This is a genomic window from Roseinatronobacter monicus (assembly GCF_006716865.1).
GTDB lineage: Bacteria > Pseudomonadota > Alphaproteobacteria > Rhodobacterales > Rhodobacteraceae > Roseinatronobacter > Roseinatronobacter monicus.
This window is the reverse complement of the sequence record NZ_VFPT01000001.1, coordinates 20001-135343: the sequence shown is the minus strand read 5'-3', so window position 1 is coordinate 135343 and position 115343 is coordinate 20001. Positions and strand designations below refer to the sequence as shown.

Here is a 115343-nt window from a genome sequence, read left to right as displayed (position 1 = left end):
AGCATCAGAGCGGGTGTAGCGAAATTCAGCGTTGTCTCGCCACATGCGGTGCAGAACCACCCCGATCCGACGCGCCAGCGCAACTGTCGCGCGCTTCTTTCCGCGCCGTTTGGCGACATTCCAAGCCCAGGCACTCAGCCAATTGGGGCGCCCGCTATGCAACATCACCGTTGCCGCTTGATAAAGCGCCGTGCGCAGCCCCGCATCGCCCGCCCGTGAGATCTCGCCAATGATATCGCGTTCACCGGATTGCTCGCGGCGTGGCGTCAGGCCAACCCAGGGACCAACGTCTCTGGAAGATCGAAATCGTTCAGGGTCATCAATCGCTGCCTTGACCGTCAGAGCCACGCGGTAACCAACGCCTGGCATGGTCATCAACTGACGGCAGACGCGATCCGATTTGGCATGATCACGCAGCAACTTCTCCATCCCTGCCAGCTCCTGACGCAGGGCACGGCGCGCACTCAGGATCGGGGTCGCGGCAGCTTCCAGCATAGGATTGCCCTCGGCCAGCTCCAGCACCCGCTGTTCAAACCGCCCCTTGGCCACCTGTCCCATCTTCAGTCCGAAGTTGCGCAGCACTCCACGGATCGACAGCTCAAGCGAGAGGGTCGCTTGCTGGATTGCCTTGCGCGAAGACAGCAGCGCGCGCATTTCCTGTGCCGACAGGGATTTGCAATGAACCGATCGGAACCACCCCATCTGCAAGAGCCGCGCAATCCCTTCGGCGTCGCGCCGGTCTGTTTTGATCGGCATCGCCTTCAGCGCACCCTTCACCTGCCGAGTTTCCATCAAAACGGTGGCAAAGCCAGCCTCGGTCAAATGCTGATACAGCCATTGCGACAATGGCCCAGCTTCAAGCCCTACCCCAACGACGCGCCCGGGCAGGCCACGCAAGACCCTCACCAGATCTTCGGGTTCGCTCGGCGCGGCCGTTTCTTTCACCACCTTGCCCTGCGCGGACACCACGCAAATCGCGGTGCTTGCAAGAGAGACGTCTAAACCGATATACAAATCCATGTCGTTGCCCTTTCGTATTGGATATCTTGGGGCGCGCTTCACAGCACGACCCCGTTGACACGCAGCCCAGCGTGCCAAGGGCAACGACACATCAATCAACCTCGGATTTCAATTCACAACGGCCGTGATTCGTGCCGAGCCCCAATACGGTATCTGATGCAGTTGCGGCTGACCGACACGCTGGACGAGGGGGCATTGCTGGCCATTGACCGCCTCAGCCATGATGCCCAGCAAAAGGAACTGAAAACCTTGCGCGCTGTGGTGCGCAATCTGCCGACACTCGTCTGGCAAAGCGATGCGCATGGCAATATCATCTGGGCAAATACGGCCTATCTTCAGGCGCTTCAGGGGTTTGAGCAGGCAGATCATGCGCTCGCATGGCCCCTGCCCGATCTGTTTGCGCAGACCGAAACCCTGCCAGAGAACCGCCTCGCATTCAAAAAGCAGGGCCAGACGCATTGGTTCTCGCATAACCAGTTGGAGGAAGGCGCATATGTCATACATTTCGCCACCCCCATAGACGCCGCCGTGCAGTCCGAAGCAGCGCGCCGCGAAACCCTCCAGATCCTGACGCGGACCTTTGCCTGCCTGCCAATCGGGCTTCCATATTGGGGCGGGTGTTATCAAGAGATATTTTCACAAAAAGTCTCGCCCCCGGCTGAGCTGTTGGCTGCGAGGGTGTCATCGATTGGCCGATCCTGCGGATCGGGATCATTGCAGGAGAACCACGGCGAGGGGCGTTCAGCGCGAAGACATCCATCTATCGCAGCGGTGAACGCCCCGGGGATAGGAGCCGCGGCGCCCCTGTAGTTTGAAGAAGCTGTGTGTTTGGCCGTGTTTTGCGCGCATCAGCATCACCGAAATATCCCGCACCGGAATGTGCTTCCATCCGTAGTCAGCGCTGTGGCTGCCACATTATACCCAGTCCAAGAACGGTTCCCGCGTGCCTATCTCAATGGCGCACTCAGATGGTTATCTGGTGACTAGCCCACAGTCGGCATCATCGGGAACCGCGTCCCGGCTTGGGGACCTCGGTGAGCCATCGCCGTCAGGCGCGGCCTATCTCTCCTTTTGCTTCAGAACTCTGATGTGAATGGGGGTGCGGTTTTTCACAGCCTATGCTGTGGTGGCCGCCACAGCATCAGAGCGGGTGTAGCGAAATTCAGCGTTGTCTCGCCACATGCGGTGCAGAACCACCCCGATCCGACGCGCCAGCGCAACTGTCGCGCGCTTCTTTCCGCGCCGTTTGGCGACATTCCAAGCCCAGGCACTCAGCCAATTGGGGCGCCCGCTATGCAACATCACCGTTGCCGCTTGATAAAGCGCCGTGCGCAGCCCCGCATCGCCCGCCCGTGAGATCTCGCCAATGATATCGCGTTCACCGGATTGCTCGCGGCGTGGCGTCAGGCCAACCCAGGGACCAACGTCTCTGGAAGATCGAAATCGTTCAGGGTCATCAATCGCTGCCTTGACCGTCAGAGCCACGCGGTAACCAACGCCTGGCATGGTCATCAACTGACGGCAGACGCGATCCGATTTGGCATGATCACGCAGCAACTTCTCCATCCCTGCCAGCTCCTGACGCAGGGCACGGCGCGCACTCAGGATCGGGGTCGCGGCAGCTTCCAGCATAGGATTGCCCTCGGCCAGCTCCAGCACCCGCTGTTCAAACCGCCCCTTGGCCACCTGTCCCATCTTCAGTCCGAAGTTGCGCAGCACTCCACGGATCGACAGCTCAAGCGAGAGGGTCGCTTGCTGGATTGCCTTGCGCGAAGACAGCAGCGCGCGCATTTCCTGTGCCGACAGGGATTTGCAATGAACCGATCGGAACCACCCCATCTGCAAGAGCCGCGCAATCCCTTCGGCGTCGCGCCGGTCTGTTTTGATCGGCATCGCCTTCAGCGCACCCTTCACCTGCCGAGTTTCCATCAAAACGGTGGCAAAGCCAGCCTCGGTCAAATGCTGATACAGCCATTGCGACAATGGCCCAGCTTCAAGCCCTACCCCAACGACGCGCCCGGGCAGGCCACGCAAGACCCTCACCAGATCTTCGGGTTCGCTCGGCGCGGCCGTTTCTTTCACCACCTTGCCCTGCGCGGACACCACGCAAATCGCGGTGCTTGCAAGAGAGACGTCTAAACCGATATACAAATCCATGTCGTTGCCCTTTCGTATTGGATATCTTGGGGCGCGCTTCACAGCACGACCCCGTTGACACGCAGCCCAGCGTGCCAAGGGCAACGACACATCAATCAACCTCGGATTTCAATTCACAACGGCCGTGATTCGTGCCGAGCCCCAATACGGTATCTGATGCAGTTGCGGCTGACCGACACGCTGGACGAGGGGGCATTGCTGGCCATTGACCGCCTCAGCCATGATGCCCAGCAAAAGGAACTGAAAACCTTGCGCGCTGTGGTGCGCAATCTGCCGACACTCGTCTGGCAAAGCGATGCGCATGGCAATATCATCTGGGCAAATACGGCCTATCTTCAGGCGCTTCAGGGGTTTGAGCAGGCAGATCATGCGCTCGCATGGCCCCTGCCCGATCTGTTTGCGCAGACCGAAACCCTGCCAGAGAACCGCCTCGCATTCAAAAAGCAGGGCCAGACGCATTGGTTCTCGCATAACCAGTTGGAGGAAGGCGCATATGTCATACATTTCGCCACCCCCATAGACGCCGCCGTGCAGTCCGAAGCAGCGCGCCGCGAAACCCTCCAGATCCTGACGCGGACCTTTGCCTGCCTGCCAATCGGGCTTCCATATTGGGGCGGGTGTTATCAAGAGATATTTTCACAAAAAGTCTCGCCCCCGGCTGAGCTGTTGGCTGCGAGGGTGTCATCGATTGGCCGATCCTGCGGATCGGGATCATTGCAGGAGAACCACGGCGAGGGGCGTTCAGCGCGAAGACATCCATCTATCGCAGCGGTGAACGCCCCGGGGATAGGAGCCGCGGCGCCCCTGTAGTTTGAAGAAGCTGTGTGTTTGGCCGTGTTTTGCGCGCATCAGCATCACCGAAATATCCCGCACCGGAATGTGCTTCCATCCGTAGTCAGCGCTGTGGCTGCCACATTATACCCAGTCCAAGAACGGTTCCCGCGTGCCTATCTCAATGGCGCACTCAGATGGTTATCTGGTGACTAGCCCACAGTCGGCATCATCGGGAACCGCGTCCCGGCTTGGGGACCTCGGTGAGCCATCGCCGTCAGGCGCGGCCTATCTCTCCTTTTGCTTCAGAACTCTGATGTGAATGGGGGTGCGGTTTTTCACAGCCTATGCTGTGGTGGCCGCCACAGCATCAGAGCGGGTGTAGCGAAATTCAGCGTTGTCTCGCCACATGCGGTGCAGAACCACCCCGATCCGACGCGCCAGCGCAACTGTCGCGCGCTTCTTTCCGCGCCGTTTGGCGACATTCCAAGCCCAGGCACTCAGCCAATTGGGGCGCCCGCTATGCAACATCACCGTTGCCGCTTGATAAAGCGCCGTGCGCAGCCCCGCATCGCCCGCCCGTGAGATCTCGCCAATGATATCGCGTTCACCGGATTGCTCGCGGCGTGGCGTCAGGCCAACCCAGGGACCAACGTCTCTGGAAGATCGAAATCGTTCAGGGTCATCAATCGCTGCCTTGACCGTCAGAGCCACGCGGTAACCAACGCCTGGCATGGTCATCAACTGACGGCAGACGCGATCCGATTTGGCATGATCACGCAGCAACTTCTCCATCCCTGCCAGCTCCTGACGCAGGGCACGGCGCGCACTCAGGATCGGGGTCGCGGCAGCTTCCAGCATAGGATTGCCCTCGGCCAGCTCCAGCACCCGCTGTTCAAACCGCCCCTTGGCCACCTGTCCCATCTTCAGTCCGAAGTTGCGCAGCACTCCACGGATCGACAGCTCAAGCGAGAGGGTCGCTTGCTGGATTGCCTTGCGCGAAGACAGCAGCGCGCGCATTTCCTGTGCCGACAGGGATTTGCAATGAACCGATCGGAACCACCCCATCTGCAAGAGCCGCGCAATCCCTTCGGCGTCGCGCCGGTCTGTTTTGATCGGCATCGCCTTCAGCGCACCCTTCACCTGCCGAGTTTCCATCAAAACGGTGGCAAAGCCAGCCTCGGTCAAATGCTGATACAGCCATTGCGACAATGGCCCAGCTTCAAGCCCTACCCCAACGACGCGCCCGGGCAGGCCACGCAAGACCCTCACCAGATCTTCGGGTTCGCTCGGCGCGGCCGTTTCTTTCACCACCTTGCCCTGCGCGGACACCACGCAAATCGCGGTGCTTGCAAGAGAGACGTCTAAACCGATATACAAATCCATGTCGTTGCCCTTTCGTATTGGATATCTTGGGGCGCGCTTCACAGCACGACCCCGTTGACACGCAGCCCAGCGTGCCAAGGGCAACGACACATCAATCAACCTCGGATTTCAATTCACAACGGCCGTGATTCGTGCCGAGCCCCAATACGGTATCTGATGCAGTTGCGGCTGACCGACACGCTGGACGAGGGGGCATTGCTGGCCATTGACCGCCTCAGCCATGATGCCCAGCAAAAGGAACTGAAAACCTTGCGCGCTGTGGTGCGCAATCTGCCGACACTCGTCTGGCAAAGCGATGCGCATGGCAATATCATCTGGGCAAATACGGCCTATCTTCAGGCGCTTCAGGGGTTTGAGCAGGCAGATCATGCGCTCGCATGGCCCCTGCCCGATCTGTTTGCGCAGACCGAAACCCTGCCAGAGAACCGCCTCGCATTCAAAAAGCAGGGCCAGACGCATTGGTTCTCGCATAACCAGTTGGAGGAAGGCGCATATGTCATACATTTCGCCACCCCCATAGACGCCGCCGTGCAGTCCGAAGCAGCGCGCCGCGAAACCCTCCAGATCCTGACGCGGACCTTTGCCTGCCTGCCAATCGGGCTTCCATATTGGGGCGGGTGTTATCAAGAGATATTTTCACAAAAAGTCTCGCCCCCGGCTGAGCTGTTGGCTGCGAGGGTGTCATCGATTGGCCGATCCTGCGGATCGGGATCATTGCAGGAGAACCACGGCGAGGGGCGTTCAGCGCGAAGACATCCATCTATCGCAGCGGTGAACGCCCCGGGGATAGGAGCCGCGGCGCCCCTGTAGTTTGAAGAAGCTGTGTGTTTGGCCGTGTTTTGCGCGCATCAGCATCACCGAAATATCCCGCACCGGAATGTGCTTCCATCCGTAGTCAGCGCTGTGGCTGCCACATTATACCCAGTCCAAGAACGGTTCCCGCGTGCCTATCTCAATGGCGCACTCAGATGGTTATCTGGTGACTAGCCCACAGTCGGCATCATCGGGAACCGCGTCCCGGCTTGGGGACCTCGGTGAGCCATCGCCGTCAGGCGCGGCCTATCTCTCCTTTTGCTTCAGAACTCTGATGTGAATGGGGGTGCGGTTTTTCACAGCCTATGCTGTGGTGGCCGCCACAGCATCAGAGCGGGTGTAGCGAAATTCAGCGTTGTCTCGCCACATGCGGTGCAGAACCACCCCGATCCGACGCGCCAGCGCAACTGTCGCGCGCTTCTTTCCGCGCCGTTTGGCGACATTCCAAGCCCAGGCACTCAGCCAATTGGGGCGCCCGCTATGCAACATCACCGTTGCCGCTTGATAAAGCGCCGTGCGCAGCCCCGCATCGCCCGCCCGTGAGATCTCGCCAATGATATCGCGTTCACCGGATTGCTCGCGGCGTGGCGTCAGGCCAACCCAGGGACCAACGTCTCTGGAAGATCGAAATCGTTCAGGGTCATCAATCGCTGCCTTGACCGTCAGAGCCACGCGGTAACCAACGCCTGGCATGGTCATCAACTGACGGCAGACGCGATCCGATTTGGCATGATCACGCAGCAACTTCTCCATCCCTGCCAGCTCCTGACGCAGGGCACGGCGCGCACTCAGGATCGGGGTCGCGGCAGCTTCCAGCATAGGATTGCCCTCGGCCAGCTCCAGCACCCGCTGTTCAAACCGCCCCTTGGCCACCTGTCCCATCTTCAGTCCGAAGTTGCGCAGCACTCCACGGATCGACAGCTCAAGCGAGAGGGTCGCTTGCTGGATTGCCTTGCGCGAAGACAGCAGCGCGCGCATTTCCTGTGCCGACAGGGATTTGCAATGAACCGATCGGAACCACCCCATCTGCAAGAGCCGCGCAATCCCTTCGGCGTCGCGCCGGTCTGTTTTGATCGGCATCGCCTTCAGCGCACCCTTCACCTGCCGAGTTTCCATCAAAACGGTGGCAAAGCCAGCCTCGGTCAAATGCTGATACAGCCATTGCGACAATGGCCCAGCTTCAAGCCCTACCCCAACGACGCGCCCGGGCAGGCCACGCAAGACCCTCACCAGATCTTCGGGTTCGCTCGGCGCGGCCGTTTCTTTCACCACCTTGCCCTGCGCGGACACCACGCAAATCGCGGTGCTTGCAAGAGAGACGTCTAAACCGATATACAAATCCATGTCGTTGCCCTTTCGTATTGGATATCTTGGGGCGCGCTTCACAGCACGACCCCGTTGACACGCAGCCCAGCGTGCCAAGGGCAACGACACATCAATCAACCTCGGATTTCAATTCACAACGGCCGTGATTCGTGCCGAGCCCCAATACGGTATCTGATGCAGTTGCGGCTGACCGACACGCTGGACGAGGGGGCATTGCTGGCCATTGACCGCCTCAGCCATGATGCCCAGCAAAAGGAACTGAAAACCTTGCGCGCTGTGGTGCGCAATCTGCCGACACTCGTCTGGCAAAGCGATGCGCATGGCAATATCATCTGGGCAAATACGGCCTATCTTCAGGCGCTTCAGGGGTTTGAGCAGGCAGATCATGCGCTCGCATGGCCCCTGCCCGATCTGTTTGCGCAGACCGAAACCCTGCCAGAGAACCGCCTCGCATTCAAAAAGCAGGGCCAGACGCATTGGTTCTCGCATAACCAGTTGGAGGAAGGCGCATATGTCATACATTTCGCCACCCCCATAGACGCCGCCGTGCAGTCCGAAGCAGCGCGCCGCGAAACCCTCCAGATCCTGACGCGGACCTTTGCCTGCCTGCCAATCGGGCTTCCATATTGGGGCGGGTGTTATCAAGAGATATTTTCACAAAAAGTCTCGCCCCCGGCTGAGCTGTTGGCTGCGAGGGTGTCATCGATTGGCCGATCCTGCGGATCGGGATCATTGCAGGAGAACCACGGCGAGGGGCGTTCAGCGCGAAGACATCCATCTATCGCAGCGGTGAACGCCCCGGGGATAGGAGCCGCGGCGCCCCTGTAGTTTGAAGAAGCTGTGTGTTTGGCCGTGTTTTGCGCGCATCAGCATCACCGAAATATCCCGCACCGGAATGTGCTTCCATCCGTAGTCAGCGCTGTGGCTGCCACATTATACCCAGTCCAAGAACGGTTCCCGCGTGCCTATCTCAATGGCGCACTCAGATGGTTATCTGGTGACTAGCCCACAGTCGGCATCATCGGGAACCGCGTCCCGGCTTGGGGACCTCGGTGAGCCATCGCCGTCAGGCGCGGCCTATCTCTCCTTTTGCTTCAGAACTCTGATGTGAATGGGGGTGCGGTTTTTCACAGCCTATGCTGTGGTGGCCGCCACAGCATCAGAGCGGGTGTAGCGAAATTCAGCGTTGTCTCGCCACATGCGGTGCAGAACCACCCCGATCCGACGCGCCAGCGCAACTGTCGCGCGCTTCTTTCCGCGCCGTTTGGCGACATTCCAAGCCCAGGCACTCAGCCAATTGGGGCGCCCGCTATGCAACATCACCGTTGCCGCTTGATAAAGCGCCGTGCGCAGCCCCGCATCGCCCGCCCGTGAGATCTCGCCAATGATATCGCGTTCACCGGATTGCTCGCGGCGTGGCGTCAGGCCAACCCAGGGACCAACGTCTCTGGAAGATCGAAATCGTTCAGGGTCATCAATCGCTGCCTTGACCGTCAGAGCCACGCGGTAACCAACGCCTGGCATGGTCATCAACTGACGGCAGACGCGATCCGATTTGGCATGATCACGCAGCAACTTCTCCATCCCTGCCAGCTCCTGACGCAGGGCACGGCGCGCACTCAGGATCGGGGTCGCGGCAGCTTCCAGCATAGGATTGCCCTCGGCCAGCTCCAGCACCCGCTGTTCAAACCGCCCCTTGGCCACCTGTCCCATCTTCAGTCCGAAGTTGCGCAGCACTCCACGGATCGACAGCTCAAGCGAGAGGGTCGCTTGCTGGATTGCCTTGCGCGAAGACAGCAGCGCGCGCATTTCCTGTGCCGACAGGGATTTGCAATGAACCGATCGGAACCACCCCATCTGCAAGAGCCGCGCAATCCCTTCGGCGTCGCGCCGGTCTGTTTTGATCGGCATCGCCTTCAGCGCACCCTTCACCTGCCGAGTTTCCATCAAAACGGTGGCAAAGCCAGCCTCGGTCAAATGCTGATACAGCCATTGCGACAATGGCCCAGCTTCAAGCCCTACCCCAACGACGCGCCCGGGCAGGCCACGCAAGACCCTCACCAGATCTTCGGGTTCGCTCGGCGCGGCCGTTTCTTTCACCACCTTGCCCTGCGCGGACACCACGCAAATCGCGGTGCTTGCAAGAGAGACGTCTAAACCGATATACAAATCCATGTCGTTGCCCTTTCGTATTGGATATCTTGGGGCGCGCTTCACAGCACGACCCCGTTGACACGCAGCCCAGCGTGCCAAGGGCAACGACACATCAATCAACCTCGGATTTCAATTCACAACGGCCGTGATTCGTGCCGAGCCCCAATACGGTATCTGATGCAGTTGCGGCTGACCGACACGCTGGACGAGGGGGCATTGCTGGCCATTGACCGCCTCAGCCATGATGCCCAGCAAAAGGAACTGAAAACCTTGCGCGCTGTGGTGCGCAATCTGCCGACACTCGTCTGGCAAAGCGATGCGCATGGCAATATCATCTGGGCAAATACGGCCTATCTTCAGGCGCTTCAGGGGTTTGAGCAGGCAGATCATGCGCTCGCATGGCCCCTGCCCGATCTGTTTGCGCAGACCGAAACCCTGCCAGAGAACCGCCTCGCATTCAAAAAGCAGGGCCAGACGCATTGGTTCTCGCATAACCAGTTGGAGGAAGGCGCATATGTCATACATTTCGCCACCCCCATAGACGCCGCCGTGCAGTCCGAAGCAGCGCGCCGCGAAACCCTCCAGATCCTGACGCGGACCTTTGCCTGCCTGCCAATCGGGCTTCCATATTGGGGCGGGTGTTATCAAGAGATATTTTCACAAAAAGTCTCGCCCCCGGCTGAGCTGTTGGCTGCGAGGGTGTCATCGATTGGCCGATCCTGCGGATCGGGATCATTGCAGGAGAACCACGGCGAGGGGCGTTCAGCGCGAAGACATCCATCTATCGCAGCGGTGAACGCCCCGGGGATAGGAGCCGCGGCGCCCCTGTAGTTTGAAGAAGCTGTGTGTTTGGCCGTGTTTTGCGCGCATCAGCATCACCGAAATATCCCGCACCGGAATGTGCTTCCATCCGTAGTCAGCGCTGTGGCTGCCACATTATACCCAGTCCAAGAACGGTTCCCGCGTGCCTATCTCAATGGCGCACTCAGATGGTTATCTGGTGACTAGCCCACAGTCGGCATCATCGGGAACCGCGTCCCGGCTTGGGGACCTCGGTGAGCCATCGCCGTCAGGCGCGGCCTATCTCTCCTTTTGCTTCAGAACTCTGATGTGAATGGGGGTGCGGTTTTTCACAGCCTATGCTGTGGTGGCCGCCACAGCATCAGAGCGGGTGTAGCGAAATTCAGCGTTGTCTCGCCACATGCGGTGCAGAACCACCCCGATCCGACGCGCCAGCGCAACTGTCGCGCGCTTCTTTCCGCGCCGTTTGGCGACATTCCAAGCCCAGGCACTCAGCCAATTGGGGCGCCCGCTATGCAACATCACCGTTGCCGCTTGATAAAGCGCCGTGCGCAGCCCCGCATCGCCCGCCCGTGAGATCTCGCCAATGATATCGCGTTCACCGGATTGCTCGCGGCGTGGCGTCAGGCCAACCCAGGGACCAACGTCTCTGGAAGATCGAAATCGTTCAGGGTCATCAATCGCTGCCTTGACCGTCAGAGCCACGCGGTAACCAACGCCTGGCATGGTCATCAACTGACGGCAGACGCGATCCGATTTGGCATGATCACGCAGCAACTTCTCCATCCCTGCCAGCTCCTGACGCAGGGCACGGCGCGCACTCAGGATCGGGGTCGCGGCAGCTTCCAGCATAGGATTGCCCTCGGCCAGCTCCAGCACCCGCTGTTCAAACCGCCCCTTGGCCACCTGTCCCATCTTCAGTCCGAAGTTGCGCAGCACTCCACGGATCGACAGCTCAAGCGAGAGGGTCGCTTGCTGGATTGCCTTGCGCGAAGACAGCAGCGCGCGCATTTCCTGTGCCGACAGGGATTTGCAATGAACCGATCGGAACCACCCCATCTGCAAGAGCCGCGCAATCCCTTCGGCGTCGCGCCGGTCTGTTTTGATCGGCATCGCCTTCAGCGCACCCTTCACCTGCCGAGTTTCCATCAAAACGGTGGCAAAGCCAGCCTCGGTCAAATGCTGATACAGCCATTGCGACAATGGCCCAGCTTCAAGCCCTACCCCAACGACGCGCCCGGGCAGGCCACGCAAGACCCTCACCAGATCTTCGGGTTCGCTCGGCGCGGCCGTTTCTTTCACCACCTTGCCCTGCGCGGACACCACGCAAATCGCGGTGCTTGCAAGAGAGACGTCTAAACCGATATACAAATCCATGTCGTTGCCCTTTCGTATTGGATATCTTGGGGCGCGCTTCACAGCACGACCCCGTTGACACGCAGCCCAGCGTGCCAAGGGCAACGACACATCAATCAACCTCGGATTTCAATTCACAACGGCCGTGATTCGTGCCGAGCCCCAATACGGTATCTGATGCAGTTGCGGCTGACCGACACGCTGGACGAGGGGGCATTGCTGGCCATTGACCGCCTCAGCCATGATGCCCAGCAAAAGGAACTGAAAACCTTGCGCGCTGTGGTGCGCAATCTGCCGACACTCGTCTGGCAAAGCGATGCGCATGGCAATATCATCTGGGCAAATACGGCCTATCTTCAGGCGCTTCAGGGGTTTGAGCAGGCAGATCATGCGCTCGCATGGCCCCTGCCCGATCTGTTTGCGCAGACCGAAACCCTGCCAGAGAACCGCCTCGCATTCAAAAAGCAGGGCCAGACGCATTGGTTCTCGCATAACCAGTTGGAGGAAGGCGCATATGTCATACATTTCGCCACCCCCATAGACGCCGCCGTGCAGTCCGAAGCAGCGCGCCGCGAAACCCTCCAGATCCTGACGCGGACCTTTGCCTGCCTGCCAATCGGGCTTCCATATTGGGGCGGGTGTTATCAAGAGATATTTTCACAAAAAGTCTCGCCCCCGGCTGAGCTGTTGGCTGCGAGGGTGTCATCGATTGGCCGATCCTGCGGATCGGGATCATTGCAGGAGAACCACGGCGAGGGGCGTTCAGCGCGAAGACATCCATCTATCGCAGCGGTGAACGCCCCGGGGATAGGAGCCGCGGCGCCCCTGTAGTTTGAAGAAGCTGTGTGTTTGGCCGTGTTTTGCGCGCATCAGCATCACCGAAATATCCCGCACCGGAATGTGCTTCCATCCGTAGTCAGCGCTGTGGCTGCCACATTATACCCAGTCCAAGAACGGTTCCCGCGTGCCTATCTCAATGGCGCACTCAGATGGTTATCTGGTGACTAGCCCACAGTCGGCATCATCGGGAACCGCGTCCCGGCTTGGGGACCTCGGTGAGCCATCGCCGTCAGGCGCGGCCTATCTCTCCTTTTGCTTCAGAACTCTGATGTGAATGGGGGTGCGGTTTTTCACAGCCTATGCTGTGGTGGCCGCCACAGCATCAGAGCGGGTGTAGCGAAATTCAGCGTTGTCTCGCCACATGCGGTGCAGAACCACCCCGATCCGACGCGCCAGCGCAACTGTCGCGCGCTTCTTTCCGCGCCGTTTGGCGACATTCCAAGCCCAGGCACTCAGCCAATTGGGGCGCCCGCTATGCAACATCACCGTTGCCGCTTGATAAAGCGCCGTGCGCAGCCCCGCATCGCCCGCCCGTGAGATCTCGCCAATGATATCGCGTTCACCGGATTGCTCGCGGCGTGGCGTCAGGCCAACCCAGGGACCAACGTCTCTGGAAGATCGAAATCGTTCAGGGTCATCAATCGCTGCCTTGACCGTCAGAGCCACGCGGTAACCAACGCCTGGCATGGTCATCAACTGACGGCAGACGCGATCCGATTTGGCATGATCACGCAGCAACTTCTCCATCCCTGCCAGCTCCTGACGCAGGGCACGGCGCGCACTCAGGATCGGGGTCGCGGCAGCTTCCAGCATAGGATTGCCCTCGGCCAGCTCCAGCACCCGCTGTTCAAACCGCCCCTTGGCCACCTGTCCCATCTTCAGTCCGAAGTTGCGCAGCACTCCACGGATCGACAGCTCAAGCGAGAGGGTCGCTTGCTGGATTGCCTTGCGCGAAGACAGCAGCGCGCGCATTTCCTGTGCCGACAGGGATTTGCAATGAACCGATCGGAACCACCCCATCTGCAAGAGCCGCGCAATCCCTTCGGCGTCGCGCCGGTCTGTTTTGATCGGCATCGCCTTCAGCGCACCCTTCACCTGCCGAGTTTCCATCAAAACGGTGGCAAAGCCAGCCTCGGTCAAATGCTGATACAGCCATTGCGACAATGGCCCAGCTTCAAGCCCTACCCCAACGACGCGCCCGGGCAGGCCACGCAAGACCCTCACCAGATCTTCGGGTTCGCTCGGCGCGGCCGTTTCTTTCACCACCTTGCCCTGCGCGGACACCACGCAAATCGCGGTGCTTGCAAGAGAGACGTCTAAACCGATATACAAATCCATGTCGTTGCCCTTTCGTATTGGATATCTTGGGGCGCGCTTCACAGCACGACCCCGTTGACACGCAGCCCAGCGTGCCAAGGGCAACGACACATCAATCAACCTCGGATTTCAATTCACAACGGCCGTGATTCGTGCCGAGCCCCAATACGGTATCTGATGCAGTTGCGGCTGACCGACACGCTGGACGAGGGGGCATTGCTGGCCATTGACCGCCTCAGCCATGATGCCCAGCAAAAGGAACTGAAAACCTTGCGCGCTGTGGTGCGCAATCTGCCGACACTCGTCTGGCAAAGCGATGCGCATGGCAATATCATCTGGGCAAATACGGCCTATCTTCAGGCGCTTCAGGGGTTTGAGCAGGCAGATCATGCGCTCGCATGGCCCCTGCCCGATCTGTTTGCGCAGACCGAAACCCTGCCAGAGAACCGCCTCGCATTCAAAAAGCAGGGCCAGACGCATTGGTTCTCGCATAACCAGTTGGAGGAAGGCGCATATGTCATACATTTCGCCACCCCCATAGACGCCGCCGTGCAGTCCGAAGCAGCGCGCCGCGAAACCCTCCAGATCCTGACGCGGACCTTTGCCTGCCTGCCAATCGGGCTGGCCCTGTTTGACGTTGAGCGCCGCTTGCAAGTGTTCAACCCCGCGCTGGTCGATCTGACAGGGCTTGAACCCCTGTTTCTTGCCGCACGCCCCAGTTTCGAGCAGGTTCTCTATGCCTTGCGCGAAATCCGCATGTTACCAGAGCCAAAAGATTTCAATTCATGGCGCAATGACATTCTGGACATGGAGAAAGCGGCCGCGAATGGGGATTATGTCGAAGAATGGTGCTTGGATGACGGCCGCACCTACCTTGTCAACGGCCGCCCCCAACCCAATGGGGCCATCGCATTGTTCATTCAGGATGTAACCACCGAGGCGGGTTTGACACGCAGTTTCCGCGCCGAGATTGAAACCGCGCACAAGGTTCTTGACCACCTGCAACAGGGAATTGTTGTATTCGGCCTTGGGGGGCAAGCGCTGCTGGCAAATGCGCAATATGTCCAGTTATGGAAGACAGACCCCTGCACCGATCTGGGCGACAAGGGCTTGCCCCAAGCGCTGCGGCATTGGTCAGACAACAGCGCGCCGACAGCTTTCTGGGCACAACTGGCCGAGTTCCTCTCGACCCAGACCGACCGCGCGCCCGTGACGGGCACAATCACGCTGCAAAGCGGGACATCTGTCAATGTGACAGGCAACTGGCTGAGCGGGGGCAATATTATGCTGAGTTTTCAGTATGCCGAAAAAGCCGCCGGACGTGACCGGCGCGAACAGGATTTGCAGATTGACCTGCTGAACCGCCCCGAACCCATACTGCGCTTTCCCGAAGGCGAGCCAAGACACCTGTCATCAGAACGGCCACACATCCCGGATGCCCCGCGAAAGCCACGCTCCGCACGCCATGTCGGAACGCGCGTGCGTGCGTGACGGGGCGCCAATAGGCCACAGCTGCGTGACGCACGCACGCCCACCCGCACGCAGATGTAAACGATGGCGGCAAGTGGGGGACGTCAGGCCCTTGGTATCGTGGGCTGGGCAACAGAATGCTTGGCCCATGTGACCACCCACAAAATCGCGCGACAAGCCCCTCAAGCACGGGCATGGGGTGTCGTGCAAAGCCCCCTCATGACGGGGGGCAAAGCGCGCAAGCTCAGGTAAGGCGGTTCAGATCAACGGCGCGGTTCTCCAAAATCCCTTCCATCGAGAACAGCCCCGTCACCGTGTCGAATTCGAACCCGTTGATCAGCCGTTGATAGAAGATGTCATATCCCGCCATGCCGCGTGTGACGACCTTGAGCATATAATCCCAGTCGCCACCGATCCGGTGGCAATCAATCACCTCGGGCAAACCGGTTACATGTCGCGCAAAGCTTTGCGACCAGTCGCGCGAATGATGCCGGGTGCGGATCATCACGAAAACCGTCAGGTCCAGCCCCAAAGCGCTGAGGTCAACCAGCGTGCGCGTGCCTTTCAGAATTCCGGCGCTTTGCAAGCGCTGCAACCGTCGCCAGCAGGCATTCTGCGACAGGCCCACCCGCTCGGCCAGTTCGCGCTGGGACAAACCTGCTTCATTCTGAAGCGTATTCAGCATTCGGATATCAGTTTCGTCGAATTTGTCCTTCATGCAGATCATATGACACAGATTTCGGACAATTGAACCAGAATTTGGGGGAATTTGCGCCTGCGAGCAGAGTAATCTGTCTGTGTCGAGACCTTAGCCCTTGGACGGAACAATGCACACCCCACAAACCACCCCTTCTTTCGCCGCGTTTCATGCAATGCTGGCCACGGATGACCCGCTGACAAGCTTGCGGGCCGGGTTGATCGGTGATGGCGCAATGTTCGACGGCCCCTTCGGCCCGCGCGCTCTGGTCTATGCCGATTACACGGCCTCTGGGCGGGCGTTGATGCAGGTCGAGCAGTTTATGCTTGAACATGTGCTGCCCTATTATGCCAACAGCCATACCGAAGCTTCATTTTGCGGTTGCTTCATGACCAAACTTCGGCGCGCGGCCCGTGCCGTTATTGCGCGTGCCTGCGGTGCGGGAGATGAGCATGCAGTGGTGTTTTGCGGGGCGGGCGCGACCGCCGGGATCAACCGTCTGGTCGCACTGCTTGGCGCGGGGGCAGGTGTGCGGGTTCTGCTTGGCCCGTACGAGCATCATTCCAATATTCTGCCATGGCGCGAAAGCGGGGCAGAGGTGATCGCGCTGGATGAAGCGCCAGATGGGGGGCCGGACCGGGGACAACTGGCGCAGCTGCTGGAGTGTGACCGCCCGGTAATTTGCGCGTTCTCGGCTGCGTCAAACATCACCGGAATTGTGACCGATGTCGCGGCGCTCACCCGTCAGGTCAAGGCGGCGGGGGCAATGATGGTCTGGGATTACGCGGGCGGCGCGCCTTATCTGCCCATCGCCATGACCCCTGCCCCGGACGCGCCAATTGATGCCATTGTCCTGTCGCCCCATAAGTTTCCGGGTGGGCCGGGGGCTTCGGGTGTGATGATCCTGCGCCATGACGCGGTACGGATGACCCAGCCCAGCCAGTCCGGCGGTGGAACCGTCCGCTTTGTGTCGCCGGACACACATGATTACAGCCCCAGTCTGGTGGTCCGCGAAGAAGCAGGCACCCCGAATGTGCCCGGCGATATTCGGGCCGCCCTCGTGTTTCTGGTGAAAGAGGTGATCGGGCAGGATTTCATGACTACCCGCCATGCTGCGCTCTGCGTACGGATTGACGCGGCATGGCGCAACCATCCACGTATCGAAGTGTTGGGCGCGCAAGGCTTGGCCGGTCTGCCGCTGGCGTCGTTCAGGGTGCGTGACGGGCGGGGCGGGTATGTGCACCAGCAATTGGTCACACGGATGCTGAGTGACCTTTATGGTATTCAGGCGCGGGGTGGGTGTGCCTGCGCTGGCCCCTATGTGCACAGGTTGCTGGGAATAGACGCGGCGGCATCCGAAACCTTGCGCCGCGCCATTCTGGCGGGCGATGAAATGGCCAAGCCGGGATTCACGCGCCTCAATCTGAGTGTTCTGATGGAGGACAGCAAGGTGGACTATATCCTGAACAGCGTCAGCGCCCTTGCCCATAGCGCAGATGATCTGGGCCATCATTACAGGTGTGACCCCGCGCGCGCAGTTTTCACACCCGAAACGGGTGCAGGGCGGGCCGCGTAAACCCTCCGCTTCCTGATCGGTGGGCAAGTGGTATAGACAGTCCTGTATAGGTCGTGACCAACAATTCGTCAGGTTCAGCTCGAGCGCGTTTTGGTATAGTGACATAACAAGGCCGCATATCTGCAACCGAGCGAGGGAATGACATGAGCCGCGAAGACCAGCCGCCATCTGAAAGCCCGACGATCCGAACTGTCGCAATGCCCGCCGATACAAACCCGTCTGGTGATATTTTCGGCGGCTGGGTCATGAGTCAGATGGACCTTGCTGCCGGTAGCGTGGCCGCGCGCACCTCTGGTGGGCGCAGCGCCACAATCGCAGTCGACGCAATGATCTTTCACCGCCCGATCAAGGTGGGCGACGAGGTTTCGCTTTATGCGTCGCTTGTCCGGCTGGGGCGCACCTCTATGACGATCCATGTGGATGCTTGGCGGCGTCCGCGTGCGACTGAGGCAAGCGAAAAGGTGACAGAGGCGAATTTTACCTTCGTCGCATTGGATGAACAGGGGCGCCCTGTCCCCATTGCCGTAAGCTAGTCCTTTTCCTTGTAAATATAGGGTTGAGCCGCATTATGGCCGATACCGGTTTTGTTGGCCCCGCCGCCCGACTGGCCACGTTATATTGGCGCGACCTGAAACCGGCGCATTTGATGTCTGGAATCCGGCCTCGGGGGACGTGAGTGGCTGCCATCATCAGGCGTGATTGTCCCCGTATTAGGCGCCATGCACACCTTCGGCAGCACCCTTGAACCAGCTGTCGCCCCAACCGTCTGCACACTTTCCCCATAGGATGATCCAAGACCCCCGCCGCTTCCTCCTTGGGAGGTTTTCCAACGCGGGTCGTGGTCGCGCCAGTGTGCAGCGTTCCGCCGCGACCCGCATCAAAAAACCTTCACCCAACCGGACGTTTGGCAAAATACAACTTAATTGTGCTTGCCTCAATGCCCCAGAATCTGGCTGAGAAACAGCTTTGTGCGCTCTGATTTGGGGTTGTTGAAGAACTCGCGCGGCTCGTTCTGTTCCACGATCTGGCCTTGATCCATAAAGATCACGCGGTTTGCCACCGCTTGGGCAAAGCCCATTTCATGCGTCACGCACAGCATGGTCATGCCCTCTTCCGCCAGCGCGATCATGGTATCGAGCACTTCCTTGATCATCTCGGGGTCCAGCGCCGAGGTCGGTTCGTCAAACAGCATGATGCGCGGCTTCATGCACAATGACCGCGCGATGGCGACGCGCTGTTGCTGCCCGCCGGACAACTGGCCGGGATATTTCAACGCCTGTTCGGGAATTTTCACCTTTTCCAGAAAATGCATCGCCGTTTCTTCGGCTTCGCGTTTGGGCACCTTGCGCACCCAGATGGGCGCAAGGGTGCAGTTTTCCAGAATGGTCAGATGTGGGAACAGGTTGAAATGCTGAAACACCATCCCGACCTCTGAGCGCACCTTGTCGATGTTCTTCAAATCACCTGTCAATTCGGTGCCGTCGACAATGATCTGCCCTGACTGATGTTCTTCCAGACGGTTTATACAGCGGATCAGTGTCGATTTCCCCGAACCCGAAGGGCCGCAAACCACGATCCGTTCACCGCGATTGACCGTAATGTCGATGTCGCGCAGCACATGGAACGAGCCATACCATTTGTTCATGCCGGTGATCTGAATCGCAACCTCGTCGGTCACTTTCATCGCGCTGGTGTTGATCTCGCGGTCTATGCCGGGGTCAAGCTGTATCTCGGTCATGGTGGTTCTTTCTAAGCTTGCCTTATCACCGCGAGGTGGAAAGGTTATTGGAATCAGAGTGTTGGCAAGGGTGGCAACGGCTGACCGAACCATTCCTGCGTCAATTCGTTCAACTCGCCACCCAAGGTTTTGCGCATGATAAAGAGGTTGATCCATTGCCGCAGATCGAACTTGCCCTTCTTCACCCCAACAAAACAGGGCAAGTCGCGCATGATGAATTTCACATCCACACTAAGCCTCGCCGCTCAAGATTTAGTTCCGCGGTCGCGACCTCTCTATTCGTGATACGATTCGCGTCATGGGGAATAGCACTGCCATGTAAAGCAGCGCGCCAACGATCAACGGCGTGGCATTCACGAACTGGGACTGAAGATCCTGCGCAACCTTGAGGATTTCGGCGATGGCAATGACCGAGCACTCTGCGGTGCGTTTCATCAGGCCGATCAGCCGGTTGGAGTAATCCGGCAATACAATCCGCACGGATTGAGGAAGCACCACCAATCGCATGGCCTGCCAGGCACTCAGGCCAATACTGCGCGCGCTCAACACCTGGTTGCGATTGATCGCTTCGATTCCGGCACGGAACACTTCGGTAAGGTATGCGCCCTCGACCAAAGCAAGAACTACCACGCCTGTGGCGAATGGCGACAGGACAATACCCGAATAAGGCAGTGCCGAATAAGTCACCAGGAGCAGCACGATTGGTGGCACTGCGCGAAACACATCAACGTAAGCGTCGATGAAGAAATTCAAAAACGCGTCGTTCACGATGCTACGCACGACCGCCATGAAGATGCCTAGAAGCGTGGCCAAGACCAGAGAGAACAGGAAGACCTGTAAGGCGATCCACAGCCCGCCCAACATTCGCAACATCACGCCCGGGCGGCTCATCACTTCAAAATTGAAGAACAGGTGGCCAAGACGCCCCCAGTCTGCATTCGCCCAGCGAAAAAACGCAGCCGCCAGAAGGACGAACAGCGCCAATGCCGACAGGTTCTTCAGCCAATCCGGCGCGCGCCTGTCGATCTGCAAAGGGACGAACAGCAGAAGGAACAGAACGAACACGCCCACTGTGGCCGAAACATCCATCCAAACCGCGACGCCGGTGGTCACGGGGGTGGCCAGCAAGTAGCCGAGCCCGGCGAAAAACATTGGCTCAATTGGCGTTAATTATGCGTGCCTTGAGATAGGCAGGATTCCTGCGGCGGCGGCGAGTATCGCGCGGGGAGTTTGGTGTTTTGGAATGACTGCAAGTTGAAACCAGCGCAGGTAGCTGTCCAAGTACTTGGTTGCGATGCCGCGATGGCGCCGCAGGAATGTCTTGAGCCGCTCATGTCGACTGTTCACGGTTTGAATGTGCAACTCCCCGCGAACACGTTGTCCTGCAGTCTGGTTGAGGCTTTCATGGCTGATGCCCATTGCTGCTGCGCAAGGCGGGTAACTGGTGCAGCCATCAGTGACCAAGAGCGCATCAGGATCGAGAAGCGGCTGCAAAACCGCCTGCAGATGTGCGGCCGTCACTGCTGGCAAGACAGCACTTATGGTGGTGCCGGATCGGTCGGCTGCGACCAAGACCGGAACCTGCTCCTCCGACAAGCCGCGTTTGGCGGCCTTGCCGCCACGTTTACGGGCCTTACGATCAAGGTTTCGTTCACCTTTTCGGCTGCTCAGAAAGAAGGTCTCGTCGGCTTCGACGATGCCGCGCAACTTGATCGCCCCAGCCGTCACCGCCCGAAGAAAACGATGACGCCAACGAAAAGCGGTCGTGCGCGCCACCATGCAACGCTCAGCGGATACCTTTACCGTTTCGCCGTCACGTAACGAAGCAGCGAACTCTGCCCAACGGCCCTTGTGGCGCAGGCGCGCCAGCGGAGTACCGGTCAACGCGTTGAAGGTTTTGCCGCAGCCTTTGCAAAAGAACCGGGAAAGGCCACTTGCATGACCCCTGATGATAGCTCCTTCTGAAGCGCAGTGCGGGCAGATACGGTCCTCACGAACCTTTGCCTCAAGGAGATCGACCACCGCCTGCAATGACGGAGACCCAGAAAGGATCCGACTCGCCTCGGCGCGCTGGTCCGGCGAGAGGTTATCCGTCTCATTGAGCCAAACCAGAAAGATGTCGTGGTCCATATATACCCCTCCACACAGTATGTTCACTATATGTTCTATCGCACATGGGCACGCATAACAAACGCTAATTGAGCCAAAACATTAGTGCCAGCAGCATCGGCCGCGGTTGTGTCAGTGTGCCAGTCATTTCAATGCCCCCAAGAACTCGCGGGTCCGCGCATGTTCGGGCGCGTCGAGCACTCGCTCGGTCGGTCCACGTTCAATGACCATGCCGTCGTCAAACATGATCAGCTGGTCGGCAACCTTACGCAGGAAGCCGATCTCGTGACTGACAACGACCATTGTCATTCCTTCTGATGCAAGGGTGCGCATGACGTCGAGCACTTCGTGCACCATTTCCGGGTCAAGTGCTGATGTCGGCTCGTCGAACAGGATTGCCTTCGGCCGCATCGCGAGCGAGCGTGCGATCGCAACGCGCTGCTGCTGCCCGCCAGAGAGCTGGTTGGGGTATTTGGTCAGATGGTCGGCTAAGCCGACCTGTTTGAGCGCACTCGCGGCTAAGTCCTGCGCCACACTGCGCGGACGTTTGCGAACATGGATCAATCCCAGCGCAACATTCTCTAAAGCGGTCATGTGCGGGAACAGGTTGTAGTCCTGGAATACCATCCCGATATCGGCCCGCACACTGTTCACATCGGTCCGCAGGTCCGTGATAATCGTGCCGTCGATCAGCACATCGCCTTCGCTGGGTTCCTCGATCCGGTTCAGGCAGCGCAGGAAGGTGCTCTTACCGCTGCCGGATCGTCCCATCAGTGCGACCACTTCGCCATGGGCTACGCGGGCATCGATCCCGCGCAGAACATGCGTGCCACTGAAATACTTGTGGATGCCGCGTGCCTCGATCATCGGCACCTGAGCAGCGTTCGGCGTTGCTTCTTCTAGTGCGGCGCTCATCTTGTGTTTCTCGCGTTCAGACGACGTTCCAGGCGGCGGGTCAGGTGGATCAGCGGTATCAGTGTCGCAAGATAGACGAACATCGAAAGGATGAGCGGTGTCGGTGTGCGTTTCCAAGTCACGGCTTGCTGTGCGTTGGTCAGCAATTCCGGCACTGTTATGACATAGGCGACGGCTGTGTCCTTGACGAGGCTGACAAGGTTGTTCGTCAGCGGTGGGATTACGATCTTGAATGCCTGAGGTAGGATGACATGACGCATCGTAGCGCCAGGCCCCAGCCCCAGCGCGCGGGCTGCGTCGATCTGACCGCGCGGAATGCTCTCGATGCCTGCGCGGAATATTTCAGCCTGATATGCGCTGTTCATCAGCACCAGCGCCAGCACTGCTGCCCAGAATGCCGGCAGGCGAATGCCCACGAAGGGCAAAGCGTAGAAGATTAGGACCATGCTTACGATAAGCGGCAGGGCACGGAAGATGTCGATATGCAGCCCCAGAAACAGATTGATGACAGGATTGCCGAGTGTGCGCAGGATTCCAAATGTCAGGCCAAAGATGATCGACAGGACCGCAGCGACGATCGCGACCTGGAGCGTGACAAGCAGGCCTTGGGCGTACATTTCCCACACGCCATCCATGCGCGAGAAGTCGAAGAACTGGGCCTGCACACGGTCCCAGCGCGTTCCGCTGTAACGATAGAACAGCCAGAAGAACAGGATGATCACGCTCAGGCTGGTGGCACGTTTCAGAAGGATCGGCTTTTCACGGTCTGTCAGAAGCACCCCGGCCATCGTGAACCCCGCGAGGTACCATAGGATAACACCCGCCGCGCCAAGTGGTGCCGGCCTGCCAAAAGGCGGCAGGAACAGCAGCGCTGCCACGACCCAGATGGCCAGACCAAGGGCCAGGCATTCGTAGCGGCGAAACCAAGGCTGGTAGGACCAGCGTTTGCGCCATTGTTGGATCGTCATTTGAAAGTTGGTCATGTGCATCATTCAGCATGTGGTTTCGGACACTGCGTCATGCGCCCGCACGCTGGCAATAGACTGCCGTTGTGCGGGCGCTGAACGTGCTTAGGCGTCAGTGAGCGCGCGCAATCACTCTGCTGGAACGTATGGCTCATCGAAGACGCGAACGACCGGAGACTCTTCTGCTGGCGCATCGCCGAAATACTTTTCGAACAGCACCGCCGTTGTGCCATCTTCCTTGATTGTGCGAAGCCCCGCGTTGAATTCATCGCGCAGCGGATCGCCCTTGCGGAAGAAGGCGCCGATCATGAAGCTCGCGTCGTTGGTGGACAGCACTTCAAACAGCCCGCGTTCCTGAATGTATGTGACAGCGGTTGGATAGCCGAGCGTGAGCGCGTCGATCCGACCGACTTCGAGGTCCAGCAACTGCGTCTCGATATCTTCATAGGCGCGGATCTCGAATGGTCCGTATTCCGCGTTTAGCGCCTCGGCGTAAGCCGCCTGGGTAGTGCCAGTCTCGGTGCCGACTACACCGCCTGCAAGATCCTCAAGATTCTGGATGTTGTCGTTCTCCCGGACGATCACCGCATCAAAGGCCCCGAGATAGGGCTCGCTGTGGTCCATCTCTGCATGCCGCACAGGTGTGATGAAGACGTTGGACGCGACAACATCCCATTGCTCGGCCTGTAGTCCCGAGAACAGCCCGCTGAACGCAACATCCGTGACCTGAACTTCATAACCTGCGCTCTCGAGCGCGAGCTTGTACACCTCGTATTCATAGCCTTGGATTTCGTTGCCTGCCCGGAAAATGCGAAGCGGAATGTTGACGTTACTTGCGACGCGGACAACGGGGCGATCCGCATCTTGTGCCTTGGCGTCACCGAACGCGAGGGTCGCGGCTAATACGGTTGCGCCCATCATTGGCGTGGTCTTGAGCAGTCGAGTGAACATATGTGCCTCCTAGATATGGGTTGGGTGAAGTGCGGGAGAACCGGAGTTTTCGAACGGACGGAATACCTTATCTTTTCCAGACGAATGATGGTTCTGACGCGAGTAAAGGGCCGTCGACTGCCCCGTGATGGCGCGCGGGTCTTGAAAGCCCAACCGCAGCAACAGCTGACTGACTTTGAGGCGCCAGAGTTCTGGCTGCTTGAAAACCTTGAAAGCCGAATGGGCAAGCGTAATGCTGCAACCGTTGGCGAAGGTGCTGTTATCGGCTTCCCGGCAGATCGGACCGATCCGCGTTAAGCATGGTGAGTGTCTGAAGGGTTTCTGCTTCACAGGACGTCCCTTTTTTCCGCGTTCCTTTGACGGAACCGCGCAAATCTATTTTTGGCATTGTTCGCAACGATTCCCGTTGGCCGCCGAATCACAGGTTTGCACAGGCATTGCATAAATGAAAAGAATTTTTTTATGTTGACGTGATCGAAATAAATGTTTCATCTATTCTTTAAGCAGTTTTTTTGAGGTCTTCATGTCCAAACTCGACTTAAACTACGTCCGGCAACAGTTCCCTGCTCTGAGCGACGAAGAGGTGCTGCTGGACAACGCGGGAGGTTCCCAGATTGCAAAGCAGGTGGTTGAACGGATCAATGAGTTCATGTTCTCGACCAATGTGCAGCTGGGCGCAACCTATCGCACGTCGGTCGCAGCCGCGCAAAGGGTTGCCGAGGGGCGGGCAGCACTTGCAACCTTGCTGAACGCCGATCGCGCCGAAGAGGTCGTGATGGGCGCAACGGCATCCCAGTTGTTCGACCAGCTTGCACAAGCCCTCGTGCAGCACTGGCAGCCGGGCGACGAAATCATCGTTTCGAACTTTGATCACGAAGCGAATATTGGTCCCTGGCGGCGTCTTGAACAGCGCGGCATCATAGTCAAGACATGGGAACTCCCGAAAGGGGAGCACAGGCTGGGGCCAGAAAGCCTGGCGCCGCTTTTGGGGCCCAAAACCCGCCTGGTAGCCGTGACACATTGCTCTAACATCTTCGGCAGCATCAACGACGTGCGCGCCATTGCAGACCTAGTCCACGAGCACGGCGCGATGATCTGCGTTGACGGAGTGGCCTTTGCTCCGCACCGATCCATCGACGTCAAGGCGCTAGATGCCGATTTTTACGGCTTCTCTGTCTACAAGACCTACGGACCACACCACGCGGCGCTTTACGGAAAATACGACCTGCTGCGCTACAAGGCCGGCAATATCAATCACTACTTCTACGGCGAAGACAAGGTCCCAGGCAAACTGGAACCTGGCAACCCCAACTACGAACTTGCCTATTCCTGCGTCGGGGTGATCGACTATCTGGAAGGCCTTGCAGCGGCGCATGGCATTAACGCCAAGGGGCGCGCGGCCGTAGAAGCCGCCTTCGACATTATCGCCGACCATGAGATGGCCCTTTCCGAGCGCTTGCTGGCCTATTTGCGCAGCCGCGACGACGTTACAATTGTCGGCGACCCGTCGTCGGACCGGGATGCGCGGGTACCAACAATCTCTTTTGTGATTGCAGGGCAGTATTCGCGCAAGACCGTGGAAGCGCTGGATTCTTTGGGCATTGGTATTCGTTTCGGCGATTTTCATTCAAAGCGGCTGGTGGAGGCGCTCGATCTCGGTGATCCGGACGGTGTCATTCGAGTGTCGGCAGCTCATTATAACACGCTTGATGAGATGGACCGGGTTATCGCGCAGCTGGAAAACTTGCGAAGACAGGGCGCTTAACGATACTTGCGCCATGGGCGCGACCTGCGTCTTAGTCATGGCTATAGGCTGGATTGCGGACGTGGCCAGAGCAGAAAACCTGTTCGCGCACGCGTTGATCAAGAGGGGGCCGACGGTCCTTGCCCATTGAAAAGGAGGCATTTTTACGCGATGAACACTTTCTTCAAACGCCCTGGAACACGTGACCATGTCTGATACTCGCACCGCTCCGGCGCAAAATGAAAAACCAAAATGTGTCGAAGCGTTCCGGGACCGCCTGTTGAACGAGCGATATCTTTTCACGAGCCGGATGCTCGAGGCTGGGGCCTGGGTTCTTGATAACAAGCGGATCGTCGCGCTTGAGACGTTGTCGGTGATGGCTCGAGAATCGCAGCTTACGCCATCGATCTTTGTCAGGCTGGCGAAGGCTATGGGCTTTGACGGATTTTCGGACATGCAAAAGCTGTTCCGAGCGCCCTTGCACGAGGCCTATCCTACCTCGCTTTCCGAGAGGATTTCCCACATTCAAGGAGATGAGGTCGTTCGAGACCCCGCAGATATCGGCGCGATGGGGCAATCCTTTTGCCGAGCTAACAGTGCCTCGCTCGCGCATCTGGGCGGTCGGCTGGGCGAACTTCCTCTTAATGCGGCAATCGACCGGATTATGGCGGCCCGCACGGTACACATCATCGGGATCGATCGATCTTTTCCGGTGGCAGCGTATTTCTCTTACGCGCTGCGTCGGGCGCGTGTTCAGGCAATCCAGATCTCTGGAACAGGCAGTATGGCTTTGGATCAGGTTGCCGTCATGCGGCCGGGCGACCTGCTTGTTTCGATCAGTTTTCCTCCATATGCGCAGACCACACTGGATATCACATCGGCCGCACGCGCCGCTGGCCATGACGTGATCGCCATAACCGATTCACCGGTCAGCCCAATCACCGAAGACGCGGCGGAAGTGTTGACCGTGGACGACGCAGAACTGCATGGATTTCGCTCGCTTACCGCTGTGATGAGTCTCGTTCAGACGCTCGCAATCAGTCTGGCTTATCGGCACCGTGAAGCAGGCGACCTTGACCTTGACCAGATAAACGCCTGAAGGGAACCTGCATGCCTTACGACCTCGTCATCACCAACGGCACGGTTGCAACCGCTGCGGACGTGTTCAAGGCCGATATCGGCATCCATGATGGCCGGATCGTGCAGATTGGTGGAGATATGGGCAGCGCGACGCGGGTGATCGACGCTGCCGGAAAATACGTCCTGCCTGGTGGCATCGATAGCCACGTCCATATCGCGCAACCGTCGGGTCCAGGCATCGTGATGGCGGACGATTTCGATAGCGCCACGCGTGCCGCAGCATTCGGCGGGAACACGACCGTGATGCCCTTCTGCCTGCAGGAACGCGGGCAATCCCTCACTACCGCATTCCGCGACTACCGACAGAAAGCCGAAGGCGCACATGTCGATTTCGGTTTTCATATGATCGTCACCGATCCGACACCGCAGGTGCTCGGCCAGGAATTACCCGCATTGATCGAGGAAGGGCAGCGGTCAGTAAAGGTGTTCATGAGCTATGAGGCGATGCGCCTCGACGATGCCGGGATTCTTGCGACGATGGATGTCGCGCGACGGCATGGCGCAAAAGTCATGGTCCATTGCGAGAACGAGGATGTCATCGCGTTCCTCGCGGCCCGTGCGGCGGAAGCGGGCGATCTCGCGCCGCGTGCCCACGCCACGACCCGGCCCGTGGCCGCCGAACGAGAGGCCACCCACCGCGCCTTGACCCTCGCCGAAGTCGTTGACGTTCCGATCGTCATCGTCCACGTCTCTAACGGTGCCGCAATAGACGAGATCGCGCGCGCGCGTGCGCGCGGCGTCAACATCACGGCCGAAACCTGCCCTCAGTATCTTGTGCTTGAGGCCAACGACCTTTCGCGGGAAAACTGGGAAGGGGCGAAGTTCGTATGCTCGCCGCCGCCGCGGGACACGGCAGAGCAGAAAAACTGCTGGCTTGGACTTCAATCTGGTCTGTTCGATCTCTTTTCATCAGACCACTGTCCGTTCCGCTACGATGACGCTCAGGGCAAACGCAATCCAGAGGGGCTGCGTAGTTTCAGGCACATTCCAAACGGAATCCCGGGGATCGAAACACGCTTGCCTATCTTGTTTTCCGAGGGCGTCATGAAGGGGCGTATTGATCTGACACGTTTCGTGGCGCTAACGTCAACGAACCATGCCCGCGCATATGACATGTATCCACAAAAAGGCACCATCGCCATCGGTGCAGATGCCGATATCACGATCTGGGACCCACAGATACGCAGAACGATCAAGCATAGCGACCTGCACGATGCCTCGGATTACAGCCCTTACGAAGGCTTCGAGGTGACAGGCTGGCCCGAAACTGTCATATTGCGCGGTGTCCCGATTGTTGAGGGCGGGATGATGACGGCGAAGGCTATTGGAACCGAAGTTCTTCGGCGCGGCGCATAATCCGGATCGCGCTAGGGCTCAGCTAACAGCCCCCGCCGAAAAAAGTCGCTCTGTCGACGGTGCGATGGCGACGATACCGTCCCGCGCTTGGCGGTTGGTAGTCATCACCGGCTCTGCTGCTACACAGCCGACCTGCATCGCACCCCTCCGATAGCCGCTCTTGGCAATTCAACTAAGCGTTTAACAACCCCATGACGGTTGCTCGTGTTCACGACCTTACATAGTTCATCCTGAACAACGTATTTTGCCTGCTCAAGCGGCTTGTGGCTCGATCTGATTGGTCGGACGGTGCCATATAGCGGCTAAGAGCGTTGCTATGATGAGTGCCAAAATAGCCCTGAGATGGGCCAGTATCTTGCGGATATTGTGGCCGCAGGCACAGAGAACAGCGAAGATCGCATCTCCTCCAGTGCCCTTGAGAGGGCAGCGTGTCAGTCGACCGTCAGTTTTCATGTGTCCGATCTCGGCTTCGATGGCGCTGCGCCTTCGCAACAGTTTTGCCAGCATGGGCGTGATGCCTTTGCGCATGCCACTGATCAATACGCGGGTTCGCGTCACACCATGGCCGCGATAGCCCCGGTCCACGACGGCCAATGACGGGCGGATGTCAGTCAGCACTTCGACCTGATCCAGCGCCTCTTGCAGAGTGTGCCCGTCATATGGGTTGCCGGGCATGGAGCGTGCGCCGACGATGAAGCCTTCCGCGATGGTAGCGGAGACGGAGACCTTGGTGCCGAACTCGTAGCGCACACGCGCCTTGCCCTTCGAGATGCAATCGACCTCGGGTTCATGCAGGCTGTAGATCTTGTTCTTGTCCTTCGGCTTCTGGGCCAAGAGCCGCCCAGTCAGCACGAGGGCATCGCAGATTTGCTCACGCGGCGCTCCATCTTGCGTATTCCGGGGTCATCCGGCCAGTGATTCCGAAAGTATCCGGCCACCCATTCCGATTTTATCCGGCCACTGATTCCGGAGCATCCGGCCACCCTGTGATGTGATGCTGCGAGGCAATCTGTAACTGGCTACCGTCTGGCTTTTTAGTCTGGAAGGAAGCCCGATGAAGAGATTGCCAATGCGGAAGATACGAGATGTTTTGCGGCTATCAGCCGAGGGTCTTTCGACCCGTAAAATTGGTGTCAGCCTGACGATTGGGCGGACAACGGTTAAGGCCTATCTGGATCGCGCTGCCGAGGTTGATCTGAGCTGGCCGCTACCACCAGAGATGTCTGACACCGACCTTGAGCGCCTGATTTACCCACGCACGGCGCGTGATATTGCGAACCGCGCGACCGAGCCTAACTGGCCCTGCATTCACCGCGAGTTGCGCCGCAAGGGCGTGACGTTGATGCTGTTGTGGGAAGAATATCGCGCTGATCATCCTGATGGGTATGGATACTCCCGGTTTTGCGAACTTTACACACGCTGGGAAGGCAAGCTGTCGCCGGTGATGCGACAGCGCCATCCTGCAGGTGAGCGCCTGTTCGTCGATTATGCCGGCCATACGATCGATGTGATTGACCCCGAGACCGGGGAGGTGCGCACGGCACAGGTGTTTGTCGCTGTTCTGGGGGCATCGAACTATACATTTGTCGAGGCGACCTGGACGCAATCCCTACCGGATTGGATCGCAAGCCATGTCCGCGCTTTGGATTTCTTCGGTGGTGTGACCGCCCAGATCGTCTCGGACAATTTGAAGGCAGGGGTCACCAAGGCGTGCTTTTACGACCCCGTAATCAACCGGACTTACGCAGATATGGCCGCGCATTACGACACGGCCGTTGTCCCGGCGAGGCCATATAAGCCCAAAGATAAGGCGAAGGCAGAGGGTGGGGTATTGCTGGCTGAACGCTGGATACTGGCACGGCTGCGCAACCGCCAGTTCTTCAGCCTTGCTGAGTTGAACGCGGCCATCAAGCCGTTGCTTGACAGGCTCAACGACAAGGTCTCTCGCCATCTGGGTGCCAGCCGCAGACAGCTTTTTGAACAGCTGGACAAACCCGCCCTGAAGTCGCTGCCGGTAGCATCGTATGTTTATGCTGAATGGAAGAAGTGCCGCGCCGGGTTCGATTACCACGTCGCGATCGACAAGCATTATTACTCCGTGCCCTATCAGCTGCTGAAGAAAGAGCTGTGGGCGCGGATCACAGGCCGCACCATCGAAGTCTTCCATCTCGGGCAGCGTGTCGCCTCTCATGTCAGGACGTCCAGCAACGGGAAGCACTCTACGCTGCGCGATCACATGCCAGCGCACCACCAATTCCGCGATGACTGGACGCCAGAGCGTATCAAAGCACGTGCGGCTCGCGTTGGGCCAAACGTGGCCATCTTCGTTGAGGTCGTGATGCGCGAGCGCAAGCACCCGGAACAGGGCTATCGCACCTGCCTTGGGGTGATCCGGCTGGCCGACAAGTTTGGCCGCGACCGACTTGATGCGGCCTGTCGCCGTGCGCTCGAAATCAACGCCAGATCCTATTCGTCACTCCTGTCCATTCTCAAGAATGGGCTTGAGAGCAGGCCCCGCACCCGCGCCACGGACGAGCCTGCCATCACCCACCCCAATATCCGTGGCGCCGATTACTTCCATTGAAAGGAACACAATGCTCGACCATCCAACCCTTCATCACCTTAAAGCCCTCAGGCTGGACGGCATGGCCGAAGCCTTTGCCGAACTGCAGATGCAAGATGCAACTGCCGATCTCGGCCATGCTGAATGGCTTGGCTTGCTCGTTGACCGTGAGGTCGCAAGCCGAGAAACAAAGAGGTTTGAGGCTCGCATGCGGACTGCCAGGCTGCGCCATGTTGGCGCCAGCCCAGAAGATGTTGATTACCGCGCACGCCGTGGCCTCGACAAAGCGCTGTTCCAAAGCCTGCTCACAGGCAGATGGATCACCGACAAGCGTAATCTGATCATCACGGGCCCCTGTGGCGTCGGCAAGACCTGGCTTGGCTGCGCACTGGCCCAGGCAGCCTGTCGTGACGGCGTGACTGTGGTCTACAAACGGATGCCGCGCCTCTTCGAGGAATTGGAGCTGTCCCATGGTGACGGACGCTTCCCCCGCTTGTTCCGCAGCATCACGAAGGCGCAATTGCTGATCTTGGACGACTGGGGACCGGACAGGCTGACATCACCGCAACGCCGCGATCTCATGGAGATCGTCGAAGAGCGTTACGGGCGCGGCTCAACGATGATCACAAGCCAATTACCCATCAAAGCCTGGCATGACGTCATCGGCGAACCCACATTCGCCGATGCCATCCTCGATCGCATCGTTCACAACGCCTACCGTCTCGAACTCGAGGGCCAATCCATGCGCAAGACCATCACCAAAATGGGTGACGAAACCCCTCAGGACTGATAACCAAAACACGCTGCCTCACGGCAACGCGTCACAGGTGGCCGGATACCCCGGAACAGGTGGCCGGATGTTGTCGGAATGGGTGGCCGGATCCGCCGGAATACGCACCATCTGGAATGCCGCTCAGATGACGGCGCAAGTCGCGCATGACCCGCCCCGTATAGCCCTTCAGCTTTTTCAATGCCTTGCGCATCCGCTTGAATTGTTTCGCGTGGGCATAGCGGCCGACTTGCCGCGCCAGGCGCGGGCCAAGACGGGTGTAACTCTGGCGTAGATCGACATCTGTGAGTGCTGGATGTAATCTCCCCAAAAGCGCTGGATGAAATTTCCCCAGTTTGGCGCACAGGCTGATGTTCAGGGGGGCATGCCCCCCTGAACATCAGTCGCGCATAATTCCCCCTGTGAATGGCCAAGGGAAAGGCTTGCAGGTGGTTAGACTGAGGGAGATCGTGATGATCTTGGAATTGAAGCGACAAGGCTTGGGTGTCAGTGCAATTGCACGGCAAACTGGTCTGGACCGTAAGACGGTCAGGAAATATCTCGAGCGGGGCCTTGAAGCACCGATCTATGGACCCCGAGAGCCGGGTGATCGGCTGGCTGAACGATTTCGATCATATTTGTCAGATCGGCTTGAAGCCTTCCCAGGCCTGTCAGCGCGCAGGTTGCATCGCGAGATCAAGGCGATGGGATATGAGGGCGCCTATTCGACACTGACAGAATATCTGCGGTTGATCCGCCCAGCAACTCCACGGCAGTTTGAGCGGCGGTTCGAGACACCTGCAGGCAAGCAAGCGCAGGTGGATTTTGCCGAGTTCCAGGTGGCGTTCACCTCCGAGCCCGGCGTGATGCGCAAGGTCTGGCTGTTCAGCATGGTGCTGGGGCACAGTCGCTGGCTCTGGGGGCGGTTCTGTCCCAACCAGACGCTGGAAACGGTGATGCGCTGCCACATCACTGCATTCGACATGATGGGTGGGGTCTGCACAGAGATCCTCTATGACCGGATGAAGACGGCGGTCATCGGTGAAGATGCCGCAGGTGTCGTGACCTATAATGAGTCACTGGTCGCGCTGCTGGCCCATTACGGGTCTGCGCCGCGCGCATGCCAGCCTTATCGGGCCAAAACCAAGGGTAAGGTTGAACGCCCCTTCCGCTATGTGCGGCAGGATTTCTTTCTGGGTCGAAGCTTCCGCGATCTTGATGATTTGAACGCCCAGTTCGAAGAGTGGCGCACAACAATTGCCAATCCACGCATCCATGCGACAACGCAGCGGATTGTCGATGAACACTTCGCCGAGGAGCAACCGCATTTGCTGGCCTTGCCTGCGCGCCCATATGAGGCTGTTCTCACTGTCGAGCGCCGTATCAGCCATGAAGGCATGGTTTCTGTGGGGGGCAATTACTACAGCGTGCCCGACACTGCACGCCGCCGAATTGTCGAAGTCCAGAACCATCCCGCCGAGGTGCGCATCTTCGAAGATGGTCAGTTGATCGCCAGCCATCCCGTGCTGGAGGGGAAGCGGCAGCGTAGGGTAGATCCCGGCCATCGCAAACCCGTCCCGCCTGCACGACGCGCCCTTCAACTGCCGGCGTCCCCGGTTGATGCGGCGGTCGCCCGACGCCCCCTGGCCTTCTATGAAGCCGTTGGTCGTCGTCTCGCCAGTGGCGTGGAGGTGCGGTCATGATCTCAGTGACAGAACGGATCCGGCAAAGCCTTGTTGGCTTACACATGGCCCGCGCGCTTGAAGCCCTGGATCAGATTCTTGGTCGTCTGGAGAAGGGCGAGATCAGCGCCATTGAGGCAATTGATGAACTGCTGGCCGAAGAACTCAGCCTCAGAGAGAACCGCAGAATTGGTGTCGCGCTGCGCACGGCACGCCTGATGCCGATCAAAACACTGGAAAGCTTCGACTTCTCGTTTCAGCCCTCGCTGGATCGTCATAGGATCATGGCGCTGGTAGAGCTGGAGTTCATCCGGCGCGCTGAAGTCGTGCATTTCCTTGGCCCGCCAGGGACGGGCAAGAGTCATCTCGCGACAGCCATCGGAGTTGCGGCGGTGAAAGCCGGGCGGAGCGTCTATCGCTGCACGCTGGTCGACATGATTGAGGCCCTGACCAAGGCAGAGCGCGAAGGGCGCCTTGTGGACAAGCTCAGGTTCTATGCACGTGCCTCCCTGCTGATCGTTGATGAAATCGGCTATCTCCCCATCACTCCCGGTGGCGCGAACCTGTTCTTTCAGCTGGTGAATGCTCGATATGAAAAAGGCGCCATGATCCTGACCTCAAACCGCGGCTTCGCAGAATGGGGTGAAATCTTCGGCGATCCGGTAGTCGCAACAGCTCTACTAGATCGTCTATTGCATCATGCCGTTGTGGTTCAGATTGAGGGGGCCAGTTACCGCCTTCGGCATCACACGGATCTGATACCTGAGCATACACGTGCGCATGCCAGCATCACGCCCCCACCGCCGCCAAAACGCAGAGGCAGGCCACCCAAGAACGGAGGCGCTGATCAACTCAACGGCTGATCACCAAACCCGTGAGGTGGGGAATTTTGCTCCAGCACTTCTGGGGAATTTTAATCCAGCATTTACAACATCGGCCTCATGGGCCAGCGCCACCAGCTTCTGGCGCGCGCGTTCATAGAGCCGCGCATCGGTCGGATAGGCGATATTCTTCTCCATCACCGTGGTGTCGACCGACACGCGCTCAAGGCTTTTGTCATTCACAGCGCCAGACGCGCGCCCGGCCTCAATTGTCTTGGTCAGCAGCCATTCGGCACCTTCCTCACCAATTCGATTGCGCCAGCGTGTGAGCGATGATGGATCGATAGGTGGGCGGTGCTGAAAGAAGGTCTCAATAATACAGGGTCGCTTGAGGCATGCCGATGGCTTCGGCTAATTCTCGGATTGTCCACTCGTCGGGTTCGCGCACAATCATCGCTGAGGCGCTGGGTTTTTTGCGCTGTGGTTTGGCGATGCCCGCCGCAACCAGGCGGTGGCGGACCATTTCGGGGGTATAGGTGTTACGACGCTTGGGGGGGACAAAGCCTTCTTCGTTGAGAATATTGGCAATGCAGCGGCTACTGTGGCCAGCTTCGTAGAGTTCCTTCATGCGCGCAATCAGTGCCGGATAGCTGCTGAGCGCGGTGATCCGCGCGACAGGACGGATCACCTTGTGCATCGTTTGATTGCCGCCATGCCAATGACACGTGACCTCCACATGCTCGGTGTCATCAACCATCTTGATGATAACCCTTTCGAGCAGCAGCCGTACAATTTCCTGTCGTTCTCTTTGTGTGGTTGTTGCCGCCTGCCAAAGCGCGGGGAGATCTTGGGTAAGGGTACGGATCGCCTCCAGTTCAGTGCGGCTCGGTGCTTGCAGACGTTCGCGCTGGAAGCGGTCATAATCAACCATGAGGCGCGCTTGGCTCGCCAGCGCCTCTTCCCAACTCTTCTCGAGACTACGCGCAACCAGTCGGTTCTCTGGCTCGACGCTGGCATAACTCCGCCGGGCGCGATCAACCTCGAATTGGGCGCGCTCAAGACGCTGCTGCCATTGACGATCGAGAGATTTGCGTTCCGCTTCAAGGTCGCTGGCGACCGCAAGACTGATCTCGAGCGCGGCTGGTTCCAGCGATCGCAGGATAGCGCGCGACACAGCCTCATCAACCGGGGCCGCTTTAAGCGACTGACAGATTGGTTCTGCGTAGGCCATGTGCATGCCATTGCAGATGTAGCGCGCGACTTGACCATTGTTGTTATAGGTTGGCTGCATCCTCAAGCCGCACGCGCCACAAATCACCATGCCCGATAGCAAAGCGCTTCCAGCCCGGACCGGCCCCTGCGCGCTCGGCAGGTTGGCCCTAATCTGCGCTTGGATGCTCTCGAATTGCTCCAAGCTGATATAGGCCGGCAACCGGTCTGGCAGAAACACCTCGACATTGTCCGGCGCCTTCACGCAGCGCCCGGTTCCAGGACGCCCCGGCTTCTGGCGCCGCCTGTCGACGGGCCGCGCACCCCAGGCATACACACCGGCATAAATAGGATTGTTGAACAGGTTATGCAGCGTGGCTCGGCTTGGGCGGCGCCACTCAAGATCACCCTTGGTCGGGCCATCTTTCCTGCGTATCGGCATCTGTATATTGTGCTCGTTCAGATACCGCAGCACACCTCCAACCGACCGCAGCCGCTCAAACAAATCAAAGATAAGACGGATGACGCCCTGGGCCTGTTCATCAGGTTCGAAGATGACCTCCCCCGACGGGCGCGCTACATAACCCGCTGGCAAACTCTTTGCGAGTTCGCCGCGCCGGGCCTTCGCACGTCGCCCCTCCAGCATTCTTGCCTTGATAATATGCAGTTCGGCCTCGCTCATTGTCCCCTTTAAGCCTAACAGGAGCCTATCGTTGAAATTCGATGGGTCGTAAACGCCATCGGCATCCGCAATCAATGTATCGAATAGGGAGCAAATCTCCAACAACTGGTGCCAGTCCCGGCACGAGCGCGCAAGCCGTGACATCTCGACCCCAAGGACCAATCCGACACGACCCAGTCCGACTTCTGCTACCAGCCGCTGAAAGCCAAGCCGTCCCTCGATCGAGGCGCCCGAGCGTCCCAGATCATCGTCGACCACGACGATCGCTTCCCGCGGCCAGCCAAGTGCGAAAGCCCGGTCAACCAGAGCGTATTGCAGCCGTGTCGATTCCTGATTGCGCTCAACCTGCTGCAGCGTTGATTGGCGAATATAAACGATCGCTTGGCGATCGCGATGCTGTCCGCAGACTTTCTCGGGTAAACTCTGGGCGCGCGGGACCATGATCGATTCTGACGTCATCATCGCTCTCCTTGGTCTCGATCGCGCTGCGGATCTGGCGCAGCGCCATCCGCCCCAACAGTGCGATGGCCTCCTGCCGTCGATCCAACGGCAGCATCTGAAATTCTGGAACTGACGGTACTTCGCTCATCGCGTGATCCCATCCAGCGTGCGAGCGCGCGAAGCGCTTCAAATCCGATTCTGGGGGGATCATCATGCTCTGTCAAGTTATAAGAGGCAGGCTCTATGGTATATCGAGCGGGGCTTTCGCGTCCTGAAATCTGACATCGAGATCGCGCCAGTTCATCACAGATTGCCCGACCGTATCCGCGCCCATGCGCTGATCTGCTTTCTGGCCCTCACCCTGCACCGAGTCATGCGCATGCGCCTGAAGGCCAAAGGCCATCACGCAAGTCCTCAGCTCGCCCTCGACATCCTGTCGCGCATTCAGAAACACACGGCATATGCCGGAAGCCGCAGCTTCCAAGGAATAAGCAACACCACACCGGAGCAACTGGACCTCTTCGAAACACTCAACCTGCCAAAACCCACCTGACAGCGCTCTTGTTGTAACATTTTTGGCCATTCGGCCTAAATGAAATCAGACACTTATCGGTTTTGTTGATTAACTTGGGATACACCACTCATGTTGGCACTTTGATGCCTCTCGGGGAAGGGCGGCAACCATACCATCTTCGGATCACCCAGCTGTCCGAGAATTACTAAAACAGCTGTCCGGGATTTAGTTCATCCTGAACAACGTATTTTGCCTGCTCAAGCGGCTTGTGGCTCGATCTGATTTGTCGGACGGTGCCATATAGCGGCTAAGAGCGCTGCTATGATGAGTCCCAAAATAGCCCTGAGATGGGCCAGCATCTTGCGGATATTGTGGCCGCAGGCACAGAGAACAGCGAAGATCGCATCTCCTCCAGTGCCCTTGAGAGGGCAGCGTGTCAGTCGACCGTCAGTTTTCATGTGTCCGATCTCGGCTTCGATAGCGCTGCGCCTTCGCAACAGTTTTGCCAGCATGGGCGTGATGCCTTTGCGCATGCCACTGATCAACACGCGGGTTCGCGTCACACCATGGCCGCGATAGCCCCGGTCCACGACGGCCAATGATGGGCGGATGTCAGTCAGCACTTCGACCTGATCCAGCGCCTCTTGCAGAGTGTGCCCGTCATATGGGTTGCCGGGCATGGAGCGTGCGCCGACGATGAAGCCTTCCGCGATGGTAGCGGCGACGGAGACCTTGGTGCCGAACTCGTAGCGCACACGCGCCTTGCCTTTCGAGATGCAATCGACCTCGGGTTCATGCAGGCTGTAGATCTTGTTCTTGTCTTTCGGCTTCTGGGCCAGAAGCCGTCCGGTCAGCACGAGAGCATCGCAGATTTGCTCACGCAGCGCTCCATCTGGAATGCCGCTCAGATGACGGCGCAAGTCGCGCATGACCCGCCCCGTGTAGCCTTTCAGCTTTTTCAATGCCTTGCGCATCCGCTTGAATTGTTTCGCGTGAGCATAGCGGCCGACCTGTCGCGCCAGACGCGGGGCAAGACGTGCGTAGCTCTGGCGTAGATCGACATCGGCCTCATGGGCCAGCGCCACCAGCTTCTGGCGCGCGCGTTCATAGAGCCGCGCATCGGTCGGATAGGCGATATTCTTCTCCATCACCGTGGTGTCGACCGACACGCGCTTAAGGCTTTTGTCATTCACAGCGCCAGACGCGCGCCCGGCCTCAATGGTCTTGGTCAGCAGCCATTCGGCACCTTCCTCACCAATTCGATTGCGCCAGCGTGTGAGCGATGATGGATCGATAGGTGGGCGGTGCTGGAAGAAGGTCTCACCGCAGAAATGCTGATAATAGGGGTTCTCCACCCAGCGCGCGACCACGGCCTCATCCGACAGCTTGTAGGCATGCTGGAGATAGAGAAGCCCTGCCACCAGACGCGATGGGGTTGCAGGTCGTCCCTCTTGCGAGGGAAAGAACCCAGCCCATTCGCGCTCAAAGAAACCCCGGTCAATCAAATCCGCCAGCTTCACCAGTTCATGGCGCATATCGATGATCTCGACCAGCCGCGCGCGGAACACCCAAGATGGTATGGTTGCCGCCCTTCCCCGAGAGGCATCAAAGTGCCAACATGAGTGGTGTATAGGCCACAGAAATAGAGAAGGACGGCGAGATGTACGATACAATGATCGGGGTAGATTTGGCAAAGCGAGTTTTTCATCTGCACGTCGCGTCGATGACAGGGCATGTGAGAGATCGCAAGAAGCTGACGCCATTGCAGTTTCGGCGCTACATGGCGGACGCGCCGAATTGCGTTGTGGTCTTTGAAGCCTGTGGGAGCGCGCATTACTGGGCGCGGCAAATGATGGAGCTGGGTCACGAGGCGCGGATCATCCCGGCGCAGTACGTAAAGCCGTTTGTAAAACGCCATAAAAATGACCGGAATGACGCAGAGGCGATCGTGGTGGCGGCGCAGCGTCCCGAGATGCACTTCACGACGGTGAAGAGTGAACAGCAGCAGGCACGCGCGGTCGTATTTCGGGCGCGCGAACGACTTGTAAATCAGCGCACTGAGCTGGTGAACGCTTTGCGCTCAACGCTCTATGAATACGGGCACACATTCCCTGTGGGATTTGGCCATGTGAAACGGATCGCCGAACTGTTGGAGGCGCCTGAGTGCGACCTTCCTGCTCTTGTCGTAACGGAGTGCCAGGACCTGCTGGCGCAAATTGCTGAGAAAACAGACCGTATCACAGCGAAGGACAAGCTGATCAAGCAACTCGCAAAAGAAAGCGCTGTGGCGCGGCGCCTGCAAACGATGCCGGGTGTGGGGCCGATGACTGCATTGGCGGTTGAGGCTTTCGCACCGGATATGGAGCAATTCTCCTGCGGACGGGACTTTGCGGCCTGGCTGGGATTGGTGCCGTTGCAAAAATCGACCGGTGGCAAGAGCCGTTTGGGTAAGCTGTCCAAGATGGGCCAGGTCGATATCCGACGTTTGCTGATCATCGGGGCGATGTCGCGGATCATCGGGCGGGCGCGTCATACGATTCCAGATGACAGCTGGCTTGGCAGGAAAGTGGCCATGAAGCCGAAGATGCTGGTTGGCATTTCGCTGGCGAACAAGATGGCGCGCCAGATCTGGGCGATGCTGACGAAGAATGAGGATTACAGAGATCCGGCGCTGGTGGGCGCGGCATGACAGCCATGTCGTAACCTGCAAGCGTCGGTGCCAAGGGGAGTGTGAGAGTGCTATGACCTGAATGGGCGCAACGATCGAATAGATCTGGATTGGGAAAACCATAGTTGAACTTTGCGCCAAAAGCGCTTCCCCAAGATTTGGACCCTATCCGCTGATCACCATACCGGCCGCGGCTTCCGGAAACGCCGCTCAGAACAGGCCTGAAAGAAGCACGCAATCGATCACACGCACTGAAACGGTCAAAAGACTCTTGCATCACGGGCGGCAACCAAAGAAGTTTAACACTTATGAGCGTTAAGTGTTTGATTTTCTTGAAACGGGGCTTCAAGAAATGACACAACAGATCAGGCTGGCTGCTTTGGCAGCTCTATGTTCAGCGTCCGGAACAGGTCCAACTGTTCAGGCTCAGGGCGGGTTATTCCGTGATATGCATTCGCACCCACATGGACAGTATGCTTCTGAATCCTGCCCAGTGATTTCAGCAGCCGTGATGGCGACACAGGGCTTTGCGCGGCCCTCAGGCGCATTCGGAGAATGCGGTAGAGAACAAGGGCGAGGAAGCATACAAGGGCGTGGGCGCGGATGCGATCAGGTAGGCGGTGATAGACCGGTGCGATCTCGATTTCGGATTTAAGCACACGAAACCCCCGCTCAATATCAGCGAGTGAACGATAGCGATGGACGACCTCTTCGGGTGTCATATCCGACAGGCTGGTAACCAGAAGGAGCTTTCCATCCAACCGTTCCGCCTGTTCAAGAGCCTCTTCGTCCACGGAATAGGTGAAACTGGGGCTGCCAAGATCGGTCTTAATGAACCGGGTCATCTGTTTTTCCAACAGCGCCTTGTGGAAGCGCTGATAGGCGCCGCGGTCGGAACTACGCCGTCCCCGGCCATTCTCACCGGCATCTTGCGCGTCGAGCTTTCTGGCCAAGGCGTCACCAAGAGCATCAAGCTCAGCGATGATGCTCTGCCGCGCTGCTGTCTGTTCTGCTGCGCGGGCGGCATTATGCGCGATCACCAGGCGACGCTCTTCCCAGAGGGTTTCGGTGATGACATCCTGATCAACCGGGCCATCAGCGCTGTCCAATGCAGGCTGCACCTCGCGCAGGATTTCTGCAAAGGCCGAATATCTGCGGGCTGGGACCGCCAGAATGTAATCCACGCACACGCCTTGTGCGCGGCCCAGTTCTTCCAGGGCGGCAACATTGTCGAGGCTCAGCAGCCCCCGATCTGCCACGATAACAATCCGCCTCAACGCAAAGCGCTTTTGCAGCCGTTGCAGGATCGGGACCAGCGTTCTGGTCTCGGCCACATTGCCCTCGAAGACCTCATGCGCAATCGGCAGGCCTTCGGCCGTCTGGATAACGCCCAAGGCAAACTGACGGCCGATCCCATGGATATCCTTGCTTTGCCCATAGGCGCGCAGGTCATCCTCCAGCTGCGCAGTCCCATGGATGCGAACAGAAGTCACATCATAGAAGACGACGCTCAGGTCCTTATCCAGCAAGGGATGCAGCTGGTTCGCGACCGCCTGCTCCACCGCGTCCTTGTTCTCTTCGAGCGCATCCATGGCGCGCATGAGCTGCATGTGATGAACAGCTTCAGGATCAATGCCGGGCATGCTTGTCTCTGCGCGGAGCCATTCGACAACGCCGATCTTGCTGGTGGGGTCGATCAACCGGTTGAAAACCATCGCCCGCACCAGAGCTTCTGCGTCGAACTGACGGCGTGAGGAGCGCAGGGCGCGGCGCAATGCATCTGACAATCCCAGCTCATGCCAGAGCTGATGGAGCACCCAGACATCCCCAAATGTCTTGGAGCTGTCGAATTTCGGAGGCTCGGGCAGCATTTCTGGTCGGCCTGCCGCGCGCTGAAGGCCGTGGATCAGCGCCGACAGATTTTTCTCGCCCATCTTGTCCAGCCGGCCCAGATTGGCAATGACCTTTTGCTTCACACGCCCTGCCTCGTCGCGGTAGCCCTCGACGATTTGCAGGTAGCTGCGGTTGCCTGATTTTGATACGCGCACACACATGACACGACGATACCGTTATTTTAGCTATCTATCAATAATCAATATTACCATCGCGTGACACAACAACGCTTAAGAGAATTTGCCCTCCAACCCAAAGGAATTCAACACCTTAGCCCTCTAAATCGGCCAGAATCCCGGCCAAAAGTGTTAAACTTCTTTGGTTGCCGCCCGTGATGCAAGAGTCTTTTGACCGTTTCAGTGCGTGTGATCGATTGCGTGCTTCTTTCAGGCCTGTTCTGAGCGGCGTTTCCGGAAGCCGCGGCCGGTATGGTGATCAGCGGATAGGGTCCAAATCTTGGGGAAGCGCTTTTGGCGCAAAGTTCAACTATGGTTTTCCCAATCCAGATCTATTCGATCGTTGCGCCCATTCAGGTCATAGCACTCTCACACTCCCCTTGGCACCGACGCTTGCAGGTTACGACATGGCTGTCATGCCGCGCCCACCAGCGCCGGATCTCTGTAATCCTCATTCTTCGTCAGCATCGCCCAGATCTGGCGCGCCATCTTGTTCGCCAGCGAAATGCCAACCAGCATCTTCGGCTTCATGGCCACTTTCCTGCCAAGCCAGCTGTCATCTGGAATCGTATGACGCGCCCGCCCGATGATCCGCGACATCGCCCCGATGATCAGCAAACGTCGGATATCGACCTGGCCCATCTTGGACAGCTTACCCAAACGGCTCTTGCCACCGGTCGATTTTTGCAACGGCACCAATCCCAGCCAGGCCGCAAAGTCCCGTCCGCAGGAGAATTGCTCCATATCCGGTGCGAAAGCCTCAACCGCCAATGCAGTCATCGGCCCCACACCCGGCATCGTTTGCAGGCGCCGCGCCACAGCGCTTTCTTTTGCGAGTTGCTTGATCAGCTTGTCCTTCGCTGTGATACGGTCTGTTTTCTCAGCAATTTGCGCCAGCAGGTCCTGGCACTCCGTTACGACAAGAGCAGGAAGGTCGCACTCAGGCGCCTCCAACAGTTCGGCGATCCGTTTCACATGGCCAAATCCCACAGGGAATGTGTGCCCGTATTCATAGAGCGTTGAGCGCAAAGCGTTCACCAGCTCAGTGCGCTGATTTACAAGTCGTTCGCGCGCCCGAAATACGACCGCGCGTGCCTGCTGCTGTTCACTCTTCACCGTCGTGAAGTGCATCTCGGGACGCTGCGCCGCCACCACGATCGCCTCTGCGTCATTCCGGTCATTTTTATGGCGTTTTACAAACGGCTTTACGTACTGCGCCGGGATGATCCGCGCCTCGTGACCCAGCTCCATCATTTGCCGCGCCCAGTAATGCGCGCTCCCACAGGCTTCAAAGACCACAACGCAATTCGGCGCGTCCGCCATGTAGCGCCGAAACTGCAATGGCGTCAGCTTCTTGCGATCTCTCACATGCCCTGTCATCGACGCGACGTGCAGATGAAAAACTCGCTTTGCCAAATCTACCCCGATCATTGTATCGTACATCTCGCCGTCCTTCTCTATTTCTGTGGCCTATACACCACTCATGTTGGCACTTTGATGCCTCTCGGGGAAGGGCGGCAACCATACCATCTTGGGGGAACAGATCGTCTTGCTCTGGACCCTTCGGTTTTGCCTTCATCGCCCACCCCGAAATTGCAAGGTTTTGGCCCAGATTATACGAAACCTTGCAATAAAAGGCGATAAGAAACGTTCATTTCGCAAGCATAATCAGGATGTTGAGGGTTGTTCAGGGCGAACGATCACGGTACACGACTCCGCTCATTTTGAAGTGATCACTGGCCTTCGAGGGCAAGTCTTTGCCCAAGCGTTGATGGCCTTATCCGGTTGATGGATGATCCATTTTCGCAGAACATCGAGACCTGTTCGGAACCAGGACTTTTCACGCCTTCCATGCTGCTTTTTGCGAATGGTGCCCCGGCCCATGACGCAGGTCGCGCAACGATACGCCCATGTCACGGCGAGTGCGACAATCACGAGTAAACTGGCAAGCTTTTGGGGGTCGGTGATATGGGTATCTTCGATATTGAAGCCGCGTGTTTTTGCGTCCCCGAACATACACTCAATGCCCCATCGCTTACGGTAGAGGTCGAGGCCCTTTTCGGCCTTTTCCGTGTTGGTTGCGACTATGAGCAACTCTCCGTCGATGCGTTTGCCGGCAACCCGCAGACGATCTTCAGGTGACGCTTCCATGCCATTTAGCCAGCCTTCCCAGTTGCCGCGCTTTGGTTTGCGAAGAAGAGTCCGGAACTGGCGGCGCGTGCCATCAGCGAGGTGGATCACCATGTCCTCTTTGATCCGTATGGCAAAGGGAATATTGTTTTTATTGAGAAAATGCATCCACTGCGTTCCGACAAACTCGCGATCCGCCAACAGAATGCGGATAGAGGATACTCCGAACAATCGCAGATATCGATCCATGAGTGCGCTGCGCTCAGGGGTGCCCGAATTGCCTGCATGATCCAAAAGCGTCCACATGAGTGGCACGCGAAAGCGGCGCGTGACGATGGCGAGGACAAGGATATTGATATCGCGCGATCCCAGCTTCCAATTCGTTCTATCCAGCGCCAACACGTTGGGTCGGTTCAGTAAGTTCAGCATCTGCATGATCAGAAGCGCGGCGGTGTCACTGTCGAGCCGCACATGCTGAAAGAAACGCTGCAGGCGCCGGTAATTTGATTCATGTTTGGCACACCCCGGAAACTGACTTGCCAGATGCGACAGGTTGACCGTCCGACAATTTGCCAAGCCAAAGAGCAGTACGGCTAGCCCGGGTTCGACAGTTAATCGCGTAAGTGATTGATATTATTGACACGGAAATCGTGTTTGTGTGACTACATTGCCGGTCAGGCAGGTTTTCTGAGGCCCATGGCCTCGAAGAGGTCCAGTTGCTCCTGAGTTGTTTTGCTGGTGCCGTTGAATGTGCGATCCCCGATATGGGCGGTGTGCTTCTGGATGCGTGCAAGAAGGTCCAAAGCGGTGCGCGGGCTAGCGTTATGTCTTTGGGCCTTCAAGCGCATGCGCATGACGCGGTAAATGGTCAAAGCCATGAAGCAGATCAGCGCGTGGGCACGGATGCGATCTGGCAGTCTGTGATGAACCGGTGCGATCTCGATGTCAGATTTCAGCACGCGGAAACCACGCTCGATATCTGCTAAAGAACGATAGCGCTCGACCGCTTCGGCTGGTGTCAGGTCTGGGGCATTGGTGATCAGCGCGAGCTTGCCATCGAATAACTGCGCATCGGCAATGGCGTCTTCATCGGTGCTCCAGGAGAACCGGTCTGCGGTCAGATCAGGCTTCACAAAGCGCGTCATTTCGGCCTCAGCGACGGCGCGGGTGAAGCGGCTATAGGCCCCGCGGTCGGAAGCACGACGCCCCTGTGCGGTTATACCATCATCCTGGGCATCGAGTTTTGTGACCATCTTCTCGGCCATGGCTTCCAGCTCAGCGATGCGCGCACGGCGCTTATCGCTTTGCTCAGCTGCGCGCAGTTGATCATGGGCAACGATCAGACGATGATCGGCAAACTGCGCCTCGGCCAAACCCTCTTCATCGAAGCTCAGCTCTCGGAAAGTGCCGGTCAATTCGCTATATCGCCTGGCAGGCACCGCCAGGATGAACTCCAGCTTGCGCGCGCTCTGATTGGCCATATCCGTCAGATGATGAATGTTGTCGAGGCTCAGCAAACCGCGGTCTGCCACCAGGATGACGCGGTCAATGGGGAAGCGTTTCAGAACGGTCTCCAGCATGGCTTGCAGTGTTTTTGTCTCGGCGACATTGCCGGGATGGACTGTATGCATGAGCGGCAGGCCATCGGCCGTCTGCACAATGCCCAAGACGAACTGACGGGCGATGCCGCCGCGCTCCTTGTTCATCCCAAACGCCCGGATGTCATCCTCGACCGCGCCTTCCCCATGGATGCGCACTGTGGTCAGGTCATAGAAGACAACAGCCAGGTCGCGATCGACCAAGGGCCGTATCTGACGCGCCAAGGCATCCTCTACCGCCTCGGCATTGTCCATGAGCGCATCCATGGCGCGCAGCAATTTCTGGTGCGTCACGCCATCAGGCATCGCGGGGAGGGCAACAGTTTCCAGCCAGCGCAGGCAGCCCAATTTGCTGTCAGGTTCACACAACCGGTTGAACACCATGGCGCGTATAAGCGCTTCGGCGTCAAACTCCCGGCGGCTGGAACGCAGTGCGCGGCTGAGCGCCTTCTGAAATCCCAGTTCGCACCAGAGTTCATGAAGGGCAAAGACATTGCCATGTGCCCGGCCTGCTTCTTGAATGATCTCTGACGATGTATTCTCCGTGCGCCCAAGCGCACGGTTCAGACCATTGATCAGCGGGTCGAGCTTGTCGGGGCTCAACCTGTCCAGCCGTCCGAGATTGGCAATGACGCGCACACGCACCTGCCCGCGGTCGTTGCGGAAGGACTCGACCAGTTGCAGGTATTGGCGGTCGCCGGTTTTGGTGATGCGCGTATACATTGTGTAGCGAAGATATCAGGTGAATCACCCACAAATCAACAGAATTCAGAACATAGTGTGTGACTACAAAGCTTCTGGGAAACTGCCCGTAGCGCCAAGCTAACCCTTTGAATTTTCAAGAGCCGTCCTGCGACGCCCACTCAAATCACGCTCAGAGGTGTCGAAGTCCGGGGCTAGGGCTTCAAGGCGCGTCTTGCTCAGATCAAAATGCGGACGTAGAGTTTCCAGTAGCGGGGTGAGAAGGCGTTCGAGCATCGCGAAGATCCTTGTGGTAGAGAATCTTCAAAATCGAATCCAAATCACCCCGCAACGCAACAGCGTCGTGTACCGTGGCGAACGATTTAGTGAAATCCCTGTCCGGTATTTCTGAAATCCGCAGCAAAATACCCTCGGCGGAAAAAACATGGCTACTGTTCAAAGTCTTGGTTGAGGACAGGCCTCGATGAGTTGCGCCGCCGAATCCGAACTGGCGGCAGCGCCCTCATCAGCGGTCAAAAATACGCCATCAGAAAACATTTCAGGCCGCGAGTCGCGTAGTATGCGAACCTGGGGGGCTTGGGCTTATTCATGCCACCCATCAAGGCCGCAAAAGGCTCGAAATAAGGTCTAACATTTCCTCCGACTCTTGATATCCCTTGGTCACAGCCTTTTCGAACCACCTTTCCGCTAAGGTTAAATCCTCATTCACGCCCCGCCCAGACAAGTAGAGGACCCCTAAATTATGCATAGCCACAACATTACCCTGTTCAGCTGACTCTTTAAACCAAGAAGCTGCAATTTTTTCATCTGAGATCACCGAGTCTCCTTCGGCATACATCAAACCTAAACTTAATTGTGCATCCGCGTTTCCCATAGTTGCCGATTTATAAATTAACTCAAACGAATCCAGATACTCACATTTCTTTACCTCAACCTCAGCACAGAGGGTACCAAGTAAAAACTTGGCGCCTGAGTGATCACGTTGCGAAGATTTCACCAGCCAATCAATTGCCTCTTCATAATCATCATAATGCTGAATAATGAATTGAGCCGCACTAAACCCAGAGCTGGAACTGCCATTTAAATGCGCCTTGTTAAAATAATCTAAGATAAGATCTTTATATTCTCCAGCATGGCCGGAAGTTATAAGAAAATCAGCTGCTTGCAAAAAGATATCTGGATCTCCCTCATCAGGAGACCCAGATAATAATTCAATAACTCTCTCTCTAGAATCTAGACTTTCATAAAGGATTGCAAGGTGTACACTGGCACGCAGATCTCCCGCTGCATGCGCCAGATGAAACCAATCCATGGCTTCAACAACATTTCTTTCAATCATGATTCCCTCAAGATACAAATTCCCAAGAAGAACTTGTGCATCAATGCTCCCAAGCTCTGCTGCCAGCTCGATGCGGCGGAAACCATCATTTCTAGCAACACCGTTGAACATTCCAGCTAGGGCCATAGCGCCCGAAAAAAGCAGAGAATCAGTATGGCCCTCCTCTGCAGCCGCTTGGAGAAGATCTAGAGCCTCGGCATTCTTGTCAAAAACATCAATCAACAAGATCGCTAATTCAAACTGGGCATCAGCGACGCCCCTAGAAGCTGCATAATTATAATATTTAACAGCTTCATCGATATTATCTTCATTATATCGCATCCTAGCCAACTCGAGAGAGGCAAACACATCCCCCGAAGATGCAGCACGCTCAAAGTATTTTGACGCGACTTGCTCACCGTCAGGCCGAAGGCCTGAATCTAAATATATATAACCCAAATACCTACTAGCTTTCGTGTCACCGAGTGTGGAGGCATGATGCAGCCAAAAAATTGCTTCTTCAAGAGTAGACTCAACACCCAATCCAAATTGATAAGCTAAACCTATATATCGCGCCGCCACCGCATCTCCGCCTTCGGCGAGATTATAAAATCTACTCATACTTTCAGAGTACTGCCCGGCATAAAATAAATCTTTAGCAGTAGAAAGCGGCGTAGCCTGAAGCAATGAAGGTGCTGCGGCAAGCAACACGGCATAAACAAGTTTTCTCACTCGGCACACCTTTTCACCAGCACCAAACTTCAGATGGGTTCCTGAATCTTCTTCCAGCTTCGACCACTATTTATGATATTAACAACAGAAACTTAAGAGCGAGACGCATGAGCGCTTTGTGCAGTACCTCCACTACGGAGGCTTCGGTTTCTGTGACCGCGTTACCGTACTCCGTTAGAGATCTTTTAACACCCTCAGCATCTTTCTTATTTCCATTTAACGTATGAGAGCGCACCTCTTTAAATGACTTATGATGAGGGTTCATTTTGATTGTTCGATTTTCGCTTTTTACGAGCACACTGCTTTGGTGATCTTCTTTTGCACACGAAGCCAATAAAAAGCAAATACAAATCGCTGCACCCTTCACCGCATTTAGTCTTAGTGCCATTCATAGCCCCCACGCAGATTGGCGAGGCAACTCTCGTAGGCATTCGTTAATGAATTGGTAATTAACGCTTTTGCCGATATTTGTTGGTCTGCCATCACACAAGGATCATGGGCGCTTCCGACTTTTGGCGCACACGCTGATAAGCCCACAAAAGAAATTAAAATTAACCCAGCACGGCATTCAACCTTCATTATTGCCCCTCCAATAAACTATCATAGCCTTTGCGCACTAACTGTAAAAGGCGAGAACTTTTCTGTAACTCAGAATGAAGTTCCTCACCCGCACCTTGTCGATCTGCGTAAACTGGCGCCAACTCCTGCAAAGCAACATGTCGGAGTTCTGCTCGCTGCCGTAATTCCTTAACCGCTTCAGCAATTTGTTTATCTCGATCGTTATCGACCTGCCTGTTTGGGTGGATCACAGATGGTCTTTGCTCAAGAGCGCGTTGATATTTGTTGAGTAGATTGGCATCGGTCGCCGTTGCTTCTTGATCTTCCCGTGCGGCTTCTAGAATATCTTCGATACTGGATTTCCGAATTAAATATTCTTGATGCTCTCGTATTACTGCTGATGCGGCATGAACTGATACCACGTACCCACCGCTACCGCCAAGGAACGCCCCCAAGACCCCACCTGGGGCGTCAGCCAGTAAAAGACCTATGATCCCTCCCTTCACCGCTCCGACAGCTGCTCCGCGTAGTGCCAACGTTTTTTCTATTTCTCGATATTCCGTCTGACGCCGCAATATCTCATCTTCGACATGCATGAGGGATTTATTATTAGTCGACAGCGGCTTATCTGATGCAGCAGTTAGAGATGGCCGAACATCAAACGATCTCGTTGGAGCTTCGCGCTCATACCCGCTATCTTCCAGACTGGCGGGAGAGACAGACATATCGACATATTGTGTGTTAGAACATGCCGCAGCGATACAGCCCATAGCAACCGTGTAGCTTAAGCGCTTCTTCAGAATACGACTCGGGCGTAGTAAAATATGTATCATAGTCAGGCACCTAGCATCCACAAATGTTTCCTTGAGCATCAAACGGTACTACCGCTTCTAAAACTTACCAATGATGTTCAGAAATAATCCCTCCCTAGCTCGATCAATCCGACGCATGTCATCAGATATCCCTCCCCAAGAATAACCTATACCAATACGGGCATTGGGGTTCACTTCACGATAGACGCCCAGCAAAGCGCCAACTTCAGTTGTATTTGCCTGCGGCGCATGAAACGCTCGAACCTCGCCCATAATATCCCACTTTTGGACGATCCGGTAGTCGAGCCGTGCGATCCCGAGATGGGCTGTTGAACGCGTCGACTCACCGGTGATCCGATCAGTCTGTTCACGATGACGAAAGCCGTACTTAAGTCCCAGCGTCCAACGCTCATCCAGATCGTAATTCATTGCGGCATTCAAGATATGGCTGCGCTGATGCGGACCGCCTATGTTACCATCAATATTGATTTGATCCCCGCCGGGTTGGTCATCAAGAAAAGTATAGCTGAACAGCGCGTTCAAGCGATCATTATCGACTGGTCGGTAGGCATAGCCCAGCTTGCCCTCGATGTAGCGTCCATCTCGCAGGGACATGCCATCGCCGCTTGAGAGCACCAGATCAAGAGCTGCAATCAGGCGCCAGTCATCGCTAGTCTGATAGCCCAGATCGCCGCTGACCAACCAAGAATTCCGTTTTGTGAACCGATCGGGGTTGTCCGAGCGATCACGACGATATTCAGCCCGCAAGCGGTAGTTAACCGAATTTGCATTGTTGTGGGTCAAGCCAAAGGACACACCATCGCGCTTGACAGTGGTACCATCGCTTTCGCGGGTTTCGCCAGTGAGCACGCCCATCGAATAGCTGCGCACCTCATCTGGCGTATAGGTGACGCCATAGGTGCTGGTGAGCGAGCGCCGGTCACGAATTCCGCCCATCACTGTTTCTGTCGTCGCCGACCATGCATCATTGATCTTGCGATCTGCGCCAAAGCTGATGCTCCGCCGCGCGGCACTCGACAGCTCATTCGTGCGCGTACGGTCTTCGCGCAGCCCCAAGCGGTAGCTGGTTGTTGCATTCGGGCGGTAGGTCAGATCGGCGCGACCAGCAAATCCAAGGTTCCCTGTCGAAGCTTCGCCTGACAGTGTCAACGTATCGGTCAAATCAACCTCGCCCCCCGCGCCGATCCGGTTGTCGCGTGCCAGATCACCGCTCTGTCGAACGGTTGCCTGGCCAAAGACCCACAACCGCGCGTCCTCGAACGCATCCCATGTCAGGCGTGCGGCAATATCCGTGCGGGTGCCATTCTCGCCTGTGGGTGCGGCAGCGGCCATATTGCGCTCGGTGCGATGTGCAAGTTCCACTTCAAGCGCCAAATCATCGCGCAGCGGGGTATCCACCCCGATACGCGCTTTCTGTGTGCGTCGATCCGCGCCGCGGCGCGCTTCTTCGGCGCCGAATGTAAGAGTCGCCTGCCCCAGACCAATCGCGCCATCGATCCCGTAGCTGCGCTCGGTCTCGGTCGCATTGTAATCGGGCGACCAGAACCCTGCCTGCCGGTGCTCATACCAGCCGAACACGTGACCTTCGCCGCCAAGATCTGCCAGATCAAGCCGCCCTTCGGCCCGCACACCCAGCGCGCGCTGTCCTCGCACTCCTGCTGCGACCTGGTCATCATCCAAATCAAGTCCGCCGGTCAATGACGGACGCGTATTCAACCCCGGCCCTTCGCTACGCGCAGCGTCCAAGCTGATATACGTTCCCTCATGGCGCTGCACCAGGATATCCGCACCGACCAGCGTGTTATCCGCAAGGCCAGTTGTCTCGCGCGATCCGCTGACCCCAACCCTTACATTCTGAGTGAGCCAAGCCTCCGCGCGCCCACCATATGTGCTGGTCAGAGATGCGCCAGCAGCAGGCACATAGTCGTATTGCGCAATCAGATTGACGTCATAATCGCCCATCGGCCGATCCGACGACAGACCGCTACCGCCTGCTGTTGGGCCCAGTGGTTCATTCAGGATCACCACGCCCTGCACATAATCAATGCGGTAATCGCGCCCCTCAACCAGACGGCGGGTCGAGATGATCCGCCCCGAAACAGGGTCGCGCACTTCAGCGATCAGTGTTTCGGTACCTGATTCAATATCGCGCCGCGACAGGAAATAAGAGCTACCCCCCGTGCCGCGGAACACATCGCGTTGTGTCAATCGGTCAATCTGGGCCGCATAGCCTGTTACCGTGGCGCGGGCCTCGCCATTGGGCATTGTCTCGGTCGTCTCGAACCGGCCAGAAAGCCCGTACAGCGTTCGATCCGTGCGGACCACACGGCTCAAGTCGCTTTCAGGGCGGAAATCGCCCCACATGATATGGCTGTTGTCGCGTTCAAGGCGCAGGTAGAACCGCCCCGAGGTCGGCGCAAGGTTCTCGGTTTTGCTGTCGTCGCCTGTAGTTACCCAGACATCGCGATCTTCAATCCCGCGCAGAACCTGATCTGGATGACGGCGCGTAATATTGCGGAACATGTCGCGCATTTCCGTGTCGCGCGTATCGACCGACGCCGTAAGCCGCGTGCCATTGGCATAGACGCCGTCTACAAAGCCCGCAACACGCCCGTAGCGCCAGTTTTCGCCACTGACACGATCACGGCCAAGCGTAATATCGGCAATACCGGTTGCAAAGATATCCCGATGCGGAATCGTGACCGACTGCGCCTGACTTTCATTGCCCGCGTTGATGGTCACATCATGTGTTCCGGGGGGCAAAATACGCTGAATGACAAAGTTGCGCCGGATGTCCGGGACGACCGGTTCGCCCATCAGGCTAAGTTGGCCCCCTGCCGGCATATCTGTGCCAGAGACCGTGATCGCCCCACCACGCACCGGAATACGCCGCCGAGCGGTGCGATCCTCGCCTTCGCCTGCCGCTATGACAGGACCGGTCAGTTCCGATCCGGGCAATTCGCGGTCACTGCGGATCAGAGGCAATGGCACAGTCTCATCACGCCGGCCTTGGGCGTCATACACACGCAAGACATAGGCCATCGCATCGGGCGCATCTGCAGGCATGGTCCAGTTGGCGGTCGCGTTCGGCCCAGTAGATAATATCGCCAGAGGAACGCCAGGACTACGAGCATCAACGACAACAATTTCCGCGTTTTCTATCCAAGCTGGATAGTTTGACGAAGAGCGGAAGCTGATCACCTCCCCAGCCCGGTATCCGCTACGCATATCAACTGTGGAGACATTTAGGATAGGCTTCGCGCCGAGCCCATCTACCGATACTCGAAAACCCATATCTGACAACGCATGGTCCATACGACGCAGCCGCTCGGTAACCGCAGCATCACCCGCCACATGCTGGCGTGGCTGGGTCACACCTGCGTCAATCGAAACCGAGAACCCGGTTTCACCCAGGTCACCGGCCGAGGTATGCCCCGATGATGTCGGGCTGGGGCGACTAACAACGAGCCCCGCATTGTCATGCGCACACCCTGTGGGCAACACTCCATCTATCAGCGCACAGTTTCGGCTGTCAGCTTGCGCGTGCGTCGCTCCGAAGGCTGCTACAAGGGCCAGAATTGAGACCATAGAGCCGCCTAGGGCAGTGATCCTGTACATTTTTTGCATTGCTCTAATCCTCACTGCTGCCCTGGTTTATTTGCGGCTCTTTCGACCACACGCTCTACTGTCAGCGCATAGCGACCTGTTCCCGACCACAAGCGCCTGATTTCCCTCTCCACGCTTCGCAGACGTGCATTGCCTACAGAGTCGCGCTCATTCGGAGCCGCTTGATAACTGAGCCGAACAACCGAAGGCTTCGCTGCGATCTGCGCCACAAGGCCTTGCAAACCTGCTCTCAACTCAGGGCGCATCTCACCGTTTGCGCTGAAAGCGCGCGCCGACAGATCCACCCGCGCCACAGGGAACATGGCCGCACCAAAATTCATCTTGGTCAGCATGCCCGGTGTCAGGCGCACCACACGCGGGTTCTCGGTGGTCAGACGGTAGCCTACAGGCAGCGTCCGATCATCGAGCTTGAGCATGAAGTTCGACCCGATATCGCGCGGCAGGGCTGCACATGGCAGGCTGAAGCGACCATGCTCATCTGTTGTGACCGCGATGCCGTTGGGTGTGACCAGACGCACCCCGGGCAGCCCTTTTTCGCGGCGCGGCGCAGATGGCGTGGGCTCGGACCAGAACTTGCCTTTGCCAGGAATGAAATCCTGATCCGTGATCGCAAAGCGATCTTCCTGAGGCTCGCCATTGAAGTAGCCATCATGGTTGATGTCATCAAACACACGGCCAATCACGGTTGAACACTGGAACACAGGGTCAACCTCAACACGCACAGCCGCCGTAGCCTCTTGCCCGATAGGCGCGCCAGTGAAGGGATTAAACATCCGTGCGCGGTTGATATGCGTGCCAACTGTCACCGCCGTGGATACGTATGTTGTCAACGTAATGACGGTCACGCGTCCAGCCTGCGCGGTCACGCCCTCGAAACGCAGCACCTGACCCGATTGCCCCGGATCAATCGGTACGCCATCTGTCGCCGCACTTCCCTGGCGATAAATGAACCCTCTCGGCAGGGTGTCGACAATATCGACAACCACATCAGCCGTGCCGGAATTCCGGATAGAGATCTCGTAAGTCAAAAGATCACCCACCCGTACCGAATCGACACCGGCTATCTTCGTGATCTCGAGAGCCTCGGTGTAGACCACGCTCACCGTCGCAGGCGCGGCAGCCGGGTTGCCCTGATCGTCAGAGGCTGTGTAGCTGACTGGCTGTGGATCGCCCGTGAAGCCGGCTTCCGGCGTGAACGTGATCTCGCCCGTGGTCTCATCAACCGTCCAGGTGCCTTCGCCAGCAACAACCAGCTCCGTCACAGGTTCACCACTCTCGTCGAGCAAGCGCACACTTGCAGGATCAATCGACGTGTCATCGTTGCCAAGGACATCAACCGTGACAGGCTCACCTGGGGTGTTCCCCGTGCTCTCGTCATCCTCGAGCACAGGAGCCTCGGTGTAGACCACGCTCACCGTCCCAGGCGCGGCAGCCGGGTTGCCCTGATCGTCAGAGGCTGTGTAGCTGACTGGCTGTGGATCGCCCGTGAAGCCGGCTTCCGGCGTGAACGTGATCTCGCCCGTGGTCTCATCAACCGTCCAGGTGCCTTCGCCAGCAACAACCAGCTCCGTCACAGGTTCACCACTCTCGTCGAGCAAGCGCACACTTGCAGGATCAATCGACGTGTCATCGTTGCCAAGGACATCAACCGTGACAGGCTCACCTGGGGTGTTCCCCGTGCTCTCGTCATCCTCGAGCACAGGAGCCTCGGTGTAGACCACGCTCACCGTCCCAGGCGCGGCAGCCGGGTTGCCCTGATCGTCAGAGGCTGTGTAGCTGACTGGCTGTGGATCGCCCGTGAAGCCGGCTTCCGGCGTGAACGTGATCTCGCCCGTGGTCTCATCAACCGTCCAGGTGCCTTCGCCAGCAACAACCAGCTCCGTCACAGGTTCACCACTCTCGTCGAGCAAGCGCACACTTGCAGGATCAATCGACGTGTCATCGTTGCCAAGGACATCAACCGTGACAGGCTCACCTGGGGTGTTCCCCGTGCTCTCGTCATCCTCGAGCACAGGAGCCTCGGTGTAGACCACGCTCACCGTCCCAGGCGCGGCAGCCGGGTTGCCCTGATCGTCAGAGGCTGTGTAGCTGACTGGCTGTGGATCGCCCGTGAAGCCGGCTTCCGGCGTGAACGTGATCTCGCCCGTGGTCTCATCAACCGTCCAGGTGCCTTCGCCAGCAACAACCAGCTCCGTCACAGGTTCACCACTCTCGTCGAGCAAGCGCACACTTGCAGGATCAATCGACGTGTCATCGTTGCCAAGGACATCAACCGTGACAGGCTCACCTGGGGTGTTCCCCGTGCTCTCGTCATCCTCGAGCACAGGAGCCTCGGTGTAGACCACGCTCACCGTCCCAGGCGCGGCAGCCGGGTTGCCCTGATCGTCAGAGGCTGTGTAGCTGACTGGCTGTGGATCGCCCGTGAAGCCGGCTTCCGGCGTGAACGTGATCTCGCCCGTGGTCTCATCAACCGTCCAGGTGCCTTCGCCAGCAACAACCAGCTCCGTCACAGGTTCACCACTCTCGTCGAGCAAGCGCACACTTGCAGGATCAATCGGATTGCTTCCAGCCTCGTCGTTGCCAAGAACATCGACAGTGACAGGCTCACCAAGATCGTTGCTCAACACTGAGTCATCCTGAAGGGCAGGCAAAACAACAGGGGTCGTCTCAACCGGCGGATCGATCACGTTGTTTTCCGTGGAAGGATCTTCCTCATTACCCGTGATAGAGGCAGTGTTCGTGTAGGTCCCAGACGCCAGAACCGTCGCCTCAAGGGTCAGGGTTGCACTACCCGCATTGGCCAGAGCGCCAATCGACCACTCACCCGTTGCAGGATCATAGCTACCGACAGACGGGGTCGCTTTGGTGAACTCGTAGCCGTCTTCAAGCTGCTCGGTCACAACAACGCCAGTCGCATCCGACGGACCATCGTTCTCGGCCGTCAGCGTGAAGGTCACCGTGTCACCAACATTCGGCGTCGCGTTGTCAACAACCTTCGTAATCGAAAGATCGCTCACCGGCGTGGGCTCGGGCTCAACAGCAGGCGTCGTGTTGTTAGTAAGATCAGGATCCGCCTCGTCGCCCTCGATCGAGGCCACGTTCGCGTAATCCCCCGACGCATTCACCAAAACAGTGATCTCAAGCGTCTCTTCCTGGTCCTTGGCAAGCGAGCCAATGTCCCAAATGCCTGTGCTCTCGTCATAAGACCCATCGGTCGCCGCGCTCGACACATAGGTGTAGCCCGACGGAAGCTCGTCCGTGACCTTGACATTCGCAGCATTCGCATCCGACGGACCGTTATTGGTCGCCACCAGCGTGAAGACGATTTCGTCGCCGACCTTCGGTTTATCGTCACTGACGGCCTTCGTCAGGGCCAGGTCCGACTGCTGCACCAGATTCGCCGGCGCAATCGGATCCGTTTTATTGTTATTCTCATTGGGATCAGCCGGCGTATCACCACTGATCTCGGCCACATTGCCATAATCACCCGTAGGCTGCACCTCTGCCGTGATCGTCAGAATCCGCGTGGTGTTGTCACCCGGCAGAAACCCGATGTCCCAGATACCAGTCGCAGGATCATATGTCGTCCCGGACGGCACAGACGAGGACACAAACACGTAACCACTGGGCAGAAGATCCTCAACGATCACATCGTTGGCATCCGACGGGCCGAAGTTCGAGGCGGTCACCGCGAACACAACAGTCTCGCCAACATTGGCCGTCTCTTTGTCCACGCTCTTGGACACCGACAGATCAGCAAGGGGCTCGGCCTTCACAGCAGGCGTCTCGTTGTTCTCCGTTGACGGATCCATTTGTTCGCCATCAATCGAGGCCACGTTGCCAAAATCACCCGTCGCATTCACCGTGACCGTGATCTCAAGCGTCTCAGACGCACCATTGGCAAGATCGCCAATCGTCCACTCACCAGTCGTCTCATCATACGCCTCGGAACCGTTGTCCGACACATAGGTGTAACCCGACGGAAGCTCATCCGTCACAACAACGCCTGTCGCATCCGACGGACCCGCATTCGAAGCCGTCAGCGTGAACACAACCTGCTCACCAACATTCGGCGTCGCATTGTCAACAACCTTCGCAATCGAAAGATCGCTCTGTGCAACAGGGGTCGTCTCAACCGGCGGATCGATCACGTTGTTTTCCGTAGACGGATCTTCCTCATTGCCCTCAATCGAGGCCGTGTTGCCATAATCGCCAGTGGCATTCACTGTCACCGTGATCGCAAGCTCCACAGGATCCGCACCATTGGCCAGATCACCAATCGTCCAGGTAATCTCACCATTGCTCTCCGAGGTCGCACTGCCGCCATTATCCGACACATAGGTGTAACCCGACGGAAGCTCATCCGTCACAACAACGCCTGTCGCATCCGACGGACCCGCATTCGAAGCCGTCAGCGTGAACACAACCTGCTCACCAACATTCGGCGTCGCATTGTCAACAACCTTCGCAATCGAAAGATCGCTCTGTGCAACAGGGGTCGTCTCAACCGGCGGATCGATCACGTTGTTTTCCGTGGAAGGATCTTCCTCATTACCCGTGATAGAGGCAGTGTTCGTGTAGGTCCCAGACGCCAGAACCGTCGCCTCAAGGGTCAGGGTTGCACTACCCGCATTGGCCAGAGCGCCAATCGACCACTCACCCGTTGCAGGATCATAGCTACCGACAGACGGGGTCGCTTTGGTGAACTCGTAGCCGTCTTCAAGCTGCTCGGTCACAACAACGCCAGTCGCATCCGACGGACCATCGTTCTCGGCCGTCAGCGTGAAGGTCACCGTGTCACCAACATTCGGCGTCGCGTTGTCAACAACCTTCGTAATCGAAAGATCGCTCACCGGCGTGGGCTCGGGCTCAACAGCAGGCGTCGTGTTGTTAGTAAGATCAGGATCCGCCTCGTCGCCCTCGATCGAGGCCACGTTCGCGTAATCCCCCGACGCATTCACCAAAACAGTGATCTCAAGCGTCTCTTCCTGGTCCTTGGCAAGCGAGCCAATGTCCCAAATGCCTGTGCTCTCGTCATAAGACCCATCGGTCGCCGCGCTCGACACATAGGTGTAGCCCGACGGAAGCTCGTCCGTGACCTTGACATTCGCAGCATTCGCATCCGACGGACCGTTATTGGTCGCCACCAGCGTGAAGACGATTTCGTCGCCGACCTTCGGTTTATCGTCACTGACGGCCTTCGTCAGGGCCAGGTCCGACTGCTGCACCAGATTCGCCGGCGCAATCGGATCCGTTTTATTGTTATTCTCATTGGGATCAGCCGGCGTATCACCACTGATCTCGGCCACATTGCCATAATCACCCGTAGGCTGCACCTCTGCCGTGATCGTCAGAATCCGCGTGGTGTTGTCACCCGGCAGAAACCCGATGTCCCAGATACCAGTCGCAGGATCATATGTCGTCCCGGACGGCACAGACGAGGACACAAACACGTAACCACTGGGCAGAAGATCCTCAACGATCACATCGTTGGCATCCGACGGGCCGAAGTTCGAGGCGGTCACCGCGAACACAACAGTCTCGCCAACATTGGCCGTCTCTTTGTCCACGCTCTTGGACACCGACAGATCAGCAAGGGGCTCGGCCTTCACAGCAGGCGTCTCGTTGTTCTCCGTTGACGGATCCATTTGTTCGCCATCAATCGAGGCCACGTTGCCAAAATCACCCGTCGCATTCACCGTGACCGTGATCTCAAGCGTCTCAGACGCACCATTGGCAAGATCGCCAATCGTCCACTCACCAGTCGTCTCATCATACGCCTCGGAACCGTTGTCCGACACATAGGTGTAACCCGACGGAAGCTCATCCGTCACAACAACGCCTGTCGCATCCGACGGACCCGCATTCGAAGCCGTCAGCGTGAACACAACCTGCTCACCAACATTCGGCGTCGCATTGTCAACAACCTTCGCAATCGAAAGATCGCTCTGTGCAACAGGGGTCGTCTCAACCGGCGGATCGATCACGTTGTTTTCCGTAGACGGATCTTCCTCATTGCCCTCAATCGAGGCCGTGTTGCCATAATCGCCAGTGGCATTCACTGTCACCGTGATCGCAAGCTCCACAGGATCCGCACCATTGGCCAGATCACCAATCGTCCAGGTAATCTCACCATTGCTCTCCGAGGTCGCACTGCCGCCATTATCCGACACATAGGTGTAACCCGACGGAAGCTCATCCGTCACAACAACGCCTGTCGCATCCGACGGACCCGCATTCGAAGCCGTCAGCGTGAACACAACCTGCTCACCAACATTCGGCGTCGCATTGTCAACAACCTTCGCAATCGAAAGATCGCTCTGTGCAACAGGGGTCGTCTCAACCGGCGGATCGATCACGTTGTTTTCCGTGGAAGGATCTTCCTCATTACCCGTGATAGAGGCAGTGTTCGTGTAGGTCCCAGACGCCAGAACCGTCGCCTCAAGGGTCAGGGTTGCACTACCCGCATTGGCCAGAGCGCCAATCGACCACTCACCCGTTGCAGGATCATAGCTACCGACAGACGGGGTCGCTTTGGTGAACTCGTAGCCGTCTTCAAGCTGCTCGGTCACAACAACGCCAGTCGCATCCGACGGACCATCGTTCTCGGCCGTCAGCGTGAAGGTCACCGTGTCACCAACATTCGGCGTCGCGTTGTCAACAACCTTCGTAATCGAAAGATCGCTCACCGGCGTGGGCTCGGGCTCAACAGCAGGCGTCGTGTTGTTAGTAAGATCAGGATCCGCCTCGTCGCCCTCGATCGAGGCCACGTTCGCGTAATCCCCCGACGCATTCACCAAAACAGTGATCTCAAGCGTCTCTTCCTGGTCCTTGGCAAGCGAGCCAATGTCCCAAATGCCTGTGCTCTCGTCATAAGACCCATCGGTCGCCGCGCTCGACACATAGGTGTAGCCCGACGGAAGCTCGTCCGTGACCTTGACATTCGCAGCATTCGCATCCGACGGACCGTTATTGGTCGCCACCAGCGTGAAGACGATTTCGTCGCCGACCTTCGGTTTATCGTCACTGACGGCCTTCGTCAGGGCCAGGTCCGACTGCTGCACCAGATTCGCCGGCGCAATCGGATCCGTTTTATTGTTATTCTCATTGGGATCAGCCGGCGTATCACCACTGATCTCGGCCACATTGCCATAATCACCCGTAGGCTGCACCTCTGCCGTGATCGTCAGAATCCGCGTGGTGTTGTCACCCGGCAGAAACCCGATGTCCCAGATACCAGTCGCAGGATCATATGTCGTCCCGGACGGCACAGACGAGGACACAAACACGTAACCACTGGGCAGAAGATCCTCAACGATCACATCGTTGGCATCCGACGGGCCGAAGTTCGAGGCGGTCACCGCGAACACAACAGTCTCGCCAACATTGGCCGTCTCTTTGTCCACGCTCTTGGACACCGACAGATCAGCAAGGGGCTCGGCCTTCACAGCAGGCGTCTCGTTGTTCTCCGTTGACGGATCCATTTGTTCGCCATCAATCGAGGCCACGTTGCCAAAATCACCCGTCGCATTCACCGTGACCGTGATCTCAAGCGTCTCAGACGCACCATTGGCAAGATCGCCAATCGTCCACTCACCAGTCGTCTCATCATACGCCTCGGAACCGTTGTCCGACACATAGGTGTAACCCGACGGAAGCTCATCCGTCACAACAACGCCTGTCGCATCCGACGGACCCGCATTCGAAGCCGTCAGCGTGAACACAACCTGCTCACCAACATTCGGCGTCGCATTGTCAACAACCTTCGCAATCGAAAGGTCAGCCAAAACATCGTAGCTTACGGTTTCTTCATTAGAGGAGACTTCGTCTGTCACCTCAGCCGAAGTTGCTGTTGCGGTATTCACAACACTACCGTTGTTGATGTCATCCTGTGTCAGGATATAGGTCGCCGTCACGCTGTTATCCGTGGCACCCGGCAAAAGAGACGTGATCGTCCCGACAGGGTTGCTCGCATCAATCAGCGGGTCATTCACTACGATATTGTTCAGCGTCACGTTGCCCGTGTTCTCAACCTCAAAGGTATAGGTGATCTCTTCACCAACCACCGCAGGGCTCGACAGCGCGCTCGTGTCCGCCGTCTTCGCAAGCGTCAGTGCAGGAGCCTGCTCAGGAGACGTCGTGATCGTGTCCTCAACCGGCGTCGTCACCTCTTCGGAGGTCGCAGACGCCGTGTTTGTCAGACCATTGTCGATGTCGGATTGCTTCAGGGCATAAGTCGCCGTGAAAACAGCCGTTTCGCCCGGCGCGACCAGACTGGCATCCGTGGCCGTGCTGGCAGTATCATCAAAGACAGGCTCGGACAGGTCCGGCAGCGGGTCGTCCACCGCAACGTTGGTCAGCGTCACGTTGCCCGTGTTCTCAACCTCAAAGGTATAGGTGATCTCTTCACCAACCACCGCAGGGCTCGACAGCGCGCTCGTGTCCGCCGTCTTCGCAAGCGTCAGTGCAGGAGCCTGCTCAGGAGACGTCGTGATCGTGTCCTCGACCGGCGTCGTCACCTCTTCGGAGGTCGCAGACGCCGTGTTTGTCAGACCATTGTCGATGTCGGATTGCTTCAGGGCATAAGTCGCCGTGAAAACAGCCGTTTCGCCCGGCGCGACCAGACTGGCATCCGTGGCCGTGCTGGCAGTATCATCAAAGACAGGCTCGGACAGGTCCGGCAGCGGGTCGTCCACCGCAACGTTGTTCAGCGTCACGTTGCCCGTGTTCTCAACCTCAAAGGTATAGGTGATCTCTTCACCAACCACCGCAGGGCTCGACAGCGCGCTCGTGTCCGCAGTCTTCGCAAGCGTCAGTGCAGGTGCCTGCTCAGGAGACGTCGTGATCGTGTCCTCGACCGGCGTCGTCACCTCTTCGGAGGTCGCAGACGCCGTGTTTGTCAGACCATTGTCGATGTCGGATTGCTTCAGGGCATAGGTCGCCGTGAAAACAGCCGTTTCGCCCGGCGCGACCGAGCTGGCATCCGCAGCCGTGCTGAGACCCGCATCAAAGACAGGCTCGGACAGGTCCGGCAGCGGGTCATTCACCGCAACGTTGGTCAGCGTCACGTTGCCCGTGTTCTCAACCTCAAAGGTATAGGTGATCTCTTCACCAACCACCGCAGGGCTCGACAGCGCGCTCGTGTCCGCCGTCTTCGCAAGCGACAGGCCCGGTTCCTGCGTCAGCGATGTCGCGGTCGCACCATCGGTTTCAGAAGTGGGGCCAGACTCTTCCTCAATCTTGGTGCCATCAGGGGTCTCACTTGACACAACAGCCGTATTCACCACACCGCCCGCATCAACATCGTCCTGTTCAAGCACATAAGTCGCCGTGTAGGTTGCCGTCTCGCCGGGCTTAAGCGTGCCCTCCGAAGAGCCCTGGTCCGCACTGTCAAAGGTCGGGCCACTGGTCAGCGTCAGTTCCGTGTTATCAGACAGGTCTGTATTATCTGCATCCGAACGGTAGAGCGTATCGGCAACCGCAACATTGCTCAGCGTCACGTTGCCCGTGTTCCGGGCCGTGATCGTGTAGGTGATCGTGTCACCCTCATCATCGGCACCCGACGAATTGGTATCCGCAAGCGTAGCCGTCTTTACGACATCCAAGGCGCCAACTGCTTCAAGATCCAAACGCGTGGGGTCGTTATTAAGCGTGCCATCTCCTGAGCTATCAGTACCCAAACCAAACGCACCATCATTGATGTCGGTGCCATCCGGATTGGTAAATGTATCTGATACAATCGCGGTATCAATCTCAGCTGTATCAAGACGGGCCTGGTTCTCAACAAAACCCCGATCGATGTCCTCTTGGGTTAAGGTGTAAGTTGCGCGGTATATAGCAAACCCACCGGCTTCTATGTCACCAAACGAACCTTGGCCTGCAAACTCAATTGCTGACAGGTTGTCAAAGTCACCGCTGAAGTCATCGGGGCTCTCGGTAATCTGAACATCCGTCAGAGTGACCAAGTTCGGGTTTAGAATCAGGTAGCGATATTCAATTACCTGTCCGGCCGCTGGTGGCGTGTCACTGTCCGCATCATTACGTAGCACCTGTTTGGACAAAGTTGCTCGCGGAAGGTTGTAAAGTGTTGGATCCTGCTCCGTTCCCGTTGCTTCGGGAGTAATGATTAGATCCCCGTTCTCATCGGTGCCGGCGACAGACAAAACAGGATCGACCTGTACACCCTGAGGTGTGAACAATTCAGGTGCTTTGGCCAGATTGCTCAGCTGACCGGAGTTGGCAATGAAGTCCTCTTCAACCAGCGTGTAGAAGGCCTGAAAAATAACGCTCTCACCGGGAACAACCTGACTATCGATATCTTCGTTGCCAGTTTCCGTGTTTGTCACAAAAACGATGTCTAGGGCGGCCCCGTTACCATTAAAGCTTTCCTCAACAATCGTTGTGTTCAGCAGGTTGACGTTACCAACGTTCTTAAGCTCAAACGTGTACTCGATCTGATCGCCAGGGCCAGTTACCCCATCCTCATTGGTATCGATATGTTGAGCCGACTTGATCAAAGTCGCTTTGGGATCGGCGGCAATGTCGAATACCGTCGGGTCATCGTTCGTCTCGCCCGAACCATCGCTGTCGGTGGTCAGCGGATCGGCGATGGTATCACCTTGACGGTCGGTGCCTGTGTCTGAAGGGATTCCTGGTGCCGGAATACGGTCACTTCTGAGAAACGCCTGATTTTCCACCTTGCCCGCGTTGATATCACCTTGGGTGAGCGAATAAGTCACTTGGATATTGGAATCTGTCGCGCCGGGGGGCAGGCTGGCGATCGTGCCGACAGCATCCGTACTGCTGATCAGCGGATCAAAGATTTCCAGGTTTTCAAGGGTTGTTTCACCAGTGTTGGTCACTGTGAAGCTATAAGTTACCGTTTCACCGGCTTGGGGAAACTCCGAGAGATCGCTGATATCGACCGATTTGATCAGCGTGGCACGCGGCGGTGGTGCAAACGACAGCACCGTAGGATCATCATTCGGGATACCATTCTGATTAGAATCAGTCTGTAGAGGGTCGATGATTTCGTTGCCAGCAGAATCCGTGCCAGCATCCGATACAACAGCGGTATCAAGCTCAGCCGCCACAACTTCAGCCTGGTTGGTCACGTTTCCGCGGTCAGCGTCTTCCGCTGTGAGCGTATAAGTTGCTGTGAAGACCGCTTTTCCACCCGGTTCAATCTCAAGTCCGTCCCCAGAAAGGCTAGTCCCGGTGCTTTCGTTCAATTGAAACTGAGGTTCTGGCAGCAAACCAGTGCCGTTGAAATTAGCTGCGGTCTCGTTGACGCTTACCCCTGTCAGGGTGCCCGCACCAACATTCTCAACAACGTAAGTGTAGGTGATGACATCGCCTGCATCTACAATATCATCACGATCGCCGCCGGTGATATCGAGCACAGCGGATTTGATCAGGGTTGCGCGAGGGGGCAGCGCGGTAATGGTTTCATCTGAATCTGTACCCGTTCCAGCGGGATCATCAATGGGAGTGCCATCCGGTTCTGTGCCCGCATCTGACAGAACAGAGGTACTAAGCTCAGCTGCGTCGATTTTGGCCTGGTTTTTCAACTCCCCGTTTTCCAGGGCAAAATCGTTCTGTTGCAAGGTGTAATTCGCAACATATGTCGCTGTCTCACCTGGTACGAGAGTACCCTCAACAGAGGATCCGGTGCTTGACAGGAAAGTAATGGTCGGAGCCCCACCTGTGCCGTTGAAGCTCTCTTCGGTTACGGCAACATCCGTCAGGGTCACGTTACCGGTATTGGTCACCGTGAACTCATAATTGAGGATATCGCCCGCTGTGACGAAACCGTCACCATTTATATCAGAAATGGACACTGCGGATTTGATCAGGGTCGCATCGGCTGCCTGCGCCAACTCCACGACGGTCGGGTCATCGTTCAAGCCGCCTGTGCCATCGCTATCTGTGTTCAGCGGATCAGTGATAACCTCACCATCCGGCGCGGTTTCCGTGTCTGAAACCGTTGTGACATCTGTCCCTGTTCCGTCACTGGCTGTGTTGGCCGTCACTTCGGCACGATTGGTCACCTCGCCACGGTCCACGTCCGCCTGTGTCAGCGTATAAGATGCCGTGTAGGTGGCCGTCGTCCCGACGGGCAGTTGGCTTGCAGGAAACACACCGCCATCGTTATTCTGATAGACGGGGCTGGACAGATTTGCCGCGGTCCCGTTGAAGGTTTCGGTGTCATTCAAATCTGCAGCGCCGTTGGGCAGGAACAGCGATACGTTACCCGTATTGGTCACCTTGAAGGTATAATCAATCGTATCACCGGCTGAGACACCGGGCGTGCCGTCATTATCGTTCAGGACAGCGCTTTTCAGGACTGTCAGGCCGGGGTCCTGCTCGGGCTCTGTCGTGATCGTGTCCTCAACCGGCGTCGTCACCTCTTCGGAGGTCGCAGACGCCGTGTTTGTCAGACCATTGTCGATGTCGGATTGCTTCAGGGCATAAGTCGCCGTGAAAACAGCCGTTTCGCCCGGCGCGACCAGACTGGCATCCGCAGCCGTGCTGAGACCCGCATCAAAGACAGGCTCGGACAGGTCCGGCAGCGGGTCATTCACCGCAACATTGTTCAGCGTCACGTTGCCCGTGTTCTCGACCGAGAAGGTGTAGGTGATCAGCTCGCCAACCACCGCAGGGCTCGACAGGCCGCTCGTATCCGCAGACTTCTCAAGCGTCAGTGCAGGCGCTGCCGTCAGGGTCAGGACAGTTGGGTCGTCGTTGGTTGCACCCGAACCACTGCTATCGGTGTCCAGCGGGTCCGTGATGGTCGCGCCAGCTGCGTCCGTGCCGGTGTCGGAGACAACGTCCGCGTCAAGCTCGTCGGCGCTGGCCAGGGCCTGGTTGGTGATCTCTCCCTCATCAATGTCGGCCTGGGTCAGGGTATAGGTCGTGCTGAAGGTTGCGCTCTCGCCGATTGCGATGTCGGTGGTCACTGTAGTTCCATCACCATTCAAGGTTGGCGTCGGCAGCGTTCCTGTTCCCGAGAAGTTAGCGTCATCCACCACACTCACATTTGTGAGGTCCACGTCGCCCGTGTTTTCCAGGGTAAAGGTATAGGTGATCTCGTCACCTTCATCGACCACCCCGTCGGTCCCCGCTACAGTATCGTCAAGGGAGGCCGACTTGACGTGAGTGAGTTCTTCTTCCGCTGGGGCGCAGAGTGGTGTATCAAATGGTGGGGTAGAGTTAAAATTCGCCCTTGGGAGGTCGCGCCAATTGCCGCCTGGCTCTCTCCACTGTAAAAATGCTCTTCCTCCCGAGGCTAGGGTGTCCCTTTGGTAGTGGACAATTGCGTTTCCCTCCTCGTTCGTCGTTATCGTCGCTACGTAGTCGCGAAGGTCATTTGAGCGAGAGGCCAGCCAGGAATCGCCGATTGGTGCGATAAGGCCACTACCTAAGCCAAACAGTCTGTTAGTGCTAAGGATGTTATTGGGGTCATTTGCGGGGCCCACACTTCCACTGCCGATGTTGTCCGATACCGGATCAACGAGATTATCAACCTCGAGATACGGGCCATTGAAAGCAATAAATGCGTGTTGGTCTTGGGGTCCCCGTTGCCGGATTCTCAGCTCGATATCAGTTCCAATCGGCACACTTGGGAACCTTACCCAAGCTTTGTTGCGCTGCAAATCTCGGAAATCAAAGCTATTAACGTCTTCGAAAAACGTAAAGGGTTCCGCTGGCAAAATTCCAGTACTTTGCCATTCACTCTCGTCAGGCAAACCGCAGGAATCCGTAAAACGAAAATCGTCATTTCCCGACATAGGCAATTCTTGGTTAAAACCATACTCTGCGCCTTCTAAGGGCTCATCATTTGGCTTTTCCATGTATTCAAACGAATAACTCTGGTCGAACGTAAGATCGTTGAGAGTTGCCTGCGCCTGCGCCGACCCCGGCATGGCCATCAGGGTAAAGACCAGCATCAGCCCCGCCAGGATCGCCATAAGCCCGCCGCGCGCTGCACGCGCGAGCCGACCTGTCAGGCCACCCGCTGCAGGATCCTGTCCGTCAAGGCCAGACCCGGACCCGCCGTGCCGGAGGGCCGGGACGGGTTGACGCTGTGCGGTGTGCGGGGCGTGGGACATGAGATCCTCGGGGGTGTAAAACGTGTCGCGTGGCATGGGGGCTTGGGATCCTTGGGGAGGTGTCATATGCATCCGGGGTGTTCGGGGCTGGTGAGGCGCGCGCCCGATGGGCGGCGGGGCTTCACGCGCCCTGCGCGTTCGGCAGGGGACGGGCCTGCCCTGCCCCCCCCCCGAAAGGCCCGACCCGGCCCTGTCCGGCCACGGGGCGGCGGCGGAACCCTGTGGGCAGTGCATAAGATCAGGCATGACATCCTCGGGGGGTGTGTGGCGTGGGGCAGGGCAGGACAGGGAAAGCGGCGGCTGCATGGCACCACCGCTTTCCGAACAAGGCGCGGGGATGCAGGCAGGTGCGCATGCGGCCAAGCCGGTTGAAGCAGAGTCGACCGGCACAGCCGGCGGCGCGCTGCGCGGCAAGATTGCGGACAGGGTCACATTCCGAATGCGCTTACCCGAAAGGGTGAACGAAGCGCTTGGCGCCAAATTGTTACACATTACTCAATTACCTGCTCATTAGTTTCCCCGCGCCCGGGTTAGCCCGGATCTGGGGGTGCAGCAGCGATCACACAGACGCACCGCGCACTACGTTCCCGCGCTTGGTGCTTCATTTTTCGGGGGGGGTCGCGGGCGATGTCGTGTAATTTACGCGTTCTGGCGTGAAAATGTTGTGCAGCCGGGCGCGAATTCCGCGTTGGTTTCAAAAGCCCTGACCCTGCACCCCATGCATGAGGGGTGTGGGCCATATTGCCCCTTTTGCTATAGCCCAAACCCTCAGGATGATTCGCAGCCAACCTTGTGAGGCCCAGCTCTGGACGGCGCCCTGTCGCAGCAGGCACAGCAGGACCGTGATAATTGGGGGGAGCACCCAGGCGGCGACGGCGCACAGGTCATTACGGGGTGCATGTTTCCGAGAGACCCGCCATGGTCTGAGGCGCGGGGGTGTGGCATCGCCCGTCATACCGCGATCAGGGCAGATCCGATCCCACCCGCAAGATGCGTTACCAGCCCTGCCGCACCGTCCAGCGGGCGCCGCGGGCTTCAGATATTCAACAAAAGTATAATCGCCATCAGCAACAACACGGCCAGCGCTGACATAGCCGTGATACCCGCAACATTGTGCGGCGCACCCGCGCGGCAGCGGATACATGAATTCTTCTGCTTTTCGCAGATCTGGCAGAGCTTATTGGTACGAGGCTGCATAGATCCTATCCGGTGTTTTCGATTGCGTTCACCGCAGCCAAACGCGCCTGCCATAACTTGTTATTTTCTGACATGATCGACAGGGTTGACAGCAGGCTGCCAGCATGGATAGGCGCTGCCAAAGAAAGATCGGCCAAGTGCAGGCGATGTGTTCCGAACTCATCTGCCGCGAAACCGGGCGACACCAATGCGATCGGAATATGCGGCACATCACGGCGCAACTGAAGCAGCTCCTCCACGATCTTGTGTATGAGGATATGTTTTTCCAATGCATCCATGTCGATGAATACAAACTGCCAAAGCTGCGGCAGCTGCCTTAAGGATGTGAGCGCGGTGTCGAAACAGTCCAGTATATCGAGTGCGTAGCCTGAACCGGTCAGTGGTTGTGTCACAGAATTGGTGAATGCGCTCTGCGCAGCACTGATAACAAAGACACGCTGGTCGAGACTGGTGGCTGCCTTCGAATGGCGCTGTATCCATTGCGCGGGGTCAGGTGCCGGGGCCGAGGGCGTTGTCTTGCCGAACTCCCGTCGCGAGGCAAGCGCGGACATTCTTTGATGACCCTGCTTGGGCTTCGAAAACATTTTCCAGAAACTTTCACCTATGCCCAGGTAGTAAGTGACGCCCGCTATCAGACCTATGCTGACGAGCGCTCCACTTAATGCGGGAGAGGCGCCAAGAACTATACCCGCCGCTAGAATAGCGACGACACCCACAAAAATGGAAAAGACCCAATGGTTGAAAACTGATCTCATATTCGTCCACTGACTAATTTTTGGCACTGCAGACAACTGTATCTCCGCACCTGCGCCCCACGAAACATACGCCATGCCTTGCGCGAGCAGAATATAATCGCCAGCCCTCGTCAGCGAAAAAGTCGCGAAAATGCCCCCTATTGTCGCCAAGGGGCGTACTGCCAGGGAAATCATGTATCCATAGCGCTTAGCTCACACTGCCTTATGATTCTCTTGACAGTATCGACTTGCCTGGGGGCGACTGGGATTCTTTCATCGCAAACGTGCAAATACCAGCTCCTGCCGCTCTTCTCTAATGAGGTAATATAGTCTTTTGCGATCCAATGGGATCTATGAACGCGCACGCCCGGCGTTTTCACTTGCTCAACTGCATCGGACAACGGCAAGCGAAGCTCGCATGCCCCGATCTCCGTTTTGATCGACACGTACTTATCAAATGCGGTGATACGAACTATCGGGGCGCGGATCTGGGCGGGGATCTTGTCGCGCAGACAATGCCGCATTGCTCTCGATTTATGAAACAAAAAAGACAGGCTATCTTTGTAAAAATAGTATGTACCCCACATGATCACAAACAAAGCCGGAAGTGTAATAAATAACCAAATCGCTTCATATGCGAAAAATGAACTTATTAAATAATATGAGATTGTGTTCGCCAAGCAAAAGAAGACTAGCCAGAGACCATATCTTACCCACATTGGTAATAAAAACCTCTCAGACAGTAGCACCGCGCTAAATGCACCCAATATAACTGAGAGAGTAAACGACACCACACCAATCCAAACTTCAAACTCACCGTGTAATGCGGAAGCGTACACACCAAGGGTCGTCGCACCGGCAAGCATCGCCCCATAGAAAATCACGGGTACAAAATCATTCAAGACAATGAGGACCTGTAACGCTGCAGCCCGAAAAGACAGCCTCCATGAGAGCCCTTGACTAGTGGCACCTGAATATATCTTCAAAAGTAAGCCAAGCTGCTTCTCGCCATATTTTGAAAGCCGGAAAGTGAGCATTATATTTCTCGCACCAAAACCTTAGACACAAAACTACTATGATTTGTACTTAGACACATTCGATCTTATGTATTTTGATACCAACCTATTAGGTATAAACACTACCCACAGGGTTATATTAAACGATACATTTGCACGAAGCGCTTGTGGTCTATCGTCCGTTAGTTCAATGATAAAAGCACCCTTAGCCGACACTTAACCCGTGAAGCATCTCCCTGATCGATCACTCCTCGGGCTCATCACATATGCTGAATGAACGTCGCCAACTATAGGTTGGTCGCCAATATGTCGCTTTCTGTCGCGGAATAGTGTTTGGTTGGCTTTGCCATCCCGGATGATCACATATCCCGACTTGAAGCGTCCCGCCTCAACCTGAATCGTGGGGCTTTGCACGTTTGTGATTTTGTGATTCGTCCTGTTTGGGACGGGTCTCCATCAGCGCATGCCCGATGAAACACAGCATCGCGCCGGTGCCGGATGATTTCTTGTAGAGCCGTGCATCGAGATCAGTGATTGAGGCATGCGTGGCGTTCGAGCGCTTCGCCCTTGAAATCGACCTCGGCATTGTGGTGGGGTTTGGTGTTGCGAGGCAGCGGGTGGGTCTCGGCTGGGAACTCTCGCTCGGAAGGCGCGGTTTCGTGGGGTAGTTTCCGGAGTGGGGGATCGCCGGGCCACTCAACGTCAGGCGGAGTAGCATCGGCCTTTGCCTGGAAACTCTTCATCGACGCCCATGCCTTGACCAGCGTGCCATCAACCGAAAAATGAGCAGCGGTGCGACCTCACGGTGGGCAAGGATTGCGGCCATTACCTTGCGTGACATCTCTGTCGTCAGCAGCCGGTCGCGGTTCTTGTGAACACGGTCGGCACCCAGACCGGATCATCAATGCCCAGCCCGACAAACCAGCGGAACATCAGGTTGTAATCCATCTGATCCAACAACTGCCGCTCAGATCGGACAGAAAACAGGATTTGCAGCGGGCTCGCCCGGATCAGCGGCTCCGGCGGGATTAAGGGACGACCAAAATCGGTATAAAGTGCCTCGAACTCCGCATCTAGGCTGGCAAGTGCGTCATTGACTACCTGTCTGATCTTGCGCAACGGATGACGCGGCGGGATGCGCTCTTCCAAGTCAACATAGCTGAACAGCGACCCGCTCGTCTCGTCCGTCCCGCGCATCGTCACCCCCGATACTGCCGTGGGAAGGGTGAATCATGTTCTTAAATTCTTGTCGAGGCGGGACTATTTCAGCAACCTGTTCGGGATAGAACCGGCGGAGGGCAGCCGAGTGGAAGGGGAGCGGCAGCCTACTTCGGCGTTAGCCCCGCACTTCGGTTGCCGGGCGGTCATAGACGTCTTCCAGCCGGACGATATCGTCCTCGCCAAGATAGTCGCCCATTTGCACCTCGATGATCTCCACATGCGATTTCGTCCGGTTCTCAAGACGGTGCACAGCCCCTTTCGGGATCATCACCACACCACCGAGTTTCACCTTCATCACCGCGTCATCGACAGTGATCGTGGCCGTACCCTCGATCACCACCCAGCATTCCGCGCGGTGGTAGTGATATTGCAGGGACAATTGTCCGCGCGGCTTCACGCGGATGCGCTTGACCTGATGCGCCGCACCGCGATCAAGGCTCCAGAATGCGCCCCAGGGGCGTTCTTCGTAGGTTGGTGCATCGGCAGGCACTGCCGAGGGAGCCGGGCGAACAGTGGATTGAAAGGTCATATCATTTCTCCTAATTTGAGGGAGTTACCAGCCGATACCGCAGAGGTTCGAAGGTTGGTTGGCACGGGATTTCCACAGCCGCGCCACATCAATCACTGGTTTGTCGGTAGCAGCGGCCAGGGCGCGGTAATCGGGGTGAGCATGGGTGACGATGATGGCATCAGCCCCGGCCACGGCGTCAGATGCGTCAGCGGCCAGCATGTCACGCAGCCCGGTCGCGAGTTGCCCCAGCCCTTGTGCCGCATGGACAACATAGGCCAGTTGCGCTTCGATGCGGGTCTCTGCCGTGATGGCCGGGTCATGGGCGGTGATCTCGATTCCGGCCTCTTGCAGCTCTGCTATCACCTCAAGGATCGGGCTTTCGCGCAGGTCATCCGTGCCGGGTTTGAACGCCAACCCAAGGACCGCGACCCGCCGCGCGCCGGTCGCCTTGACCAGACGCGCAGCCTCGGCGATCTGGGTTGCATTCGAGCGCTCAAGCGCGCCGATCAACGGTAGATCAACGCCTAGATTGCGCGCAATATGGGTTACCGCGCGCACCTCTTTGGGCAAGCAAGAGCCGCCATAGGCAAAGCCGGGCTTGAGGTAATAGGGCGACAGGTTCAGCTTGGTGTCGCGCACGAAGATATCCATCACCTCGTGGCTGTCCACGTCCAGGGGCTTGCACAAGCGGCCAACCTCGTTGGCGAAGGTGACCTTGGTCGCGTGCCAGACGTTATCGACATATTTGACCATCTCGGCCACCTCGATCGAGGTCACGACCGGATCGGCATCAACGTCGGCATAAAGCTTGCACATCAGGTCGGCGGTGACATCGTCGGTGACGCCAATCACGGTCTTGGGCGGATTGTGGAAATCCTCGACCGCAACGCCCTCTCGCAGGAATTCGGGGTTGAAGCAGACACCGAAATCAGCGCCGACCTTGAGGCCCGAGGCCGCCTCGATCTCGGGCACCATGACATCGAGTGTGGTGCCCGGCGGGATAGAGCAGCGCATGACAACGACATGGAAGGCTGCCTTGCGCGCCAGCCCTTCACCGATCGAACGCGCGGCGGCGCGAATATAGCGATCGTCACACCCACCATCTTCGGCAGTGGGGGTGCCCACCGAAACGAAGGTGATGTCGGTCTCGACCACTGCCGTGGCAAGGTCGTTGGTTGCGCTGATCAAACCGTCAGCGACACCATCGCCCAGCAGCCGGTCCAGATCCTTCTCGTGGATCGGCGCGCGTCCTGTCGCGATCGCATCGACCTTGACCGGATCGAGATCGACCCCAATCACACGGTGGCCGAGCCCCGCAAGGCAAGCGGTAGACACCGCGCCCACGTAACCCAGACCGATGACAGAAACGGAAGGTCGCGAGACAACGCGGGCCTGAGGGTGAAAGGCAGTATTAGTGGTCTGGTGTAGCATTTTGAAGTCTCCGAATTTCGTTGGAGACTTTATGCCACGGCGCCTCTTCAAAGGCGCGGACGCGGCGGGATAGATGATTGGGGCAACCGGCTGAGCAGGGTGAGTAAAGGGTTAAGGCTGTGCCCCATTCGGGCCTCGGCGCTGTCCAGAAGGATAGTTTCCCTCGCCGTTCACGCTGCCGGAAAGTCACGATGCCGTCGGGCGAGGCCCCAATCGGCAACGTGGTGAACCACCGCGAAAGGCCCCGCATCGAGCGCCTTTTCGACCTCATCCGCTGTTATCGCGGCAAGTGTGGCGGTTTCGCTTGGATCAGAGAGCCAGCCCGGGGCCGCCTTGCAGCCACGTGCAAGAAAGAAGTGTCCATGCGCGCCGCGTTGATTGCCATTACCCACGTAATCGCCGAGCCCGATCAACTGTGTGGGCGTTCGCCCAGCCTCTTCGAGCAATTCGCGACGTGCCGCCGCCTCAGGGGTTTCGCCGGGATCGATGAAGCCGCCGGACAGGCTCAGGCAATTCCGCCGGGGTCCGTGGCGATACCCGGTCATCGCCACCACCCGCCCATCGGGCTGCACCGGCATCACCAGAACGAAACTGCGCAACTCGACCTGCCAGAAATCCGGGATCACCTGGCCTGCTACGACCTCCCCCTCTTCGCGGAACACCCGCAGATAGGGCGCTGCATCTAATTCAAGCTGACGCGACAGGGTTTTCCGTGCGGTCATGGTGCAGTCTGGCCCAGATCAAAACAACCCGGAGTCCCGTGCGATCAGGGCTGCTTGGGTGCGGTTGAGGGCACCGATCTTGCGGTAGAGCGTCTTCAGATGCAGCTTGACAGTCGGTTCCTGGATGCCGAGAGCGCGGGCGATTTCCTTGTTGGACAGCCCCTCGCACAGCTTTTCAAGCATCTGCAATTCGCGCGGTGTCAGTTTTTCGGCCAGCGGGTTGAGCACCTCGACCTCTGGGGCGGCGGTCATGAAGTCGATTGGCGCATATTGCTCGCCCATCGCCATGAAGCGCACCGCGTTGACCAGCGATTTGGCTGGCAGGGTTTTTGGCAGAAACCCTGCCGCCCCCATCTCCAGTGCCTGTTCGGCCACTTCGCGCGGGGCGATGCCGGACATCACGGCGACACGCGCACCGCGACCTGCCTCAAGCGCGCGAGCAAGACCCTCCAGACCATTCATGCCGGGCATGCCGTAGTCGAGCAAGATCAGGTCGAACGGCTCACTTGCCTCGACCAGTTGCATCGCAGCGTCGAGATCCTGTGCTGGCGTGACGTCGATTTTTTCCTGCCGGAACCACAGATCAAGCGTATCGCGCAACAGTTCGTGGTCATCAGCAATCAAGACACGCATCATTTAACCTTCACCCTGTTTCGCACGCAGTATGGCAACTTCGGCCGCGTTCACAAGTGCAGCCTTGTCCACGGGCTTGCCCAGCACAGCATTAAACATGGCCGTATCGCGCCCCGCCATAGCGGCCAGCGCAGTCACAAGAACAATCGGCAGATGCGGCGCATGTGCGCGTGCGGCTTGCGCGAGGTCGCTGCCAGTCATGCCAGGCATGTCGAAATCCGTGATGAGCAGGTCCCAGGCATCCGGGTTATCCCTCAGAACCGCGATCACGTCCGCAGGCTCGGACGTCGGGGCCACTTCGGCACCAACGGATTCGAGAAAGGCGGTGATAATGTTCAGCACATTCTCTTGATCGTCGACCACCAGAACAGTGCGCCCGTCCAACCGGCCAGTCAGACCTTCCACGGCCGCGCCCTCTTTCGCGCGGATCGGGGCCACAGGCCACAGAATGGTGAACTCACTCCCCTGATCCGGCGCTGTCACAAGTTTCAGCGCCCCGCCTACACGGGCAATGATCGAGGACACGATGGTCAGGCCCAGCCCGCTGCCACGCGCGCCTTTCGTGGTTTCATAAGGCGTGAAAGCGCGCGCCACCTGTTCCGATGACATTCCCGGCCCCGTATCGCTGATCGTGATCGCGCAGAAGGCATGCTTCGGATCAGGCGTTCCTACCGTGAAAGGCCCCTGCAAATCGTCCTCACTCGGTTTACTGAGCACGACAGTGATCGCGCCGGGTCTGCCATCCAGCGCGTCGCGGGCATTGATGGCAAGGTTTAGCACAGTTTGCAAAATATCGGTCGGGTCGGCCACGACCTCGATTGGAGTGTCGGGGAGGTGCGTGTTCAGGCGCATAGACGCACGCAGGCTGGCGCGAACAAGATCGCTTGCCTCGCGCAGCGGCTCACGCAGGTCCAGCGTAATAAGCTCCGCCTCGCGCCGCCCAAGGGACAGCAGCCGCCGGACCAGTCCGGCCGCTTGCGCGCTTGCGGCCAGGATTCGTTGGGCGCCGATCGCACCAAGGCTGTTTTCAGGGGTTGCGTCCTGGATAAGTTGCGCGCCGCCAGATATCGCGGCCAGCAGGTTATTGAAGTCATGCGCAAGCCCCGCAGCCATCTGCCCGACGACCTCGCGCCGCTGCGCCAGTTGCAGCTCTTCACTCAGCCGATCCCGCTCGGCCATTTCGCGCCGACGATCGCGCATATCGCGCGCAATACACAAGATCCCACCATCGTCCTTTAGTGTCAGTGACACCTCTTGATCCACGGGGCTTCCGTCGCGGGCTTTTCCCATGATTTCGCCGGACCAACTGCCATAAAACATCAGTTCGGGCATGACATGCCCGCCCATCCAGGCGGCGGCGTCTGGCTCGTAGAACATGGACCAGGGTTTGCCAAGAACCTGTGCTTCGGAGGTGTATCCAAAAAGTTCGAGATGTGCGTGGTTCATGTAGACGAACCGGCCTTCCGCATCTGTGATCGCGATCCCGTCGTGGCTTGCTTCCATCGCTGCAGCGCGGTCAGCCTTGGCGCGTTGCTCGGCAAGCTTCAAAGCGGTGATATCGACCCTAAGACCGACGCGCCCACCGTCTGGTGTGGCCTTCTCGAAAATGCGCAGCCAGCGGCCGTCGGACAGATGTTGTTCCACTTCGCTGTCGCGTTCGCAATGTCGTTCCAACCGTTCCGCCAGCCAATCTGCCTCACGCCCGATGGCGTCTGCGTATACACCCAGTTCAAGACCTTGTCGCAGGATGTCTTCGAATCGCGTCCCCGGCACGATTTCTTGCGCCGCGCTTGGATAGATCTCTCGGTAGCGCTGATTGCATATGACCAACCTGTCATCAGCATCGAATAGAACGAATCCGTCCTGCAATGCGTCAACCGCCGCTTCGAGCGTAGCCCGCGCGCGGGCCGCATCATCGGCGGCGGCGCGTAATGCATCGGCTTGTTGGCGGCGCTCTGTCACATCCATTCCTACGGCCATGAACCCATTAAGCGCACCGAAGGTATCCTTCAGAGGCTGAATATCCAGATCAACCCAGTACGAACGACCATCACGAGCACGATTGAGAATCTCTGCCTGCACTGGCTTCGCCTGATCCAGCGCCTGACGCAAGGCGGCGATGGCTTCGGGAGCCGTCTCTTCGCATTGCAGGAAGCCGCCCGCATTTTGCCCCTTGATTTCGTCTAGGGCCCAACCGGTTGTCCGCTCAAAGGCTTCATTCACCCAGGTGATGCACCGGTCGGCGCCCGCAATCACAACAAGGTTCGAGGTGCGCCGCGCAATTTCAGACAGCCGCTCGATCTGTACTCTCTGTTCCCGGCGCACAAGAAGCGAGCCGATCACCTTGGCCACAGAGCGAATGAGATGGACCTCGCCGGGCAGGAATGTGCGCTGCGCGCGCACCGCGCCATAGCCCACAAAACCTCGGAACACCCCGTATTCCACCATTGGCACGGCCAATAGCGAAACCATACCCTGTTCTACAAGAATCTCCTTTCCTGGCGTAGCATCCGACAGCGCGCCTACATCGGGGATCACCACATCGCGTCCGGCATCGAAGGTCTCGCGCCAATGAGAAATCATGTCAGACGGAATTTCCTGAAGCTGATCGCGCATCGCGGCGATGCCCGAGACACACCATTCGTGGCTGCTGTCGATCAGCGGCGCATCCTCGCGCAGCCGAAACACATACGCCCGGTCGGTATTCGTGGCGTTGCCCAGAGCGGCCAGAGATCTCTCGATGGCCGCATCGATCTCGTCAAGGGATGCGCCCAGAAGGTCGTCGAGGATGCCGACAGCCATGCCCTGCATGTTGGTCAGACGCGCAAACGCCTGCTGAACCGCTTCGAGCGGCGCATCGAGAACACCTCCTTCACCGCTAATCGGCCGCCCCTCGATCAAGGACACCAGAAGAGCGTTGCGCCGGGTATCGCGGAGAGCGGTGAGGGATTGCGCAGCAAGCCCGGCCAGCCGCTTCAGCAGCCGCAGGTCTGTGGCCGTGAAGCTCCCCGTTTGGAGACACCCCAGCAAAAGCGCTCCAGCGGCCTCGCCTGAGATATTAAGAGGCACAATAATCGTCGAGGCGTAGTCCGTGATGCGGCCGGGAAACACCTTGCCCGGGGCGATCAATTGAAGCGTGCTTAGGCGCCGCGGTCGCACAATCAGACTGTTGGGGACCGGCAGCCCCAGACCGATATGTTCAGGTCGCGCCGAGGCCGTGATGCGCACCTCCGACCCCGAAGCCTGCAAGTAACAGGCATCAAAAACGCCAAAGGCACGTTGCAAGGTATTCAAAAAATCCTGTAACGCTTCTGCCGCGCTTGTTTTGCCCGAAAACACCGCCATAGCCTCTGACAGGATGGACTGTTGCCGCAGGGCGGCAGCTTCCCTTGCCCTAAGTTCTTCGGTTTCCGCAAGGGCGGCGCGAACCGCTTCGCTCTCGCGCATCAACCGCCTGTTGGCGGTGTAGAGTTCCCTTGCCTTGTCTTCGAGCAGGCTTTCGGCCTCTTGCCGGGCGCGACGTTCGCGATCAAACCGCGCGCGCGAAACCACTGCTTTTGGCCCATCTTCCGTCATGCATCGCGACGAATGTGGATGCGAAAGGTCGCCACTGTGCGCCCGTCCTCTGACCGGTCGCGCCGGGAAACGCAGGCGGATTCGCCGAAGTGATCGGTGCAGGATTCTATCAACCCATGACAGAACTCGGCCAAGGCACGCGGTGAGCGATAGGTCATGTCAAGTCTACCAGGACCATCACGCCGCGTGTTAAACGTCGGCAGATCGGCATCGGGATAAAGCTTTCGCACCTCGACATGGATGTCGTCTTCTATTGCCTCGAGCATGTCCAGACTGCCCTCTCGACCTTCGAAGAACTGCGGATAGTGGCGGGCGAAGCTTTGCATCATCCAATGACCAAACAGCCGCTGCAAAGCAGCCGCAGACAGTCCGCTATTCGCAGAAAAGCCACCAATCAGGTTAAACAACTCTTCGCAGGGATAGTTGCCGACCGATGTATAGGCTCCGCCCGACGGCAGATCTAGCGCCTCAATAACGCGATCAACTGCCTCTTCACCAAAGCTGTCCTCGGCCATGGCCAGAAGTTCGGTGAACATGATGCCTTTCATACCCTACCTCGCGATGACTGTGCAGGAGATCATAAGGTTGCCGTGTTCCGCCACGCCGCCCGTTGGGACACCCTGCTCTCCGAATGTGAATACCCCGATCCATGGCGCATCGCCAAGTGCAGTGTTCACGCCTGCACAAACGTCCTCCATCCGGTTCTTCACTGCCAGCATGCAACCGCCGCAATAGACGACAAAAGCGCCTGAAATATCCGTTCGGGCATTGTTGCGGGCCTGCCCCGCGATCCGGCCAGCGCGTGCGACCAAACTGTCGGACGTGCCCTGCATCTGCCAGATCCGATCTCCCTCGCTCAAATCCGCGAAAAGGTCGAGCGATCCGTCCGGGTTTGCCACCGCAGGATGGGCCAGCAGGTGAAACGGCACCCCGGCCACCTCACGGGTGACCCGCCCAAGCGGCCAGAGTGTTGCATCCGACAGGATCGAGACCGGCGCGTCGGTGACCATCGGGACGGCACCATCGGTCCAGCGGTGATAAACGGCGGACGCGGGCGCGCCGTCGATCTCGATCAACCGGCGGCCTTTGATGGCGGTGACGAGACCGCTCTTGCCGGTAGGGGCATAACCACTTTGATAAAATGAGGTGATCGGACGAGACGGGAACAGGACCGACACCACGACGCCATCACCATGAACGCCTTCGGGCCCGAATTGGGCCCAGGCACCGCTCACGTCATTATCGGCTGCACTTCCGCCGACAATGAGCGTGTCCAGCCCGACCACAGCGCGCACGCCTTCCAACACCTGTTCCTCGCGGCCAGGCGCGACCGTCAGCCAGACCATCTCTGGCACCTCGCCAAGCCGGTCGGCAGAGGCCAGCGCGGCCTGGGTCGCGCGGGTTGCAGCCGCACGGGCATCCTCACCCAAATCGGCTGAGCCCGTACCATAGCTGCCATCGGCATCCCAGACAGCCAGCCCGGCGACACCGCCGCCACTGTCGATGTTCAAACCGTCCTGCGTCATGATCCCGAGGCAAGATGATCCACCATGCAGCGCGTCACAACCAAGGCGCGCCTTGGCCAATACCTGCAGGGCGTCAGCTGGGGTGCCGACCCCGAAATGCAGCGCTACAAAGTCGGGCGCGCCACGATTGATCACGCCCAGACCGTCTGCAATCTCGGCGATGGCGTCTTTAGCCGAGTCTCCGCGCGACTGGGCTGTCTTGATGAACATATACCTCTCCTGTTTTTCACAGAATATAGCAATACAACCGGCCACGACCAGCGCGCAGCCGGACAGGAAACCAATCCTAAAGGATAGGTCCGGACAACACGGCAAGATGGCACAGACCTGTTTGTGCTCAGCGAAATTGATCCCCCGCTACTCGGCAGCGATGGCAAAGGGTGTCGGATGTTCGGCCACCTTTTGTGTCAAACGGTGTTCTTGCACCTCCAGCAAAACCAACGGCGCATTGTCGGGATTGCGTATCTGCGCCGCAACGCCCTGCTGACGCGAGACGCTGGTGCCTTTCGTTAGCGCCACGACCTCATTGGGGAACGAAACGAAAGCCCGGCCAGCAAGCACGGTCCAGCGCGTCTCAGGCGCCGAGGCTGGCACGGTCTTCTCTGTGCTCTGCGTGATCTGGACGCAGCGGCTGGCATACTGCATCCCCTCGGCTTCGGTCCGCGACCATTGATCTGCATCTGTGACAAACCCCTCGGCCTGTGCAGCCTCACGTGCCTTGAGGCGTGCGACTGCCTCCTTCACATCCTGCGCTCGGTCGCGGTGCGCGATCAGCACCGTGTCGCCCATTGCCACAGCGACGATATCGGTCAGGCCTACGCCCACGAGTTCCAGGCCGCTCACTTCACTGCGCAGCAGGCTGTCGTGACAGTCGATGGCTGTCACATCCCCATCGATGATAACTCCGCTTTCATCGCTGCTGCCTTCACGCCAAATCGCATTCCAATCACCCAGATCCGACCATCCTGCGGAAAACGGGACAACACAGAGGTTATCCGCCCGCTCCATCACCGCATAATCGACAGAGATATCCTCTGCCCGCGCCCAAGGGCCGGATGCGAGCCGCACAATGCCGTGCCGATGCGTCGCATCAGCCAATGCACAGCGCACGGGCAACATCAGGCCGCGCGCATGTGTTTCAAAGGCGGTGATCAGTGTTTGGGCTGACGCGAGGAAAATACCGGCGTTCCACAGATAACGGCCAGCGGCCAGCATCTGTTCCGCTCGCGCCGCATGGGGCTTTTCAACAAATCCTGCAAGCGACATCGGGCGCGGTGCGAAATCATCCGGCACCTCCGTCATTTCCAGCCACCCATAGCCGGTTTCCGCACGCGTCGGACATATGCCGAAGGTGACGATCTGTCCGTTGCGGGCCGGGCCCGCCCCGACCATAACGGCATCACGAAAGGCGCGTGCATCGGGGATCGCATGATCGGACGGTGCGATGAGCAGCAATGCGTCAGGGTCTGTTGCGGCCAAATGCAGCGCTGCGGCAAGAATGGCGGGTGCCGTGTTTCGCGCACTCGGCTCCACCAGAATATCCGCTGGCACGACACCCGCCGCCACGGCCTGATCGCACGCCATACCGAGATAGGCCTCGGACGTTACGACCATGGGCGCCTCCCATCCAGGTCCTGACAGGCGCGTCAGCGCGGCTTGATAGAGCGTGTCTTGACCGAGAAGTCGGGTGAATTGTTTTGGCATGGCCTTGCGTGAGACGGGCCAGAGGCGGGTTCCGGATCCGCCGCACAGAAGCACTGGTGTAATCTGGGTCATGGTTGTCGCCTTTCGGGGCTGAGTGTCGATCTGCACTCACCCTCGCATGGGACACGGCAACATCGCGAGTGCGCGGCAGGATGGACCGTTGGTGCGTCGGGACAAGCGCCCATCCGTCCGGATAGTTCGACCAATCCGATAGAGCGGTTCGACGTCCTGCTGCGGGTCTGTGCCAATGCATCGATTTCAGGCACCAAGAGTTATCAAAACCATACCAACGGAAAAACGACATGACCCTTCATGATCCCCAATCATTTATTCCCATGCATTGCTTCAAAGCTTACGACATTCGTGGACGCCTTGGCGACGAGTTGAACGATGGCATTGCCCGACGGGTCGGGAGGGCCTTTGTCGGGGTTCTGGCTGCGCGCCGGGTTGTTGTGGGGCGTGATTGTCGAGCATCGTCCTGTGCATTGCAGGCGGCGGTGATCGAGGGGTTGCTCGAAGCAGGCGTGGAAGTGGTCGACCTGGGGCTGTGCGGCACGGAAGAAATGTACTTTGCCACCAGCCATTTCGATGCATGCGGGGGGATTGAGGTCACCGCCTCTCACAATCCGATGGACTACAATGGCATGAAGATGGTCGGGCGCGGCTCTGCACCGCTGGATCCCGACACTGACATGAGAGCGATCCGGCATCTGGCGGAAACCGGAGCCTTCGCCACGCTACGCTCTGGAGGACACGTGATCGTCGCCAAGGATACAAGGTCCGCCTATGTCGAACGGGTTTTGTCGTTCGTCGATATTGCCGCACTGCGCCCGCTTAAGATTGTGGTCAATGCCGGCAACGGTGCGGCAGGTCCGACATTTGACGCGATCGCCGAAGACCTGAACGCGCGCAGCGCACCTTTCGATTTCATACGCTTGCACCATGCGCCCGACGGCCAGTTTCCCAATGGAATACCCAACCCTCTTTTGCCAGAGAACCAGCCAGTTACGGCAAATGCCGTGGTCGCCCATAAGGCGGATTTCGGTGTTGCTTGGGATGGTGATTTCGACCGGTGCTTTCTGTTCGATCACGAAGGGAACTTCGTGCCAGGGGAATACGTCGTTGGCCTTCTGGCGCATATCTTTTTGGCAAAGGAACCGGGTACAACCATCATTCATGACCCGCGCGTGGTCTGGAATACTCTGGACGTGATCTCGCAAAGCGGTGGAAAGGCGCAGGTGTCGCGCACCGGTCACGCTTTTCTGAAGCAGGCGCTGCGCGATACCGGTGCGGTTTACGGTGGCGAGATGAGCGCGCATCACTACTTTCGCGATTTCATGGCCTGCGACAGCGGAATGATTCCCTGGCTCATGATCGCCGAACTGATCGGGCGCACGGGGCGCAGCCTTGCTGATCTGGTGACAGCAGCGCGCGTGTCTTTTCCCTCCTCGGGTGAGATCAACTTCCGCGTTACAGACCCCGCAGCCGCGATGCGACGCGTCGAGAACGCTCTTGTCGCTGATGCCGAGGAGGTCGATCGGCTTGACGGGCTATCGCTCAGTTTCGCCGACTGGCGGTTGAACCTGCGCATGTCCAACACCGAACCATTGCTCCGCCTCAATGTCGAAAGGCGCGGAAATGCCAATGCACTCAAGCTGCATATCGCGCAAATCAAGGCGCTGATCGAGGGCTAACCTATCCTTTGGGATTGGTTGCCCGATCCGTCCCCTCCAGCACGCATCCCTCTGCGGCGCAGCATGTTTATCGGACACCTGATAGAACCTCAGTGAGAGAAAATCAGGAGAAACGGCCCGATGACACGCCAGCAGCATCGCCAGAACGGCGGCCAGGACGCGGCCAAAGGGCCCGACAGCGTTCCGGCCACGGATGCGCTTGGTGGTGTTCATATCGCGCATGAGCGTCCCGCGCCCGAGACAGAGCCGCATGTCATTGCCCCGCTGATCTTGGCGCTGGCCGACGGCACCAGGCTGGTGGCGCGCAACTGGTGGCTCGGCGGCATCTCTGACGCGGTCCTTGCCGGACATGATCTGGCCGGTGCCAGGATGGAAATCCCGTTTCAGGGCATCGACGTGGGTTTCCCAGTTGCGCTCGAGGCTGTGGACGATGACGGCCCGTGGTTGTTCAAGCACCTCACCGGCCGCCAACGCGAGGCATTGGGGCTGTTCTATCAGAACCTCCTCACCGGAAAGATGGCCACGACGGGAGAGATGATCACCGCACTGGACACCCCTGTCGACTTAATTCCGATGGGCGAGACGGCGCAGGAACAGGCCGCGGGCCAGGCGCTGGCCAAACCCAGGCTGCTGCGTGTCATGTTCAATATCATTTGGTATGTCGGGCTTTTCTGCCTTCTCGTTGGCTTCTTGGGATCGTTTGCCTGGTCCCGCATCGAGGGCATCCCCCTGTCACATGCACGGGTTTATGCCGAGCGGCAGGACTTGCGCGCCCCTCGCGAAGGCTATCTGCAAAGGGCCGCTTCTGCCCAAAGGCACGTTGCCGAGGGCACGATACTGGCCCGCCTGCAGGATCCCGAGGTCGAGGCTGCGCTGGAAGATGTCCAATCCCGGATTGACGTGCTGGACGCCCGCATCACCGAGGGGCGAGAGCGCCTCACCCTTCACTTATCCATGCGTGAGGCGGTTCGCGAGACGCTCGGAAGGCTTTACTCCGATGCCGCCATGGCACGTTTCGATGCCGGTATTTCGATCCGCCCGGGCGACTACAACGATCAGCGGACAAGGTTGGAACAGGAACTGCGCGGCTTCGAGACCGATCTGGCCCGTGCAGTCTCGGAGATGCGCACCCTGCGTCAGCAGCGCACTTCAATGCAGATAACGTCCCCGACCGGGGGTCTTGTCGCCGAATGGTTAGCGGCAGATGGCCAGTATATGCGCATGGGTGATACGCTCGCGATCTACGAGACGTATGCGCCGAGGGTCATTCGGGGGTGGCTTGACGATCGGAGGGGCGGTTCGGTCAGGCCGGGCATGCGGGCCGAGATCAGGCTGCCAGAACGCGATCCGGAAACCCGGATCACCGGTCGCGTCACCACGGTAGAGGCCGGTGCGAACCCCGCCGAGCCGGATCGTTTCGGCCTCATTGTGACCATCGAGGCGGTAGGGCTGGATGCAGATGAAACCCGCGCGAGACTGCGCTTCAATGCGCCGACGGAGGTGGTCGTGAAACGTGGACTTCTGGCGCGCTGGTTCGGAACAGGGGGCTGATATGGACGCCCCACATGGCGACTACGCCTTTGCAAAGCATCTGACCGCGTGGCTGCGCGAACTTGGCGGCCCCGCGCCGCACGGGCTGGCCAAATGGACGCCAGCCTTCCTTGTGAACTACGCAGCCCTCTGGGGCTTGATCCTCGGGGTGGCGGTCCTGATGCCCAACCGGTTTTTCAAGCCGGACTTGCTCAGCATCACGATCACCCTTGGCACGCTGGGATTCTGGCGCTTCGGATGGTGGTTCACCCACGCGGTGCGCGCCGAAATCTATCGCCGCATAACCTGGCCGCCGATGCGGCGCCGGGCGCAGGCGCTCTGGGCGTCAGGCTGGCGCCCGCGCCGACTGCACATCCAGATGACAACCTATTACGAGGAACCGGCGATCACCCGCGCCGTCATCGGCTCGATCCTCAGCCAGGTGCGCCGCGAAGGTATCCCCACCTCTCTTTGGATCGGGACGGGCTCGGCCTATGACGAACTGGTCATACGCGACTATGTGGAAACCCACGGCGCAGACCTGCCAGCGGGCCTGATGGACCTGACCTTCGTGCGCCAGAACCAGCCCGGCAAGCGCATGGCCATCGGCCTGATCCTGCGCGGCATGTCGCGGCGAGGGGTAGATCCGGACGATCTGGTGATCTTCATGGACGGCGACGCCGTCTATGGCGGCGATGTGATGGAAAAGACCCTGTCAATGTTCGGCGCCGACCCAGAGCTGCAGGCGCTGACCACGGATGAAGAAGTCATGTGCTATGGCCCGCGCTGGATCGGGGCGTGGCTGGAAATGCGCTTCGCCCAGCGACGGCTTGCAATGCAGAGCCATGCCCTTGCCGGTCGTGTGCTGACCCTGACGGGCCGCATGAGTGTCTTTCGTGCCCGCTACATCGTTGACGAGAAATTCATCCGCACGATCGAGGCCGACCATCTGGATCACTGGCTTTGGGGCCGGTTCCGCTTTCTGTCAGGCGACGACAAATCGACATGGTACCATCTGCTTTCGAAGCGCGCAAAGATGACCTATGTGCCCGACGCCACAGTCTACACGATCGAGGTCATCAAGGGGTCGGGGATGGAGCGGATGGTGCAGAACTTCCGCCGCTGGTCGGGCAATATGCTTCGCAATGGCGCGCGTGCGATAGCACTCGGACCCCGTGCGATGCCGTTCTTCATCTGGTGGTGCATCGTCGATCAGAGGATCGCCATGTGGACGATGATGGTCAGCCCCTTGCTTGCAGTCTTTGCCACGATGATAGACCCAATTTATTTCTGGAATGTTCTGATCTGGTTGGTGGCGTCGCGGCTGGTTCTGTCAACCGTGCTCTACACCTACGCCCGCAAGCCTGATCTGACCTGGCCCTTCATCCTGTATTTCAACCAATTCATCAACGCGGGTGTGAAGATCTACATGATCTTTCACCTGTCAAAACAGAAATGGTCGAATCGCGGCAATCAGAGCGCCGGCGAAGGCACCGGTTGGAAGGAACGTTTCGCTCTCTTTCAACTTTTCACCGTGGCATCCGTTTTCGTGACCGGCCTCGCGCTCTATGCAGGTGTTTTGCCGTCACCTTAACCCGCCTTCCGTAATGGGGCGTTGTCTGTCAAGCGATTTGCCAGTCGATAAATCAGTCACCTACGGTTTGGCGTGGTGACGACGCGAGGTGCGTTCGGCGCTCCGATATATACGGGCTCCGGGCCGAACGCACCGGATCTGGTCTGCCCGCCACTCACTTGGTGTTTTCCGTTCAGTGCCGCTTTTTGCGTATGTTGCCAAGGGGCTGCCCATACCGGGATGATGCTTCCGTCCGTAGTCAGCGCGATGGCTGCCACATCATGCCTGGACCAAATGCGGATCCCGAGTGCCTATCTTATTCACGCGCTCAGACCATACGTGTCTGGCAGCGAGACGGATAACGGCATCATCGGGGACCGCGTCCCGGTCGGGACCTCGGTGAGCCGCCGCGTATCGGCGCGGCCCGATCCTCCTTCTTGCAGTTTACGTGTTATCGGTGGCTTTTGACGCTCACGCGGCCGCTGTCTCGATACGCTTGAAGCGGAATTCGGTGCCGTCTTGCCACATGCGATGCAGGATCACCCCGATGCGACGCGCCAGCGCAACAGTCGCACGCCTCTTGCCGCGTCGCTTGGCGACATTCCACGCCCATGCCGTCAGCCAGCTGGGGCGACCTAGGTTCAGCATTACCAAGACAGCCTGGTAGAGCACGGTGCGTAGCCCTACATCGCCGGCTCGTGAGATGGCGCCCACGATGTCGCGTTCCCCGGATTGCTTGCGCCTTGGGGTTAAGCCTGCCCACGGGCCGACGTCCTTCGAGGATGAGAAGCGATTGGGATCATCGATAGCCGACTTGACCGTCAGCGCCACAATCGCCCCCACGCCAGGCATGCTCATGAACTGGCGACACACCGGATCGGATTTGGCATGGTTGCGCGAGAGCTTCTCCAGATCCGCCAATTCTGTGCGCAGCGCCCTGCGCGCCGTCAGGATCGGATTCGCGGCGGCTTGTAGCATGGCATTGCCATCAGCCAGCTCCCGCACCCGGTCCTCGAAGCGCCCCTTGGCTATACGTCCCATCTTCAGCCCGAAATTGCGCAGCACGCCACGGATCGACAGCTCGAGGTTGATGATGGCTTGCTGGATCGCCTTGCGCGCGGACAACAGCGCGCGCATTTCCTGCGCCAATATCGACTTGCAGTGGACCTGCCGGAACCAGCCCATCTGCAAAAGCCGCGCGATCCCTTCGGCATCCCGCCTGTCGGTCTTGATGATGCGCTTCGTCATTGATGACCACGATCTTGCCCAAGCCTGACAGTTCGGACATCACGCGCTGGATCATCTGGCCTTCGGTCTCCAGCGTCACGACACTGTCACCATGCCCCTCCAGCGCCGCGCGCGTTCCTTTGGCGATCTGGGTTTTCTCGCGGAGCTTGAACGCATGGTAGTTGGTAAGCACGATCTTGGCGCGCTGCATGTCCTGCATCAGGTCGCCTGGCACCAAGCTGAGGCGGCGGTAATAATTGTCGGCATCATTCGGCAGCAACACCCGCAAACGATCCTTGATCGTGATGCCGGGCGTGACAATCAGGAATCCGCGCGTGAAATTCTTCGAGTTCGACGCACGCACAGCGTTCAGCACCTGCCACGCAATCAGCATGGCCATGACAGTGGTCTTGCCTGCACCCGTCGCCAGCTTCAGGGCGATACGGAACAGATCGGGATTCGCGCTGTTATTGGCAGCTTCCAGCCGCTCCCGAAACCGCTTGCCGCGCGCAAGTTTCGGCGCAACCTCTGCAAGCCAGATTGCGATCTCGACCGCCTCCAACTGGCAGAAAAATGGCCGGATTGTCTGACTTTCATCAACCTGCAAGGCACGCCAATGCGTCAGAAGCCGCTGCGTGACAGGCGAAACCTGCCATTGGCTGGGATTGGGGAGCAGACGCCAGACATCGACCTCACGCCGGATTTCATTGACGAATTCTGTGACATTGAACTCGACGCCCAGCCCCTCAAGACCCTTCGCGCTCAGTTCCATCTCGGATTGAGTGCCGCCGGATTTCTTGCTCTTGGCCTGCGGCATGGCAGATATCAACTCAGAACGCCGCCTACTCTCGATTACGCGATCCGTCGGCCGCCCCTCATCATCCATCTCCCAGTGACGCACTGGCATCAGGTATGGGGAGTTCAGAATGGGTTTTTCAAAAAATGACATGGTGCGACCTGTTGAAAAGAGGTGTTGATTTCATCGGAACCACGCTGGTTAATCTGGTGGTCGCATTGATGGCACCTCTGACTGCGCCAATAACACAATCTGCTGATCCTGCGGCCGCCTTGCAGCCGGATCCGTATCAAGCCCCAGGCGCTTGAGCGCATAAAACAAAAGCGCCTGTCGCACCCGGATCTGCGCCCTGCCCTCTTCCATCCCATAATCCATCTCGATCGCGCGGCGCTGGGTTGGCGAGAGATCAGGATGTGGGCCGATCTCGAGGTCCGCTTCATTGTGCCAGTCTGTGTCCGCGCGCAAATCAGCAGTGGCTGGACCATGAGCACCAATCTCGACGATGCGCGACAGCAGGAAATCCTTGAATACGTGGTCATTCTGGCAGAACGCCCGGGCGTGCCAGCGAAACCCGTCGAAAGCCAACGCATGCGGCTCGATCCGGCGCAGGCTGGGTTCGGGGCGCGACATGGACTGGTAGGTGATTTCAAGCGCTGCTGGCGCATGGATCGCGGCCAGAACATCGCGAAGGGTCTCAGCTGCGACACCGCGCGCAGGTATCGGCGTCGCCGCGAAGGTGGGAAACACGCTGATCCAGCTCTGATCACGCGAGACAAGGCCCTGATCAACCGCGCGCAATTGCGCGAAATATTCCTCAGCGCTGGGGGTCATGAAGCGCGGCTTGAACGCCTTGCCGCGCACATAAGCGCGCTGGCGCTTGTCGTAAGCGAGGTTGCGTTTCCAACGCTCGGAGTAGCGCGTCAGGTCCAGCGATGCCTGCTGCAGCGAAATGCCGAAAGTGTCCATCAGATCAGCGCGGTTTATCCGACCATGCCAGAACACCCGGAACTCGATGAATGCGTTGCGCTGCTCAGCGCTCCAGTTCAACTGCTTCGCCTTCTTGCCTGCCACCTTGTTCCCTTCCTGACCCTCCCTTGCACTATAGACCCATAAAATAGTCCCTCGCAATAAGTGAATTATGCGACAGGCTCAGGCCGGAGAAACCTTCATGATCATGTCAGGAATGCCCCCGGATCTTACGAAGTGATTGACCTTGTTACCCCAAGAGTTGTCCCCTCATAATCGGGTTCGCCCGAAAGATGTCAACAAACAGAACTGGAGCGCGGCCCTGCTGGCCGATTGAGGGCGGCATGAGCGCGGATGCATTTTCGGAGATGGTGATTCTGGCGCAGCGCGAGTTGTGCCACCGATGCAACCCCGATCACCTTTGCACCGAGTTCACGCAACCACACTGCAAGATGAGTGAAATCACCGTCGGAAGACGCGATGATGAAGCGCATTGCCCCTTTCGCATGCACAAGGTCCATCGCATCGATGGCCAGCAGGATATCTGATGCATTCTTGCCCGACCCGGAACCTCCGGGGAAATCAGCCCGGCATGACGGGTCAGCAGGATCAGTTTCGCGCCCAGACTGTCTCCCACCTCCAGCGCGGCCTCTACGCGTTGATCAGCGCACCCAGCCTCCGCGGGACTGTTGCGGTCAGCAAATTATCATACCCGAGAATGCAATAGGCCAGCAGCTGCGCCGCATCCATAAAGTGCGTCCCCCTGTGCGGTCTGTGCGCCAAAATCAGCTTTATTAAGACGAATACTCACATCTCCGGCCCCTCTTCCTCCGGTTTCGGCTCCGGCTTCGATGTCGAGATCGCCTTATGAGTCTCGCGCAGGATGGCTTTCCCCTCCTCGGCGAGGTCTGCTGACAATCCCGCACGGCGCAGCCATGAGGTCATCTTTTCGATCAAAGGCTGAAGCACCTGCAGCAGGCGGTCGGCTGCGACCCATTTGCCCTGCACCTCGGCCTCTTTCTCGGCGAGCGCAGTCTTTGCCCGCGCGAGTTCCGCACGCTGATCGGCAATATCCGCACGCGCGACCGAGCGTTCCTGCGCAATTTCCGCCATGGCCTCGGCCCGCTCTGCAAGGGTAGATCGTGCCAAAGCAGCAGTATCCCGCTGGATCGAATTGATCGAACCAAGAAAGGAATGCGCAGCGGCCACAGCGGGGGCGATCTCCGGATGTGCAGCCCGGAGGGGCGCGGCCATCCGCTCCAAATCGTCAGCGTCATCTTCCCGCAAAGTACGCGCCTTAACACCCTCGCTCAGCGCGACCAGCCCATCCCGGACAGCATCCACACGCGCGACCGCCTCGGTAGCCCTCGCCTCATGCGCTTCAGCCGTGCGCGCGGCATCTTTCGCCCTACGCTCTTCCGCAATGCGCGCAGCTTCAGCATCGGCCTGCGCCCCCCGCGCAGCCGCCGCGCGCGCCTCGGCCTGCGCATTCTCCCGATGCAACACTTGGGCCCGCGCCTCCATCTCCCGGATCCGGGCTGCTTCTTCGGAGCGGCGTTGCTCCAGTTCAGCGGTTTTCTCAGCCAGGCTTTTGATGCGAACGCACCGGAATGCCTCTGCGAGGTGCCCGCGCTTGAGCGCAATGTTCGCCTCAACCAAGATCTGATCGGCCTGTTCTTTCCGTGCCTGCGCCTCTTTGATCGCGCGTTTACGTGATTTCTTCACCGTCGCTTTCGCGGTCAGCCTGGCATCGGCCCGGAGCTGCGCAGCCTCGGCCCGGGTTTTCTCCCGGATTCGATCACGATCCGCCAGTGCCTTGACGCGCTGCGTCTCACGCCATTTCGAAGGCGTCACATGCATACGAGGCGATGGCGCCTCCAGTCCTGCAGCTCTGGCCTCGCGGGCCGCGGCGGCGCGGCGCTCTCCGCGATGGATGCCCAGATCCAGAAAGGCCTCGCCAGCCACGTCCTGGGCATGCTCATACCGCTCGATCAACGGGTTGACCGAGGGCTGAAGCAGGACCTGGCGCCCCCTGTTCTGGCTGAATTTCTCGATCCAGGCCGCCACGACAAAATGAACATGAAACGATTCTTCATCAACGTCCGTTTCCACCTCAAGCAGTTGATCGCCCGGAAAGTTCTTACGCAAGAATTCAAGGACACGATCCATGAACTCTGCTACGCGCTCCGGGTCCCACTCTTCAATCCCTGTCCCGCCGAACCAGTCCTTGTTCACTGTCAGGATTCCCTCGCGGAGAGGGCCTTTCTTCGTGAACTTCCAGGGATCAACCAACCCGCGCAGCTTGACGCGCTCAACCTCCGCCCAGCGCCGCTTTCCTTCCCGAGCTTCTATTTCGTTTCGCAGGTTCTCTCCGGCGACCGTCTCGACTGTCTGAAGGAAGTCATCGATCCACCCCTCTTCTCCAACCCAGCGGTAGTTCAGGCCAGTCAGATCGTGCCGGATATGGCTGAGATCCCCACCCTTGCGCTTCCGGTGCATTTCGCGGCGCTTCAGGTCGCGCGGGAAAAGCTGCGCGAAACGCAGAACGATCGGCGCGGAGTCGAGGCGTGCGACAGGTTCAGGGTTGTCAAAGCGTTGATGGACAGACATGGTTGAATTCCCGAGATAATCTTGTTCAAATGAGATTGTCTTCGGTCTTCAAGAAAAAACGCAGCACAAATATGTCCGGAGTGTCAGGGAGCCTACTCACTATTGTTTTTGCAGCCCCGGGAACCCCGGCGCCGCAAAAACTTCGTTCGCAAGGGGGATACCCCCTTGACCCCTTCTCGCGATCATTTTGGCCATGCGGCCTGCAATAATCGCTGCGACCAGCGGCGCGCTGGACCCTTCACACCCCTGATCTTAAATTGATTTTCCCTGTATTTTTCCGATGATCTGATATCTGCGTGATGCTCCTGGCATACGCAGGCGCGATCCGGTTCCGGAAACATTCCCTCATTAACCCCATAAACTGCCCCCATGTTCACATCCCGCCCTCACCTGATCATGTGTGGCGGCGATCCCGTAAATCTGGCACCCCCCCCTCGTCCACTTGACGCCTGCTCAGTGCGCGAATTTGATACCAGCGGGCGTCAGGCGTAGGATCTGATCCGGACGAGCCATGATCCGAGGGTTTCACATGTTGAGCCGGTTCACCCGATCGAGGGCCTTTGATGCCGCACAACGGATGTCCGGCGTGCATCCGCGTCTCGTGCCAGAGATCCATTGAGGTCGACCGGATCGAAACTGACAGTCCCTGATCGGCAAAATCTGGAGCGGTCGCTGTCCGACCTGCCATTTGCACGCGGCGCATTTCAGGCCCAATCTCGCCTTGCATAGCCAGCCTAAATATTTGCCTCACCTGAGTGCGCGCAGATACCCTGCGCTGTCGACAGATCCTGAGCGACTGACGCAGCCCCTTGTCAATTATTGGTTTGCACGCTCTGCAGAGTTGGACTGTTGTGCAAGATGGCGGATCTCTGCCACGGCAGCAGCAAGATATATTACAGCGAGCGGCGTGAGCACTTCTGGGCTGAGTCCCATTGACAGTACATGGCAGCGATCCCTGATGGCCTCTGAGACTTCAAAAGGGACAGCTTGTAGCAAAACGACCGGCACATTTCGCACTTCCGCATTCCGACATTCTGCGTCGAAATCATAGCCAGCCGGAAACTCTGACAGTGCAAGGATCAAGGCGGCATCGCCCTCATTGAACCGCTGAGGTGTAACGCGAAACTTCGTCCGGGGAGCAATGATCTGTGGCTTGAGGGGCTGGGTTTTATCCGCAGGCTTTGGAAATGCAATCAAGAACAAATCCTTGACGGCCTGATCCATGGCTGGTGGAGCATACACGTACAAATCATCACCGGTCCGGATCAGATCTGCCGCGCGCCTGACCTCGTCCGGAGCCAATCGGCCCGGAACAAAAAGTGACGCGGCCGTGCGATATTCGATGGAATTATGATACCCCAGCATGCGCATCACACGCGTGACACTGGGTTGGCTGGTCCCGGTTGCATCAGCAATATCATCAAGAGACAATATTGCGAGCCGATGAACATTTCCCAGCATATATTCTTTTATCCGGGCTTGCGTCTCTGTCGCCGGCTCAAAGCCTTTCAGTGCTGCATGCAAGTCGCGTGGCATTTATTCACCCTCGAATTCCGTGGCAATTATTCAGCGACAGATATGAAGGCTGTGGCAAATATTCAACCTTGAAATTGCGCGAATATCGCCGCGCTTCCTCGCTTGCCGAACGCAAGTGACAAAAGCATGGTGTTGGCTTGAGAGAGAGAGCATCAACTGAATGAATAATTGGAATCAGGAAGCGGGCCATCGACGTTGGGGGGGGGCGGACACAGCGGCCTGTGAATTTACGGTATTGCGCATGCAGCATAATCACGAGAGCTGCCAGTCGCCATGCCGTCCTCGAGCGGCGGCTGTTGGCAGGAAGCGGGGTTTGCAAAGTTGCGCGCCATGGTCGTGGTTCTCGACGTGCCCGGCCCTTTGCTGACGGTCGGGATGACCACAGCGCCGCGGTGCAGCTTTTCCCGAACCGGTCACTCGTGCATTGCGCAGCATCGTAGCAGCCGCGCAACTGAGCCCGGCGCAGAGGTCTTGTCCCCGCTTGGCATCACGCCGGAACCTCGCCGGTATCTGAGCCGCTGGTGATTGTGCCGCCGCAGCTGGTTTTGCACCCAACATATGCGACGGGTTTGCCGACAAGCTCGGCCACTGATGATCCCTCGGTGATTAGCGCGCCGCAGGCGCAGGCGTCGCCGAGGCGGGCAATCGCGCGGCCATCGACCTCGCCTGATCCTCCTTCGGTGATCGTGTTCTTTCCATGCCTGGGGCAGTCATGAACATCTCCAACGCGGGGCGATTGCGGGCATTACGCGGCCTCCCATATGTCGAACTCCGTGCCCTTTACCGTCGCAGTCCAGATCACGATCAGCTGGTCTTCATCAGGGCTTCGGACGGGTTTTTGCAACATGCGTGACTTGAAGAAAGCTGCGAGCTGGGGTTGGGGAACTGACTGGAGGGTCTCAAGTGACATGTCGAAGTCCAGCGGCTCGGGGGAATGGGCAATCATGACGCAGAGCGCAAAGGCATTGGGTTGCGCGGCCTCTACCAGCGCCGAGAGGCTGCGGGTCTGGGGCAAAAGCGTCGGGTTGAGGAGGCGTGCAGGGCGTTCATACTCGGGCAGAGGCTTGAGCGAGAACCCCGATGCGAGCCATGCGTCGAGGACCTGCGGCAATGTGGCGCCTTGGCACCAGGAGAGGGCAACCGCACCGTAGGAGGTCCAGCCAGCTGCGGTGCAGAGAGCGGACCAACCTGCGCCAGGATAGGCTGCAAGGGCACGCAATACACTTAAATCCGTCCCATCAATCAGCGTACGGTTCTGGGCTGCACTGGCCAAACCGTATGGATTCACCGGCCAGGCTTTCGCATTCGCATGCAATCCCTGCCAAATATCAACGACCGTCAATCCATCGCCCAAATCGGTGACACCGGCCATTGGATTACATAAGTTATCCTCCGGCATAGACATTTCCTGAAGCTGCTGCCATCGCACCGCCGCAATCTACAGAATCGCCCAATCTGGCAACGGGGCGACCATTGACAAACACAGTTGCGGACCCACCTGCCACACTGCGGGGATGTGGGGGGCATTTGCCACACCCGTGCGCAGCGACCGCATCCCCCTGCCGCAAGGCTGGGATGTCGTTGATATAGACATTCGGGCTTGCAGATACTGCCGATGTTGGCGGAAAGCAACCATGTCCGGATGCACTATCGCCCTTGCGTGAAATGGCGGGCATCAATCTGTCCTCTGTGGTGGCGCGGCGAACGGGTTGTGTTGCTCCGCCAGTGGTGGGCGCGGGCCAGTTCTTCGGCTGACCTGGTTGCGATCAGCAATGCTGAGCAAGTTGGCAACCTCACAACTTGCGAACAGCTCGCTCAGATAATAGCCACTTTCCGGCGTGAGGGATAAGGGGGGGCGGCAGCGTCGGATGCCAATTGTATACAATACAACACCTGTGCATCGCCCCCGCGCAAGCGATACGGTTTCCTCGGGGTGGAAAGATCGGCGAGGGCGCGGTTCAACATCGGAACACATTTCAAGCGCGCCATGCATCCGGTGCGCCCCCGGAATATCCTCAAATGCCTCCGGTGGTATCTGCCCCAGCAGCTCCCTCGCGACATCTATATCCATCTCGTAATTCAACAAGCCGCAGATATAATCGGCTGTTTCAGAGAGCTGTGTCTTATCCATCACCTGCATGAGTGGTATACATTGACCACTCAACGCCATCGCATCTTGCAACGCCTCTGGCGGTGTGGGTTGCGTACGCAGCCAGGACCAAAAGCTGTCATCGTAATGCCATGCAGACCATGCCTGAAACGCTATTCTTACCTCTTCCGGCGCGACATGTTCGAACCATTCATCCGGTGGTGGCGCTTCGCCACGGTCCAGAAGCAGGTATGGCCGTCCACGCGTCACATGCCCATTCAAGAAAAACAAATGCGCGTAAATATCTGCCCGCAACAGCGTTGAAAAAGGTTCCTCCGGCAGTTCCGGCAGCTCGGCAATCACAAGGTCCCGCTGGGTCACCAGGCAGCTTCTTTCATCCTCGTGTTGATACGTCGGATTGATCGCCTGCATGAATATCTGGCAGATGCTGCGTTGATCGGACAGCCCGTCTGCGTCGCGACCCCAAAGACTGCCCCCCCCAAATCTGGAGTGATAGCTGTAATAGATCGCCCGCTTCTTGTTCTCTGGCTGTGCCGCATAATCCGCAAAACGCTGTGCGATCTGATCTGCATAGATGGTGCGCAACCGAAATGCGCGTGGGATTTCAACATCATGCATTTCGCGCGCGCGCACGGGCGAGACCAGGTTGGATGCAAGGTAAAACAGGTCATCCGGGTCAGTCGGATCCCCGCGTTCCAGCGCATCAAAAAACAGGGTCACGTTCTCCTCGAAGCTCAGGTCCAGATCAAGCCGCAAAGGCGTATCCGCATGCGCCGAAGGCACAGCCCACAGGCATGTCGAGAGTGCAAGGCCTCTGAGCAGGTGATCAATTTTCAATCGTGTCAACATCGCTATGACCTACAGCCCTTGCGTGAAATGCCGGGAATCAATCTGTCCTCTGTGGTGGCGTGGCGAACGGGTTGTGTTGCTCCGCCAGTGGTGGGCGCGGGCCAGTTCTTCGGCTGACCTGGTTGCGATCAGCAATGCTGAGCAAGTTGGCAACACGGCAACTTGCGAACAGCTCGCTCAGATAATAGCCACTTTCCGGCGTGAGGGATAAGGGGGGGCGGCAGCGACGGCTGCTTTCAAGTGTATGCAATACAACACCTGTGCATCGCCCCCGCGCAAGCGATACGGTTTCCTCGGGTTGGAAAGATCGGCGAGGGCGCGGTTCAACATCAGAACACATTGCAAGCGCGCCATGCATCAGTTGCGCCCCCGGAATATCCTCAAATGCCTCCGGTGGTATTTGCCCCAGCAGCTCCGTCGCGACATCCATATCCATCTCGTAATTCAACAAGCCGCAGATATAATCGGCTGTTTCAGAGAGCTGTGTCTTATCCATCACCTGCATGAGTGAGATACACAGGTCGCTCAACGCCATCGCATCTTGCAAAGCCTCTGGCGGTATGGGTTGCGTACGTAGCCAAGACCAGAAGCTGTCGTCGTAATGCCATGCGCGCCAGACGTCGAACGCGGTTTTGACACGTTCCGGCGCGACGTTTTCGAACCATTCGTCAGGTGGCGGCTCGCTGCCACGGTCATACGTATATATCCGGCCGGTGAAACGGGCGTGGTCATTTAAAAAAAATAAATAGGCATGAATATCTGCCCGCAACAGCGTTGAAAAAGGTTCCTCCGGCAGCTCCGGCAGCTCGGCAATCACAAGGTCCCGCTGGGTCACCAGGCAGCTTCTTTCATCCTCGTGTTGATACGTCGGATTGATCGCCTGCATGAATATCTGGCAGATGCTGCGTTGATCGGACAGCCCGTCTGCGTCGCGATCCCAAAGACTGCCCCCCCCAAATCTGGAGTGATAGCTGTAATAGATCGCCCGCTTCTTGTTCTCTGGCTCTGCAGCATAATCCGCAAAACGCTGTGCGATCTGATCTGCATAGATGGTGCGCAACCGAAATGCGCGTGGGATTTCAACATCATGCATTTCGCGCGCGCGCACGGGCGAGACCAGGTTGGATGCAAGGTAAAACAGGTCATCCGGGTCAGTCGGATCCCCGCGTTCCAGCGCATCAAAGAACAGGTTCACGTTCTCCTCGAAGCTCAGGTCCAGATCAAGCCGCAAAGGCGTATCCGCATGCGCCGAAGGTGCAGCCCACAGGCATGTCGAGAGTGCAAGGCCTCTGAGCAGGTGATCAATTTTCAATCGTGTCAACATCGCGTTGCAACCTTTTTAAATAATCCAGCATCTGTTGGGCCTCGGCAAGATCAGCTTCAAGGCGCGGGATGGTCGATTCCTCAATCCTCCTGCGTGCTCTATGATCACGCTCCGTGGCGAGCATGCTATAGATCCTGCGCACAGGGTTGGAGCCCTGTTGGCCGGCTTGCCTGTCTGTGATCTGCTGTGGCAGGTCGTAATTCATCCTTCGCATCTCTGCGATGATCTGCGCTTCGATCGCCGCAATCCCGGCTTCATAGGCAGCGATCGACTCTGCGATCGGCCCTCTGGGGATCAGCGCCGGATTGGACAATATCGCCATGTCTTCAACACTTGCCCCCCAGTTCTTGATGGCCTGCCCTTCCGCGTAGAGATTGGCAAAAACATCCACTGCATCTGGTGGCACATCGCCCGCAGCGCGTGCAAAATCGACCAAGAACCACCGCACATGATTGGAGTACACGTAGGCATATTCCACATGTTTCTTTAGTTCGGCATCATCTGTAGCGCGTCAACCACCTTGTCCGGTGCCGACAACCACCTTGGCCGGTTATAGCGGCCGCCGGGGTTGTGTTTTTTACTGTCTTTAGGTCAGGTTTTTTCCTTCTTCTTGGTTGTCGTTTTTGGTTGTCGCTGAGGCTTCGTTTTGCATTTTCATGTTGGCCGCAGCGCTTCTTTGGCGAAAGCTTTGCGCATTCATCTCAAGAATGCTGGCATGGTGGACAAGTCGGTCGATGGCCGCGACGGTCATGGCTTTGTCGGGAAAGATTTGATCCCATCCACTGAACGGCTGATTGGCCGCGATGGCGATGCTGCGATATTCGTATCGCCGGGCAATCAGTTCGAAGAGCACCCCGGTTTCGGCCTGATCCTTGTGGGCATAGGTAATGTCATCAAGGATGATCAGGTCAAATTTGTCGAGCTTGGCCAAAGCTGCTTCGAGCACCAGATCCCGACGTGCGGCTTGCAGTCTTTGGACAAGATCGCTGGTCCGGGTATAGAAGACCCTATGGCCTGCTTCGATCAGGGCATGGCCAATGGCACAGAGAATGTGGGTCTTGCCCGTGCCGGAGTTGCCAATGGCGATCAGGTTTGCGCCGCCGTCCAACCAATCTCCCGCAGCCAGAGCTTCGACCCGGGCGCGTGGTAAGGTAGGCAGAGCTTTGAAATCGAAGGTTGCCAAAGTCTTTCCAGCTGGGAGCTGGGATTCATTCAGATGACGGCGCATGCGGCGCATGTCCCGCTCGGCGAGTTCGTATTCGGCCAGCACGGCCAGGAAGCGCGCAGCCGGCCAGCCTTCGGTATCGGCTCGTGTGGCGATTTCCTGCCATAGCTTGTGGAAGCTGGGTAAGCGCAGGGCGCTCAGCATGCTGGGCAGCGTGTGGATGTCGATCTCCCGGGAGGTCATGCGCGTACCTCCAGCAGCGCATCGAAGCTGTCCAGCGACGGATGAGAAACCACAACATCCTTTGGCAGCGTGTTTAGGGGTGAGCTGTGTCGCGAGCGTCTTTGGGTCCGGTATCAAACCAGAGCCGAGATCGTCAGCAAGAAGACGTGCCAATTCCGCTTCGCAGGCTTGATCGTGGGCAATAAAGAGCAGAGCGACCATGCGGCGGCAGGCGTCGCGTCGCGGCAGGCTGTGCTGTAGCACTTCCCAGGCCTGCGCGTATTCGGTGCGGGGGAAGAGGCTATCGCGGTAGATCGAGCTCCAAAGAGCCTGTGGTTTGCGCTTCAAGGCATGGATAACGTGGTGGTAATTGATGACATGGACACGATGGCCATCGTTACGGCCTCGGCCACGGGGATGCGTTGCGACAAGGGTGCTGCCCAAGAATGCGTCGAGGCGGTCATCATATAGATGGATGCGCAAACGCTGCCCGATGAGCTGTGACGGCGCGCTGTAAAAGATGCTTTTGACCCTGAAGCCGCCCATTCTTGTGACCGGCACGATAACTTCCGTATAGTCTGTGGTGCGCCGCGGCGGCAAAGGTTTAAGATGCAGCTGTTCTACCTCAACCGCTTCCATACGCTGTCGATTGCGCCGCGCCACCAGCATATCAATGAAACGACGATACTCGGCCACAGATGCAAAATCACGGCTGCCGCGCAGGATCAGTGCCTGTGCGATGGCCTTCTTCAAGTGACGGTTCTGCGATTCCACGGCGCCATTCTCATGGGCTTCACCACGGTTGTTGCGACTGGCATCCATACCATAATGACCGACGAACGCTTCATAGCGCTTGGTAATATCCTCACACTCGTCACGCGTCAGATTTCGAAATGCGGCTGAAAGACTATCCGTACGATGGTTTTGTGGAACACCCCCCAAGGCCCACAACGCCTGCTGGAGGTTCTCGGCCAAGGCCGTAAAACTCTCCCCGCCCAAGACAACACCAACATGTTCCCAGCGGCTATAGACCATTGCGAAATGATAAAGCAGGTGCGGGAATGGTGCGCCTGCAATGGTCACTTCCAGCTCGGCTGCATGGGTGAAGTCGGACTGTGCCATATAGCCTGGCTCTGGTGTCTGGCGAAAAATGATGTCGCGCTCCGGGCCTTTAAGCGCGCGCCACTGCCGGACCCTTCGCTCCAGGGTTCGGCGGATGCGATCATCTGGAAAAGCCAAAGGATGTAGACCCTGGAGGTGACGCAACAACGTCACGGCCTGCAGGGCATTGTCGTTCTCCAGAACAGGAAGGATGTCATTCTCCCAATACCCTTCAAGAGGATCGGATACTGTACGCCCGTGAACAATCTTGCGCTGTGAAGGGGGCGTTGGATCTGCATCAAATCGCCGAGCGGTTCTTTCGCTGAACCCGGCACGGGCGGCTGATGTGCATTGGCTGTGATTTTTGAGGTCGGTCATGTATAATCTCAATTGCTGGTCGGTGATGGATTGATAGGCCAACCGGGGTCCTCCGTTGGAACGTAGAGGCTTCCGGCTTATCAACCCGCAGCGACCAGCACCTAACCCAAAATCATCTTGGCCGGTGGCGCTGACCTCCAGGCGGGCAAGCCCGCCCTCCGATCAGCGCCACCGGCCAAGATGGTTGTCGCTACCGGCCAAGGTGGTTGTCGCTCAACAATCATCCTGGTAAACACTCTCAATCACCCGCAACAGACCTTGCTGTGTTCTGTATGTGATATGCATATGGACGAATTGGAAGGCCGCCTGGTTTCCTAGATCCTCGCCAATTCCAAGCTTCCCCCAGGCGCGCCCAAAACTGCGAACTGCGCGTTCGAATCTGGGGCGCGAAAAACCTCGATATTGTCGCGCCACATCTTCACCAACATCCTCATAGGTCTCGATGAAGTATTCCCATTCCGGACTATCCTTCTCAGTCAACCTGCTCACGCCATCGGCGATTTGTTCGACCGCCGTGCCCAGATTCTCCGCCACGCTGTCAGAGGCCTGCTCGTTATAATACCACGCCCCCGAAGTGACCAGTTCACCGCGCGTGAATTTGGCAATCTCCAGTCCCATCTGGTTGAACTCTGCCAGCACCAGTTCCTTGAAATCATCCGCGTCTGCCATCAGTTCAACCTTATCTCGCCTGCTTTGGCGTCTATCTTGTCTTCCATATCGATCTTGAAAGATTTCCCCGACAAGATAACTCGCCCATCCTTATGCATCGTCAAAACCGATTTCCCCACCTTGATTGCCACCAGAGAATGAGCGGAAAGATCCAGCACTCTATTTGCGGTCACCGTCACATTGGTGCCCGCATTCAGGCTGATTTGTTGACCGGCGCTGATGTATTTATGCGAGCCCACAGTTTCCGATGACAACACGCCAACAGCCTCGGTCTTGCTTTTTTCCACGGTCAAGGCGTAGTTGCCCGTCCCTGGATTGATCACACCGGGCAGTCCAAGGGCACTCGCAACTTTGCCAATGCCTTCCGTCAGGGTTTGCAGCCCGCGAGAGAACATTTGCCCAAGATTGGAAGGGCCGACAGATATGAAAACATTTCCACCGATACGTTCGATGTGATTGTCTCCGACCTCTATGACCTTTTCCGCACCTACACTCTGCACCCAGTTATTGTCGATGCGCTCGGTGTGGTTGTTACGGGTCTTCTCGTTCCTGTCCTTCTGCGCATGCAGGAACACTTCCTCCCGCCCGGCCTCATCCTCAAACCGCAGCTCGTTGAACCCTGTCCCCTTGTGGGTGTCGGACTTGATGGTCATGCGGGTCTTGTGTTCGGGCAGTTTGTAAGGAGGGCGGTTGCGGGCGTTGTAGGTACGTCCGGTGATGATGGGTTGGTCGGCATCCCCGTCGAAGAAATCCACGATGACTTCCTGGCCAATGCGCGGGATGGCCATATGGCCCCAGCCGCCTCCGCCCCAGTTCTGGCTGACGCGGATCCAGCAGCTGGAGTGCTCGTCGGCAGGTGTGTGGCGATTCCATTCGAATTGGACCTTCACGCGGCCAAAATTGTCACAATAAATCTCTTCTCCGGGGGGGCCGGTGACCACGGCCATTTGCGGCCCGTCCACCACCGGTTTGCGCGGCACTGCGGGGCGATAGGGCAGATGTCCGGGCTGGGTGACGAAGCTGGCGGAATAGGTCGTGGGCGCGTCGCCTGCGTCTTCTTCCAGCGCGGCGGATTGCTGGCCCGAATGCGACACGGCCAGCAGCCGGTGGCGGCTATTGGCGCGCGGGTCAGTATGGGCGGCCAGCGTCATCTGGAAGGCTGCGTTCAAATGCAGGCAATTCGTCTCACCCGCGCCAGTGGTGGCATCGACCCGCTCAGCCTCGATCCTGTGGCGGGTGAAGCGGTTGCCCACGCTGGCGGGGTCTTTGTAGCGGCCCGGATAGGCGAAATGCTCGTAGCGCCCTTTCAGCCCGTCCAGCCGCTCGCCCACGGCCAGCGTGCCCATCCCGGCGGGGGGGTTGTGGAACGTGTAATCCTCCATCGCATAATGCGAGGCGCGCAGCCGCTCGGTCTGACTGAAGCGGCTGACCCAGACCCCGCGCGACTGCCCGCCGGGATTGGCATTATAGGCCAGCACCGGATCGGCGATCATCGGCATGGCCAGCGGCGCATCGGTCACGATCAGCTTATGGCCGTCGGGCGAATGGGCGAAGGCGTAGAAAATCCCTTCCTCGGCCAGAATGCGCTCCAGGAACGCGCGGTTGGTCTCGCCCGCCTGGGTCAGATATTCGCGCGGCAGATAGGTCTCAGCCAGCCGCCAATCCACATCCGTGACGCCCTGTTCGGACAGCAATTGCGCGGCCACTTCGGGCACGGTCATATCCTGCCAGATGCGCCAATCCGAGCCATGATCGAGCCGCGACAGGCTCGGGCGCAGCACCAGCGTATAAAAGGTGCGCCGGTACCCGCTATCGCCGCGCATGGCATCTGTGACAATCCCGTGGAAATGACGCGGGGTCTGGTATTTGCTATACAATCCCAGACAGGCCGGCGCATCCAGCAGGGCTGCCAGATCGATATCAGGGTCCAATGAGGCCAGATCCACAACGATCTCGAAGGGCGTGTTGATCGCCTCTTGCACCGAGAACCCCACAACCGTGAACCGCCCCGCCGCCGCTTCAAACCCGAAGGCCAGATCCTGATCCTGATCCAGAAACCGCTGCGCAAGGCTGGAAAGCTGCTCAAATAAGCTCATGAAATCTCCTCTATGCTGTCAATTTTAGCCGTCCGCGCCATCTGGGCTGACGAGTAATCAGGGGGCTCTGCAAAGGCCAGTGCCAGGCCGGAAGCGCCCGCACCTTCAGGCGCCATTTACGGTCCGCCGGAAATTGGAATTCCAACGCATGATCCTGTGTCACCGAGGCAGAAATTTTCGGCGGCGTCCCGGCGAGGGGCTGTGAAATGTCAATCTGCTCTTGCAGCCTGTTCTCACCAATCAATAACAGGCTCAGCTGCTCTTCGTGCAACACACCATGGGTGACGAAGGCCAGATATTCCTGCGCGTTGCCCAGCTGCCAAACTTGGTCGATGTAGCGTCCCGCTATGGGCAGATCGATGGCGGTCATCGTGCTGCGCAGGATCGCGGGCGTATCCTCATCCCCATCTGACTGATCCAGCCAGAAATTCGGCGTAACATCGCGCATCAAACCCCCACCACCACAAAGCTGCCCGCCGCCGCCTCAAACCCAAAGGCAAGGTCCTGATCCTGATCAAGAAACCGCTGTGCAAGGCCCGAAAGCTGCTCGAATAATCCCATTATATACCCTCTACCTTAAAACTGGATCGCGCTGCCTGCAGACAGGCGCAGGAAATCCACGCCTTCGGGCGCGGGCGTGATTGTCTGAAACACGGCGGGCAAGCGGCGCGCCTGACCGGCACAATCATCACGACACATCAAAGCGGTTGTGTCATCGACTGCAGTGGCCTGAAGCTGCGGCTTGAAACTGTAGTTCTTATGGCTGCCAACTGCGCCTTGTCGGCGCCAGATATCTTCAGCCGTCGCCTGGCCGACCGGATGGCAGGCTGCTATGGCTTCTGACTTCGACAGGATCCCCAAGCCTATATAGAAGCCGATCAGATTGGACACGAGATCTTCCTGGGAATAGCCGCTATCAGTCATCCAGCGCGGCGGAATGCTGCTTTGAAATCTCTCGAAACGGTGCGAGACATCCATGAAGATCGACAATGCCACAGCGCGGGCGCGCGTCTGGGTCAAGCCATGTTTGATCAGAAAAATGCCCTCGCGGCCTGGACGGCCCGGGTAGCCCGCATGATCCTGACGGTAGCGGACCCGAAACCCGGTCGACCCATCGGCAAAGCGCAGATAGGGGTCATCTGCGCATCGCGCCAGCCGCGCACGCAGAATGCTGCCCGCCACACCGTACATCACCCTGTCACCCAATGTCGGGTCGCAAGCATTGCGCATGACTGCCGGTCCTTGGGCGTTCATCGCACGCCATAGATTTGCAGCCCCGATTTCAGGGCGGGTGCTGAAGGGGTTCAGATGGCCCAGATCAACCCAGCCACAATTGCATGTGTAGATCAGCCCGTAATTCACCCCATCCCAGGTTCGGCGCTGATTGTATTGGTTCCATGCACGCGCGATGTCAGCGAATTCACTCATCTCAACCTCGCGTCAAATACCAGGTCGATCTGGCTTGGCACGCAATTGGCTTGCGTATCTTCCGACCAATAATGAACATCATCAGCGCGGCTTTGAGCCTGAAGCGCGGCAAGATCAGGTTCGGATGACAATGGCAGATGCAGGGAAATCCGCGTGCCACATATGCCGCCGCATTCCAGAAAGGCGCGGCTGTAGCGCATTGGTCCGCACTGCCCGTCAATCTGCAGATGTCGGATGTTTCGGGTGATGCCAAAGACAACGCGCGGATCATGTGCTGAAACAGACGAGAATTCCATCGGCACCAGCCGGACAAAAGCCCAAAGGAGCCCAGCACTCGCAACCCCGAAAGCGCATAGCACAAGTACAAGACGCTTCATTTGCGCCTCGCAGACGGGCCCTTGCGCAACGGGTTTGAGAAGCGAGCGTAGATGCGGGTTACGTATTTAAGGATATCTTCGGGCAGCCAGTATCGGGCGGGGCGGGCGTTGCGTTTGGTGGCGGCTACGGCAAGGGTCTCGGGGCGGGCGGCTTCAACGGGGCTTAACGCCTCGGGCTCGATCAGAGAGAACACCCCCTCACGCGCGACCACCGGATCAGGCTTGCGCCGCTCGGGGCTGCGGTCATCTGTGATCTCGAGTTTGAACATGGCGCGCTTCCAAATGCAGACGGGCCCGCAATATCCCATCTGGCAGGGATTGGGGCCGGTTTAAGTAAGATAATCCTTCAGCCCTGCCTGAAATACGGACAGGGCTGAAGGGGTACCCAGCCGCCCGTGTAATCGGGCGGCACTCGTTACAGACACTTTTGTGCCCCCGAGGCCGCGCAGTTGGGCTGCATGCCCGCGCGTGGCCCCGGGGCTAATGGATCAGGCCTGGATCGGATTGCGCCAGTCATCAGAGCCGGATGTGCCCGCGACCACATGATCCCACATGATCTTGCGGTAGGTCATCTTGACCTGCACAAGCTGGGTGTAATCCTTGGAGGTCATGTCCTTGCAATGTGGCATGTCGCAATTGATATCGACGATCAAAGCCTCTTCCAGCGCGGTGGTGAAGAAATGCACCTGCTCGGATGCCTGGGTGCGGTACCATTTCAGCTCGACCTTGGTGAGCAATTCGCCGGTGACCAGCGCGTTGTACAAAAGCGGCACCGATTTGTTCAGCGTGCAAGTAAAGGTAAAGGGCTGGTGGATGCGGGTGCCCGTGGGTGAGCCCGACTGCGGGTCGCGCGGTGTGATCACCGCATGTGAGAACGCCTGCACCATGATCTCGTCTTCATGGCCTGCTTGCCATTCATTGGTGATGGAATCAAATGTGGTCGCCCCTTGGGTGATCAGGCCCTGGGTTTCGCCTTCAATGGTCAGATACGCCGGCATTGGCATGGGAAGTCTCCTTATAAACACGCTACATCAGTCGCATCGCGGGTTTGGATGCACGCTGAGCCAAAACGGTCCGCCAGAAGTTTGAGCAAAATCAACAAAAATCTTCAAAAAAATGCACATCCTGTAAGCGGCTGTAATAAAACGATATTGCCGAACTTTCGACCGCTTGGTCGGGCGAAAATCCGCCCGATTTTGACCCCTCCGGGCGGATTTCCGCCCGCAGGTATTATGCTACCCCAAAAAACAGCCCAAAAAGGCGGTAGTTTAGCCATTGAACTATAGGGGGAATAGCACGAACACCGCTAGGTGATTCGAATCACCCCGAAAACCACCGATCATCACCCTGACTTGCAGCCTGCGCGCATAGCAACTGTCGCATCACGACGACCGAACATCCGCCTCGGTGTCCACATCACTCCAATCGATCGACACTTACAGCTTTGACACCCAACCGCGTGCCCGGCGCTGCAGGCCAGTGCCGCCACGACCGGCCGCTTTCATCAGATGCTGCAAGCGCAATGCCGCACTGCCGTCAGTCCGCTTTCCGCCCTGCACGTCGATCACCCGACACATGCTGCACCCTGCCAGAGGGTCTGCAATGAGGCCGGCTGCGATAATACGCGGCGCCGGAACTGAATGGCCGCTTCGGGGAACACTGGGCGGCAGTTGTCCGGAACCGTTGCTCTCTACCTTTTCCGGAATAGCGATTTTCCGGAATGGTAGGTCTTCGTGCAGCAAGCCAACAACAGGCGCAGACATTATTCCGGAAAATTGCGCGCAAACAGGTATACTGATCGTCCGGAACTTTGAGTGCTGCAGGTTCAACAAGAACTGGAACCCTCTACAGCGACCTACCATTTTCTTACCATCAAAATGGGCCTTTGCAGTAGACCGTTATTTTGGGTTCTTTTCCAGATAGCCTTTTGCTTCCAACCAATCTGTTAAGATCATTTCCGCCATAGAGGCGACTGATCTACGATCGTCATTAGCAGCAGACTCAAGGGCTGACTTGAGCGAAGGAGTTACCCGTAATCCTAGCGGCGTGGAGCGAAGTTCGCGTTTTTCTGACATTGTTAGCATTTTTCTCTTGACGTGAGCACTGTCGATACCCATACTTACATCTGCTAACAAATGCAACAGGGCCTGACGGTGCAGCAACACCAATCAGGCCCCTAACCTCAGAACCTGTTTGGAGGTCCTATGGCTGATACTGCGATTAACATGCAGACGAATGATGCGAAAGCGTTCAACACTCCTGTTCTTTCTCTCACCATGATTGCCTTCCATCGATTGTTGGTAGTCTTTGCGAAATTCACCGCAGCAGAGACGCGGCTTGAGAAGCCCGGCGTTGATGTCTGCAGTGCCGCGTTCGGCGATGACATCCGGCATGCGGGTGCCGTGCGCGATGCGCTGATCGAGACTGCGTATGATGTGATTGCGGCCCCTGCGTCTGGGGAAGAAGACCGCGGATTGCACCGGATTGCAGGACTTCTGGTGGCGTTGTTTCAAAAGGACAGCAGCGCGGAACGGGGATTGCTGCATGCGCAGACGCGGCAGCATCGGGATGTCTTTGACATTCCGGGCACTGGCCTTCTGGCCCGCCAGGCGCGCAGGCTGCAGATTGCATTCTTTCACCAGTTTGATGCGCTTGCACGGATGCGGGAGTTTGGGGGGCCTGGTTTTGCAGCTGCACCAGATGCGCCCATGGCAGAGGTTCCGGATCTGATCCCGGCCTGAGCCGGTTTTCATCCAGAACATATGCCGGGGTACCTGCCCCGGCACCTCTCATCTTCACATCTGGAGGGTAATGTCATGCCCCATCAAATGAGCCTGGCCCTTGGCCTCGCGGCTCCGGAACCGTCTGCTTTTCCACTGGATCGCGGCCCCGCAAGCCTGATGGAATATCCGCATCTGCATGCCGATACGATTTGCACCCATGCGAAAGAACTGGGGCTTGCTGCTGAATTGCTTGTCGACAGCACGCTCGCCCGGCTGGGTATCCGTTATGCGAGCTTTGGGGAGCATTCGGCCTATGACCGTGTCATCTGGACCGCAGACCGCTGCCTGCGGATGCAGATCAAGGCCCGGCACCGCGCAACCGGACCCGCCTATGTCTTCGACATCAAGAAGGGCTACCAGCGCGGCCCGACGGGAACAAAGCCCTATCAGCCCGGCGAGTTTGATATTCTTGCCCTCGTCGCCTTGCCAGAGAATGCTGTCCGCTTCACGGCAGAATGGCGCCCCTCGCATAAGATCAGCCTGTGCGAGATACCGCGCCTGCGCGCGCGGCCAGCCGAAACTCTGATCGAAGCGCTTGAGCATCTTGGCCTTTGCGACCCGCTGATACCGTCTCAAGCCTGACGCACTCTTTCGTCCCCCCCTTCCCACACAATCACCTGCCGCCCCTGCCCTGTCCTGCGCCCGCGCAGGCGGCAGCGGATGCGTGCTGTTTCACGATAAGGACCCGACATATGAGCGACGTTACCCCCAACCAGAATCTCCCCGGCCTTGTGCTGGCAAGACAGGTTCTCACCGCGCATCGCGAGGACGCTGAAGATCTGGATTTCCTCAAACAAGAGCTGGACCTTGAACAGGGCCCGCTGACGGGCGATGCGGCCCTCATCACACCCGGCCAGGCGCTTGATGCGCTGATGATCCTGCGCTTTTTCAAGGGGCATGCACAGGCGGGCGCACCGCCGCTTGCGCCCGCGCGGGGGAGCATCACGCGGATCATCACACCGCAGCCGGACGAGAGCAAGCGGCTCAAAACGCTGCTCAAGACCCGGATGCGCGATATGCTCGCGATGGGCGAGACCGGCCCACAAAACCCTGACCCTGAGGATATCGAACTGATCCGGCATGCAGGGGCAGAGGCCAGCCGCGCAGACACGGCGCGCTGCATCGAGGTGATCGAGACAGCCATGCTGGCCGGAGATCCGGTTATCGTGATCCTGTCCGGCACGGACCCGCTGGGTGAGGCGCTGCGGGGACTGGTCGGGGCCACGCTGAGGCTCGCCCCGCCCGATGCACAGATGCTGGCCGCCATCCTCGGCATTCTGCACAAGTCGGAGATTGATCCTGCCACGCTGCCGCGGTCCGGGATCGAAGACCTGCGCGCGCTGCAACTGGCGCAGGTCCTGGCTGCAAGGACTGCAGACGACGCTGTCGCGCTGCTGGATCGGATCTGCGCAGACAGAACAGGCGAAGCCCCTGTCACGCTTGACCATGTCCATGGCCAGAGCGAAGCCAAGGAGGCGTTCACGCAGCTGCAAGCCGATCTGGAGGATTGGCGCCATGGGCGTTTGCCATGGTTGGAGGTCACGTCCTCATTCTTGCTGTTTGGTCCCCCGGGGACCGGCAAGACGCATCTTGCCAGCGCACTGGCCGGGTCTGCACGCCTGCCGCTTGTGAAGACGAGCTATAGCGACTGCCAGAAGGCAGGACATCAAGGAGATATGCTGCGCGAATTGAACGCGGCCGCAGACCGCGCGATTTCGCAAACGCCTGCGGTGTTTTTCCTCGATGAGATCGACAGTTTCTTCAGCCGCAACAGACCGTCAAACGGCTATATTCTGGGTGTGGTCAATGGACTGTTGACGCTGCTTGACCGGCTGAATGCAACGCCAGGCGTGATCGTGATGGGCGCGACAAACTATCCGCAGAGCGTCGACCCGGCAATCCTGCGCTCGGGGCGGCTTGACCGCCATATTCCTGTCGGACCGCTGGACCGCGCAGGCGTGCGCGCAGCACTTCTGGCGGGCCTGCCCGAGGGCTTGCTGCCCGATCCCGACCTTTGCCTGCTCGCAGATCAGCTGGCAGGGCATGTCGGCGCGGATCTCGCGAGCCTGCTCCGGGACGCCCGGACACAGGCACGGCGCGCGGGGACTGGCCTCGCGGCGCAGCATGTCAAAACCGCCGCGGACCGGCTTTCCCCGCGCCCCGAACCCGATCTGCAACGCAGGATCGCAATTCATGAAGCGGGTCATATGCTCGCGGGGCATATCTTCGGCCTGCCGGTGCCACGTCGCGCGCAGCTCAACGCGCGCAATGGTTTCATCGCAACACCGGATTTCGACATCCTCACACACGCGCGCATCTGTGCCCAAATCCGCACCGATCTGGGGGGCTATGTCGCAGAGCAGCTGGTTTTTGGTGCGGCCTGCTCCGGCAGCGGCGGGGATGTCGAGAGTGATCTCGCGCGCGCCACATTCCGCGCGCAACAGGCCGAGCTGAGTTACGGGTTTGGAGAGACGCTGAGCTGGCAGCCTTCCAACACTGAAATGGCCCGCCTGTCCGCCCGCCAGCGCGCACGCATCGAGCAGCAGCTGCAACAGGCCCTGCAGGAGACACAGCAAGCCCTGCTCACACATCGCGCGGATCTGGAACGGATTGCAGATCTTCTGATCCGTGAGCGCGAGCTTGACCGCGGCCGGATCGCAGAGTTGCTGCGCGAGGTGCCGGTAGCGGAACCATCCAGCGACCCGCGCAAGGCTCCGGGGCGAAACGGTCACAGGCTTTCTGGCGGCAGTGCAACACATGACTGCAACGGGCCGGAATAGCCGCAACAAGCGCCCGGTTCCGGAGGCCGGCTCGGACCGGGACCGGGCGCGTTTGTCAAGATGCGCGCGGTCGATCTTTGTGGAGAACTGCGCCGCGCGTGCGGTTTCATGTGGATAACCACCCCGGATGGTGCGCAAGAGGGCAAACACGGCTCCGGAATAAGTTTATGTATTTGTGGGAGTTTTCCACAAAGAAATGCACTGCCCCCCGAATTTGCGCATGATTTGAGTGCCGCAAACGGGTAAGTTGATGACATAGCCCGCCGACACCAGGGCCTCTCGCCAGCGTGTCGGCCCCATGTCAAAAACTCCGCCCGCCAGAGCACTCTCCGGCAGGCCAGCCGGAAGGTACCGCGTATGCGCGATCAGAGAAGTTATGCCGAACTGCACCCCCCATCGCCTGTTGCTCAGGCCCCCAAGCGCGGGGGGCGGGGATGAAGCGAAGCAAACACAAGAGCGCCCGCCAGCCAAAGGCCAAGAAAGAGGTTTTGCGTTTCCCCCGCAATCAAATACCATTGCCCCCGCACCCGGCCTTTATCGCACTGGTGCAAGTGCTGGCACGCGCCGAAGCGCGGGCCCGAATTCTGAGAGATGATTTCAATGAAGACTGACAGAACTCCTCCACCCGGCCTGCGCGCCGTCATCTATGCGCGCTATTCAACAGAAAATCAGTCTAAAGCTTCAGTGCCTGACCAGATCCGGCTCTGCCGGAAGATCTGCGCAGAACAGGGCTGGACGGTTGCCGGGGTTTTCTCCGACGATGCGCAAAGCGGGTTTGACCATCTGCGGTCAGACTATCAGCGCATGCTGGCCTTTATTGAGGATGGCGGCTGCGATTTGATCGTCGCGGAAAGCTACGAGCGGCTGATCCGCGATGGAGAACACTCCGCCAGACTCTACAAGCGGATGACCTATCTCGAGATCCCGATCTTCGTGGCAAGGAACGGCCTGGTCAACGAAATGGTCGTCGGCATGTCCACAATGGTCTCGGAGATGACCCGCAAACTGATCACCGACAAGACCCATCGTGGCCTTGAGGGCCGCGTGCTTGCCGGCAAGTCTGCAGGCGGGATCAGCTACGGCTACCGGCTTGACCGGCAGTTGCGCCCGGATGGCACCTTCACAACCGGGGATCGCGTAATCGACCCGGACGAAGCCGCCATCATCCGCCGTATCTTTGACGAGTACGATCAGGGGCAATCAGCCCGGACCATCGCCATGGGCTTGAACAGGGACAGTATCCCTGCCCCGCGCGCGGGCGGCAAGGGAACGGGCACCTGGTCGTTTTCAACGATTTCGGGAAACTGGAAACGCGGGACAGGTATTCTCAACAACGAGCTGTATATCGGGCGGCTGGTCTGGAACCGGCAGCGCTTCGTCAAGGATCCCGACAGCAACAAACGCCAGGCGCGGCTCAATCCTCCGGAGGAGTGGGTCATCAAGGATGTGCCAGACCTGCGCATCATCGACGATGATCTTTGGAGCCGCGTCAAACGCCGCCAGGGGGCCATCCGCGACGAGATCGTGACCGCCCGCGATGCTGCATCTGATACTGGCGCCCCGCGGGCCGAGCGCGGCAAGCGCCCGAGCTATCTGTTTTCAGGGCTCTTGAGCTGCGGGTGCTGCGGGGCGAATTACATCATGATCAGTGCCACGCGCTATGGCTGTTCGGCCGCGCGCAACAAAGGCACCTGTGACAATCGCAAGACAATCGAGCGTAAAGATGTCGAGAGACGCATCCTCGCAGGGATCCGCCACAAGCTGATGCATCCGGATATGGTGCGCGCCTTCATCGCGGAATATCAACGCGCGCTGCGCGAGACCGACACGCGGGATGCACTCGCACGCAAAAACCACATGCGGCGCCTGGACGCCGTGGGCAAAGAGATCAACAATATGATGGATGCCATCGCAAAAGGCATGTTCCAGGAGAGCATGAAGGCGCGCATGGACGCGCTGGAGGCGGAGCGCAAGGAACTGGAAACCCGCATCAGCGCCCTGCCCGAGCCCACACCGGTGACGCTGCATCCCGGCCTTGCGGACATCTATGCACGCAAGGTGGCCGATCTGAGTACCGCGCTGGACCATGACGGCACCCGGGCCGAGGCGGCAGAGGTGCTACGCGGCTTGATCGAGAAGATCACGCTGCGCCCTGACGCGGATGCGGCAAATGGCCATGTGATAGAAATTTATGGGGAATTAGGTGCGATTGTGGCGCTGTGTAATAGCCGGGGCTTTACAAATGCCAACGCCCGCCTGGGGGGCGGGCGTGTTGGGCAAGTGACGATGGTTGCGGGGACAGGATTTGAACCTGTGACCTTCAGGTTATGAGCCTGACGAGCTACCTGGCTGCTCCACCCCGCGTTGGTTTTTTGTGTGTGTCGTTTTGAGAGGTTTTGTGTTTCTTGTCAGGTTTGGCGGTGAGCTACTCTCCCACGTCTTGAGACGCAGTACCATTGCCGCTGCGGCACTTAACTTCCGAGATCGGGACGGGATCGGGTGTTTTGCTCGCGCTATTGCCACCAAACCTGAGAAGAAACACATATCAGTGAGGTGGGTTTGTTTTTCCACCTGGCTATTTAGTCAATGCTTTTGGTTGCTTTGATTGTTGGTCAGTTTGGTTGTTACTGGATCAAATCAAGCCTATCGAGCCATTAGTACCGGTCAACTGAACGCATTGCTGCGCTTACATCTCCGGCCTATCGACGTGGTGGTCTACCACGGCTCTCAAGGGAGACCTTGTTTTGAGGGGGGCTTCCCGCTTAGATGCTTTCAGCGGTTATCCTGTCCGATCATAGCTACCCTGCACTGCGGCTGGCGCCACAACAGGTCCACCAGTGGATCGTTCACCCCGGTCCTCTCGTACTAGGGGCAACTCCTCTCAAGTCTCCAACACCCACGGCAGATAGGGACCGAACTGTCTCACGACGTTCTAAACCCAGCTCACGTACCTCTTTAAATGGCGAACAGCCATACCCTTGGGACCTACTCCAGCCCCAGGATGAGATGAGCCGACATCGAGGTGCCAAACGATGCCGTCGATATGGACTCTTGGGCATCATCAGCCTGTTATCCCCGGCGTACCTTTTATCCGTTGAGCGATGGCCCTTCCACTCGGGACCACCGGATCACTATGGCCGACTTTCGTCTCTGCTCGACTTGTCAGTCTTGCAGTCAGGCTGGCTTCTGCCATTGCACTCAACGAGCGATTTCCGACCGCTCTGAGCCAACCTTCGCACGCCTCCGTTACTGTTTAGGAGGCGACCGCCCCAGTCAAACTACCCGCCACACAGGGTCCCGGATCCGGATAACGGACCGCGGTTAGACATCAAGAGTGCGAAGGGTGGTATCTCAAGGATGGCTCCATGGGAACTGGCGTTCCCACTTCAAAGCCTACCACCTATCCTGCACATCGCAATCCTGATGCCAGTGTGAAGCTGTAGTAAAGGTGCACGGGGTCTTTCCGTCTAACCGCGGGAAGCCTGCATCTTGACAGGCAATTCAATTTCGCTGAGTCCATGTTTGAGACAGCGGGGAAGTCGTTACGCCATTCGTGCAGGTCGGAACTTACCCGACAAGGAATTTCGCTACCTTAGGACCGTTATAGTTACGGCCGCCGTTTACCGGGGCTTCAGTTCGGAGCTTGCACTCCTCCCTTTAACCTTCCGGCACCGGGCAGGCGTCAGACCCTATACGTCGTCTTGCGACTTCGCAGAGCCCTGTGTTTTTAATAAACAGTCGCCACCCCCTGGTCTGTGCCCCCCGCCAAGACTTGCGTCCTGACGGGGCCTCCTTCTCGCGAACTTACGGAGGTATTTTGCCGAGTTCCTTAAACATGGTTCTCTCAAGCGCCTTGGTATTCTCTACCAGTCCACCTGTGTCGGTTTCGGGTACGGTCTGATGTGGGGCTATTTCCGGGAACCTCTAAACGGCCCGCCCAATCCGATAAGGGCGAACAATCTTCGAGATCCGTCACTTCCCACTGGCCCTGGAATATTAACCAGGTTCCCATCGACTACGCCTTTCGGCCTCGCCTTAGGGGCCGGCTTACCCTGCTCAGATTAGCTTTAAGCAGGAACCCTTGGACTTTCGGCGACAGGGTCTCTCACCCTGTTTGTCGCTACTCATGTCAACATTCTCACTTCTGAACGCTCCACCGGTCCCTCACGGGCCGGCTTCACAGCAGACTTCTGATGCGTCCGTCACGCCCCAAAGGGCGTGCAAGACGC

80 protein-coding genes, 1 tRNA gene, 2 rRNA genes and 9 pseudogenes (2 of these 92 cut by a window edge) are annotated in these 115343 nt (G+C 58.2%); 26 read left to right on the top strand and 66 right to left on the bottom strand.

The annotated features are described in order from the left end of the window. Positions 1-1020: the 5' portion of an IS110 family RNA-guided transposase gene (locus BD293_RS00525; protein WP_142079327.1), read on the bottom strand. It extends 21 nt beyond the left edge of the window; the window shows 1020 of its 1041 coding nt (coding positions 1-1020); it begins with the start codon at positions 1018-1020; its stop codon lies beyond the left edge, outside the window. A gap of 156 nt (positions 1021-1176) precedes the next feature. Here BD293_RS00525 and BD293_RS00520 point away from each other — a divergent pair, with 156 nt between their 5' ends. Then, complete coding sequence (locus BD293_RS00520) at positions 1177-1830, top strand: PAS domain-containing protein (RefSeq protein WP_142079328.1); 654 nt, start codon at positions 1177-1179, stop codon at positions 1828-1830. A gap of 306 nt (positions 1831-2136) precedes the next feature. Here BD293_RS00520 and BD293_RS00515 read toward each other — a convergent pair whose 3' ends face one another. Further along, positions 2137-3177, bottom strand: coding sequence for an IS110 family RNA-guided transposase (locus BD293_RS00515; RefSeq protein ID WP_142079327.1), 1041 nt, complete (start codon positions 3175-3177; stop codon positions 2137-2139). 156 nt (positions 3178-3333) lie between these two features. On the opposite strand from BD293_RS00515, the gene BD293_RS00510 reads away from it, so the two are divergent. Next, on the top strand, positions 3334-3987 hold the full coding sequence (locus BD293_RS00510) for a PAS domain-containing protein (protein ID WP_142079328.1): 654 nt from the start codon (positions 3334-3336) through the stop codon (positions 3985-3987). A 306-nt stretch (positions 3988-4293) separates the two neighbouring features. On the opposite strand, the gene BD293_RS00505 is transcribed toward BD293_RS00510, so the two are convergent. Continuing rightward, on the bottom strand, positions 4294-5334 hold the full coding sequence (locus BD293_RS00505; RefSeq protein WP_142079327.1) for an IS110 family RNA-guided transposase: 1041 nt from the start codon (positions 5332-5334) through the stop codon (positions 4294-4296). Positions 5335-5490: 156 nt separating this feature from the next. Between BD293_RS00505 and BD293_RS00500 the strand changes: the two genes are divergently transcribed. Further along, positions 5491-6144, top strand: coding sequence for a PAS domain-containing protein (locus BD293_RS00500; RefSeq protein ID WP_142079328.1), 654 nt, complete (start codon positions 5491-5493; stop codon positions 6142-6144). A gap of 306 nt (positions 6145-6450) precedes the next feature. Here the strand turns inward: BD293_RS00500 and BD293_RS00495 are convergent, their stop codons facing one another. Further along, positions 6451-7491, bottom strand: a complete 1041-nt coding sequence (locus tag BD293_RS00495; RefSeq protein WP_142079327.1) for an IS110 family RNA-guided transposase — start codon at positions 7489-7491, stop codon at positions 6451-6453. Between the two features lie 156 nt (positions 7492-7647). On the opposite strand from BD293_RS00495, the gene BD293_RS00490 reads away from it, so the two are divergent. Next, the gene (locus BD293_RS00490; RefSeq protein WP_142079328.1) at positions 7648-8301 is read left to right on the top strand and encodes a PAS domain-containing protein; all 654 of its coding nucleotides are present in this window, start codon (positions 7648-7650) and stop codon (positions 8299-8301) included. Positions 8302-8607: 306 nt separating this feature from the next. Here the strand turns inward: BD293_RS00490 and BD293_RS00485 are convergent, their stop codons facing one another. Beyond that, positions 8608-9648: an IS110 family RNA-guided transposase gene (locus tag BD293_RS00485; RefSeq protein ID WP_142079327.1), complete on the bottom strand. Its 1041-nt coding sequence runs from the start codon at positions 9646-9648 to the stop codon at positions 8608-8610. Between the two features lie 156 nt (positions 9649-9804). Between BD293_RS00485 and BD293_RS00480 the strand changes: the two genes are divergently transcribed. After that, entirely contained in the window at positions 9805-10458 is a 654-nt protein-coding gene (locus BD293_RS00480; protein WP_142079328.1) for a PAS domain-containing protein, read from the top strand. 306 nt (positions 10459-10764) lie between these two features. Here the strand turns inward: BD293_RS00480 and BD293_RS00475 are convergent, their stop codons facing one another. Further along, positions 10765-11805 (bottom strand): IS110 family RNA-guided transposase, encoded by a 1041-nt coding sequence (locus tag BD293_RS00475; protein WP_142079327.1) that lies wholly within the window; start codon positions 11803-11805, stop codon positions 10765-10767. Between the two features lie 156 nt (positions 11806-11961). On the opposite strand from BD293_RS00475, the gene BD293_RS00470 reads away from it, so the two are divergent. Next, the gene (locus tag BD293_RS00470) at positions 11962-12615 is read left to right on the top strand and encodes a PAS domain-containing protein (RefSeq protein WP_142079328.1); all 654 of its coding nucleotides are present in this window, start codon (positions 11962-11964) and stop codon (positions 12613-12615) included. A gap of 306 nt (positions 12616-12921) precedes the next feature. On the opposite strand, the gene BD293_RS00465 is transcribed toward BD293_RS00470, so the two are convergent. Continuing rightward, complete coding sequence (locus tag BD293_RS00465) at positions 12922-13962, bottom strand: IS110 family RNA-guided transposase (RefSeq protein ID WP_142079327.1); 1041 nt, start codon at positions 13960-13962, stop codon at positions 12922-12924. Between the two features lie 156 nt (positions 13963-14118). Here BD293_RS00465 and BD293_RS00460 point away from each other — a divergent pair, with 156 nt between their 5' ends. Next, positions 14119-15432 carry a PAS-domain containing protein gene (locus tag BD293_RS00460; protein WP_142079326.1) on the top strand — a complete coding sequence of 438 codons (1314 nt, stop codon included), beginning with the start codon at positions 14119-14121 and terminating at the stop codon, positions 15430-15432. A gap of 223 nt (positions 15433-15655) precedes the next feature. On the opposite strand, the gene BD293_RS00455 is transcribed toward BD293_RS00460, so the two are convergent. Further along, positions 15656-16129: an Lrp/AsnC family transcriptional regulator gene (locus BD293_RS00455; protein WP_211840970.1), complete on the bottom strand. Its 474-nt coding sequence runs from the start codon at positions 16127-16129 to the stop codon at positions 15656-15658. A 109-nt stretch (positions 16130-16238) separates the two neighbouring features. On the opposite strand from BD293_RS00455, the gene BD293_RS00450 reads away from it, so the two are divergent. After that, positions 16239-17684, top strand: a complete 1446-nt coding sequence (locus BD293_RS00450; protein WP_142079324.1) for an aminotransferase class V-fold PLP-dependent enzyme — start codon at positions 16239-16241, stop codon at positions 17682-17684. Between the two features lie 143 nt (positions 17685-17827). Continuing rightward, the gene (locus BD293_RS00445) at positions 17828-18217 is read left to right on the top strand and encodes an acyl-CoA thioesterase (RefSeq protein ID WP_142079323.1); all 390 of its coding nucleotides are present in this window, start codon (positions 17828-17830) and stop codon (positions 18215-18217) included. A 401-nt stretch (positions 18218-18618) separates the two neighbouring features. Here the strand turns inward: BD293_RS00445 and BD293_RS00440 are convergent, their stop codons facing one another. From BD293_RS00440 to BD293_RS00415, 7 genes are all read right to left on the bottom strand, one after another. After that, positions 18619-19422, bottom strand: coding sequence for an amino acid ABC transporter ATP-binding protein (locus BD293_RS00440; protein ID WP_142079322.1), 804 nt, complete (start codon positions 19420-19422; stop codon positions 18619-18621). Positions 19423-19475: 53 nt separating this feature from the next. Continuing rightward, the gene (locus BD293_RS22580; RefSeq protein WP_170207019.1) at positions 19476-19652 is read right to left on the bottom strand and encodes a type 2 periplasmic-binding domain-containing protein; all 177 of its coding nucleotides are present in this window, start codon (positions 19650-19652) and stop codon (positions 19476-19478) included. A 22-nt stretch (positions 19653-19674) separates the two neighbouring features. Next, positions 19675-20574 (bottom strand): amino acid ABC transporter permease, encoded by a 900-nt coding sequence (locus BD293_RS00435; protein ID WP_142079321.1) that lies wholly within the window; start codon positions 20572-20574, stop codon positions 19675-19677. A gap of 18 nt (positions 20575-20592) precedes the next feature. Further along, positions 20593-21552 (bottom strand): IS1595 family transposase, encoded by a 960-nt coding sequence (locus tag BD293_RS00430; protein ID WP_142079320.1) that lies wholly within the window; start codon positions 21550-21552, stop codon positions 20593-20595. A 123-nt stretch (positions 21553-21675) separates the two neighbouring features. Beyond that, positions 21676-22446 (bottom strand): amino acid ABC transporter ATP-binding protein, encoded by a 771-nt coding sequence (locus tag BD293_RS00425; RefSeq protein WP_281286600.1) that lies wholly within the window; start codon positions 22444-22446, stop codon positions 21676-21678. Next, entirely contained in the window at positions 22443-23429 is a 987-nt protein-coding gene (locus BD293_RS00420; protein ID WP_170207018.1) for an amino acid ABC transporter permease, read from the bottom strand. Before BD293_RS00420 ends, BD293_RS00425 begins: the two co-directional genes overlap by 4 nt. 111 nt (positions 23430-23540) lie before the next feature. Continuing rightward, positions 23541-24362, bottom strand: a complete 822-nt coding sequence (locus BD293_RS00415; protein WP_142079318.1) for an ABC transporter substrate-binding protein — start codon at positions 24360-24362, stop codon at positions 23541-23543. Between the two features lie 523 nt (positions 24363-24885). Here BD293_RS00415 and BD293_RS00410 point away from each other — a divergent pair. From BD293_RS00410 to hydA, 3 genes are all read left to right on the top strand, one after another. After that, positions 24886-26127: a cysteine desulfurase-like protein gene (locus BD293_RS00410; protein WP_142079317.1), complete on the top strand. Its 1242-nt coding sequence runs from the start codon at positions 24886-24888 to the stop codon at positions 26125-26127. Positions 26128-26314: 187 nt separating this feature from the next. Continuing rightward, positions 26315-27205 carry a MurR/RpiR family transcriptional regulator gene (locus tag BD293_RS00405; RefSeq protein ID WP_142079316.1) on the top strand — a complete coding sequence of 297 codons (891 nt, stop codon included), beginning with the start codon at positions 26315-26317 and terminating at the stop codon, positions 27203-27205. Positions 27206-27216: 11 nt separating this feature from the next. Further along, positions 27217-28602 (top strand): dihydropyrimidinase, encoded by a 1386-nt coding sequence (gene hydA / locus BD293_RS00400; protein ID WP_142079315.1) that lies wholly within the window; start codon positions 27217-27219, stop codon positions 28600-28602. 252 nt (positions 28603-28854) lie between these two features. On the opposite strand, the pseudogene BD293_RS00395 reads toward hydA, so the two are convergent. Then, positions 28855-29490 (bottom strand): annotated as a pseudogene (locus tag BD293_RS00395) (transposase family protein); the annotation flags it as partial. Positions 29491-29656: 166 nt separating this feature from the next. On the opposite strand from BD293_RS00395, the gene istA (BD293_RS00390) reads away from it, so the two are divergent. Together istA (BD293_RS00390) and istB (BD293_RS00385) are read left to right on the top strand one after the other, a co-directional pair. After that, positions 29657-31186 carry an IS21 family transposase gene (gene istA, locus BD293_RS00390; RefSeq protein WP_142079314.1) on the top strand — a complete coding sequence of 510 codons (1530 nt, stop codon included), beginning with the start codon at positions 29657-29659 and terminating at the stop codon, positions 31184-31186. A gap of 10 nt (positions 31187-31196) precedes the next feature. Then, complete coding sequence (istB, locus tag BD293_RS00385; protein ID WP_142079313.1) at positions 31197-31955, top strand: IS21-like element helper ATPase IstB; 759 nt, start codon at positions 31197-31199, stop codon at positions 31953-31955. A 106-nt stretch (positions 31956-32061) separates the two neighbouring features. Here istB (BD293_RS00385) and BD293_RS00380 read toward each other — a convergent pair. Continuing rightward, a pseudogene (locus BD293_RS00380) lies at positions 32062-32235 on the bottom strand (IS5/IS1182 family transposase); the annotation flags it as partial. 148 nt (positions 32236-32383) lie between these two features. Here BD293_RS00380 and istA (BD293_RS00375) point away from each other — a divergent pair. Then, positions 32384-33637 (top strand): IS21 family transposase, encoded by a 1254-nt coding sequence (gene istA, locus BD293_RS00375; RefSeq protein WP_142079312.1) that lies wholly within the window; start codon positions 32384-32386, stop codon positions 33635-33637. 44 nt (positions 33638-33681) lie between these two features. Beyond that, complete coding sequence (gene istB, locus BD293_RS00370) at positions 33682-34479, top strand: IS21-like element helper ATPase IstB (RefSeq protein ID WP_281286599.1); 798 nt, start codon at positions 33682-33684, stop codon at positions 34477-34479. Positions 34480-34545: 66 nt separating this feature from the next. Here the strand turns inward: istB (BD293_RS00370) and BD293_RS00365 are convergent. The 3 genes and pseudogenes from BD293_RS00365 to BD293_RS22575 form a co-directional block, all read right to left on the bottom strand. Continuing rightward, positions 34546-34809: pseudogene (locus BD293_RS00365) on the bottom strand (IS5/IS1182 family transposase); the annotation flags it as partial. Further along, positions 34808-36769, bottom strand: coding sequence for a recombinase family protein (locus BD293_RS23510; RefSeq protein ID WP_425467939.1), 1962 nt, complete (start codon positions 36767-36769; stop codon positions 34808-34810). The pseudogene BD293_RS00365 and the gene BD293_RS23510, both read right to left, overlap by 2 nt. Further along, positions 36669-36917, bottom strand: coding sequence for a hypothetical protein (locus BD293_RS22575; RefSeq protein ID WP_170207012.1), 249 nt, complete (start codon positions 36915-36917; stop codon positions 36669-36671). Before BD293_RS22575 ends, BD293_RS23510 begins: the two co-directional genes overlap by 101 nt. Positions 36918-37004: 87 nt before the next feature. Here BD293_RS22575 and BD293_RS00355 point away from each other — a divergent pair. Next, a pseudogene (locus BD293_RS00355) lies at positions 37005-37322 on the top strand (IS1634 family transposase); the annotation flags it as partial. A gap of 218 nt (positions 37323-37540) precedes the next feature. Here the strand turns inward: BD293_RS00355 and BD293_RS00350 are convergent. Continuing rightward, positions 37541-38863, bottom strand: coding sequence for an IS5 family transposase (locus BD293_RS00350; RefSeq protein ID WP_142084173.1), 1323 nt, complete (start codon positions 38861-38863; stop codon positions 37541-37543). An 80-nt stretch (positions 38864-38943) separates the two neighbouring features. Between BD293_RS00350 and BD293_RS00345 the strand changes: the two genes are divergently transcribed. Then, positions 38944-39972 carry an IS110 family RNA-guided transposase gene (locus tag BD293_RS00345; protein ID WP_142079309.1) on the top strand — a complete coding sequence of 343 codons (1029 nt, stop codon included), beginning with the start codon at positions 38944-38946 and terminating at the stop codon, positions 39970-39972. Positions 39973-40316: 344 nt separating this feature from the next. Here BD293_RS00345 and BD293_RS00340 read toward each other — a convergent pair whose 3' ends face one another. From BD293_RS00340 to BD293_RS00245, 20 genes and pseudogenes are all read right to left on the bottom strand, one after another. After that, positions 40317-42005 (bottom strand): IS1634 family transposase, encoded by a 1689-nt coding sequence (locus BD293_RS00340; RefSeq protein WP_142079310.1) that lies wholly within the window; start codon positions 42003-42005, stop codon positions 40317-40319. Positions 42006-42434: 429 nt separating this feature from the next. Next, on the bottom strand, positions 42435-43463 hold the full coding sequence (locus BD293_RS00335; RefSeq protein WP_142079309.1) for an IS110 family RNA-guided transposase: 1029 nt from the start codon (positions 43461-43463) through the stop codon (positions 42435-42437). 276 nt (positions 43464-43739) lie between these two features. Further along, positions 43740-44726: an IS4 family transposase gene (locus tag BD293_RS00330; protein WP_170207017.1), complete on the bottom strand. Its 987-nt coding sequence runs from the start codon at positions 44724-44726 to the stop codon at positions 43740-43742. Between the two features lie 98 nt (positions 44727-44824). Further along, positions 44825-46471 (bottom strand): IS1634 family transposase, encoded by a 1647-nt coding sequence (locus BD293_RS00325; protein WP_142079307.1) that lies wholly within the window; start codon positions 46469-46471, stop codon positions 44825-44827. 577 nt (positions 46472-47048) lie between these two features. Continuing rightward, complete coding sequence (locus BD293_RS00320) at positions 47049-48500, bottom strand: tetratricopeptide repeat protein (protein ID WP_142079306.1); 1452 nt, start codon at positions 48498-48500, stop codon at positions 47049-47051. 70 nt (positions 48501-48570) lie between these two features. Continuing rightward, a complete protein-coding gene (locus BD293_RS00315) occupies positions 48571-48888 on the bottom strand; it encodes a hypothetical protein (protein WP_142079305.1) in 318 nt (105 codons plus the stop codon). A gap of 190 nt (positions 48889-49078) precedes the next feature. Continuing rightward, positions 49079-49930: a glycine zipper family protein gene (locus BD293_RS00310; protein ID WP_142079304.1), complete on the bottom strand. Its 852-nt coding sequence runs from the start codon at positions 49928-49930 to the stop codon at positions 49079-49081. Between the two features lie 18 nt (positions 49931-49948). After that, a complete protein-coding gene (locus BD293_RS00305; RefSeq protein WP_142079303.1) occupies positions 49949-52957 on the bottom strand; it encodes a porin family protein in 3009 nt (1002 codons plus the stop codon). Between the two features lie 572 nt (positions 52958-53529). Continuing rightward, the gene (locus tag BD293_RS00300; RefSeq protein WP_170207016.1) at positions 53530-67665 is read right to left on the bottom strand and encodes a DUF7507 domain-containing protein; all 14136 of its coding nucleotides are present in this window, start codon (positions 67663-67665) and stop codon (positions 53530-53532) included. Positions 67666-68831: 1166 nt separating this feature from the next. Then, positions 68832-69731, bottom strand: a complete 900-nt coding sequence (locus tag BD293_RS00295; RefSeq protein WP_142079301.1) for a hypothetical protein — start codon at positions 69729-69731, stop codon at positions 68832-68834. Positions 69732-69751: 20 nt separating this feature from the next. Beyond that, positions 69752-70597 carry a LytTR family DNA-binding domain-containing protein gene (locus tag BD293_RS00290; RefSeq protein ID WP_142079300.1) on the bottom strand — a complete coding sequence of 282 codons (846 nt, stop codon included), beginning with the start codon at positions 70595-70597 and terminating at the stop codon, positions 69752-69754. 424 nt (positions 70598-71021) lie between these two features. Next, positions 71022-71773, bottom strand: a pseudogene (locus BD293_RS00285) (transposase); the annotation flags it as partial. Between the two features lie 139 nt (positions 71774-71912). Next, complete coding sequence (locus BD293_RS00280) at positions 71913-72326, bottom strand: phosphomannose isomerase type II C-terminal cupin domain (RefSeq protein WP_142079299.1); 414 nt, start codon at positions 72324-72326, stop codon at positions 71913-71915. 24 nt (positions 72327-72350) lie between these two features. Further along, on the bottom strand, positions 72351-73739 hold the full coding sequence (locus BD293_RS00275; RefSeq protein ID WP_142079298.1) for a nucleotide sugar dehydrogenase: 1389 nt from the start codon (positions 73737-73739) through the stop codon (positions 72351-72353). A gap of 170 nt (positions 73740-73909) precedes the next feature. Next, on the bottom strand, positions 73910-74461 hold the full coding sequence (locus BD293_RS00270) for an NUDIX hydrolase (protein WP_142079297.1): 552 nt from the start codon (positions 74459-74461) through the stop codon (positions 73910-73912). An 18-nt stretch (positions 74462-74479) separates the two neighbouring features. Beyond that, a complete protein-coding gene (locus tag BD293_RS00265; protein WP_142084171.1) occupies positions 74480-75094 on the bottom strand; it encodes a response regulator in 615 nt (204 codons plus the stop codon). A gap of 3 nt (positions 75095-75097) precedes the next feature. Next, positions 75098-78670 carry a PAS-domain containing protein gene (locus BD293_RS00260; protein WP_142079296.1) on the bottom strand — a complete coding sequence of 1191 codons (3573 nt, stop codon included), beginning with the start codon at positions 78668-78670 and terminating at the stop codon, positions 75098-75100. Next, positions 78667-79206, bottom strand: coding sequence for a heme NO-binding domain-containing protein (locus tag BD293_RS00255; RefSeq protein ID WP_246086166.1), 540 nt, complete (start codon positions 79204-79206; stop codon positions 78667-78669). Before BD293_RS00255 ends, BD293_RS00260 begins: the two co-directional genes overlap by 4 nt. Before the next feature lie 15 nt (positions 79207-79221). Further along, positions 79222-80406: an FIST signal transduction protein gene (locus BD293_RS00250; RefSeq protein WP_142079294.1), complete on the bottom strand. Its 1185-nt coding sequence runs from the start codon at positions 80404-80406 to the stop codon at positions 79222-79224. A gap of 147 nt (positions 80407-80553) precedes the next feature. Then, the gene (locus tag BD293_RS00245) at positions 80554-81972 is read right to left on the bottom strand and encodes a mannose-1-phosphate guanylyltransferase (RefSeq protein ID WP_142079293.1); all 1419 of its coding nucleotides are present in this window, start codon (positions 81970-81972) and stop codon (positions 80554-80556) included. Between the two features lie 230 nt (positions 81973-82202). Between BD293_RS00245 and BD293_RS00240 the strand changes: the two genes are divergently transcribed. The 3 genes from BD293_RS00240 to BD293_RS00230 all read left to right on the top strand — a co-directional run bounded on the left by BD293_RS00240 (position 82203) and on the right by BD293_RS00230 (position 86718). Beyond that, entirely contained in the window at positions 82203-83594 is a 1392-nt protein-coding gene (locus tag BD293_RS00240) for a phosphohexomutase domain-containing protein (protein WP_281286598.1), read from the top strand. A 120-nt stretch (positions 83595-83714) separates the two neighbouring features. Continuing rightward, the gene (locus tag BD293_RS00235) at positions 83715-85145 is read left to right on the top strand and encodes an HlyD family secretion protein (protein ID WP_142079292.1); all 1431 of its coding nucleotides are present in this window, start codon (positions 83715-83717) and stop codon (positions 85143-85145) included. 1 nt (position 85146) lies between these two features. Then, positions 85147-86718: a glycosyltransferase gene (locus BD293_RS00230; protein ID WP_142079291.1), complete on the top strand. Its 1572-nt coding sequence runs from the start codon at positions 85147-85149 to the stop codon at positions 86716-86718. A gap of 450 nt (positions 86719-87168) precedes the next feature. Here BD293_RS00230 and BD293_RS23410 read toward each other — a convergent pair. From BD293_RS23410 to BD293_RS00120, 22 genes and pseudogenes are all read right to left on the bottom strand, one after another. Further along, positions 87169-87930 (bottom strand): annotated as a pseudogene (locus tag BD293_RS23410) (IS110 family RNA-guided transposase); the annotation flags it as partial. Further along, positions 87896-88873: pseudogene (locus BD293_RS23405) on the bottom strand (DEAD/DEAH box helicase family protein); the annotation flags it as partial. The pseudogenes BD293_RS23405 and BD293_RS23410, both read right to left, overlap by 35 nt. Positions 88874-88921: 48 nt before the next feature. Continuing rightward, positions 88922-89791, bottom strand: a complete 870-nt coding sequence (locus tag BD293_RS00215) for a WYL domain-containing transcriptional regulator (protein WP_246086165.1) — start codon at positions 89789-89791, stop codon at positions 88922-88924. 191 nt (positions 89792-89982) lie between these two features. Then, positions 89983-90207: an NYN domain-containing protein gene (locus BD293_RS00210; protein WP_246086164.1), complete on the bottom strand. Its 225-nt coding sequence runs from the start codon at positions 90205-90207 to the stop codon at positions 89983-89985. Positions 90208-90493: 286 nt separating this feature from the next. Then, positions 90494-92185 (bottom strand): hypothetical protein, encoded by a 1692-nt coding sequence (locus BD293_RS00205; RefSeq protein WP_142079288.1) that lies wholly within the window; start codon positions 92183-92185, stop codon positions 90494-90496. A gap of 927 nt (positions 92186-93112) precedes the next feature. After that, on the bottom strand, positions 93113-93832 hold the full coding sequence (locus tag BD293_RS00200) for a hypothetical protein (RefSeq protein WP_142079287.1): 720 nt from the start codon (positions 93830-93832) through the stop codon (positions 93113-93115). Positions 93833-94319: 487 nt separating this feature from the next. Then, positions 94320-94550, bottom strand: a pseudogene (locus tag BD293_RS23505) (PAAR domain-containing protein); the annotation flags it as partial. A gap of 27 nt (positions 94551-94577) precedes the next feature. Further along, positions 94578-95204: a hypothetical protein gene (locus BD293_RS00190; RefSeq protein ID WP_142079286.1), complete on the bottom strand. Its 627-nt coding sequence runs from the start codon at positions 95202-95204 to the stop codon at positions 94578-94580. A gap of 13 nt (positions 95205-95217) precedes the next feature. Then, a complete protein-coding gene (locus BD293_RS00185; protein ID WP_142079285.1) occupies positions 95218-95508 on the bottom strand; it encodes a PAAR domain-containing protein in 291 nt (96 codons plus the stop codon). Then, a complete protein-coding gene (locus BD293_RS00180) occupies positions 95508-96791 on the bottom strand; it encodes a hypothetical protein (RefSeq protein WP_142079284.1) in 1284 nt (427 codons plus the stop codon). The genes BD293_RS00185 and BD293_RS00180 overlap by 1 nt, the downstream gene beginning before the upstream one ends. A 37-nt stretch (positions 96792-96828) precedes the next feature. Further along, a complete protein-coding gene (locus tag BD293_RS00175; RefSeq protein ID WP_142079283.1) occupies positions 96829-98115 on the bottom strand; it encodes a hypothetical protein in 1287 nt (428 codons plus the stop codon). After that, on the bottom strand, positions 98093-98506 hold the full coding sequence (locus BD293_RS00170; protein ID WP_142079282.1) for a hypothetical protein: 414 nt from the start codon (positions 98504-98506) through the stop codon (positions 98093-98095). The genes BD293_RS00175 and BD293_RS00170 overlap by 23 nt, the downstream gene beginning before the upstream one ends. Before the next feature lie 195 nt (positions 98507-98701). Continuing rightward, positions 98702-99484, bottom strand: coding sequence for an IS21-like element helper ATPase IstB (gene istB / locus BD293_RS23500; RefSeq protein ID WP_246086342.1), 783 nt, complete (start codon positions 99482-99484; stop codon positions 98702-98704). 474 nt (positions 99485-99958) lie between these two features. Continuing rightward, positions 99959-100981, bottom strand: a pseudogene (gene istA, locus BD293_RS23495) (IS21 family transposase); the annotation flags it as partial. Positions 100982-101194: 213 nt separating this feature from the next. Then, the gene (locus tag BD293_RS00155; RefSeq protein WP_142079280.1) at positions 101195-101650 is read right to left on the bottom strand and encodes a hypothetical protein; all 456 of its coding nucleotides are present in this window, start codon (positions 101648-101650) and stop codon (positions 101195-101197) included. Beyond that, positions 101650-103746 carry a type VI secretion system Vgr family protein gene (locus BD293_RS00150; RefSeq protein WP_142079279.1) on the bottom strand — a complete coding sequence of 699 codons (2097 nt, stop codon included), beginning with the start codon at positions 103744-103746 and terminating at the stop codon, positions 101650-101652. The genes BD293_RS00155 and BD293_RS00150 overlap by 1 nt, the downstream gene beginning before the upstream one ends. Before the next feature lie 10 nt (positions 103747-103756). After that, complete coding sequence (locus tag BD293_RS00145) at positions 103757-104194, bottom strand: hypothetical protein (RefSeq protein ID WP_142079278.1); 438 nt, start codon at positions 104192-104194, stop codon at positions 103757-103759. A gap of 128 nt (positions 104195-104322) precedes the next feature. Further along, entirely contained in the window at positions 104323-105174 is an 852-nt protein-coding gene (locus BD293_RS00140; RefSeq protein ID WP_142079277.1) for a hypothetical protein, read from the bottom strand. After that, positions 105171-105551: a hypothetical protein gene (locus BD293_RS00135; RefSeq protein ID WP_142079276.1), complete on the bottom strand. Its 381-nt coding sequence runs from the start codon at positions 105549-105551 to the stop codon at positions 105171-105173. The genes BD293_RS00140 and BD293_RS00135 overlap by 4 nt, the downstream gene beginning before the upstream one ends. Beyond that, entirely contained in the window at positions 105548-105820 is a 273-nt protein-coding gene (locus BD293_RS00130) for a hypothetical protein (RefSeq protein WP_142079275.1), read from the bottom strand. The genes BD293_RS00135 and BD293_RS00130 overlap by 4 nt, the downstream gene beginning before the upstream one ends. A 219-nt stretch (positions 105821-106039) precedes the next feature. Then, entirely contained in the window at positions 106040-106555 is a 516-nt protein-coding gene (locus tag BD293_RS00125) for an Hcp family type VI secretion system effector (RefSeq protein ID WP_142079274.1), read from the bottom strand. Between the two features lie 894 nt (positions 106556-107449). Then, complete coding sequence (locus BD293_RS00120; RefSeq protein WP_142079273.1) at positions 107450-107668, bottom strand: hypothetical protein; 219 nt, start codon at positions 107666-107668, stop codon at positions 107450-107452. 87 nt (positions 107669-107755) lie between these two features. Here BD293_RS00120 and BD293_RS00115 point away from each other — a divergent pair, with 87 nt between their 5' ends. The 5 genes from BD293_RS00115 (at position 107756) to BD293_RS00100 (ending at position 113445) form a co-directional block, all read left to right on the top strand. Continuing rightward, positions 107756-108292, top strand: coding sequence for a hypothetical protein (locus tag BD293_RS00115; RefSeq protein WP_142079272.1), 537 nt, complete (start codon positions 107756-107758; stop codon positions 108290-108292). 75 nt (positions 108293-108367) lie between these two features. Continuing rightward, entirely contained in the window at positions 108368-108916 is a 549-nt protein-coding gene (locus BD293_RS00110; protein WP_142079271.1) for a PDDEXK-like family protein, read from the top strand. 110 nt (positions 108917-109026) lie between these two features. Beyond that, positions 109027-111114, top strand: coding sequence for an AAA family ATPase (locus BD293_RS00105; protein ID WP_142079270.1), 2088 nt, complete (start codon positions 109027-109029; stop codon positions 111112-111114). Between the two features lie 434 nt (positions 111115-111548). Beyond that, the gene (locus BD293_RS22570; protein ID WP_170207015.1) at positions 111549-111725 is read left to right on the top strand and encodes a hypothetical protein; all 177 of its coding nucleotides are present in this window, start codon (positions 111549-111551) and stop codon (positions 111723-111725) included. Continuing rightward, on the top strand, positions 111706-113445 hold the full coding sequence (locus tag BD293_RS00100) for a recombinase family protein (protein ID WP_342781411.1): 1740 nt from the start codon (positions 111706-111708) through the stop codon (positions 113443-113445). Before BD293_RS22570 ends, BD293_RS00100 begins: the two co-directional genes overlap by 20 nt. On the opposite strand, the gene BD293_RS00095 is transcribed toward BD293_RS00100, so the two are convergent. From BD293_RS00095 to BD293_RS00085, 3 genes are all read right to left on the bottom strand, one after another. After that, positions 113402-113478, bottom strand: a tRNA-Met gene (locus tag BD293_RS00095). The two genes, BD293_RS00100 and BD293_RS00095, sit on opposite strands and share 44 nt — an antisense overlap. A 48-nt stretch (positions 113479-113526) precedes the next feature. Further along, a 5S ribosomal RNA gene (rrf, locus tag BD293_RS00090) occupies positions 113527-113641 on the bottom strand. Between the two features lie 106 nt (positions 113642-113747). Beyond that, positions 113748-115343, bottom strand: a 23S ribosomal RNA gene (locus BD293_RS00085); it runs 1286 nt beyond the window's last position.

What these genes read in the sequence shown, in the direction of transcription:
- BD293_RS00520 (WP_142079328.1), top strand. Translation starts at nt 1,177, where the DNA reads ATGCAGTTGCGGCTGACCGACACGCTGGACGAGGGGGCATTGCTGGCC.
- BD293_RS00515 (WP_142079327.1), bottom strand. Translation starts at nt 3,177, where the DNA reads ATGGATTTGTATATCGGTTTAGACGTCTCTCTTGCAAGCACCGCGATT.
- BD293_RS00510 (WP_142079328.1), top strand. Translation starts at nt 3,334, where the DNA reads ATGCAGTTGCGGCTGACCGACACGCTGGACGAGGGGGCATTGCTGGCC.
- BD293_RS00505 (WP_142079327.1), bottom strand. Translation starts at nt 5,334, where the DNA reads ATGGATTTGTATATCGGTTTAGACGTCTCTCTTGCAAGCACCGCGATT.
- BD293_RS00500 (WP_142079328.1), top strand. Translation starts at nt 5,491, where the DNA reads ATGCAGTTGCGGCTGACCGACACGCTGGACGAGGGGGCATTGCTGGCC.
- BD293_RS00495 (WP_142079327.1), bottom strand. Translation starts at nt 7,491, where the DNA reads ATGGATTTGTATATCGGTTTAGACGTCTCTCTTGCAAGCACCGCGATT.
- BD293_RS00490 (WP_142079328.1), top strand. Translation starts at nt 7,648, where the DNA reads ATGCAGTTGCGGCTGACCGACACGCTGGACGAGGGGGCATTGCTGGCC.
- BD293_RS00485 (WP_142079327.1), bottom strand. Translation starts at nt 9,648, where the DNA reads ATGGATTTGTATATCGGTTTAGACGTCTCTCTTGCAAGCACCGCGATT.
- BD293_RS00480 (WP_142079328.1), top strand. Translation starts at nt 9,805, where the DNA reads ATGCAGTTGCGGCTGACCGACACGCTGGACGAGGGGGCATTGCTGGCC.
- BD293_RS00475 (WP_142079327.1), bottom strand. Translation starts at nt 11,805, where the DNA reads ATGGATTTGTATATCGGTTTAGACGTCTCTCTTGCAAGCACCGCGATT.
- BD293_RS00470 (WP_142079328.1), top strand. Translation starts at nt 11,962, where the DNA reads ATGCAGTTGCGGCTGACCGACACGCTGGACGAGGGGGCATTGCTGGCC.
- BD293_RS00465 (WP_142079327.1), bottom strand. Translation starts at nt 13,962, where the DNA reads ATGGATTTGTATATCGGTTTAGACGTCTCTCTTGCAAGCACCGCGATT.
- BD293_RS00460 (WP_142079326.1), top strand. Translation starts at nt 14,119, where the DNA reads ATGCAGTTGCGGCTGACCGACACGCTGGACGAGGGGGCATTGCTGGCC.
- BD293_RS00455 (WP_211840970.1), bottom strand. Translation starts at nt 16,129, where the DNA reads ATGAAGGACAAATTCGACGAAACTGATATCCGAATGCTGAATACGCTT.
- BD293_RS00450 (WP_142079324.1), top strand. Translation starts at nt 16,239, where the DNA reads ATGCACACCCCACAAACCACCCCTTCTTTCGCCGCGTTTCATGCAATG.
- BD293_RS00445 (WP_142079323.1), top strand. Translation starts at nt 17,828, where the DNA reads ATGAGCCGCGAAGACCAGCCGCCATCTGAAAGCCCGACGATCCGAACT.
- BD293_RS00440 (WP_142079322.1), bottom strand. Translation starts at nt 19,422, where the DNA reads ATGACCGAGATACAGCTTGACCCCGGCATAGACCGCGAGATCAACACC.
- BD293_RS00435 (WP_142079321.1), bottom strand. Translation starts at nt 20,574, where the DNA reads ATGTTTTTCGCCGGGCTCGGCTACTTGCTGGCCACCCCCGTGACCACC.
- BD293_RS00430 (WP_142079320.1), bottom strand. Translation starts at nt 21,552, where the DNA reads ATGGACCACGACATCTTTCTGGTTTGGCTCAATGAGACGGATAACCTC.
- BD293_RS00425 (WP_281286600.1), bottom strand. Translation starts at nt 22,446, where the DNA reads ATGAGCGCCGCACTAGAAGAAGCAACGCCGAACGCTGCTCAGGTGCCG.
- BD293_RS00420 (WP_170207018.1), bottom strand. Translation starts at nt 23,429, where the DNA reads ATGACCAACTTTCAAATGACGATCCAACAATGGCGCAAACGCTGGTCC.
- BD293_RS00415 (WP_142079318.1), bottom strand. Translation starts at nt 24,362, where the DNA reads ATGTTCACTCGACTGCTCAAGACCACGCCAATGATGGGCGCAACCGTA.
- BD293_RS00410 (WP_142079317.1), top strand. Translation starts at nt 24,886, where the DNA reads ATGTCCAAACTCGACTTAAACTACGTCCGGCAACAGTTCCCTGCTCTG.
- BD293_RS00405 (WP_142079316.1), top strand. Translation starts at nt 26,315, where the DNA reads ATGTCTGATACTCGCACCGCTCCGGCGCAAAATGAAAAACCAAAATGT.
- hydA (WP_142079315.1), top strand. Translation starts at nt 27,217, where the DNA reads ATGCCTTACGACCTCGTCATCACCAACGGCACGGTTGCAACCGCTGCG.
- istA (WP_142079314.1), top strand. Translation starts at nt 29,657, where the DNA reads ATGAAGAGATTGCCAATGCGGAAGATACGAGATGTTTTGCGGCTATCA.
- istB (WP_142079313.1), top strand. Translation starts at nt 31,197, where the DNA reads ATGCTCGACCATCCAACCCTTCATCACCTTAAAGCCCTCAGGCTGGAC.
- istB (WP_281286599.1), top strand. Translation starts at nt 33,682, where the DNA reads ATGGCCCGCGCGCTTGAAGCCCTGGATCAGATTCTTGGTCGTCTGGAG.
- BD293_RS23510 (WP_425467939.1), bottom strand. Translation starts at nt 36,769, where the DNA reads ATGGTCCCGCGCGCCCAGAGTTTACCCGAGAAAGTCTGCGGACAGCAT.
- BD293_RS22575 (WP_170207012.1), bottom strand. Translation starts at nt 36,917, where the DNA reads ATGAGCGAAGTACCGTCAGTTCCAGAATTTCAGATGCTGCCGTTGGAT.
- BD293_RS00345 (WP_142079309.1), top strand. Translation starts at nt 38,944, where the DNA reads ATGTACGATACAATGATCGGGGTAGATTTGGCAAAGCGAGTTTTTCAT.
- BD293_RS00340 (WP_142079310.1), bottom strand. Translation starts at nt 42,005, where the DNA reads ATGTGTGTGCGCGTATCAAAATCAGGCAACCGCAGCTACCTGCAAATC.
- BD293_RS00335 (WP_142079309.1), bottom strand. Translation starts at nt 43,463, where the DNA reads ATGTACGATACAATGATCGGGGTAGATTTGGCAAAGCGAGTTTTTCAT.
- BD293_RS00325 (WP_142079307.1), bottom strand. Translation starts at nt 46,471, where the DNA reads ATGTATACGCGCATCACCAAAACCGGCGACCGCCAATACCTGCAACTG.
- BD293_RS00315 (WP_142079305.1), bottom strand. Translation starts at nt 48,888, where the DNA reads ATGGCACTAAGACTAAATGCGGTGAAGGGTGCAGCGATTTGTATTTGC.
- BD293_RS00310 (WP_142079304.1), bottom strand. Translation starts at nt 49,930, where the DNA reads ATGCTCAAGGAAACATTTGTGGATGCTAGGTGCCTGACTATGATACAT.
- BD293_RS00305 (WP_142079303.1), bottom strand. Translation starts at nt 52,957, where the DNA reads ATGCCTGCAGATGCGCCCGATGCGATGGCCTATGTCTTGCGTGTGTAT.
- BD293_RS00300 (WP_170207016.1), bottom strand. Translation starts at nt 67,665, where the DNA reads ATGCCACGCGACACGTTTTACACCCCCGAGGATCTCATGTCCCACGCC.
- BD293_RS00290 (WP_142079300.1), bottom strand. Translation starts at nt 70,597, where the DNA reads ATGCTCACTTTCCGGCTTTCAAAATATGGCGAGAAGCAGCTTGGCTTA.
- BD293_RS00280 (WP_142079299.1), bottom strand. Translation starts at nt 72,326, where the DNA reads ATGACCTTTCAATCCACTGTTCGCCCGGCTCCCTCGGCAGTGCCTGCC.
- BD293_RS00275 (WP_142079298.1), bottom strand. Translation starts at nt 73,739, where the DNA reads ATGCTACACCAGACCACTAATACTGCCTTTCACCCTCAGGCCCGCGTT.
- BD293_RS00270 (WP_142079297.1), bottom strand. Translation starts at nt 74,461, where the DNA reads ATGACCGCACGGAAAACCCTGTCGCGTCAGCTTGAATTAGATGCAGCG.
- BD293_RS00265 (WP_142084171.1), bottom strand. Translation starts at nt 75,094, where the DNA reads ATGCGTGTCTTGATTGCTGATGACCACGAACTGTTGCGCGATACGCTT.
- BD293_RS00260 (WP_142079296.1), bottom strand. Translation starts at nt 78,670, where the DNA reads ATGACGGAAGATGGGCCAAAAGCAGTGGTTTCGCGCGCGCGGTTTGAT.
- BD293_RS00255 (WP_246086166.1), bottom strand. Translation starts at nt 79,206, where the DNA reads ATGTTCACCGAACTTCTGGCCATGGCCGAGGACAGCTTTGGTGAAGAG.
- BD293_RS00250 (WP_142079294.1), bottom strand. Translation starts at nt 80,406, where the DNA reads ATGTTCATCAAGACAGCCCAGTCGCGCGGAGACTCGGCTAAAGACGCC.
- BD293_RS00245 (WP_142079293.1), bottom strand. Translation starts at nt 81,972, where the DNA reads ATGACCCAGATTACACCAGTGCTTCTGTGCGGCGGATCCGGAACCCGC.
- BD293_RS00240 (WP_281286598.1), top strand. Translation starts at nt 82,203, where the DNA reads ATGACCCTTCATGATCCCCAATCATTTATTCCCATGCATTGCTTCAAA.
- BD293_RS00235 (WP_142079292.1), top strand. Translation starts at nt 83,715, where the DNA reads ATGACACGCCAGCAGCATCGCCAGAACGGCGGCCAGGACGCGGCCAAA.
- BD293_RS00230 (WP_142079291.1), top strand. Translation starts at nt 85,147, where the DNA reads ATGGACGCCCCACATGGCGACTACGCCTTTGCAAAGCATCTGACCGCG.
- BD293_RS00210 (WP_246086164.1), bottom strand. Translation starts at nt 90,207, where the DNA reads ATGGACCTTGTGCATGCGAAAGGGGCAATGCGCTTCATCATCGCGTCT.
- BD293_RS00205 (WP_142079288.1), bottom strand. Translation starts at nt 92,185, where the DNA reads ATGCACCGGAAGCGCAAGGGTGGGGATCTCAGCCATATCCGGCACGAT.
- BD293_RS00200 (WP_142079287.1), bottom strand. Translation starts at nt 93,832, where the DNA reads ATGCCACGCGACTTGCATGCAGCACTGAAAGGCTTTGAGCCGGCGACA.
- BD293_RS00190 (WP_142079286.1), bottom strand. Translation starts at nt 95,204, where the DNA reads ATGGCCGGTGTCACCGATTTGGGCGATGGATTGACGGTCGTTGATATT.
- BD293_RS00185 (WP_142079285.1), bottom strand. Translation starts at nt 95,508, where the DNA reads ATGCCCGCCATTTCACGCAAGGGCGATAGTGCATCCGGACATGGTTGC.
- BD293_RS00180 (WP_142079284.1), bottom strand. Translation starts at nt 96,791, where the DNA reads ATGTTGACACGATTGAAAATTGATCACCTGCTCAGAGGCCTTGCACTC.
- BD293_RS00175 (WP_142079283.1), bottom strand. Translation starts at nt 98,115, where the DNA reads ATGTTGACACGATTGAAAATTGATCACCTGCTCAGAGGCCTTGCACTC.
- istB (WP_246086342.1), bottom strand. Translation starts at nt 99,484, where the DNA reads ATGCTGAGCGCCCTGCGCTTACCCAGCTTCCACAAGCTATGGCAGGAA.
- BD293_RS00155 (WP_142079280.1), bottom strand. Translation starts at nt 101,650, where the DNA reads ATGGCAGACGCGGATGATTTCAAGGAACTGGTGCTGGCAGAGTTCAAC.
- BD293_RS00150 (WP_142079279.1), bottom strand. Translation starts at nt 103,746, where the DNA reads ATGAGCTTATTTGAGCAGCTTTCCAGCCTTGCGCAGCGGTTTCTGGAT.
- BD293_RS00145 (WP_142079278.1), bottom strand. Translation starts at nt 104,194, where the DNA reads ATGCGCGATGTTACGCCGAATTTCTGGCTGGATCAGTCAGATGGGGAT.
- BD293_RS00140 (WP_142079277.1), bottom strand. Translation starts at nt 105,174, where the DNA reads ATGAGTGAATTCGCTGACATCGCGCGTGCATGGAACCAATACAATCAG.
- BD293_RS00135 (WP_142079276.1), bottom strand. Translation starts at nt 105,551, where the DNA reads ATGAAGCGTCTTGTACTTGTGCTATGCGCTTTCGGGGTTGCGAGTGCT.
- BD293_RS00130 (WP_142079275.1), bottom strand. Translation starts at nt 105,820, where the DNA reads ATGTTCAAACTCGAGATCACAGATGACCGCAGCCCCGAGCGGCGCAAG.
- BD293_RS00125 (WP_142079274.1), bottom strand. Translation starts at nt 106,555, where the DNA reads ATGCCAATGCCGGCGTATCTGACCATTGAAGGCGAAACCCAGGGCCTG.
- BD293_RS00120 (WP_142079273.1), bottom strand. Translation starts at nt 107,668, where the DNA reads ATGGGTATCGACAGTGCTCACGTCAAGAGAAAAATGCTAACAATGTCA.
- BD293_RS00115 (WP_142079272.1), top strand. Translation starts at nt 107,756, where the DNA reads ATGGCTGATACTGCGATTAACATGCAGACGAATGATGCGAAAGCGTTC.
- BD293_RS00110 (WP_142079271.1), top strand. Translation starts at nt 108,368, where the DNA reads ATGCCCCATCAAATGAGCCTGGCCCTTGGCCTCGCGGCTCCGGAACCG.
- BD293_RS00105 (WP_142079270.1), top strand. Translation starts at nt 109,027, where the DNA reads ATGAGCGACGTTACCCCCAACCAGAATCTCCCCGGCCTTGTGCTGGCA.
- BD293_RS22570 (WP_170207015.1), top strand. Translation starts at nt 111,549, where the DNA reads ATGAAGCGAAGCAAACACAAGAGCGCCCGCCAGCCAAAGGCCAAGAAA.
- BD293_RS00100 (WP_342781411.1), top strand. Translation starts at nt 111,706, where the DNA reads ATGATTTCAATGAAGACTGACAGAACTCCTCCACCCGGCCTGCGCGCC.